General features: G+C 40.2%; 109 protein-coding genes, 9 tRNA genes, 2 pseudogenes and 2 riboswitches. Of the genes and pseudogenes, 32 read left to right on the plus strand and 88 right to left on the minus strand.

What is annotated here, in order from left to right; genetic code table 11:
* Positions 1–102: 102 nt before the first annotated feature.
* Both ACIQCE_RS12900 and ACIQCE_RS12905 read right to left on the minus strand, forming a co-directional pair.
* Positions 103–176, minus strand: a tRNA-Gly gene (locus ACIQCE_RS12900).
* Between the two features lie 11 nt (positions 177–187).
* A tRNA-Arg gene (locus tag ACIQCE_RS12905) sits at positions 188–264 on the minus strand.
* A 367-nt stretch (positions 265–631) separates the two neighbouring features.
* On the opposite strand from ACIQCE_RS12905, the gene gltP reads away from it, so the two are divergent.
* On the plus strand, positions 632–1,882 hold the full coding sequence (gene gltP / locus ACIQCE_RS12910) for a glutamate-aspartate/proton symporter GltP (RefSeq protein ID WP_400495459.1): 1,251 nt from the start codon (positions 632–634) through the stop codon (positions 1,880–1,882).
* Positions 1,883–1,914: 32 nt separating this feature from the next.
* Here the strand turns inward: gltP and ACIQCE_RS12915 are convergent, their stop codons facing one another.
* Both ACIQCE_RS12915 and ACIQCE_RS12920 read right to left on the minus strand, forming a co-directional pair.
* Positions 1,915–2,934 (minus strand): S66 family peptidase, encoded by a 1,020-nt coding sequence (locus tag ACIQCE_RS12915; RefSeq protein ID WP_400495346.1) that lies wholly within the window; start codon positions 2,932–2,934, stop codon positions 1,915–1,917.
* Positions 2,935–3,014: 80 nt separating this feature from the next.
* The gene (locus ACIQCE_RS12920) at positions 3,015–3,890 is read right to left on the minus strand and encodes a DMT family transporter (protein WP_400495347.1); all 876 of its coding nucleotides are present in this window, start codon (positions 3,888–3,890) and stop codon (positions 3,015–3,017) included.
* A gap of 295 nt (positions 3,891–4,185) precedes the next feature.
* On the opposite strand from ACIQCE_RS12920, the gene ACIQCE_RS12925 reads away from it, so the two are divergent.
* Together ACIQCE_RS12925 and ACIQCE_RS12930 are read left to right on the plus strand one after the other, a co-directional pair.
* A complete protein-coding gene (locus tag ACIQCE_RS12925; protein WP_400495348.1) occupies positions 4,186–4,917 on the plus strand; it encodes an AzlC family ABC transporter permease in 732 nt (243 codons plus the stop codon).
* Entirely contained in the window at positions 4,914–5,234 is a 321-nt protein-coding gene (locus ACIQCE_RS12930) for an AzlD domain-containing protein (RefSeq protein WP_400495349.1), read from the plus strand. Before ACIQCE_RS12925 ends, ACIQCE_RS12930 begins: the two co-directional genes overlap by 4 nt.
* Before the next feature lie 39 nt (positions 5,235–5,273).
* Here ACIQCE_RS12930 and ACIQCE_RS12935 read toward each other — a convergent pair whose 3' ends face one another.
* Positions 5,274–5,861 carry a LysE family transporter gene (locus ACIQCE_RS12935; RefSeq protein WP_400495350.1) on the minus strand — a complete coding sequence of 196 codons (588 nt, stop codon included), beginning with the start codon at positions 5,859–5,861 and terminating at the stop codon, positions 5,274–5,276.
* A 111-nt stretch (positions 5,862–5,972) separates the two neighbouring features.
* Here ACIQCE_RS12935 and ACIQCE_RS12940 point away from each other — a divergent pair, with 111 nt between their 5' ends.
* Positions 5,973–6,527, plus strand: coding sequence for a helix-turn-helix domain-containing protein (locus ACIQCE_RS12940; protein ID WP_400495351.1), 555 nt, complete (start codon positions 5,973–5,975; stop codon positions 6,525–6,527).
* Between the two features lie 214 nt (positions 6,528–6,741).
* Here ACIQCE_RS12940 and ACIQCE_RS12945 read toward each other — a convergent pair whose 3' ends face one another.
* Positions 6,742–7,794 carry an LLM class flavin-dependent oxidoreductase gene (locus tag ACIQCE_RS12945; RefSeq protein WP_400495352.1) on the minus strand — a complete coding sequence of 351 codons (1,053 nt, stop codon included), beginning with the start codon at positions 7,792–7,794 and terminating at the stop codon, positions 6,742–6,744.
* Positions 7,795–8,071: 277 nt separating this feature from the next.
* Positions 8,072–8,545 carry a MarR family winged helix-turn-helix transcriptional regulator gene (locus ACIQCE_RS12950; RefSeq protein ID WP_400495353.1) on the minus strand — a complete coding sequence of 158 codons (474 nt, stop codon included), beginning with the start codon at positions 8,543–8,545 and terminating at the stop codon, positions 8,072–8,074.
* 386 nt (positions 8,546–8,931) lie between these two features.
* Between ACIQCE_RS12950 and ACIQCE_RS12955 the strand changes: the two genes are divergently transcribed.
* A complete protein-coding gene (locus ACIQCE_RS12955) occupies positions 8,932–9,327 on the plus strand; it encodes a VOC family protein (protein ID WP_400495354.1) in 396 nt (131 codons plus the stop codon).
* Between the two features lie 200 nt (positions 9,328–9,527).
* On the opposite strand, the gene ACIQCE_RS12960 is transcribed toward ACIQCE_RS12955, so the two are convergent.
* The 6 genes from ACIQCE_RS12960 to ACIQCE_RS12985 all read right to left on the minus strand — a co-directional run bounded on the left by ACIQCE_RS12960 (position 9,528) and on the right by ACIQCE_RS12985 (position 16,281).
* On the minus strand, positions 9,528–10,730 hold the full coding sequence (locus ACIQCE_RS12960; protein WP_353853723.1) for an MFS transporter: 1,203 nt from the start codon (positions 10,728–10,730) through the stop codon (positions 9,528–9,530).
* Positions 10,731–10,742: 12 nt separating this feature from the next.
* Positions 10,743–11,363 (minus strand): TetR/AcrR family transcriptional regulator, encoded by a 621-nt coding sequence (locus ACIQCE_RS12965; RefSeq protein WP_400495355.1) that lies wholly within the window; start codon positions 11,361–11,363, stop codon positions 10,743–10,745.
* Between the two features lie 277 nt (positions 11,364–11,640).
* On the minus strand, positions 11,641–12,819 hold the full coding sequence (locus tag ACIQCE_RS12970) for a response regulator aspartate phosphatase (protein WP_400495356.1): 1,179 nt from the start codon (positions 12,817–12,819) through the stop codon (positions 11,641–11,643).
* A gap of 626 nt (positions 12,820–13,445) precedes the next feature.
* Entirely contained in the window at positions 13,446–14,600 is a 1,155-nt protein-coding gene (locus ACIQCE_RS12975) for a type II asparaginase (RefSeq protein WP_400495357.1), read from the minus strand.
* Between the two features lie 323 nt (positions 14,601–14,923).
* Positions 14,924–15,820: an alpha/beta hydrolase gene (locus ACIQCE_RS12980; protein ID WP_400495358.1), complete on the minus strand. Its 897-nt coding sequence runs from the start codon at positions 15,818–15,820 to the stop codon at positions 14,924–14,926.
* Positions 15,821–15,909: 89 nt separating this feature from the next.
* Entirely contained in the window at positions 15,910–16,281 is a 372-nt protein-coding gene (locus ACIQCE_RS12985; protein ID WP_400495359.1) for a MerR family transcriptional regulator, read from the minus strand.
* Positions 16,282–16,539: 258 nt separating this feature from the next.
* Here ACIQCE_RS12985 and ACIQCE_RS12990 point away from each other — a divergent pair, with 258 nt between their 5' ends.
* Together ACIQCE_RS12990 and ACIQCE_RS12995 are read left to right on the plus strand one after the other, a co-directional pair.
* The gene (locus ACIQCE_RS12990) at positions 16,540–17,589 is read left to right on the plus strand and encodes an NAD(P)-dependent alcohol dehydrogenase (protein ID WP_400495360.1); all 1,050 of its coding nucleotides are present in this window, start codon (positions 16,540–16,542) and stop codon (positions 17,587–17,589) included.
* Between the two features lie 575 nt (positions 17,590–18,164).
* Positions 18,165–18,626, plus strand: a complete 462-nt coding sequence (locus tag ACIQCE_RS12995) for a CarD family transcriptional regulator (protein WP_400495361.1) — start codon at positions 18,165–18,167, stop codon at positions 18,624–18,626.
* 437 nt (positions 18,627–19,063) lie between these two features.
* Here ACIQCE_RS12995 and ACIQCE_RS13000 read toward each other — a convergent pair whose 3' ends face one another.
* The gene (locus ACIQCE_RS13000) at positions 19,064–19,267 is read right to left on the minus strand and encodes a cold-shock protein (protein ID WP_400495362.1); all 204 of its coding nucleotides are present in this window, start codon (positions 19,265–19,267) and stop codon (positions 19,064–19,066) included.
* Between the two features lie 652 nt (positions 19,268–19,919).
* Here ACIQCE_RS13000 and ACIQCE_RS13005 point away from each other — a divergent pair.
* The 3 genes from ACIQCE_RS13005 (at position 19,920) to ACIQCE_RS13015 (ending at position 21,538) form a co-directional block, all read left to right on the plus strand.
* A complete protein-coding gene (locus ACIQCE_RS13005; protein ID WP_400495363.1) occupies positions 19,920–20,723 on the plus strand; it encodes a DNA/RNA non-specific endonuclease in 804 nt (267 codons plus the stop codon).
* Complete coding sequence (locus tag ACIQCE_RS13010; protein WP_400495364.1) at positions 20,716–21,189, plus strand: antitoxin YezG family protein; 474 nt, start codon at positions 20,716–20,718, stop codon at positions 21,187–21,189. The genes ACIQCE_RS13005 and ACIQCE_RS13010 overlap by 8 nt, the downstream gene beginning before the upstream one ends.
* Before the next feature lie 73 nt (positions 21,190–21,262).
* Positions 21,263–21,538, plus strand: a complete 276-nt coding sequence (locus tag ACIQCE_RS13015; RefSeq protein WP_400495365.1) for an immunity protein YezG family protein — start codon at positions 21,263–21,265, stop codon at positions 21,536–21,538.
* Positions 21,539–21,845: 307 nt separating this feature from the next.
* Here ACIQCE_RS13015 and ACIQCE_RS13020 read toward each other — a convergent pair.
* The 13 genes from ACIQCE_RS13020 to ACIQCE_RS13080 form a co-directional block, all read right to left on the minus strand.
* Positions 21,846–21,929: transfer RNA gene (locus ACIQCE_RS13020), tRNA-Leu, on the minus strand.
* Between the two features lie 42 nt (positions 21,930–21,971).
* Positions 21,972–22,054, minus strand: a tRNA-Leu gene (locus tag ACIQCE_RS13025).
* Positions 22,055–22,061: 7 nt separating this feature from the next.
* Positions 22,062–22,137: transfer RNA gene (locus ACIQCE_RS13030), tRNA-Lys, on the minus strand.
* 28 nt (positions 22,138–22,165) lie between these two features.
* Positions 22,166–22,240, minus strand: a tRNA-Gln gene (locus ACIQCE_RS13035).
* Between the two features lie 16 nt (positions 22,241–22,256).
* Positions 22,257–22,328: transfer RNA gene (locus ACIQCE_RS13040), tRNA-Glu, on the minus strand.
* Between the two features lie 13 nt (positions 22,329–22,341).
* A tRNA-Ser gene (locus ACIQCE_RS13045) sits at positions 22,342–22,432 on the minus strand.
* 4 nt (positions 22,433–22,436) lie between these two features.
* Positions 22,437–22,511, minus strand: a tRNA-Asn gene (locus ACIQCE_RS13050).
* 235 nt (positions 22,512–22,746) lie between these two features.
* Entirely contained in the window at positions 22,747–24,603 is a 1,857-nt protein-coding gene (locus ACIQCE_RS13055; RefSeq protein ID WP_400495366.1) for a sigma-54-dependent Fis family transcriptional regulator, read from the minus strand.
* A 116-nt stretch (positions 24,604–24,719) separates the two neighbouring features.
* Complete coding sequence (lpdA, locus tag ACIQCE_RS13060; protein WP_400495367.1) at positions 24,720–26,099, minus strand: dihydrolipoyl dehydrogenase; 1,380 nt, start codon at positions 26,097–26,099, stop codon at positions 24,720–24,722.
* Positions 26,100–26,117: 18 nt separating this feature from the next.
* Entirely contained in the window at positions 26,118–27,248 is a 1,131-nt protein-coding gene (locus ACIQCE_RS13065) for a dihydrolipoamide acetyltransferase family protein (protein WP_400495368.1), read from the minus strand.
* Between the two features lie 17 nt (positions 27,249–27,265).
* Positions 27,266–28,303 (minus strand): alpha-ketoacid dehydrogenase subunit beta, encoded by a 1,038-nt coding sequence (locus ACIQCE_RS13070; protein ID WP_400495369.1) that lies wholly within the window; start codon positions 28,301–28,303, stop codon positions 27,266–27,268.
* A 20-nt stretch (positions 28,304–28,323) separates the two neighbouring features.
* Positions 28,324–29,301 (minus strand): thiamine pyrophosphate-dependent dehydrogenase E1 component subunit alpha, encoded by a 978-nt coding sequence (locus ACIQCE_RS13075; RefSeq protein ID WP_400495370.1) that lies wholly within the window; start codon positions 29,299–29,301, stop codon positions 28,324–28,326.
* A 227-nt stretch (positions 29,302–29,528) separates the two neighbouring features.
* Positions 29,529–29,996 carry a SprT family protein gene (locus ACIQCE_RS13080; RefSeq protein ID WP_353853743.1) on the minus strand — a complete coding sequence of 156 codons (468 nt, stop codon included), beginning with the start codon at positions 29,994–29,996 and terminating at the stop codon, positions 29,529–29,531.
* A 98-nt stretch (positions 29,997–30,094) separates the two neighbouring features.
* Here ACIQCE_RS13080 and cmpA point away from each other — a divergent pair, with 98 nt between their 5' ends.
* A complete protein-coding gene (gene cmpA / locus ACIQCE_RS13085; protein ID WP_353853744.1) occupies positions 30,095–30,229 on the plus strand; it encodes a cortex morphogenetic protein CmpA in 135 nt (44 codons plus the stop codon).
* A gap of 19 nt (positions 30,230–30,248) precedes the next feature.
* Here the strand turns inward: cmpA and ACIQCE_RS13090 are convergent, their stop codons facing one another.
* The 14 genes from ACIQCE_RS13090 to acpS form a co-directional block, all read right to left on the minus strand.
* Entirely contained in the window at positions 30,249–32,411 is a 2,163-nt protein-coding gene (locus ACIQCE_RS13090) for a Tex family protein (RefSeq protein WP_400495372.1), read from the minus strand.
* A gap of 75 nt (positions 32,412–32,486) precedes the next feature.
* Complete coding sequence (locus ACIQCE_RS13095) at positions 32,487–33,086, minus strand: PP2C family serine/threonine-protein phosphatase (protein ID WP_400495373.1); 600 nt, start codon at positions 33,084–33,086, stop codon at positions 32,487–32,489.
* Positions 33,086–33,874 carry an RNA polymerase sigma factor SigB gene (sigB, locus tag ACIQCE_RS13100; protein WP_400495374.1) on the minus strand — a complete coding sequence of 263 codons (789 nt, stop codon included), beginning with the start codon at positions 33,872–33,874 and terminating at the stop codon, positions 33,086–33,088. Before sigB ends, ACIQCE_RS13095 begins: the two co-directional genes overlap by 1 nt.
* Positions 33,840–34,328 (minus strand): anti-sigma B factor RsbW, encoded by a 489-nt coding sequence (rsbW, locus tag ACIQCE_RS13105; protein WP_353853748.1) that lies wholly within the window; start codon positions 34,326–34,328, stop codon positions 33,840–33,842. Before rsbW ends, sigB begins: the two co-directional genes overlap by 35 nt.
* Positions 34,328–34,654, minus strand: a complete 327-nt coding sequence (locus tag ACIQCE_RS13110) for an anti-sigma factor antagonist (protein WP_400495375.1) — start codon at positions 34,652–34,654, stop codon at positions 34,328–34,330. Before ACIQCE_RS13110 ends, rsbW begins: the two co-directional genes overlap by 1 nt.
* 59 nt (positions 34,655–34,713) lie before the next feature.
* Complete coding sequence (locus tag ACIQCE_RS13115) at positions 34,714–35,721, minus strand: PP2C family protein-serine/threonine phosphatase (protein ID WP_353853750.1); 1,008 nt, start codon at positions 35,719–35,721, stop codon at positions 34,714–34,716.
* Positions 35,722–35,731: 10 nt separating this feature from the next.
* A complete protein-coding gene (locus tag ACIQCE_RS13120) occupies positions 35,732–36,133 on the minus strand; it encodes an anti-sigma regulatory factor (RefSeq protein ID WP_353853751.1) in 402 nt (133 codons plus the stop codon).
* A gap of 2 nt (positions 36,134–36,135) precedes the next feature.
* Positions 36,136–36,504, minus strand: a complete 369-nt coding sequence (gene rsbS / locus ACIQCE_RS13125) for an RsbT antagonist protein RsbS (protein ID WP_400495376.1) — start codon at positions 36,502–36,504, stop codon at positions 36,136–36,138.
* A 4-nt stretch (positions 36,505–36,508) separates the two neighbouring features.
* On the minus strand, positions 36,509–37,339 hold the full coding sequence (locus tag ACIQCE_RS13130) for an RsbT co-antagonist protein RsbRA (protein WP_400495377.1): 831 nt from the start codon (positions 37,337–37,339) through the stop codon (positions 36,509–36,511).
* 115 nt (positions 37,340–37,454) lie between these two features.
* On the minus strand, positions 37,455–37,805 hold the full coding sequence (ndoA, locus tag ACIQCE_RS13135) for a type II toxin-antitoxin system endoribonuclease NdoA (protein WP_003214169.1): 351 nt from the start codon (positions 37,803–37,805) through the stop codon (positions 37,455–37,457).
* A 4-nt stretch (positions 37,806–37,809) separates the two neighbouring features.
* A complete protein-coding gene (locus tag ACIQCE_RS13140) occupies positions 37,810–38,091 on the minus strand; it encodes a hypothetical protein (protein ID WP_003214273.1) in 282 nt (93 codons plus the stop codon).
* Between the two features lie 283 nt (positions 38,092–38,374).
* Complete coding sequence (gene alr / locus ACIQCE_RS13145) at positions 38,375–39,556, minus strand: alanine racemase (RefSeq protein WP_400495378.1); 1,182 nt, start codon at positions 39,554–39,556, stop codon at positions 38,375–38,377.
* A 123-nt stretch (positions 39,557–39,679) separates the two neighbouring features.
* Positions 39,680–40,696, minus strand: coding sequence for an outer membrane lipoprotein-sorting protein (locus ACIQCE_RS13150; protein WP_400495379.1), 1,017 nt, complete (start codon positions 40,694–40,696; stop codon positions 39,680–39,682).
* A 159-nt stretch (positions 40,697–40,855) separates the two neighbouring features.
* On the minus strand, positions 40,856–41,221 hold the full coding sequence (gene acpS / locus ACIQCE_RS13155; protein WP_400495380.1) for a holo-ACP synthase: 366 nt from the start codon (positions 41,219–41,221) through the stop codon (positions 40,856–40,858).
* A gap of 94 nt (positions 41,222–41,315) precedes the next feature.
* Between acpS and ACIQCE_RS13160 the strand changes: the two genes are divergently transcribed.
* Entirely contained in the window at positions 41,316–41,921 is a 606-nt protein-coding gene (locus ACIQCE_RS13160; protein ID WP_400495381.1) for a rhomboid family intramembrane serine protease, read from the plus strand.
* Between the two features lie 29 nt (positions 41,922–41,950).
* On the opposite strand, the gene ACIQCE_RS13165 is transcribed toward ACIQCE_RS13160, so the two are convergent.
* The 6 genes from ACIQCE_RS13165 to ACIQCE_RS13190 form a co-directional block, all read right to left on the minus strand.
* On the minus strand, positions 41,951–43,471 hold the full coding sequence (locus tag ACIQCE_RS13165) for a PH domain-containing protein (protein WP_400495382.1): 1,521 nt from the start codon (positions 43,469–43,471) through the stop codon (positions 41,951–41,953).
* Positions 43,461–43,940 (minus strand): PH domain-containing protein, encoded by a 480-nt coding sequence (locus ACIQCE_RS13170; protein WP_400495383.1) that lies wholly within the window; start codon positions 43,938–43,940, stop codon positions 43,461–43,463. The genes ACIQCE_RS13165 and ACIQCE_RS13170 overlap by 11 nt, the downstream gene beginning before the upstream one ends.
* A gap of 117 nt (positions 43,941–44,057) precedes the next feature.
* Positions 44,058–45,548, minus strand: coding sequence for a degradosome RNA helicase CshA (gene cshA / locus ACIQCE_RS13175; protein WP_353853759.1), 1,491 nt, complete (start codon positions 45,546–45,548; stop codon positions 44,058–44,060).
* Positions 45,549–46,149: 601 nt separating this feature from the next.
* Positions 46,150–46,842, minus strand: coding sequence for an alpha/beta hydrolase (locus tag ACIQCE_RS13180; RefSeq protein ID WP_400495384.1), 693 nt, complete (start codon positions 46,840–46,842; stop codon positions 46,150–46,152).
* A gap of 26 nt (positions 46,843–46,868) precedes the next feature.
* Positions 46,869–48,233, minus strand: a complete 1,365-nt coding sequence (locus ACIQCE_RS13185; protein WP_400495385.1) for a UDP-N-acetylmuramoyl-tripeptide--D-alanyl-D-alanine ligase — start codon at positions 48,231–48,233, stop codon at positions 46,869–46,871.
* An 80-nt stretch (positions 48,234–48,313) separates the two neighbouring features.
* Complete coding sequence (locus ACIQCE_RS13190) at positions 48,314–49,396, minus strand: D-alanine--D-alanine ligase (RefSeq protein WP_400495386.1); 1,083 nt, start codon at positions 49,394–49,396, stop codon at positions 48,314–48,316.
* Positions 49,397–49,581: 185 nt separating this feature from the next.
* On the opposite strand from ACIQCE_RS13190, the gene ACIQCE_RS13195 reads away from it, so the two are divergent.
* Together ACIQCE_RS13195 and fbpB are read left to right on the plus strand one after the other, a co-directional pair.
* Entirely contained in the window at positions 49,582–49,902 is a 321-nt protein-coding gene (locus ACIQCE_RS13195; RefSeq protein ID WP_400495387.1) for a thioredoxin family protein, read from the plus strand.
* Positions 49,903–50,256: 354 nt separating this feature from the next.
* Positions 50,257–50,409, plus strand: coding sequence for a Fur-regulated basic protein FbpB (fbpB, locus tag ACIQCE_RS13200; protein WP_400495388.1), 153 nt, complete (start codon positions 50,257–50,259; stop codon positions 50,407–50,409).
* Between the two features lie 104 nt (positions 50,410–50,513).
* Here fbpB and ACIQCE_RS13205 read toward each other — a convergent pair whose 3' ends face one another.
* From ACIQCE_RS13205 to ACIQCE_RS13240, 8 genes are all read right to left on the minus strand, one after another.
* Positions 50,514–50,849, minus strand: coding sequence for a hypothetical protein (locus tag ACIQCE_RS13205; RefSeq protein WP_353853766.1), 336 nt, complete (start codon positions 50,847–50,849; stop codon positions 50,514–50,516).
* 118 nt (positions 50,850–50,967) lie between these two features.
* Positions 50,968–51,732, minus strand: coding sequence for an ABC transporter permease (locus ACIQCE_RS13210; protein ID WP_400495390.1), 765 nt, complete (start codon positions 51,730–51,732; stop codon positions 50,968–50,970).
* On the minus strand, positions 51,710–52,636 hold the full coding sequence (locus ACIQCE_RS13215; protein WP_400495391.1) for an ABC transporter ATP-binding protein: 927 nt from the start codon (positions 52,634–52,636) through the stop codon (positions 51,710–51,712). Before ACIQCE_RS13215 ends, ACIQCE_RS13210 begins: the two co-directional genes overlap by 23 nt.
* A gap of 137 nt (positions 52,637–52,773) precedes the next feature.
* Positions 52,774–54,012: a dicarboxylate/amino acid:cation symporter gene (locus ACIQCE_RS13220; protein ID WP_400495392.1), complete on the minus strand. Its 1,239-nt coding sequence runs from the start codon at positions 54,010–54,012 to the stop codon at positions 52,774–52,776.
* Positions 54,013–54,090: 78 nt separating this feature from the next.
* Positions 54,091–54,225: riboswitch (cyclic di-AMP (ydaO/yuaA leader) on the minus strand.
* A gap of 63 nt (positions 54,226–54,288) precedes the next feature.
* A complete protein-coding gene (locus tag ACIQCE_RS13225) occupies positions 54,289–55,311 on the minus strand; it encodes an AI-2E family transporter (protein WP_400495393.1) in 1,023 nt (340 codons plus the stop codon).
* A gap of 197 nt (positions 55,312–55,508) precedes the next feature.
* Positions 55,509–56,777 (minus strand): C4-dicarboxylate transporter DctP, encoded by a 1,269-nt coding sequence (gene dctP / locus ACIQCE_RS13230; protein WP_353853770.1) that lies wholly within the window; start codon positions 56,775–56,777, stop codon positions 55,509–55,511.
* A gap of 122 nt (positions 56,778–56,899) precedes the next feature.
* Complete coding sequence (locus ACIQCE_RS13235; protein ID WP_400495394.1) at positions 56,900–57,583, minus strand: response regulator; 684 nt, start codon at positions 57,581–57,583, stop codon at positions 56,900–56,902.
* Positions 57,580–59,199, minus strand: a complete 1,620-nt coding sequence (locus tag ACIQCE_RS13240; RefSeq protein WP_400495395.1) for an ATP-binding protein — start codon at positions 59,197–59,199, stop codon at positions 57,580–57,582. Before ACIQCE_RS13240 ends, ACIQCE_RS13235 begins: the two co-directional genes overlap by 4 nt.
* Positions 59,200–59,270: 71 nt before the next feature.
* Between ACIQCE_RS13240 and ACIQCE_RS13245 the strand changes: the two genes are divergently transcribed.
* Positions 59,271–60,362: a DctP family TRAP transporter solute-binding subunit gene (locus tag ACIQCE_RS13245; RefSeq protein ID WP_400495396.1), complete on the plus strand. Its 1,092-nt coding sequence runs from the start codon at positions 59,271–59,273 to the stop codon at positions 60,360–60,362.
* Positions 60,363–60,420: 58 nt separating this feature from the next.
* Here the strand turns inward: ACIQCE_RS13245 and ACIQCE_RS13250 are convergent, their stop codons facing one another.
* A complete protein-coding gene (locus ACIQCE_RS13250) occupies positions 60,421–61,251 on the minus strand; it encodes an EcsC family protein (protein WP_400495397.1) in 831 nt (276 codons plus the stop codon).
* A 154-nt stretch (positions 61,252–61,405) separates the two neighbouring features.
* Between ACIQCE_RS13250 and ACIQCE_RS13255 the strand changes: the two genes are divergently transcribed.
* From ACIQCE_RS13255 to ACIQCE_RS13270, 4 genes are all read left to right on the plus strand, one after another.
* Positions 61,406–61,666, plus strand: a complete 261-nt coding sequence (locus tag ACIQCE_RS13255; RefSeq protein ID WP_353853774.1) for a GlsB/YeaQ/YmgE family stress response membrane protein — start codon at positions 61,406–61,408, stop codon at positions 61,664–61,666.
* Between the two features lie 220 nt (positions 61,667–61,886).
* The gene (locus ACIQCE_RS13260; RefSeq protein ID WP_400495398.1) at positions 61,887–63,164 is read left to right on the plus strand and encodes an Nramp family divalent metal transporter; all 1,278 of its coding nucleotides are present in this window, start codon (positions 61,887–61,889) and stop codon (positions 63,162–63,164) included.
* Positions 63,165–63,235: 71 nt separating this feature from the next.
* Positions 63,236–63,805, plus strand: a complete 570-nt coding sequence (locus ACIQCE_RS13265; RefSeq protein ID WP_400495399.1) for a GNAT family N-acetyltransferase — start codon at positions 63,236–63,238, stop codon at positions 63,803–63,805.
* Positions 63,806–63,904: 99 nt separating this feature from the next.
* Complete coding sequence (locus tag ACIQCE_RS13270) at positions 63,905–64,165, plus strand: response regulator (protein WP_400495400.1); 261 nt, start codon at positions 63,905–63,907, stop codon at positions 64,163–64,165.
* Between the two features lie 39 nt (positions 64,166–64,204).
* Here ACIQCE_RS13270 and ACIQCE_RS13275 read toward each other — a convergent pair whose 3' ends face one another.
* The 10 genes from ACIQCE_RS13275 to ACIQCE_RS13320 form a co-directional block, all read right to left on the minus strand.
* On the minus strand, positions 64,205–64,360 hold the full coding sequence (locus ACIQCE_RS13275) for a hypothetical protein (RefSeq protein ID WP_400495401.1): 156 nt from the start codon (positions 64,358–64,360) through the stop codon (positions 64,205–64,207).
* A 266-nt stretch (positions 64,361–64,626) separates the two neighbouring features.
* Positions 64,627–65,067 carry an SMI1/KNR4 family protein gene (locus ACIQCE_RS13280; RefSeq protein WP_400495402.1) on the minus strand — a complete coding sequence of 147 codons (441 nt, stop codon included), beginning with the start codon at positions 65,065–65,067 and terminating at the stop codon, positions 64,627–64,629.
* Positions 65,067–66,707: a ribonuclease YeeF family protein gene (locus tag ACIQCE_RS13285; protein ID WP_400495403.1), complete on the minus strand. Its 1,641-nt coding sequence runs from the start codon at positions 66,705–66,707 to the stop codon at positions 65,067–65,069. Before ACIQCE_RS13285 ends, ACIQCE_RS13280 begins: the two co-directional genes overlap by 1 nt.
* Before the next feature lie 404 nt (positions 66,708–67,111).
* Entirely contained in the window at positions 67,112–68,938 is a 1,827-nt protein-coding gene (locus tag ACIQCE_RS13290) for an APC family permease (RefSeq protein WP_400495404.1), read from the minus strand.
* 111 nt (positions 68,939–69,049) lie between these two features.
* Positions 69,050–69,200, minus strand: a riboswitch (cyclic di-AMP (ydaO/yuaA leader).
* A 66-nt stretch (positions 69,201–69,266) separates the two neighbouring features.
* Positions 69,267–71,360 (minus strand): cellulose biosynthesis cyclic di-GMP-binding regulatory protein BcsB, encoded by a 2,094-nt coding sequence (locus tag ACIQCE_RS13295; RefSeq protein WP_400495405.1) that lies wholly within the window; start codon positions 71,358–71,360, stop codon positions 69,267–69,269.
* A gap of 4 nt (positions 71,361–71,364) precedes the next feature.
* Positions 71,365–72,588, minus strand: a complete 1,224-nt coding sequence (locus ACIQCE_RS13300) for a glycosyltransferase family 2 protein (protein WP_400495460.1) — start codon at positions 72,586–72,588, stop codon at positions 71,365–71,367.
* Positions 72,589–72,625: 37 nt separating this feature from the next.
* Positions 72,626–74,341 carry a DUF2334 domain-containing protein gene (locus tag ACIQCE_RS13305; RefSeq protein ID WP_400495406.1) on the minus strand — a complete coding sequence of 572 codons (1,716 nt, stop codon included), beginning with the start codon at positions 74,339–74,341 and terminating at the stop codon, positions 72,626–72,628.
* Positions 74,331–75,182, minus strand: a complete 852-nt coding sequence (locus ACIQCE_RS13310) for a GGDEF domain-containing protein (protein WP_400495407.1) — start codon at positions 75,180–75,182, stop codon at positions 74,331–74,333. The genes ACIQCE_RS13305 and ACIQCE_RS13310 overlap by 11 nt, the downstream gene beginning before the upstream one ends.
* Positions 75,163–76,245 carry a glycosyl hydrolase lipoprotein gene (locus ACIQCE_RS13315; RefSeq protein ID WP_400495408.1) on the minus strand — a complete coding sequence of 361 codons (1,083 nt, stop codon included), beginning with the start codon at positions 76,243–76,245 and terminating at the stop codon, positions 75,163–75,165. The genes ACIQCE_RS13310 and ACIQCE_RS13315 overlap by 20 nt, the downstream gene beginning before the upstream one ends.
* Positions 76,246–76,440: 195 nt before the next feature.
* Positions 76,441–78,627, minus strand: coding sequence for a DNA topoisomerase III (locus tag ACIQCE_RS13320; RefSeq protein WP_400495409.1), 2,187 nt, complete (start codon positions 78,625–78,627; stop codon positions 76,441–76,443).
* A gap of 992 nt (positions 78,628–79,619) precedes the next feature.
* Here ACIQCE_RS13320 and ACIQCE_RS13325 point away from each other — a divergent pair.
* The gene (locus tag ACIQCE_RS13325) at positions 79,620–79,916 is read left to right on the plus strand and encodes a DUF3817 domain-containing protein (RefSeq protein WP_400495410.1); all 297 of its coding nucleotides are present in this window, start codon (positions 79,620–79,622) and stop codon (positions 79,914–79,916) included.
* A gap of 549 nt (positions 79,917–80,465) precedes the next feature.
* Here the strand turns inward: ACIQCE_RS13325 and ACIQCE_RS13330 are convergent.
* From ACIQCE_RS13330 to ACIQCE_RS13345, 4 genes are all read right to left on the minus strand, one after another.
* The gene (locus tag ACIQCE_RS13330; protein WP_400495411.1) at positions 80,466–80,888 is read right to left on the minus strand and encodes a pyridoxamine 5'-phosphate oxidase family protein; all 423 of its coding nucleotides are present in this window, start codon (positions 80,886–80,888) and stop codon (positions 80,466–80,468) included.
* Between the two features lie 285 nt (positions 80,889–81,173).
* Positions 81,174–82,043 (minus strand): SDR family oxidoreductase, encoded by an 870-nt coding sequence (locus tag ACIQCE_RS13335; protein ID WP_400495412.1) that lies wholly within the window; start codon positions 82,041–82,043, stop codon positions 81,174–81,176.
* A gap of 734 nt (positions 82,044–82,777) precedes the next feature.
* The gene (locus ACIQCE_RS13340; RefSeq protein ID WP_400495413.1) at positions 82,778–84,868 is read right to left on the minus strand and encodes a BglG family transcription antiterminator; all 2,091 of its coding nucleotides are present in this window, start codon (positions 84,866–84,868) and stop codon (positions 82,778–82,780) included.
* A 316-nt stretch (positions 84,869–85,184) separates the two neighbouring features.
* On the minus strand, positions 85,185–85,811 hold the full coding sequence (locus ACIQCE_RS13345; RefSeq protein WP_400495414.1) for a GDSL-type esterase/lipase family protein: 627 nt from the start codon (positions 85,809–85,811) through the stop codon (positions 85,185–85,187).
* Positions 85,812–86,215: 404 nt separating this feature from the next.
* On the opposite strand from ACIQCE_RS13345, the gene ACIQCE_RS13350 reads away from it, so the two are divergent.
* Positions 86,216–86,851: an FMN-dependent NADH-azoreductase gene (locus ACIQCE_RS13350; RefSeq protein WP_353856625.1), complete on the plus strand. Its 636-nt coding sequence runs from the start codon at positions 86,216–86,218 to the stop codon at positions 86,849–86,851.
* A gap of 33 nt (positions 86,852–86,884) precedes the next feature.
* Here the strand turns inward: ACIQCE_RS13350 and ACIQCE_RS13355 are convergent.
* The 8 genes and pseudogenes from ACIQCE_RS13355 to ACIQCE_RS13390 form a co-directional block, all read right to left on the minus strand.
* A pseudogene (locus ACIQCE_RS13355) lies at positions 86,885–87,625 on the minus strand (IclR family transcriptional regulator).
* Between the two features lie 48 nt (positions 87,626–87,673).
* Positions 87,674–88,690, minus strand: coding sequence for a 5-oxoprolinase subunit C family protein (locus tag ACIQCE_RS13360; protein WP_400495415.1), 1,017 nt, complete (start codon positions 88,688–88,690; stop codon positions 87,674–87,676).
* Positions 88,687–89,433 carry a 5-oxoprolinase subunit PxpB gene (gene pxpB, locus ACIQCE_RS13365; RefSeq protein WP_400495416.1) on the minus strand — a complete coding sequence of 249 codons (747 nt, stop codon included), beginning with the start codon at positions 89,431–89,433 and terminating at the stop codon, positions 88,687–88,689. The genes ACIQCE_RS13360 and pxpB overlap by 4 nt, the downstream gene beginning before the upstream one ends.
* A gap of 20 nt (positions 89,434–89,453) precedes the next feature.
* Complete coding sequence (locus ACIQCE_RS13370) at positions 89,454–89,639, minus strand: hypothetical protein (RefSeq protein WP_400495417.1); 186 nt, start codon at positions 89,637–89,639, stop codon at positions 89,454–89,456.
* Between the two features lie 51 nt (positions 89,640–89,690).
* Positions 89,691–90,908 carry an NRAMP family divalent metal transporter gene (locus ACIQCE_RS13375; RefSeq protein ID WP_400495418.1) on the minus strand — a complete coding sequence of 406 codons (1,218 nt, stop codon included), beginning with the start codon at positions 90,906–90,908 and terminating at the stop codon, positions 89,691–89,693.
* Positions 90,909–90,932: 24 nt separating this feature from the next.
* Positions 90,933–91,691 (minus strand): LamB/YcsF family protein, encoded by a 759-nt coding sequence (locus ACIQCE_RS13380; protein ID WP_400495419.1) that lies wholly within the window; start codon positions 91,689–91,691, stop codon positions 90,933–90,935.
* A gap of 173 nt (positions 91,692–91,864) precedes the next feature.
* Positions 91,865–92,620, minus strand: a complete 756-nt coding sequence (locus ACIQCE_RS13385; protein ID WP_400495420.1) for a Cof-type HAD-IIB family hydrolase — start codon at positions 92,618–92,620, stop codon at positions 91,865–91,867.
* 171 nt (positions 92,621–92,791) lie between these two features.
* Positions 92,792–93,058 (minus strand): excalibur calcium-binding domain-containing protein, encoded by a 267-nt coding sequence (locus ACIQCE_RS13390; RefSeq protein ID WP_400495421.1) that lies wholly within the window; start codon positions 93,056–93,058, stop codon positions 92,792–92,794.
* A gap of 183 nt (positions 93,059–93,241) precedes the next feature.
* On the opposite strand from ACIQCE_RS13390, the gene ACIQCE_RS13395 reads away from it, so the two are divergent.
* Together ACIQCE_RS13395 and ACIQCE_RS13400 are read left to right on the plus strand one after the other, a co-directional pair.
* Positions 93,242–93,619, plus strand: a complete 378-nt coding sequence (locus tag ACIQCE_RS13395; RefSeq protein WP_400495422.1) for a VOC family protein — start codon at positions 93,242–93,244, stop codon at positions 93,617–93,619.
* 29 nt (positions 93,620–93,648) lie between these two features.
* A complete protein-coding gene (locus tag ACIQCE_RS13400) occupies positions 93,649–93,942 on the plus strand; it encodes a DUF5316 family protein (protein ID WP_400495423.1) in 294 nt (97 codons plus the stop codon).
* Positions 93,943–94,124: 182 nt separating this feature from the next.
* On the opposite strand, the gene ACIQCE_RS13405 is transcribed toward ACIQCE_RS13400, so the two are convergent.
* The 3 genes from ACIQCE_RS13405 to ACIQCE_RS13415 all read right to left on the minus strand — a co-directional run bounded on the left by ACIQCE_RS13405 (position 94,125) and on the right by ACIQCE_RS13415 (position 97,221).
* Positions 94,125–95,246, minus strand: coding sequence for a mannitol-1-phosphate 5-dehydrogenase (locus ACIQCE_RS13405; RefSeq protein WP_400495424.1), 1,122 nt, complete (start codon positions 95,244–95,246; stop codon positions 94,125–94,127).
* A gap of 1 nt (position 95,247) precedes the next feature.
* A complete protein-coding gene (locus ACIQCE_RS13410) occupies positions 95,248–95,682 on the minus strand; it encodes a PTS mannitol transporter subunit IIA (protein WP_400495425.1) in 435 nt (144 codons plus the stop codon).
* A 96-nt stretch (positions 95,683–95,778) separates the two neighbouring features.
* Entirely contained in the window at positions 95,779–97,221 is a 1,443-nt protein-coding gene (locus ACIQCE_RS13415) for a PTS mannitol transporter subunit IIBC (RefSeq protein ID WP_400495427.1), read from the minus strand.
* A 492-nt stretch (positions 97,222–97,713) separates the two neighbouring features.
* On the opposite strand from ACIQCE_RS13415, the gene ACIQCE_RS13420 reads away from it, so the two are divergent.
* The 3 genes from ACIQCE_RS13420 to ACIQCE_RS13430 all read left to right on the plus strand — a co-directional run bounded on the left by ACIQCE_RS13420 (position 97,714) and on the right by ACIQCE_RS13430 (position 100,705).
* Positions 97,714–99,348 carry a copper resistance CopC/CopD family protein gene (locus ACIQCE_RS13420; RefSeq protein ID WP_400495428.1) on the plus strand — a complete coding sequence of 545 codons (1,635 nt, stop codon included), beginning with the start codon at positions 97,714–97,716 and terminating at the stop codon, positions 99,346–99,348.
* Positions 99,349–99,364: 16 nt separating this feature from the next.
* Entirely contained in the window at positions 99,365–99,982 is a 618-nt protein-coding gene (locus ACIQCE_RS13425) for a YcnI family copper-binding membrane protein (RefSeq protein ID WP_400495429.1), read from the plus strand.
* Between the two features lie 132 nt (positions 99,983–100,114).
* Positions 100,115–100,705, plus strand: coding sequence for an NAD(P)H-dependent oxidoreductase (locus ACIQCE_RS13430; RefSeq protein ID WP_400495430.1), 591 nt, complete (start codon positions 100,115–100,117; stop codon positions 100,703–100,705).
* Positions 100,706–100,760: 55 nt separating this feature from the next.
* Here ACIQCE_RS13430 and ACIQCE_RS13435 read toward each other — a convergent pair whose 3' ends face one another.
* From ACIQCE_RS13435 to gabT, 3 genes and pseudogenes are all read right to left on the minus strand, one after another.
* Positions 100,761–102,155 (minus strand): NAD-dependent succinate-semialdehyde dehydrogenase, encoded by a 1,395-nt coding sequence (locus tag ACIQCE_RS13435; protein ID WP_400495431.1) that lies wholly within the window; start codon positions 102,153–102,155, stop codon positions 100,761–100,763.
* 141 nt (positions 102,156–102,296) lie between these two features.
* Positions 102,297–102,505 (minus strand): annotated as a pseudogene (locus tag ACIQCE_RS13440) (amino acid permease); the annotation flags it as partial.
* Between the two features lie 30 nt (positions 102,506–102,535).
* Positions 102,536–103,852 (minus strand): 4-aminobutyrate--2-oxoglutarate transaminase, encoded by a 1,317-nt coding sequence (gene gabT / locus ACIQCE_RS13445; protein WP_400495432.1) that lies wholly within the window; start codon positions 103,850–103,852, stop codon positions 102,536–102,538.
* Positions 103,853–103,959: 107 nt separating this feature from the next.
* Here gabT and gabR point away from each other — a divergent pair, with 107 nt between their 5' ends.
* The 5 genes from gabR (at position 103,960) to ACIQCE_RS13470 (ending at position 110,631) form a co-directional block, all read left to right on the plus strand.
* Complete coding sequence (gene gabR, locus ACIQCE_RS13450) at positions 103,960–105,384, plus strand: MocR-like transcriptional regulator GabR (RefSeq protein ID WP_400495434.1); 1,425 nt, start codon at positions 103,960–103,962, stop codon at positions 105,382–105,384.
* A 280-nt stretch (positions 105,385–105,664) separates the two neighbouring features.
* Complete coding sequence (locus ACIQCE_RS13455) at positions 105,665–106,531, plus strand: TetR/AcrR family transcriptional regulator (RefSeq protein WP_400495435.1); 867 nt, start codon at positions 105,665–105,667, stop codon at positions 106,529–106,531.
* Between the two features lie 17 nt (positions 106,532–106,548).
* Positions 106,549–107,985 (plus strand): MDR family MFS transporter, encoded by a 1,437-nt coding sequence (locus tag ACIQCE_RS13460; protein ID WP_400495436.1) that lies wholly within the window; start codon positions 106,549–106,551, stop codon positions 107,983–107,985.
* Between the two features lie 261 nt (positions 107,986–108,246).
* On the plus strand, positions 108,247–109,623 hold the full coding sequence (locus ACIQCE_RS13465; RefSeq protein ID WP_400495437.1) for an aspartate kinase: 1,377 nt from the start codon (positions 108,247–108,249) through the stop codon (positions 109,621–109,623).
* A 165-nt stretch (positions 109,624–109,788) separates the two neighbouring features.
* A complete protein-coding gene (locus ACIQCE_RS13470) occupies positions 109,789–110,631 on the plus strand; it encodes a GAF domain-containing protein (protein ID WP_400495438.1) in 843 nt (280 codons plus the stop codon).
* Between the two features lie 95 nt (positions 110,632–110,726).
* Here ACIQCE_RS13470 and ACIQCE_RS13475 read toward each other — a convergent pair whose 3' ends face one another.
* From ACIQCE_RS13475 to ACIQCE_RS13490, 4 genes are all read right to left on the minus strand, one after another.
* Positions 110,727–112,163, minus strand: a complete 1,437-nt coding sequence (locus ACIQCE_RS13475) for an ATP-binding protein (RefSeq protein ID WP_400495439.1) — start codon at positions 112,161–112,163, stop codon at positions 110,727–110,729.
* Entirely contained in the window at positions 112,153–112,848 is a 696-nt protein-coding gene (locus ACIQCE_RS13480; RefSeq protein ID WP_400495440.1) for a winged helix-turn-helix domain-containing protein, read from the minus strand. Before ACIQCE_RS13480 ends, ACIQCE_RS13475 begins: the two co-directional genes overlap by 11 nt.
* Positions 112,849–113,176: 328 nt before the next feature.
* Positions 113,177–113,302: a hypothetical protein gene (locus ACIQCE_RS13485; RefSeq protein WP_400495441.1), complete on the minus strand. Its 126-nt coding sequence runs from the start codon at positions 113,300–113,302 to the stop codon at positions 113,177–113,179.
* Positions 113,303–113,370: 68 nt separating this feature from the next.
* Positions 113,371–113,568 (minus strand): hypothetical protein, encoded by a 198-nt coding sequence (locus ACIQCE_RS13490; protein WP_400495442.1) that lies wholly within the window; start codon positions 113,566–113,568, stop codon positions 113,371–113,373.
* Between the two features lie 240 nt (positions 113,569–113,808).
* Between ACIQCE_RS13490 and ACIQCE_RS13495 the strand changes: the two genes are divergently transcribed.
* Complete coding sequence (locus ACIQCE_RS13495; RefSeq protein WP_400495443.1) at positions 113,809–115,302, plus strand: peptide MFS transporter; 1,494 nt, start codon at positions 113,809–113,811, stop codon at positions 115,300–115,302.
* Positions 115,303–115,343 lie beyond the last annotated feature (41 nt).

Raw genomic sequence — 115,343 nt, forward strand, 5'->3', positions numbered from 1 at the left:
AGTTTGACTGACTACCTATGATGTATCATAGGATTTTTTATCAAATCTCGAATGAACAGGTACGTTTTGTCTTGTTTAGTTTTCAAAGATCATTTTCTAAAATGGAGCGGGTGATGAGAATCGAACTCACGACATCAGCTTGGAAGGCTGAGGTTTTACCACTAAACTACACCCGCATAATGTAAATTGGCGCGCCCGAGAGGAGTCGAACCCCTAACCTTTTGATCCGTAGTCAAACGCTCTATCCAATTGAGCTACGGGCGCTTAATCAGGCGACTTAATTATCTTAACATATCATTCTTATTAAGTCAATACTTTTTTGAGGTGTTTGTCACTCGCATTTTAAAGGAAATGTTTCAGATGCGTCATCAGCGACGAATAAAAATATATCATGGATGATACAAGAAGGTCAATACATTTTCCTAAAAAAGCATAAAGTTTTTTAGAGGTGATTTTTCCTTATATAAATTGAAATACGATAGCCCTATTTCCTTCTATTTCTTCATATTTTAGATGATTCTTAAATAAAATCTTTCTACACCCAAAGAAGGACAAAACATGACCACCTAGAATTTTTATTTATTGGAAAATTCTTAATATTTTCTGAGCATTTTAAAGGGGGTAGAAGATGTTGAAAAAGTTTATCGCTTTTCAAATTATGATCGCTTTGGTAATTGGAGCTCTTATCGGTCATTTCTTTCCTGACTTCGGAATGGCACTTCGACCAATTGGAGATGGATTCATCAGATTAATAAAAATGATTGTTGTTCCGATCGTTTTCTCTACAATTGTTATTGGTGCAGCTGGTAGCGGCGGCATGAAGAAAATGGGCAGTCTTGGATTGAAGACGATCATCTGGTTTGAGGTCATCACAACAATCGTTCTTGGTATCGGTCTTTTATTAGCCAATGTTCTGAAGCCTGGTGTTGGGCTTGATTTCTCTCAATTAGCCAAAAAAGATATTGGCAACTTAGAAGGCTATACGGAGAAAGTGGTCGATTTTAAACAAATGGTACTAGACATCATCCCGACCAATATCATAGATGTCATGGCACAGAATGATTTACTTGCCGTGATCTTCTTTGCCATCTTATTTGGTGTAGCCGCAAGCGGCATTGGTAAAGCATCTGCTCCTGTTCTTACCTTCTTTGAATCAGTGGCACAAATTATGTTTAAATTAACACAGATGGTGATGGTCACCGCCCCTATCGGAGTTCTAGCTCTAATGGCTGCATCTGTCGGTCAATATGGCATTGTTTTATTAATTCCTATGATGAAACTTGTCGGGACTGTGTTCTTAGGGTTATTCATTATTCTATTTGTTTTATTCCCTCTTGTCGCACTGATCTTCCGTTTTAAGTACTTCGAAGTATTAAAAATGATCTGGGATTTGTTCTTAGTTGCCTTTTCTACAACAAGTACAGAAACTGTCCTTCCTCAACTGATGTCTCGTATGGAGAAGTACGGTTGTCCAAAAAGAGTCGTTTCCTTTGTCATCCCGTCCGGTCTTTCTCTCAACTGTGATGGTTCCAGTTTGTATTTATCTGTTTCCTGTGTGTTTCTTGCACAAGCATTCGGAGTTGACATGAGCATTTCGCAACAGCTTCTGATGATGCTTGTTCTTGTTTTAACAAGTAAAGGCATTGCAGCTGTTCCATCTGGTTCGCTTGTCGTTCTTTTGGCAACAGCTCATGCAGTAGGCCTTCCCGCTGAAGGAGTTGCGATTATTGCCGGTGTAGACAGAATTATGGATATGGCACGTACGGGGGTAAATGTCCCTGGGCATGCCGTTGCTTGTATTGTCGTATCTAAATGGGAAAAAGGATTTCGTGAGTCTGCTTGGGAAATCCCAAAAGCAGGTGAGAAAACAAAAGAGATGTAATGTAAAAGGAAAGGGTCAGCCCTTTCCTTTTCTTATGGTAAAAATGTCTGAGTCAACACCGCTTTGCCTTGCTTTTCAACCTTCACTTCTGCATATGCTCCGTTAATTAGGGTCATTTGCGGCGGAACATGTCCGCAATCGATATCATAAAGAATGGGTACATTTAATTCATTTGACAGTTCTTCATATATATCTGTGTAATCATACCCCTCCACAGGAGCATCCACTGCACTTCGACCGAACATAATCCCAGAACAATGATCAAACCATCCAGATAATTTTAATTGGACAAGCGATCTTTTCATGCTTGCAGCGTTTAGCTCGCAGTTTTCAAAATACCATAGAATCGGTTCGTCTTTTATGAATGTTCGTTGAAAAGCTTTAACATCTCCAAAAGGTGTTCCTGCTAAGTGACGTATCACATCTATGCATCCGCCCATCAATCTCCCTTTCACAGAGACTTCATGTTGATGAACTGAACGCCATACCGTTGGCTCAGTTAAATGAAAAACATGTCGACTTGGGTTGTCATGCTGCCACTCCTTTTGGTACATATCTGATGAAAACTGGGTGATTCTCGACTCAGGTAAGGTGGCCAGCACTCTCTCCCACATAGCTGTCGTCTGATCAAGTTCTTCACCTCGAAGATCCACGAAATTAGCACCATGCGCTGTCGCAATTCCTGTTTTTAACGTGATTGCAAGCAGCAATACACTCGTATCTGAGTAACCTAGTATCCACTTTTTTTGTATGTTCGAAAAATCAAGATGTTCTAAAATCTCTATTAGTAGCTCACCTCCCCACGGAGGGATGATATGGTCAATGTCATCACTTGTCATCATTTGCTGAAGTTCTTTTGCTCTTTCTTTAGCAGGTGCTGACTTTGCCTTTTGCTGCTGCCATACCGTATCTCCGCACACGACCTCAAAGCCTCTTTCCTTCATCCGCTGACACGAAAGCTGAAACATCTCGTGCAGGGATGACTGCACACCCGAAGAAGGAGCTGTCACTCCAATGGTTTGTCCTTTTTGTAAAAGAGGATACTGAATCATCTGCTGACCCCCATTCATATATGTGTCTGTCATTCTATTGATTATAAAGAAGATGCCCCATTTGAAAGAGACATCTCATCCTACTCCTTCGCACGTAAGACAATAAAAACACCTGCAAAGATACAGAGAATCCCGATAAAAAAGCGGATTCCCATCTCCTCACCTAAAAGCAGCCAACCGAGAGCTGCACCTACGACTGGCTGAAAGAAGAAAAAGAGACCTCCGCTGGAAGCTTGCATAAGTTGGAGTCCTCTGTTCCATAAAAAGAAAGCAAGTGCTGTCGAGATGACGCCGAGATAAAGAATACCGCCCCAAATTTCAGGTCTCGCCATTTTCTCAAAATCCAGTTCAGACAGGCGAAATAGAACAGGTGGTGTTAATCCTATCAGGGCAATGATAATCGCATAAGTTGTCGTCACCACTTGAGGATATTTTCTTGGAACACGTTTAAGCAATACAGACATAAGGGCCCATGTTAAGGCAGCAATGACTAATGAGATTCCTCCAACAAACTCATCCGTTTGTATAGCGACGCGTCCAATCATTATGAATACCCCAACTGTGGCAAGCAGAATGGATACACACTTTCGAAAAGTGATGGTTTCTTTTAAAAGAAAGAATGCAAAAAACACCATAAAGGCAGGTGTTGCTGATGTAATCACTGCACCCATTTGAGCAGATGTGTACATGGTACCGATTTCTTGAGTCACGATAGAAAGAAAATTGCCTATCAGCCCAATGGCCGCTATGAGCGGTATATCTTTTTTATCTATTCGAAAGGAATAGCCTAATCGCCAAATCGTCAAAACTAGAACGATCCCTGCTACTATATATCTCATCCATACAAGCTCAAGTGGTGGAACCACAGCAACTGTTACCTTCACAACTACATACATGCCGCCCCAAATACTTGCTGCAATCGCTAAGAAAAGTGCGCCTATATATTTTTTATTCATCTTTTCCCCTCCGTTATTGGATATATTGATTGCGATATCCACAAACGGAGATGCACTCTCCGTTATGGACGGAGGGAGTTTGGTACATCATTTTCAAACAACTGATTCCATTGCATCACAGTCACCTCTATTGTTTTCATTTTATTATATGAACCTTATAACAAATTTTGGTTCACTTCAATCCTTTTTTGTCGGCATTTTTCTTTTTATACTAGAAGATAAATGAGCATTGACATGCTGAATTCGTTTTCATATAGTAAGTTCAACTATAGGCGGTCGTTCAGAAAAGGAGAAGATGTCTTTGGATGTAGAAGCTAGGAAACATATTCCCAATGTCAATCGAGAAGCGTTTTTAGAGGGAGTCAAAGATTGTGTGCCCACCCTACTTGGCTATATGAGCATTGGTTTTGCTTTTGGAATCGTTGGGATCAGTGCCCAGTTAAGCATTTGGGACATTGCGCTTTTATCTATTTTTGTCTACGCAGGTGCTTCGCAGTTTATTATTTGTGCACTGCTTGTCACAGGTAGTCCGACTTCAGCTATTATTTTCACCACGTTTATTGTGAATTTGAGACATCTATTGCTCAGTCTTACACTGGCCCCTCATTTTACACAATACTCGGTTAAGCAAAATATTGGTTTCGGTCTTTTGCTCACAGATGAATCCTTTGGAGTGGCAGTGAATCAATTAGCACAGCAAGGAAAGCTGGATAACAGGTGGATGCACGGGTTAAACTTAACGGCTTATTTATGCTGGATTGTCTCCTGTACTCTCGGTGGCTTATTTGGACACTATATCTCAGACCCAGAGGCACTTGGTCTTGATTTTGCCCTTTCTGCTATGTTTGTTGCGTTATTAATTCTTTCTTTACAAACAGTGCCAAAGAATCAGTTAACCCATCGCTTATCACTCGTTTTGTATATGGTGCTTGCGATGTTTATTCTTCTCCATTTTGTTCCATCACACGTTGCTGTTCTAATAGCAACGATCATTGTCGCAACCATTGGGGTGGTGACGGATAAATGACAAGCAGTTTTATGATGTGGCTTATTTTTGGTTGTATGATTGTGACTGTCATTCCAAGGGTCGTTCCTTTTTTATTTGTTAAAAATATTCAGTTGCCTGAAGTTGTACTCAAATGGTTATCGTTTATCCCAATTTGTATATTCACCGCTTTGATTGCAGAGCATTTATTTGTTCAAACAACGAAAGGAATATCTGTTCACTGGATGTATCTTGCTGTATTGATGCCAACAGTGCTAGTTGCTTTATGGACAAAGAGCTTGTCGATCACTGTTCTTATTGGTGTCATGCTGATGGGAGCTGCCAGATGGTTTTTCTAAACTGTTGTCATGGGAAGATAACGTCTATCATGGTTAAAATTACATTACATAGCCCCATATCATTGAAATAGCACTATAAACAAGTAAAAGCCCCATGAGAATGTGGAACGGTCGCTGATAGGTTGCAATAAAACGTTTAAATATGGAGCCGAATAAACTCCAGCTAAAGGTGCCTAAAAATCCAATCAAGGCGAGAATGAGCGTCAATAAGATGAGATGCACGTTAGACTGGCCATATGGCAGCACAAATGTTGAAATGACGGTTAACCCATACAAGATCGCTTTAGGATTAATAAATTGTAGAAGCATGCCCGGTATGAAATGATTATACCGTTCTAGCACTTCATCTTCTCCACCTTTACTTTTCATTATTTTTACGGCTAAATACAGCATATAACCGGCTCCAATGAAAGCCATGATCCAGCTAATCTTCGGCATCACTTGATAAAGTATCATATTGAAAAAGCAACTGATACACAAAATGACGAAAAAACCAATCCCCACCCCTAAACAAAATCGAAATGTTTGTTTTACACCATACTTATTCGTAAAGACCATGGCCATGATATTGTTTGGCCCAGGTGTAAAGCTAGTAACAAATGCATAGATCAGCATTGAAAGAAACAAGACTGGCTCCCCCTTTCATACGCTATTTAGACCAAAAAGCCTTTATTGCGTATTTTACGTTTTATTGTACTATTCAGTCTTTATAAAGTAAATGCAGAAAGGAGCTTTTTAATGGAAGAAGTGCAATCAATTATTTCTAAAAATGTGAAGCTTCTCAGAGAACAAAAAAAGTTAAGCCTCGAAAAGATGGCTGAATTAACAGGTGTCAGCAAGACGATGATCGGTCAGATTGAAAGAGGCGAATCGACGCCGACCATCACAACCTTGTGGAAAATTGCAAATGGTTTAAAGGTGTCTTTTAGTGAGTTAATTTACGCTCCACAACCTGAAATCAATGTGGTGCGAAAAGAAGAGGGACAGGTTTTAACAGAGGACGAAGGAAGATATCGCGTTTATACGACTTTTCCATTTGATGTCCGAAGGAAGTTTGAAGTGTATCAAGTGGAAATTGATCTTGGCGGGTCGTTAAGTGCTGATGAACATATCGGAGGAACAGAGGAATTGATTACTGTTTTTGAAGGAGAGCTTTATTTATCAATCGGTGACGAAGAATACACCTTAAAAGCTGGTGACTCTATCCGTTTCAAAGCAGATCGTCCCCATGAGTACAGACAATTAGGAAACCAGATAACACGACTGCAAATGATCCTTTATTATCCCAATTAAAAAGCTGACAGGCTTGTTCCCTGTCAGCTTTCTATTTTAATAAATCTAGGGTGACGCACGACCGTTCTGGAACATGTGACCCTGAATTTTTATCAATCACTTCTATGATTACATGAAAAAATGGATTATCTGCTTTCAACTTGTTTTTCTCTTCAACTTGGTCTTGCTTCTGCCGCTCATGCCCTGCAATTAACCCATGCGTCATCGACTGATTTTATTTCTGCTCTGCTTCCCAGCGAGCGACTTCTTCTCTCACTTGAGGAGCCACTTCTTTTCCGAATAATTCAATCGCTTTTAGTACTTGATCATGTGGCATAGAGCCAACCGGCACATGAAGCATGAAGCGGGTAATTCCTACATTTTTTCGCAGATGGATTACTTTTTCTGCAACTGTATCTGGATCTCCCACATACAACGCACCTTCTAATGTTCTTGCTGCATCAAATGTAGAACGCGTGTAAGGTTCCCAGCCCCGCTCTCTCGCTAATGTATTCATGACATGCTGTGTGGAAGGAAAAAATTGATCTGCAGCCAGCTCTGTTTCTTCTGCTACAAAGCCATGCGAATGCGATGCCACAGTCAACTTAGCGGGATCATGTCCAGCATGAACAGCAGCTTGTTTGTATAACTGGACAAGTGGCGTGAATTGTCTAGGGCTTCCGCCAATGATTGCGAGCACGAGAGGCAATCCTAATAATCCTGCACGAACGACTGATTCACGATTCCCACCACTGCCAATCCAGATCGGAAGAGGATCTTGAACAGGTCGTGGATATACCCCAACATCCTGAATGGATGCACGATGCTTGCCGCTCCATGTCACACGTTCAGACTGCTGTAATTTCAACAGCAAATCAAGCTTTTCCTCAAACAATTCTTCATAATCACTTAAATCATATCCAAACAGTGGAAAAGATTCTATAAATGAACCGCGACCTGCCATAATCTCTGCACGGCCATTAGACAATCCATCTAATGTGGCAAAATCCTGAAACACACGTACGGGATCTGCCGATGAAAGGACCGTTACTGCACTTGTTAGGCGGATATTCTTTGTTTGCGTTGCCGCAGCTGCTAATAACACGGCTGGATTCGATGCCGCAAAATCTTTCCTGTGATGCTCTCCAACACCAAATACATCTAGACCTACTTGGTCAGCTAATATAATCTCTTCTACTACTTCTCTAATACGCTGTGCGTGGCTAACTGTTTTTCCCGTTTGAAAATCAGGTGTTGTTTCAACGAATGTACTAATTCCTAGTTCCATGTATGGAACCTCCTATCTTATAAATAAGTCACTGCTTTCTACTTTTCCTTCCTCAATGTGATCATGAACTTCTTTATTGCTTTTGGATTAAGTCCCATCATTGAACAAGGATCCCAAGCCTTTTTTTCAATAGCCCTTTTGAAAAATTCCACCTCTTTACTCATAAGAGATCATGATCTCTCTACCATCTCCTCATATTGTTGCGCATTCAAAATGCTAAACATTTTCAAGTCTGTTGATAAGAGAGATTTGCAGATTTTATTTCACGTCCAATGTATCAAAGCTGCGTGTCACCTTGTTTCCCCTTTTCATGAAGTTGTTTCGCACCTAAACCGATCTTTTTCAGTAATTCAATTAATTGCTCTTTTTCTTTTCTTTCAATAAAGGACAAGTTTTGTGAAATAGCATCTGTATGTTTTGGAAATATATCATCGAATAATTGCTTCCCTTTGTCCGTAAGGTGTACTTGAAATACTCGCTTATCAGAAGGCGCACACTGCCTTTTGACAAGCTCTTGCTTCTCTAATTTATTGACCACATATGTGATGCTTCCACTTGGAATGGATAAAATGTCGCTAATTTTTTGAACAGGATGCGGTCCCTTGCTATACAACAACTCAAGAATCTGAAAATTTTCAAATCCAATCTTATAGCTTTCAATATCTTTTTGAATATTTGTAAAAAGGGCTTTGTAGGCTTTCATCCAAACTCGGAAAAGCCTTAAATCTAATTCACGTTCATGCTGCACCATAGCAACTACTCCTTTTTCAATAAATCCTAAAAATAGGATAAATTTATCCTAACACTAGGATATTTTCTTGTCAATGTGTTTGTTTCATAGCAAAGACTGATGACTGCCCTTGTTGTACCGATAAAACAGCTCGTAAACGGCTTTTTATAGCAATGCCTGTTTCCTTTTATCATCCGCAATAGGCGAATGTCTGTTTACACTGGATTGAGTTTGATGAGAGCGTCTGTGCAAGGAAAAGAGTCGTTGATCGAAAACTGGAACTACAAAAACCTCGTTCAAGTAACCATATCTCAAGGTTTCGCCTTCTCGTGATGATATAATAGAAGCAGTTCAATCAAAACAAAAGTGCAAAATCTCTTGAATGATCGTACTTGGAGGAGAGAATGATGATAAGACGACTTGATCATATCGTGTTGACCGTTCAACATCTAGAGGAAACCATTCGCTTTTATACAAACGTATTAGGGATGAAGGAAGAGACCTTCGGAGACGGTCGAAAAGCACTCCGTTTTGGTTTGCAAAAGATCAACCTTCATGAAGCAGGACACGAGTTTGAACCAAAAGCATCGCATCCCCTGCCTGGATCTGCTGATTTGTGTTTCATCACAGATTTGGACATGGATGACTTATTGCTGCACCTTCGAAAACAGGTCGTGCCAATTGAAGAGGGACCGGTTGAGCGTACTGGTGCTCTAGGTCCAATTGAATCCATTTATATCCGTGATCCTGATATGAATTTAATTGAGATCTCTAGATATATAGAGGAGGCTGATGAGAAATGACGCGCTTGTACTTAAGACCAATTGGAGAACAGAATTCCCCTGAGTATTCTCAAAGGCTGTCAGCACGAAGAGACGCTTGACATGACTGGAATTTATAAAAAAACATCAAAATAAAAAAATGGCACAGGAATTGAATCATATCAAGCCGCAGTTTTAAAGCCAATGCTTGATTATTCAACCTATGCCTTTCATCTATGAGGTTATTCTGCTGCTGTCTCTTCGGTCACCTTCCCCTTCCAAATAAGCGTTAAGCCTAATCCTAGAAATAAGACAACACCTGCAAATAGAAATGGGAAGTGAATATTTTGATCAAATAAAATTCCGCCGAGTGCTGGGCCAAAAATCGTCCCAAGGCTTGTGTACGTTGAGTTCATCCCCGCTACAAATCCTTGCTGGTTGCCAGCGATTTTTGAAAGAAATGTCGTTAATGCCGGTCGTAATAAATCAAATGCCAGGAAAATGATACATGTGACAATCAGCACGACTATAAACCCTGAGACGACAGTCGAAACGAAAGCTAAAATCGCCCCGACGATTAAGCAAAGCTGGATCACTCTTTTCTCACCAAGGAAATTCACAAGTTGACCGAAGACAAGTACTTGAATGATCACAGCCACAATGGAGCTGACGGTAATAATAATTGCAATATCTTTCGGTCCGAAACCGAACTTATGATTTGTAAACAAACTAAATACCGTTTCATATGCTGATAAACCGAATGATAGCACAAATACAATAATGAAAGCGATGAGATAGCTGGGATGGATTGATTTTTTCAAGTCTTTAAAGAAGGTCGAGTCTTTCACATTCTCCATTTGCTTCTCTCGTTCTTCTTTTGTGAATGGCTCTTTTAGCATAAACATAGAGGAGATGACCGCAATAAAGGCAATACCTGCTGCAAAGAAAAATGGCAGACGAACGCCATATTCTGCAATAAATCCCCCAATTCCCGGTCCAATGATAAACCCCGTACTAATCGCCGCAGACACATACCCCATAGCCTTTGATCTTTCTTGAACTGTCGTGATATCTGCTATGTAGGCTGTCACAGCAGGCATAATAAATGCCGCACTAATGCCGCCTAGAACCCTTGCGCCATATAGGACGTATACATGTGTCCCTAATCCAAAAACGAGTTCAGACAGTGCGAATAGAAACAGTCCTGACACGATCATGACTTTTCTGCCGTAGCGATCCACCCATCTTCCTGCTAAGGGTGATGAGATTAATTGAGCAACGGCAAACGCAGCGACAAGATATCCCATTGTACTGCCTGTTAAGTGCATCACATTCATAAATAACGGCATGACAGGAATAATAAGTCCAATGCCTAAAAACGCAATAAAAATATTACTTAGTAAAATAACCAGTACAGCCTTTTGTTCTTTCAACGGTTTTTGCATGATGTATCTCCTTTACTGGCTCTCTTGTTTCTCATGATGGTTGATCCCGTGAATAAACAATGAGATGGCCTCTTTTTGCAATTTTTTTCGTTGTTGTATGGTGTCATTTTTATATAACACATCTAATCCGTAAAAAACGGAGAGTAAAATTTTCACTTTTGACTCTATATGCTCAATTGACCAACTGCCGTCTTGATTTCCTTCAAGTAAGATTTCTCTCATCACGTCATCGAAGTCAACATCAATCTTGTTCATCCGTTCCACGACTTCCTCTGACGTAAAAGCACTTGCATAAAACTCCTCGCTTGCTCTCATTAATGGGTAATTGATACTCATTTGACTAAGTAGCTCTGCAAAACCTGCCAACTTATCTGTTGCAACATTTAATGTTTTTTTCACGTCATTCCACTTCTCCATCATGACACGATGGTCCTCTTCCATGATATGAAGGAACAAAAACTCTTTACCTTTAAAATGATGATAAAGGTTGCCTTTACTTACCCCAGCAGACTCTAGAATATCTCGCACAGAAGTTTCTGAATATCCTTTTTTGGCAAATAAGTCACGCGAAGCGGTCACGATTTTTTGCTTTGTCTTCTCACTCTTTCCGACTCCGCCTTGTGTACTTGTCATGTCTAACAATCCTTTCTACCCTACAATTCTTCAACGGGACAAAACAAAAACCGACCAGTTGGTTTATTTTTTATTATAAAATGATATCTCCCATAATACAATGAAAAAGTCATCAATTTGAAAGAAAAGCAGAGCGTATCAAAACAAACAACACGTTCATTTACGCCTTCATCAAAAAAGACAGCCAATGACTGTCAGAAATGATTAACTTCCTACCCTATCCATTAAAGAGACTATTAGTTGTTCTTGCTCAATTGCTACTGAATGCTCCAGACTGTTAATTACGAATGTACCCCCGTCCGCTAGTGCTAGTAGCACCAAAAGCATCAATGTGGTTTTCATTCATCATTTCTCCCTTCTTAATCTCGTCTCTAGCAAATTTCATTATGCGATAATATTCACTAGAAGCTTCATAATTTCCTTTTTCATAAAAGAAATCGGCCACTTCTAATGAATACTCTTCAATATCCGCAAACATTTTTCTCTTTTTTAAAAAATCAAAACATTGATGAAGCAACTCTTTATTTTCTTTGAGATAAAGGGATTGGAGTATCATAAACTTAGTCAAATATTCTTGATCGTGATTAAGGCGAGATATTCTCTGTCCTTTTTTTAAATACTGTTTGGCTTCTTTTAGTTGATTCTTTTTGAATTTGATGAGACACATATTAAAAAGAGCTTTTGTCAAAAAACTGTGTTTCTCTTCTTCTAGTATCTTTAACGCAATTCTTAAATGATGCTCTGCTTTATCATACTCTTTCATTGAAATACTACATATTCCAATGTTCATGTGTGAAGTACCTATTAAGTGTTTTTTTTGAATTTCTTTAGATATGTTCAAATTCTCTTCAAACATTTTTAGAGCACCCGAATAATCCAAAATATCAAAGTAGTTCCCAGCGATGATACATTGAACATGAATAATACGATCCGCATATGTATCTTTCTTCATATAAATTCTTAGTGCTCTTTTTGCATAATTTAATGAGAAATAGGTCTGTTTCATATAATAGTAAACTTCTGATACTTTAAAGAAAAATTCAGCATGTTCAATTTCGTCATCTATTTGGGCAAGCTTTTGTTCAGCTCGTCTATATGCAGTAATAGCTGTAGTTAATTCTTTTCTTCTAAATTCATACATACCCATGAAGTAATAGAAATAATATTCTAACATTTGATTCATATTTTTCTTTTTTTTCTTTAAATAGTTTAAATAGTCATGGGATTCTTTTATCTCATTTAAGCTTTTTGATGTCATATAACTTAACATAATGTCATGACGAAAATTCAATAATTGATAATATAACAACACATCTTGATTTTCTTCCATATTTTTAATTAATATATCGATTTCTTTTTTTAGATTCACCGCATCTTTGATTAGATTATTTTTAATAGCGGTATACCAAAAGTTTAGTTTTGTTGTGACCAAATCATACGGGATAATATCTTCCAATTTTTACAACCTCCCTCCAATTATTTTTATTGTGCCAAAGTCTTATTAGTAGTTAAAAGAGAATTTAGTTTCATAAAAACAAAATATTGAAATTTATCTCTTATTCATTTATTTAAGTGTCAAAACTCTTATAAGATGGAATGAGTGATTTGCTTAGAAATACGGGCTAGTGCCATAAGTCAGTTTGTATCAAAGCTTAAATAAATTAACCCCTATAATAGGACATGATTATCACGAAACACTGAATAAATATAGCTGCATCTTATTCAAAAATATTATGCAAAGTTTTCAAAAAAAATCTAAAACATTATTATCTCTTTACGGAAATATATACGATCACCTAAGAAACGCCTTAAAAAGTGTTTCTCTATACAATATTTAAGTCAGATGTACTTAAGAGGGAAATATGAAGTCATACAATTACAGGATGGACGCCAAATTGATTATAATGGAGTACCAGGCTCCAACGATTCTGTACGCCAAACACATTATATTGATCATACATGTCACTTTCTAACCGATCTAGACTATATTTGGCGAGACATTTTACTCTCTTTAAAAGCTCGTGACGAGATTCATCATTATGAAAAAAAGACCCAAGATGCTTTCTTCGGTCTTTTTCCTTTTTAATACTGCTCAAAATAAGTTTGAATTTTATTTGGATCTTTGGTTTTAGTGAGTGCAAGCATTAGCAGGATGCGTGCTTTTTGTGGATTTAATGAATCAGATGTAACGAAGTGATATTTGTCATCCATCTTTTCATGTGTAACAATCCCACTTCCTACACGGCTTGATCTTACAATGACAACATCTTTTTTGACTGCATCTACTGCACCTTTAATGGCTTCTGTTGACATAGTTCCATTTCCGGCTGCAGCTACGACAATACCTTTTGCTCCGGCTTTCACTGCGGCATCATATAAATATTTCTCATCATTTTGATAGCCATATAAGATATCCACCTGTGGCAATTCCTTCATTTTTGACACGTCAAATTCGCTGTCAACCGTATGTTTTCTTGTCGGTTCATTATAAAATGAGACCTCTTCACCGGCAATTTCACCAATGTAACCTTGCTCAAGGGACTTGAAGGAATCTGTTGTCGTTGTGTTCGTTTTGGTAATAAATCGAGCTGATGCAATTCGATCATTTAATGTCACCATGACACCTTTACCTTTTGCATCTTTTGTCGATGCAATTTTCACTGCATGGTATAGATTCAGAGGGCCATCGGCGCTAATCGCTGATGCTGGTCTCATCGATCCAACAACCACAACTGGCTTTTCACTCTTGACAACCAAATGTAAAAAATAAGCAGTCTCTTCAAGCGTATCTGTTCCATGTGTAATGACAATACCATCGACTTGATCGTCCTTTAATAGCTGATTGACTCGCTTTGCTAATTTTAAAAGGAGAGCGTTATCTACATTTTCACTCCCTACATTCGCAACCTGTTCACCAGTCACGTTCGCAATATCTTTTAACTGTGGAACAGAAGCTATCACTTTATCGATACCGAGTGAACCAGACTTATATCCGGTTGTATCTGTATCACTATCTGAAGAGCCTGCAATTGTACCGCCCGTTGCCAACACTTTAATATTGGCAAGTGAATGATTCCCTGTTTCCACTGCACGTGTTTTCCTTTCCTGCTGTGTTTGATTGAATGCGCTTTCTCTTTTGTTCTGGCTACTTTCCTGTGAGTTGTTGCCTGCACAGCCTGCAGTTAGCAATAACAAAATTGAAAGAAACATCACACCTAGCCATTTTGTTACATTCATTTGATCATCTCTTTTCATATAGTTTCTAATAGATGTTTATCCATTTCTATAGGTTTTACTTTATAATATTCGTTCATTCATCAGCATGAGGCAAAAGTTCTGGAAGCAAATGAAGTACAAAAGTATGTTTATAAGCATCACTTTATGTCTAAATGACTATTTTATGCATCAGACACACACCGCTGAAATTCCTCTATTTTATATATTCGTTCATCAAATCACTTGATATTTTAAAAATCAGATTGTGTCTCTTCGAGGAACTTTGATATTTGAACATGATCGCTACATGATTAAAGCGATGATCTTGTTCATCATCTTTTTATTTATGAGTTAAAAGCCTCTTTTAATTTGTCACTCATGAAATGCCAAGCCTGTTCAGCTATTTCCAAATCGCCTGCATGTGTGAAGCCATGAGGGACTCCTCTATACTGGCAATATGTGACATCAATCCCTGCTTCTTTTAACTTTTCAGCATAATGTTTGGCTTCAGCAGCTAATGAATCTTTCTCGGCTGTGATCACAAGTGCGGGGGGCATATTTGCTAAAGACGATACATCTGCAAAGACAGGAGAAGCGAGCGGGTTTTGCGCATCTTCTTCTTGCAAATAGAGTGCATTAAAGAGATTAGCCATATCAGGCGGAATCGCCTCTTTAAAAGCTGGTTTCAGATTCGGATCAGTCGCTAAATCTAACGGCGGATAATCGAGCACTTGATAAACAATCGGCAGTTTGTTCCCTTTTTGTATATTAAGTAAACAAACAGAAGTAGCCAAATTCCCACCTGCACTATGTCCTCCAACCGCCAATTTTTCTGGATCAATACATAGCTCATCATGGTTCTCATAAAGCCATTTCATTACGTCATAGCACTCATATAGAGCCGCTGGGAAAGGATTTTCAGGCGCAAGCTGATAATCAACATTGACGACCATACATTGCGCACGATCTGAGATCACCGGACACCAGTGGTTATCCATGTCAGCACTGCCTAGTATAAACCCGCCACCGTGCATATTTACAAATACCGGTAGCACCTGTGTTAATTTTTCTATCGGTTTGAATACCCAAACCCTTGTTTCTCCAGCAGATGTTGGAATAAAATATTCCATCTTGTTCACTTCAGGCGGGTTGGATGGTTTAAGCTCCGAATGACTTGTCAGAGAACGTTCTGTTTGTTGACGTAATGAAACAGCTATTTTGATTTGTTCTTCTATGTTCATTTTCACAAGCTCCCTTCATGCTTTTTGTTTATTCAATATACATTCGTTTAATTGATTCATAAAATTGGGTTTGCATTCATTTGGTTCTTTCATTCTCTTTCTTTTGTTAAAATTACATCTTCATATCCTTCAATTTTAAAGTCTAATCGCTTGATGGTCTCTTCAATTTCTTTCTGTTTTTCTATCAATCTTTCTCTTTCGTTCACCAGAATCATTTTTCTAGCCGTTAATGTCCGATCATCTCCCTCAGTAAATAATGAAGTATATTCTATGAGCGCATCGATCGAGAGCCCTGCATTTCTCATACATTTAATAAACTCTATCCATTGAATATCTTCTTCTGTATAATCACGGATGCCATTTTTGTCACGTTTGATCGGTCTAATCAATCCAACGTTTTCGTAGTACCTGAGCGTGGCTGTGGATAAATCCAATTGCTTCGCTACCTGTGATATTTTCATTGTTGTCACCCTTCTTTTTTATTTCACCTTACGACGTAAAGTGAACTTGAAGTCAAAATTTTCACATCACCTATCATTTATGTTCCCTGTTCTCATCATCTCCATTTTGATAAACGACACAAGATTCTTTCGGCTCAAATCTCATTTTTTCTTTTTTCATTCATTGCTTTTAGGGGATTCGTCCTTGACTTAGAGTTCACTTTAAGACTTACAGTAGAGTAGAAGAAACGAATTTCACTTTTGAAAGGATGATCGAAAATGTGCCAGACGTATCAATCTCAAGTATTAAGTGTTTCACATGCAAAAGCAAACTTTGAACGGACAACAATCGAGCGGAGAGCGCTTCGTCCGCATGATATTTTAATTGATATTCACTATTGCGGCATTTGTCATTCAGATATCCATAGTGCCTTTGACGATTGGGGCGGTGGGATTTTTCCAATGGTACCAGGTCATGAAATCACTGGGGTCGTTGCAGCAGTTGGCGATGCTGTGACCAAGTTTACGATTGGAGTTCGTGTAGGGGTCGGTTGTTTTGTGGATTCATGCGGTACGTGTGAATATTGCCAGAATGGAGACGAACAATATTGCACAAAAGGTGTCGTTCAAACCTATAATAATCTTGATTACGAGGGAGAGCCAACATATGGCGGCTACAGCCAAAAGATTGTCGTGACTGAACGCTTTGTGGTCAGCATCCCTGACAATCTAGATCTTGATATCGCAAGTCCTCTACTATGTGCGGGTATTACGACCTATTCTCCGTTAAAGCATTGGAATGTTGGACCTGGCAAAAAAGTTGCGATCGTCGGTATGGGTGGTCTTGGACATGTAGCGATCCAATTCGCCCATGCAATGGGTGCTGAAGTGACCGTTCTTAGCCGTTCTTTGGATAAAAAAGAAGAAGCTTTGTCATTTGGAGCAAAAGACTACTTCGCTACAAACGATCCAGACACATTCAAGACACTCGCTGGCCAGTTTGACGTCATTCTCAATACAGTCTCTGCAAATATCAACGTGGATGCGTATTTATCCTTACTTCGTGTCGACGGTACGTTGGTCAACGTCGGTGCACCAGCTGAACCGGATCAATTCCGAGTCTTTTCGTTGATTATGGGTCGACGTAGCATTGCCGGCTCTCTTGTTGGCGGCATAAAGGAAACACAAGAAATGCTTGATTTCGCAGCAGCTCACAACATTGCACCACAAATTGAAGTCATTCACGCAAGTCAAGTCGATGAAGCATACGAACGCGTACTCAAAAGCGATGTCCGCTATCGATTTGTAATTGATATTGCGACGTTATAAATGTAGAATCTAGAAAGGCTAGTTTTATTGGTTAGTCTTTTTATTTTTGACACAAACGTCTTCACATTCCTATCGTTCACCAACTTAGCACGAATGCCTCTTTACTCTTCTGTTTACTTGGTTTAGGCTGTGTACAAATTATTGATCATGATCACTTTATTTTTCTGCGATCATAACCACCGCATCTTTTATTCACAACGATACGTCAAAAACCACTATTCTCTGAGTAGTGGTTCTTTAACGTCTGCCGTTTTTTTGTGTGTTCACATGTTTATTTCTACTTTTACTTACTAAAATTGGAACTAAAAAACGAATAAGCTAACACAAAAACTGCAATGGCAGCAAGAATCGTCAATGAAAAATTGATCTATTTAGAGCGTCTAGGTTTCAGGATATACACGGACCACTGAAATTTTATTCGGAATATGACACTTCCCCTAATATTTAATGTTTTTTAGAACTAATTCCTAAAATTATATTGACAAATAAAAAACGTGATGTTATTATAAAACATTTGACTATTACCATCAACATATGGTAACATGAAGAAGGTAACTATATATGGAGGTGGATATATGTTTCAAATTGGCGATAACATTGTTTATCCAATGCAAGGAGCAGGTATAATTGAAGCCATAGAAGAAAAAGAAATCTCTGATGAAAAACAACAGTATTATGTCATAAAAATGACGATCAGTAATATGAAAGTGATGATTCCAACGCGGAAAATATCAGGTTCAAGTATAAGACCAGTTACTGATATTATTACATTAAAACGCATTATGCACATTTTTAAGCACGGGAAATCAGATAAGTTACTGCCATGGAAGCAAAGGTTTAAAGTAAACACGAACAAAATAAAAACGGGCGACATACAAGAAGGCGTTGAAGTTATACGTGATTTAATGCGAATGAAAAAAGAAAAAGCACTTAATGCAAGTGAAAAAAAAATGTTGGATCACGCTTATGAGTTTTTGATGAGTGAACTGGAAGTCATTAAAGGAATTACTGAAAATCAAATAAAAAGTTTCTGTTAAGATTCTCATACACCATGTGTGGCATCCGAATTTTTGTGAAAATTATGATTAAAAGCAACATTTTCAAAGATGTTCAACTTCTTCACCTTACTTTTAGAACATTCACCTCTTTATATTTCAACCATCTCATCCATTTATATAATGTACATTTTTTCTACGATCACATTCCCATCAATAAAATTTTGCTAAAACAGTCACCTGATTTTTGCAATCAGTGAAAAAGAACAAAGAAATGAAAAAATATTTTTTGTATATTACGCATATTGACAATCCAGTATGTTATACTTAAATAAACCTTTGAAGTTTTAAATCTTTTTACTTTTACCTTGTACCACCCCCCTACTCGCACGCTGAGTAGGGTTTTTTATTGAAGAAAAAACAGAGAACATAAAAAGACAGACCCTATACAAAGGATCTGTCTTTTATAAGATTTAAGATTAAGCCACTTTTTGAACGTTCGCAGCTTGAGCCCCACGAGAACCTTGCTCAATATCAAACGTTACTTTTTGACCTTCGTCTAAAGATTTGAATCCGTCACTTTGGATTGAAGAAAAGTGTACAAATACATCGTCTCCATTTTCACGTTCGATAAATCCAAAACCTTTTTCTGCATTAAACCATTTCACTGTACCTTGTTCCATTTTTATTGCCTCCTAGTGCGTTACCACACAATGTATTGTACTATCCTTGCCCAAAGTATCATCAAGACGAACAGTCTATATATTCAACCTATCCTTTACGCCGAACAAAAATAACTATCTTTATTATAGCATGAATCAGAAATAATTGCAAAATTATTCTTAACATTACTGTTGAATGTTTGATTGCGAGTACCAAAGAGGTCAAAAAATAGAAAACATGAATCACTCCCCTTGAGGATACAATAATTTGAAATCCCGACTTTACAACATTTTTTGATCACTGTCAGTAACTCTTAATTACGATCATTGATAGCAGATTAACCATTATTGAAGGGGAAAAGGGAAGGGGAAATTTTTGAGCTTACTCATTTAACAAGTTCATGGTTTATGATTAAAAAAAGTGAACAATCATTAAAATGACCTCATCTTTTTGCTTACATGTTTATTTCACTTGAAAATACGAATAACTACACGAGCACTAATAAAAATGATGACAATCACCACGAAAACATAGATGTACTTCATTAAACTACCAAACAAGATTATCAATAGTGGCATTCATAAAGTAAGTATGCCAATGATCAAAAGCAATAAACTGATTTTTTTGGATCACTTTTCTTTATCTCCTAAGAAAGTGAATTCATTATATCCAATGATTAGAGTTTTTTTACTCCTGTTAAATAGGAAAAGAAAATACAAAACAGGAACATCTGTAGCTAAAACAACTGTAAAAAAAGGACTTGAACAAGGGGCAAAATCAATCGATAATGTCTCCATTCCGAATTTATTGCCGTACTCACCAAAGTTTCAAATAGCTGGTGGCGGAAAACTGCCATATAACGTGTTTGATGGCGAAAACATTAAAAATAAGCTTCTCTCCATGGCAAAGCGTTTAGACAACAATCCAAGCTATGGAATCTCCAAAACAGGCAGACGATTACCAGCACCAAAAACACCGCCGACAGTCGTTACATATGGAGAACATTTCGTCAGATGGAAACGAAAGAAAGTGTTAAAACCAAATATCATTTATACAACAAAACAAGGCTACACCTACACAACAGATCATTATGGCCGCATTGTCAAAGTCGAAGCAAGGGATTTACAATACGGAGAGATCAAAAGAAACCAATATGCACAATCAAATGCTGGGAAACCAGATCGATTACTAGATGATGATGGTGGTCATTTAATTGCCTCTATTTTCAAAGGATCTGGGGATATTGATAATCTTGTGCCGATGAATGGAAATCTAAACAAAGGTGAATGGAAAAAACTTGAGAATACTTGGGCAAATGCACTTAAAAATGGTGATGAAGTAAAGGTAAAGGTGAATCTCAACTACAAGGCTGATTCACATCGCCCAGAAAGCTTTAATATTAAGTATAAAATCGGTGATGATGAATGGGAAATCAGACGATTTGATAATGTGCCTGGAGGGAAAAACAATGAATGAGGAAAAACTTGAAATACTATATAAGCAGATAGTCGAGGTTGTAGTAGGTACAATTCCCGATGAATGGTCAAAGGTTTATTTATACGGCGAGGTTGTAGAAGGTTCTCAGACTGCTTACTTTTATTATTATCCTGAAGATAATGATGATAAACCGATATATAGTCATGAAATAACCGAATTTTTTACAGTTAGCGAACTTGAATACACAGAAAAATGGCATCGATTAGTTGATTTTATTCAAGAACTTTGGAGAGAGTTTAAAGATAATGGTCAAGAATCTTGGACAAATTTCACTATGATATTTGATAAGTTAGGAAATTTTAATATTGATTTTAACTATGAAGACCTTTCAGAGACAAACCCTCATGAAAGGAAAACCATTTGGAAATATGAGCATCTTGGTATTATGCCTAAAAGCAATACTGGGAAAAAATATTTAGAAAAATATCTCTCCAGACTTGAGTAGTTTCTAAAAGTAAAAAAGAAGAAGTAGAGAAACGAAGAATCAAAGAGTTAATGGCAAAACTTGATGCTCCATCATGCATATCAGTAGATCAATTAATATTAAAGCTTTTGAAAGACTGAAGGAAGAATATATTAAAAATGATTTAGGTGCTTGGACAACAGCTACTCTCCAGTCGGAGCAGTCGGGGAAATTTTCTATTGAGTATGGATATGAAGATATTTACTCTATTGGCTTGAATGGAGTGCAAAGAAAAGCCGTATGGGAATACGAGACGTTTGGATTTTTACCAGACGACGAGGAAGATAAAGAAGCTGTGTTGAATTATTTAAAAAAGAAAGAAAGTAACTAACACAATGCCCTCCAAATTAATGGAGGGTTTTTGTTTGTCATGTATTAATGAAAAATTGTCAAGGTTCAAGCAAGTGATTTACAATACGGAGAGATCAAAAGAAACCAATACGCCCAATCAAATACTGGAAAACCAGAACCTTCCAGATGATGATGGGATTTTCTCGATAGCCTAAGGAAGGTCTAATTACCTTTTGAGGCACTGCCTGCATCTAAAAGTTAGGCAGTGGACACTTTTTGGTCATAAAGCACATTTTCTTCAAGAACATAAAAAATACCAAAGGTCTATAAACCCTTGGTATCATTGATGCGGCCGAGAGGACTTGAACCTCCACGGGTTATTCACCCACTAGGCCCTCAACCTAGCGCGTCTGCCATTCCGCCACGACCGCGTTATATGATGTGCTGTTTGTGAAACACTTTTTTAAAAACAATGCGGGTGAAGGGACTTGAACCCCCACGTCATAAAGACACTAGATCCTAAGTCTAGCGCGTCTGCCAATTCCGCCACACCCGCGTGACAATGGTGAGCCATGAAGGACTCGAACCTTCGACCCTCTGATTAAAAGTCAGATGCTCTACCAACTGAGCTAATGGCTCATCTGCTATGCAGAAAACATATAAAAAATGGCTGGGCTAGCTGGATTCGAACCAACGCATGACGGAGTCAAAGTCCGTTGCCTTACCGCTTGGCTATAGCCCAACGAATATAACAAACATGACCCGTACGGGATTCGAACCCGTGTTACCGCCGTGAAAGGGCGGTGTCTTAACCGCTTGACCAACGGGCCATACAATAAACAATGGCGGAGAAGGAGGGATTTGAACCCTCGCGCCGCTTGCGCGACCTACACCCTTAGCAGGGGCGCCTCTTCAGCCACTTGAGTACTTCTCCATTATGGCTCCGCAGGTAGGATTCGAACCTACGACCGATCGGTTAACAGCCGATAGCTCTACCACTGAGCTACTGCGGAATAATGAGACATGTTTCATTATATTATATCTATGCCAGAAAAATGTGTCAAGAATTTTTAAGCGTTTCATTCCTGTCTCATTTGCGACGGCTTTTATAATTTAACATATACTGATATAACAGTCAAGCCTTTTCCCCTTCCTTTTTGTCTTCTGTTTATACATGATAGAAAGGCCCCAACCTCTCATGGGAGACCGAGGCATTCATCCATTTAATGTCACCCTGCTCTAGAGGGTTTACGATAACTTAAACTTCCGGAGCCACTTGTAAAAAGTGCTTCTCGGTATCCCCGCTAACCTCGCTGCTTCTGACACATGACCTTTCGTTTTGTGCAGTGCCTCTATGACCATTTGCTTTTGAATTTGTTCTCTATATGTCAGTTCTTTTGAAGCCTTGTTACACTCGGTCGTATGCAGTTCCTTCTTTTTCAGGTGAAGCGTCTCTAATACCGAAGCATATTGAGACGGACCGATCCATCCTCCTGAAGGAAACAGTACCCTTAAATGTTCAAAAAGATTAAAAAGCTCTCGTATGTTTCCAGGCCAATGGTAATCCTGTAACTTCTGAAAAAATGATTCAGGAAACTTGGCATTCCATTTGTGTTTCTTTTGATAATAACGATATAAATCAGGGATATCTTCCTTTCTTTCCCTGAGTGGTGGAATGTTGATTGGATAGACATGAAGGCGGTAGTACAAATCTTCTCGTATTTTCTCTTCCTCTAACAATTCATTCATATTCCGGTGTGTTGCCGTGATGATTCTGATATCCACAGGAATTTCACGTGTCCCGCCAATAGGTACGACCTTCCTTTCTTCGATGACCCTAAGTAGAGCGACTTGCATCGCATAAGGGATTTCGCCAATTTCATCTAAAAAAATCGTTCCTTTATGAGCTTGTTCAAATTTCCCCTTTGCCCCGTGGCGTTTTGCCCCTGTAAATGCCCCTTCAGCATAGCCGAATAATTCACTTTCTATTAGGCTTTCAGGAATGGCACCACAATTGACAGCAATAAAAGGTTCGTTACTTCTGTTGCTGCCCATATGAATGGCTCTAGCCGCCAGTTCTTTTCCTGAACCCGTCTCTCCCCAAATATATACATTTGCATCGGTTTGTGCTGCTAGTTTCATTTCGCTTAGTGTTTTTTGAAAGGTCTTGCTTTTTCCTGTTTCCCCTGGAAACTGAAAATACGAAACAAATGTTTTGGGCAATTCTCTTTGTGCTACTTTTCCGAGAGAAAAAGACATTCCAAGCATTTTTCCGTCTTGTTCCGACTGAATGATTTGCTTGTCCAGTGTAACAAATGTATCTTCTATGAGCTGCTCGACATTCATACCGTACCAGTCTGAAAATCGTTCCCTTATTGGTCTGCTCGCTGAAACAATTTGTTTTTTCTCATTACAGACTACAAACAGCTCGTCAGCTTCAACCTGATGGAGACAATGGCTGATCAGTTCTATCTCTTTCCTTTTTGTGTGAACTTGTATTTCTCGTTCTATGGCATGGGCAATTGTTGCAGCCATTCCAAGCATAATAGGGTGTCTTTTATCTGTCATACAGGAAATATTGATAATCCCTATGATCATGCCGTCCGCATCCCGAATGGGGGCGGCTGAACAACTCCATTGATGGGAAGCAACAGAAAAATGTTCCGTACCGTTAATTGTTACAGCCTCCCCGATTACTAGCGCAGTTCCGATAGCGTTCGTTCCTACATCTGCTTCAGTCCAGCGCACCCCTTCAACGAAATTAATTTTTCTTGCTTCTGACAGAGTCCTTTGACTTCCGGTCAGACTTAGTACATAGCCATCTGCATCAATGAGTAACGCCATCATTTCAGATTCTTTTAATTGTTGACTGATTTTATTTAAGTAAGGAAGAGCGACATCTAGAAATAATGAGTGCTTCTTTTTTTGAGCGTTGAATAATTCCTTTTTTAAAATCGACTGTCCTTTATCTAAATACGGATTTACATTTGCCTTTTTACATCTGTGCCATGATTCCATCACTCTTTTATTCAGACGGGATCTGTCAAGCAAACCTTCTCGAACAAAACGTTTCCATGTATTTAAATAGCAAGGCGTCGGATTCATTCCATCCTCTCCTCAAGTGCTTTTTTCTCATTATAGATCATTATAAAAGCGCTTTCAAAGACATTAGTCGCTGTCATAACACATCGAGATGAGTGATGTGAAGTGTGTTTACTGTTTCAGCAGTGCACCGCTCGTCCACTTGTTTGCAATAAGGCTTCGTGAATCGCCTCTGAAAGTGTCGGATGTGCAGCAATATATTGCTCTAACGTATCAGCAGTCAACTCTGTATGCATCATCACCGCCGCCTGTCCGATCAATTCTGTTGCATTCGGACCAATTATTGATATACCTAGAATTTCTTGGTATTGCGGCTCTACAATGACCTTCACTTGACCAATCGGCTTATTGAGAATCAATGCTTTTCCGTTTGCAGAAAATGAAAATTTACCTACCCGAATATCCCCATACTGATGTCTAGCCTTTTCTTCATTTAAACCAACACTTGCGATTTCTGGGGAAGTATAGATGCATCTAGGAATGGCGTGATCATTGACTCTTACATCTTCGCCTGATGCGTGAGATGCAGCTATCGTGCCTTCATGAAAAGCAACGTGTGCAAGTTGGACTCCTCCAGTGACGTCTCCGCATGCATATATATGCGGGAGATTTGTTTGCATATGTTCATTGACCCAGATCCCGTTGCTGTCAAATTGAATGCCAATCTGGTCAAGGTTCAATTCGTTAAACCGCGGCTTTCTACCAACTGCCACTAAACAAAGGTCAGACTGGATTTCAAATCGTTCAGCTTCTTTTCTCTCAATTACAATTTTCTTAGAGGCTGTATCAAGCTGTTTTACAATCGCTTTTGTCAAGATTTCCACTCCTGCTTCCGCAAGTGTATCGTGAAGACATTGTGCAATATCATCATCTTCTTCAGGTAAAATGTGTTCTGCCTGTTCAACCATGACAACTTTTGTACCCATTCTACTGAAGATACTTGCAAATTCACAGCCGATAATGCCTCCACCAATGATACAAAGTGATGCTGGTATTGATGGAAGCGACATCGCCTCCCTACTGTGGATTATCCATTTTCCGTCAAATGGTGCAAAAGGTAAGGCAGCAGGTGCTGATCCTGATGCAATGATGATTTGTTTTGCTTGAATGACTTCAGACTTCCCTTCACTTTCAACTAAGATCTCATGCTCAGATAAAAATGATGCCTTCCCTTTCACGACGTTAATCTTGTTTTTATTCATTAAATAGTGAATGCCGTCTGTCAGTTGCTTGACGACCGAATGTTTCCGGTTTTGAACGGTAGCCCATTGGATGACTGGCCTTTCCCCCGGAAGCTCAATTCCAAAATCTGCTGCTGACTTCACATTTTCATACATATCTGCGCTCTGTAAAAGCGATTTGGTTGGAATACAGCCTTCATTGAGACAGGTACCTCCCAGTGGGCCTTGCTCAATCAACACGACTTTCCTTCCGAAACGAGCGGCTGTAATCGCCGCCACATATCCTGCAGGTCCGCCTCCTATAATGGCAAGAGTCATGCTTCTTACACCTTCTTTCTATAAAAGAATGGATACCGGTTCTTCTAAATATGCTTTCACCGTTGATAAAAATGCGGAAGCTGGTGCCCCGTCCAGTGCACGATGGTCAAATGTCAGACTGAGTGGAAGTATGGTGCCTTTGCATAATTCCTCATCTTGATAAACAGGTGTCTCATACGTTTTTCCGACGCCAAGAATACCTACTTCCGGTGGATTCAAAATCGGTGTGAAATACTCTACACCATAAGCACCAAGGTTGGTGATTGTAAAGGTAGAACCTTTGATTTCATCATGAACAAGCTTGCCTTCACGTGCTTTTTTGCCATACAATTTGATATTCTTCGCTAGCTCAATGAGTGATAGTCGTTCCGCATGTCGAATAACCGGAACAGCCAAGCCGTTATCTAAAGCAGTAGCTATCCCGAGATGAACATGCTCAAAAGCTACTACTTTCCCATCTTGATATTGACTGTTCATATTAGAATGCTCTAATAATGAAAGAATGGTTGCTTTGGCTACAAAATCGGTCATAGTCAGTTTTGTATCGTGTCGTGCTATGGCTGTTTCATTCAACTGTTGTTGTAATTTGATGAGTTTTGTCACATCCGCTTTCATCGTAATCGTTAGTTGTGCACTTGTTTGTAGGCTTTCCATCATCCGTGAGGCAATTGTTTTTCGCATCGTGTTGACAGGTTGATGCTCCATCTGATTTGTTTGTTTCTCTTTCTGATCATGAAGTGCCTGAAGCACGTCCGCTTTCGTAATTCTCCCGCCTGGTCCTGTCCCCACTAGCGTATCAATGTCTAGGTTTGCGCCGTTAGCGATTTTTCGAGCAACAGGGGAGATTTTCTTCCTCTCTTTCTTTGCTTTTGGCTGTGAGTCTCTTTCTGTCTTTTCTTTAACCTTTTCATCTACTTCACCGATATAGCAGATGACGGTGCCAGGCGGTACACCTTCTCCTTCTGGCACTTTGATATCCAACACGGTTCCTTTAGCAGGCGATTCGATCTCCATTTCAATTTTTTCTGAGTTGATGCTTGCAATGCTTTCCCCTTTATTTACGGTTTCTCCGACTTGTTTATTCCATATGGAAACCGTGCCTTCTTTCATTGACATTCCCAATTTCGGCATCACAACCTCGACAGCCATATTCCTCTCTCCTTTCTTTAGTTCAGTATCTTGTCTTGATTTTGGCCAATCATTTCTAATACGGTGCTCACAACCTTATCAGGTGTCGGCAAATAGATATCTTCAAGAGGTGGTGAAAATGGAACCGGTGTATGAGGCGCCGTCACTTTTTTGATTGGGGCATCAAGTAAGTCAAATCCTTTATCAGCTACTAAAGAGGCAATATCTGCGGCAATCCCGCATCTTGGGTTCGCTTCATCCACAATGACAAGCCGATTTGTTTTTTCTACAGAAGCAAGAATGGCCTCTTCATCAAGTGGTGACAAGCATCTTGGATCAATGACCTCAGCTTCAATTCCTTGAGCTGCTAATTGTTCTGCCGCTTCAAGTGATGTATGGACCTGTTTGCCTACTGCAAAGATGGTGACATCAGTGCCCTCCCGCTTTACATCTGCTTTGCCGAGCGGTAGTGTGTAATATTTCTCTGGAACGTCTCCTGTGATATTGTACAGCGTTTTGTCTTCAAAAAAGATGACTGGGTCCTGATCCTCAATCGCTGCCAGTAGCAACCCTTTGGCATCGTACGGAGATGAAGGGACAACCACTTTCAATCCAGGAATGCTTGTAAATAGTGCATACAAACTTTGTGAATGTTGTGCGGCTGCTCTGAAACCCGCTCCATGTGTCGTTCTGATTGTAATGGGCACCTCTGCTTTTCCGCCAAACATGTAACGGAATTTCGCCCCTTGGTTTAGCACTTGGTCCAGACAGGTGCCGATAAAATCATTAAACATGAGTTCTGCAATCGGTCTTAGCCCTGTTGATGCAGCAGCCATAGCGGCGCCGATATAGCCAGCTTCACTAATCGGTGTGTCAAGGACGCGTTCACGTCCAAACTCCTGTACAAGACCTTTTGTTACACCGAGAACACCGCCCCATGCTTCATCATCCTGCAAGTGATCCACATTAGCGCCTCCGGCAACATCTTCTCCCATTAAAATGACATATTCGTCTCTTCTCATCGCAAGTTTGATCGCTTCATTCAATGCACTAGACATACTTAATTCTCTTGTCATTTTCTCTTCCCCTTTCTGATTTATTGATATGAAACATACACGTCTTTCAGTAATTCTGTCGGATCTGGATATTCACTTTCTTCACTAAATCTAACGGCTTCCTCTATCGCTTCCGCTACAGCCGCTTCAATGCTAGACATCTCTGCATCAGTAAGCCATTGTTTCTTTAACAATTCATTTCTAAAAAGAGCAATAGCATCTTTTTCTTCTTGATGTTCTGTTTTTTCCTTATTTGTTTTGTAACGCTGGGCATCTCCTTCAAAATGACCATAATTCCGATATGTCATGCATTCAATCAATGTTGGCCCTTCTCCATTTTTCGCTCGTTCAATTGCTTGTTCTGCTGCTTGATAAACTGCCAGCACATCTTTGCCATCTACTTGAATACCCGGGATGTTATAGCCGGCGGCTCGATCCACAATTGCTTTACAGCTTGAAGCATAGGAAAACGGTGTGGCTTCCCCATAGCCATTGTTTTCTGCGATGAAGATGACAGGCAGTTTCCAGATGGCAGCAAGATTGATTCCTTCGTGAAATGTGCCTTGATTGTTTGCACCATCCCCAAAAAAGCAAACGCTTACATTTTTTGTCTTTTTATATTTGGCAGTTAGTGCTGCTCCACACGCCAGCGGAAAGCCACCTCCGACTATTCCATTGGCACCAAGCATTCCTTTATCAAAATCTGCGATGTGCATTGACCCTCCTTTTCCTTTACAGAGACCTGTGGCTTTTCCATAGATTTCTGCCATCATTCCTTTTAGATCACAGCCTTTTGCTATACAGTGCCCATGACCACGGTGTGTACTTGTGATACTGTCTTTTTCGTTCAGGTGGGCGCATACTCCTACAGCGACAGCTTCTTCACCAGCGTAAAGATGGACAAATCCTGGCAAAATTCCTTTCGTAAAAAGTGTGTGTACTTGATCTTCAAACTGGCGGATCTCCAGCATTTTTTGATACATCCATACCGCTTTTTCTTTTGTCAATACGACTTCCATATTGTAAAACCTCCTATCTTTTTTTCTTACACTTATCTATAAGCAAAAAGCGTGCCAACATGATGAAACGTTAAACATGGGCTTTAAACGATTCAAACTGGTTTAAAAAGAGACAAAAAGAGACTTGAGTCTCTTTTTGTCTCGATATGTCTCTTTTTCGTTCCTATATGGGTAAGTTATTTGTACACAAAGAAAAAAAGCATCCCCAATAGGAATGCTTATCACACTTATTTGATCGTACGATGCCACTTCAATTTTCCCTGACAGCTACCGCAAACATAGCGAGAGGTATCAAACCGTCTTTTCCTTATAAAATGCTGGCCGCACCCTGTACAAACGTAGTCATGGCGTTTTTGCACACGACGCTTGTTTTGTACAGCTTTTAATGGTGTACAAAAGCGCGGGGCTCCTACTTGTTTCAATAACTCTTTAAACTCGCGATCACGGTGCTGATAGCCTTTACCTTCTAAGTGCAGATGATAATGGCATAGCTCGTGTTTAATGATACCGATTAATTCATCTCTTCCATGCTCCTCTAAGTATTGACGGTTCAATTCAATATCGTGTGTTGCAAGTAAATATCTTCCACCAGTCGTTTTTAAACGGTCATTAAAGACTGCCTGATGAAGGAATTCTTTTCCAAACAATTGACGGGAAATTTGCTCTGTCAGTTGTTGCAATTCGGGCTGGTTCAATCAAGATCGTTCCTTTCCTAAAAAACATTGAACGGGACAATTTCTCCTTTGCATACATTGGAGGTAACCCACTGTTTCGATCAAAGGAGGAATGGGAGATGCCCAACTGGCTGAAAAATCAGATGCAGAAAGCATTTTATGAAAAAAATCATTATCAGATTAAATTGCTCAATCAGTGTTGGTACTTCTATAGAAGAAAGCATTCAGTTGCATCAAGGCACACCCCATCCTAAGGTGCGCCTCGTTTTTTGTTTACTCTGGCTTCAGCATGGAGAGGGCGACACGTCCTTTTGCCTGATCAACCGAGTCAACCCATACTGTCACAATGTCACCGACAGACACGATGTCAAGCGGATGCTTGACAAAACGATTGCTCAGTTTCGAAATATGGACTAGTCCATCCTGCTTCACACCAATATCCACAAATGCGCCAAAGTCTACAACGTTTCTCACAGTTCCTTGAAGCTCCATTCCTTGCTTCAAGTCCTCCAATTTCAACACATCAGTTTTTAAAAGCGGTTTTGGTACTTCATCACGCGGATCTCGCTCAGGTCTTGTCAGCTGATCGATGATATCTTGTAATGTAATGTGACCAATTTGAAGCTGTTCTGCTGCTTCATCCAGATTCACCTCAGCAATTTTCTCTTTTAATTGTTCCGTTCCAATGTCAGCTGGTGTCATCTTTATCATGCGAAGGAATTGTTTTGTTTCCTTATAGCTTTCTGGGTGAATCCCTGTACGATCAAGTGGATCTTGTCCATCTAAGATACGCAGAAATCCGATACACTGCTCGTATGTTTTGGCCCCAAGTCTCGGAATATCCTTCAGCTCTTTTCTGCTTGTGAATTTTCCAATTTCTTCACGGCGTTTCACAATGTGACCAGCTACTGCTTTTGACAAACCCGCAACATATTGCAAAAGTGCCTGTGAGGCTGTATTCACGTTCACGCCGACTTGATTTACCACCGTTTCAACCACAAAGGTTAATGAGCTGTTTAATTGCTTTTGACTGACGTCGTGCTGATATTGACCTACCCCGACTGATTTTGGATCAATTTTCACAAGCTCTGCTAATGGATCCTGTAATCTTCTCGCAATTGAAATCGCACTTCTTTCCTCCACTTGTAAGTCTGGAAACTCTTCTCTCGCTAATGCAGATGCAGAATATACACTTGCCCCTGCTTCATTTACAATCAAATATGAAACCGGTTGATCTATTTCCTGAATGAGTTCTGCAATGAATTGTTCGGTCTCTCTTGATGCTGTTCCGTTTCCAATCGCAATGACATCAATCTTGAATGATTGAATGATGTCTTTTACTTTTTGTTTTGCTTCCGCTTGTTTTTGTACGGGTGGATGCGGATAGATCACACTAATATGATGTACTTTCCCCGTATCATCAACGACAGCTAATTTACAGCCTGTTCTAAATGCAGGATCAATACCAAGCACACGCTTCCCTTTCATCGGCGGCTGAAGTAGGAGTTTTCTTAAGTTTTCTGCAAAAATATGAATGGCTTGTTCTTCTGCTTTTTCTGTGAGCTCTTTTCGTATTTCACGTTCGATTGAAGGTTGAATCAATCGTTTGTAAGCATCGTCAATCGCTGCTTCCATATACGTTCTTGCTGCCGTCTGTTTACCTTTGATGACTTGCTTTTCAAGATAATGGCGGATATTTTCAGCAGGTGGTTCGATCGTGGCTTTTAAAATACCTTCTTTCTCTCCTCGATTCACTGCAAGTACACGATGGGGCACAATCTTTTTGATCGGCTCTTGATAATCATAGTACATTTCATACACGTTCTTCTCATCATTTTCAACGTCTTTCCCTTTGGTGATCAAGGTACCCTTTTGATACGTTTCACTGCGAATCCACTTTCGCATATCAGGATCGTCTGCAAGTTGTTCTGCAATGATGTGCTGCGCTCCTTCTAGCGCTTCTTCTACACTTGTCACTTCTTTTTCTTCATTGACATAAGCAGATGCTTGCTTCCTGATGTCGCCCTCGCGCGGCAGTGTCAGCAAATATTCTGCTAGCGGCTCCAATCCTTTTGCTTTTGCTACATTTGCCTTTGTTTTGCGTTTCTGTTTGAATGGTCTGTATAAATCTTCGACCTCTTGAAGCTTATGAGCATGTTCGATTTTTTGTTTTAATTCTTCTGTGAGTTTGTCTTGTTCAGCTATTAAGCGTATGACTTCTTCTTTTCGGTTCGTGACATTTTGGATATATGTATAGCGTTCCGAAATGGTTTGAATCTGCACTTCGTCCAGTGAACCTGTCTGCTCTTTTCGGTAACGTGCAATAAACGGGACGGTGTTCCCATCCTCTAATAGCTGGATCACGCTTTCAATTTGTTTCGTTGAAAGCTTTAATTCTGTTGCAATTTGTTTCAATAAAAAATCAGATGTCTTCATTCTTTGCATCCCCTCACTGTGTCTTCTCTTTTAGTGTATCAAAAAAACGGCAAAACAGAAAAAAGGTCAGCTATTTTACATGAGCTGACCAAGTACATAGGTAAGATCGTCCTTTTTATCTTGTGTGTATGTTTCAAGCTGTTTTGCGATGTCTGCAACTGACTGACCATTTTTCAAACACATACGCATGTTTGGTACATTCAGTCCGTCTGAATACATAATGAATGTCGATCCTTTTTCATAAGAATAGGTGTATGTTTTATATTTTCTCGGTTTACCGGACAAGTATCCCAATGTCGGAAGTGGGTAAATATAGTGGCCTGATGGTGCATTCAAGATAAATCGGATATTGCCAACCGAACAATAGGTAAATTGCTGCTGTGGAAAATGTACCTTTAAAATGGCGACAGTAGCCCCCCGTTTATTTTTCATGGCTTGATTGCATCGGTCAATGAGGGTTGTGACATCTTCATGTCCATATTCTTCGACAATTTCGCTGACTAAAGAAGATGATTCATTGGCGAACTGGCCGCTGCCTAATCCGTCTGCTACAGCACAAATTAGTTCTTCATCATCTGCTTTAATAAAAAAACTGTCCCCACAGCATGATTTACCTTCTTTGCTTGATTGATAGATGATAGCATTTACATGCTCATGTTGTTCAAAATGTCTCATCACCCTAGCTCCATAGACGCATCTTCTGATAATGCATCTCGTAGCTTTTTAACTGCCTTCCGTTGCAGTCTCGATACATGCATTTGTGATATTCCGAGTAAATCGCCTGTTTCTTTCTGACTTTTGTTTTGCAGATACGTTAAATTAATAATATCTTTTTCTCTGTCAGTCAAAACATGCAGCACACTCTCAAGCATCAATTTTTGGTTCACTCGTTCGTATCCTTCTTCTTGTGAGCCGACAACATCTAAAATGGTCACAGTACTGCCCTCAGAATCAGCCTCTACGCTTTGATCAACAGACAGCGCCTGATAGCTTTTGCCCATCTCCATTGTTTCAAGAACTTCTTCTTCAGTCACATCGAGATATTCAGCAATCTCCTGTACTTTTGGTGATTTTTGCTTCTCCGTTGTCAGGTGATCGACCGCCATTTTAATTCTCGGTCCAAGCTCTTTAATACGCCTTGGCACATGGACACTCCATGTTTTATCTCGTAAAAAGCGTTTGATTTCCCCAATAATGGTTGGAATCGCAAAGGCTTCAAATGATTTACCGACAAGCGGGTCATAACGCTTCATTGCGCCGAGTAAGCCAATCATTCCAACTTGCCTTAGGTCCTCATGAAAGCTTCTTCCTTTAGAGTATTTCTTCGCTAGCATATCTACAAGATTTGTGTAGCATTCTACGAGCGTTAGTTGCGCCTTTTCGTCTTGATTCATTTGATAGCTTTGGATCAGGCGATCTACTTCATCTTTAGTTAGTTTCGTAGTTTTGGATGGTTGTGTCATGGTCAACTCGCTCCCTGTTTAAAAACTTTGTCATCGCCACAGTAACTCCGGAGTTCGCTTGCACCTCGACTTCATCCATCAATGTTTGCATTAAATATAGACCAAGACCTCCTTCTGCCAATTGATCAACTGTATGAGCAGATGTGTAAGGTCCAAGGTTTTCCTGCTTTTGTTTAAAGTCAAAGCTTCCGCCTTGATCAGCGACAATGATTTCTAGTCGATCATCATAGACAAGAAAGCGAACCGCTACCTCGCCTTCTTCACCACCTTCATCTTTGTAGGCATGCTGGACAGCATTTGTGCAAGCCTCACTGACCGCAATTTTTAAGTCCTCAATCTCTTCATAAGCATAGCCCATTCTGCTTGCGATGCCTGAAAGAGTCAGACGAATAATGCCTACGTATTCTGGTTTTGCCGGTACTTTCATCTCAATTAGATCCACTGATTCGTTCATTATACCCCACCCTCTGACTTTGCAGATATGTCAATGATGCTCTTTAATCCAGTAATTTCGAACAACCTTACAAGCCGATCTGACAAGTTCTCAAGCTTCAACGTTCCACCAGCTTTTTGAGCCGCTTTAAACAATCCAACAAATACACCTAAACCAGTACTGTCCATATAAGAAACATCCTTCAAACAGATTTCAAGATGCTCCCCTCGCTCTGCTTTAGGCATAAGCGTTTCTCTTAGTTCAGGAGCGGAGTAAACATCGATTTCTCCGCTGACACTGATTTTCGTTTTTTGATCTATTTGATGCTCTTTCACAGCCATATTCATTATGCATTCACCTCAAGATTCTTGTTTGCTTGAATTTTATATACCCGCATAGTCACTTTCTAAACCTTTCTTTTGAGAACAAGTAATGTAAAGTCATCATGCAACTGAAAATCTTGCAGCTTTAATAAACTAGCATAGATGGCATCGACCATTTCCTGAGCAGAGTAAGATAGATGCTCTGATATGAGCGTTTTGATATCCTCCCGATCTAAAAAACCATCCTCTGACTTTGATTCTGTTACGCCGTCTGAGAATAGGATCACCATATCTCCTTCATCCAAATGCTTCTCATACTGTCTGTATTCAAAGTCTGGGGCTATACCAAGTACAAGTCCTTTAGCGTCTACATCGTAAAATTGATTCTCTTTTTTGGAATAGAAAAAGCCCGGCTCATGACCAGCCGATGCATATTTAAATTCATGGGTCACTGTATTATAGCTACCATAGAACATGGTGATAAACATACTTGGGTCCACATTTTGTTCGACCACACGATTAAGGGTTTTTAACACCTTTGTTGGACCGCTTCCTGACTCTGGCAGGGAATCCATCGCATACTTAATCATCGACATACATAACGCTGCGGGTATACCCTTCCCGATGACATCAGCAATTGCGATATTGATCGTATCGTGATCTGTCACAAAGTGGTAATAATCTCCGCTCATCTGTTTTGCAGGCACACTAATGGCTCCGATATCAAATGTATCTCCTTCTGGAATTTTAGTTTCCAGAAGGGTCTGCTGAACATTCGCAGCGATTTCGATTTCTGATTTAATTTCTTGCTGAATGCCTCTGAGTGTTAAATGCTCTTGATAAGCAAGTCCGTATCCTATCATAACTTCGATTAGGAAGTCTAGTGAATGAAAGACATCTTTCGGCAAATCAGGGTAAAGCTCCTGAATCACTTTTCGGTGAACACTTACTATTTCTTCAGGAGGTATTTGATGCTCAATGGTTTTTCGGCTAAATTTTTGAGCCTGATAAAGTGATGTTTCAGTTAAATCACTGATATAACGACTGAGCAGCTGATAATACCGCTGCTCCATTACCTCCTTAAAATCCATGGTTTCCCTCCTAGCGAAGCCACTTGACAGCTTGTATCTCCGTTCCTTGTTTAGGTGCAGAATCCAGTTTAAAATCATCCATCAGTCTTCTAACTCCTGGAAGACCTGCTCCGAGTCCGCCTGATGTGGAAAATCCATCTTCCATCACTTTGCGAATATCCATAATACCGGGCCCCTCATCGGCTGCGATGACTTTGAGTCCACGCTTTCCACGCTCCATCACTTCTTCTATACAAATCTGACCTTTACCAGCGTATAAATAGATGTTTCGAGCTAACTCTGAAATGGCCGTCGTAATTCTTGCTTGGTCAACTGTTCCAAAACCCAGTTCTTTTGCAACATTTCGTCCCAGTTGTCTTGCCGCAACTATGTCCCATTCCGTCAAAATTTTTACACAGGATTGGTTTTTCATACCTATTCCCCCAATTCCCGCTTCAGTGTCTCAAGCCCTTGTTCAAGATCTAATGCTGTCTGAATTTCTTCTAGTGATATACCAAGTTCAATCAGAGTCACAGCGACAGCAGGTTGTATTCCTGTTAATACCACTTTTGCCCCCATGAGCTTAGACATGGTAATCACATCGCCTAATACTTTTGCGATAAATGAATCAATCATATCAACAGACGTTAGGTCAATGACAACACCGTTCGCTCCTGTTTCATGGATTTTATTCAGCAAGTCTTCTTGAAAGTGAAGAGCAGTTTGGTCATCAAGCTCCCACTGTATGGAGATTAGAAGACAATTATATAATTTTAAGATTGGAATCTTCGGATGACTTCTCAATGGGTTATCCCTCCAATGAAACAATTTTTCGATTTGTCATTTCTAAAGCAGTTTGAATTCCTTTTTGAAGGGTATTCTTTGTAGTAACTTGAGATAAATCAATTCCGAGGTTGACGATGGTTTGGGCGATTTCTGGACGAATACCGACCAATAAGCACTTCGCACCTACTAATCTCACAGCCTCTGACGCTTGAATGATATGGTGTGCCACCATTGTATCGACAACAGGTACACCAGTAATGTCGATTAAGACAACCTGTGATCTATGCTTCACGACGCCATTTAGCAGGTTTTCCATGATCTTTTTCGCACGATCTGTATCAATTGTTCCAACAAGAGGCATGACGGTGATGTTCTCAAACACTGGAATCAACGGGGCAGAAAGTTCTTGTAACGCAATTTTTTGGAGGTTAACAGTTTTCTCCCATGAGATGGAGTAATGATTTAATATTTCGTTATGAACCGGTGTGATGAATCGATCAATTTCCCAAATTAAATCATCACTTTCTTCTATTGTATCTTTGTCGCTGTTCATTTTTTGGTATAAGTGTGTACGGATTTCTGTAAGTCCATTTGTCAGCAACTTAAGCGAAATACCCATTTGTACAATTTTTAAAGCAAAAGACTGCACTTTTTCTTCAAAATCTTCAGTATAGCCTTCTGAAATGGATGTAATAATGAGCTGGACATATTCCGAACAAATCGTTTCATACATTTGATCGTTCAGCATCATGTCCGTTTCTTCTTCTCCAAGTCGTTTGAAGATGTCAGTCCATTCCTTTTCTAATTCCTTTTGGTGCGCTCTTGTGAAAGCTAACACGATATGATTCGACATAATTTACCCCCTACATACATAAAAAGCACTACTTTCATTCTTTCTCCATTATAGCGTTAATAAAAAATGAACACAAAAAAAGTTGCTCTTCAGTGAGCAACCAAATGAAACCATATTAAAAATCAATAAGAGCCAAACTCACTTGTAAGGCCTCATCAACCTTTTCCATCATTTCATCATCAAGATGTGTGATCTTATCTGTCAACCTTTGCTTATCAATCGTACGAATCTGCTCTAAAAGAATGACAGAATCCCGTTCAAAGCCGTAGCGTTTTGCATTAATTTCGACGTGAGTCGGTAATTTCGCTTTTTGTATTTGGGCTGTTATGGCTGCAACGATAGCAGTCGGGCTGAAGCGATTTCCAATGTCATTTTGGATCACCAATACCGGGCGAACCCCGCCCTGCTCGGAGCCAACAACAGGAGATAAATCAGCAAAGTAAACATCACCGCGTTTAACAATCAAATGTTTAACCCCCGCTGACTAATCGCTCAACTGTATTCTCAGCCTCAAATTCTGCGTATTGTGCCTCTGAAGAAATATTCAGATTGATTTTCGCCATCTCCATGTAGCCGCGTCTCATCGATTCACGATTTTGTCGAATATTACGTTCACGAATATACGTTTTTGTCGCTCGGTAAATCAATTCATTTCTTGTTACCTTATCCTGCTCTGCTACTCGTTCGATTTCAGACATCAAAGCCTCGGGCAGTCGAATCTTCATTTCGTTTGTTGCACTGGATTCAGACAAAAAACATACACCTCCACAAAAACTTACGGATACCGTTTCGATCCATTCCAAGATTAATCATACCATTATTCAATGCGTAAGCAAAGCTGTTTCATGATTTCTTTTTAGATGATGATGCGTTCGGCCACCCGTAAATCAAGATGATAATGGAGTTCCTCTTTCCCATTATACGCTTTTTTCCGAAAATCATACGGCATTTCCAAAATCTCCGAAAAGGTGAGAATTTTCATTTCTCCTCTGTAGAAAAAAAGAGAACGATGTCAGCATGGATTCCAGAAGTGATCTATAAAAAGCTTGGCCCGTTTTGAAGCAGTGGATTACGCACATGAACTCTTTTGCCATCCTCTATATACACTCTTGGAACGCGATGAGCGATGGAGCAAGTCACTTCATAGTTAATGGTCTCCAAGCGCTTTGCCACTTCATCGACTGATACCTTTTCCTCTCCTTGAGTACCAATGAGAACAACTGGCTCTCCAACAGAATAGGCTTCTTTCAGTTCAACCATGAATTGATCCATACACACCCTTCCAGCGATCTTCTGACGCTTTCCACCAACAAGCACTTCAGTTCCTGCTAGCTTTCTAATCCAGCCATCTGCATAGCCAATCGGAACGGTACCAATCCATGTATCTTGATAGGCTGTATATGTGGCTCCATAGCTGACACTCTCTCCTTTTTGAATGAGCTTCACGTGGGCAAGTTTTGTATGCAGAGACAACGCCTCTTCCAGCTTGAAAGGCAACTCATCTTTCATCTCTTCTGAAGGAGACAGTCCATACATGCTGATGCCGAAACGAACCATATTAAACAAGACCTCTTTGAACCGAAGACCTGCAGCACTGTTGGCACAGTGAACCAGCAATTTTTCAGTATGAAGCGGTTGAAGCAGCGTTTTAAACTTGTCTACTTGCAAGTCAAAGTAGTCTTTATCCTTCTCATCTGCTGTCGCAAAGTGAGTAAATACTCCTTCCAACTGTAAAAATGAATGATTTTCTACAAGCTCTTTGACTTCGTTTGCTTGCTCTACTGTTTTCACACCTAAACGATTCATCCCGCTGTCCATTTTCAAATGAAAACGAATAGGTTGTCCAATATGTCCTTTGGCAAGTTGAATCACATCTCTTAGCCACTCAAGCGAGTAAGCCGTCATGATGACATTGTATCTGACTGCGACTTTGACATACTCAGGTGGTACTGCGCCAAGTACAAGAATCGGTGCTTTGACGCCTTTATTTCTTAAAGAAATAGCCTCATCTAAAAAGGCAACTGCTAACATGTCTGCACCTGCTTTGAGAGCTGCTCTTGCGATTTCTATATCTCCATGTCCATATGCATTGGCTTTCACTACAGCCATCAATTGAACTTTTTTTCCAATATGGTCTTTCATATGTGAAACATTATGCTTGATTGCTGTTAAATTAATTTCTGCCCATGTATCTCTATAAAAACCATTGGTGTCCATCAGTTACACTTCCCTATTGGATGATTCAATACTTTCATTATGATACTAAAAATAAAGAATAATGTGAAACGAATCAAAAAATCAGCCCTTGCACAGGGCTGACGTTCTATTTGAGAAACTCATTTATTTAGCTGATTGTCCTTCTACACTTCTCGCCACCATCAAGAGCTCTTCTTTCGATAAGTCATTCGACGAAATTAAGTAGTCGACCCCGTCAGATGTCCAAGAAAGAGATCGGTCTGTTAAGACGCCGACAGTCATACCAAGGTCAACCGGCTCACCGTTCATTGTCACAGGTGTAGATGCTTCTGCCACTCTCGCTTTTTCCTGAATGAGTGTGAAGGATTTCTTCCCGCCATACGTGATCACATAACGTTTCCCCGCATCGGTTGTCATTTCTTTCTCTTCCATTTTCTTCACTCCCTCTGGCATATCGACTGGCGTTTTCACCGCAAAGCTGTCTGACGGGTTCGCACTTGTCGCCACATCCATTTGAGAGAGCGTCATGTTTTTCTTCTCATCAAAGGCATCTTTGTCAAAGGATTTATTGAATTCAAAATGAGAAAATTCTACTTTCACCATTGGCTTTTTGTCGCTGTCCAGCACTTTCACGCTGACAGGCGCCATTGTTTTTTTATGGAATGTAATTTCTTGTGTAGGCAGCATTTGATTGTGCTGATAATTGGTTTTGGTCTCGAAAATGTATTTCGACTCTTTCGCTTTGAACTGGGCTGCGCTGTCATTTTTAATGTCTTTCACTAGTGATTCAAATAAGTAGACCTGACTGCTGTTATTTGGCCAATCACTATGGAAACGGAAACTTTTGTTCAAAGAAGGTGTCAGCACAAACACACCATTGCCATTTCTTAAAATGACTTGACTCTGATCCCTTTTCGGATTTTCTAAATAGACACGGTAAAGATCCGGCTTCTTGTACCAAATTTCCACTTGGTACTTCTGCGGTTCATTTCCTGTCTCAATGGTCATTTTTGCTTTGGCTTTGTATGATGTCATTTCCTCTGCCTTTTTGTTTAAATCTCTAACGATATCCTGCTGAGATTTTTGACCACATGCGGAGAGAATCAATACAAAAAGGATCCCCGTTACAAGCAAAACAAAGCTTTTTCTCACCCTTTTCAACCCCTTCGTCAATTGTGTTAAAAGGAAGAAACCGCTTGTTTGACTTTAACAGTACGCCTGAAAGTCAACTGCGTACCGCGAACCATCAAAGCCTGTTAGCAACTCGCCCTTCCTTATCGCACTACCCAATATATGAAGGGGGGACAAACAATATGCAGACTAGCTTGACAACCTTTCAATTAAAACTTGTGCAGCGGCATATTCTCGTGTATGTGTAATAGACAAATGGACCTTGTCACCCTTTGTTTTCTCACTTTTCACTAAAGGCTTCCCGCTGTCGTCTTTATGTATTTCAATGTCATGAAAATTGAGATACTGTCCGATACCAGTACCATAGGCTTTCGAAAAGGCTTCCTTAGCCGCAAAACGTCCTGCCAGAAACTCTATCTGTCTCTTTCCACTTAACGTTCTATAAACGCCCTGTTCAAATGGTGTCAAAATCCGTTCTGGAAAACGAGGCTGTCTATGGAGCACTCGAGAAAGCCGGTTGATCTCTACAATATCAATACCAATCCCTTTAATCATGAGATCCCTCCTATGTTCCTCGTACTATTTTTTATGTTTGCTTCATAAACGTGTTACTATTAACTTACTATTATCTTGGCAAAAGGGGTTTATTATGTTTATTCGAACGGAGAGCTTTCAACAATTTATCAGATCGTATCCAATCGTTACAGCGATCCTTGCGCTACAAATCGGTCTGTGGCTTTTATTTGCCATTCCTATCCCTCTGATACAGCTTGGGCAAGACCATCTCGTTGGATTCAACTACGGGGTAGCAGAGGGTGAATGGTGGCGGCTGGTCACACCTATCTTTCTTCACGGGAGTCTGACACACATTTTATTCAATTCCATGTCTATTTTTTTATTTGCTCCAGCACTTGAGAATTTGCTTGGTAAGGTGCGCTTCCTCATCATTTATCTTGGGGCAGGCATCATTGGCAATCTCGGAACCTATTGGATTGAACCATTAGAATATGTGCATGTCGGTGCTTCTGGGGCGATTTTCGGTTTGTTTGGCGTCTATCTTTATCTTGTCTTATTTAAACCGCACATGATGGACCGCAGTAACTCTCAAGTCATCTTAACGATTCTCGTTGTATCCGCCATCATGACGTTTTTCAATTCGAACATTAACATCATGGCCCACTTCTTTGGTTTGATTGGAGGCATGATTCTGGCGCCGTTGACGCTGATCTTTCAATCTAAAAAAAGGCGCTTTTAGCCTCATAAAAAATGTCGATCACTCCTTTTCTATGAGGAGCGAATCGACATTTTTTTAGAAGATTTATTTTTTTCGTAGGAATACCAATCAAATACCCGTTTGGCATCTTCCTCTTCAAGATGACGTACACCAAAGGAATCCAGCAGTATAGAGGATTTTACAAACGTGTGAATACTTGCGATACGGCCTTTTTTTTGGAAATAGGATTGCGTCATTGTATAGTTTTGCATTCGTTTTCTCAAAACAATTCCTGTTGTTTTCCCTATGCCTCTTGTCGTCATCTGAATCATTTGATCTCTTATCGCATAACCTGATTGCTTATAGGCTAAATAGCCAAAGAAAAGGGCAATTAGGAATGGGATTAGAGCTAAATACCCCCACGGCGGAAAATGCACTGAAAGAATCACACCGAAGATCAAAGGGAAAAAACCATATGAGATCAAGTACCGTTTGAGTGAACGCCTTGGCACTTTTTTCAGCTCCGGTTCGAGCTGGTAGTGCTCTGTAAACAGTGACAATAATTCATTGATTCTTTTTTTCTGAATAAGTGGGAATAAAACAGAAGATGTCTCTTTTTCTGACATTGAACCTCCTGCACTAACGAGCATCACAGTGGCAAATCCGAAAGGTTCACGGATCAAATTTTCTTTGATTTTAACCGCTTGGATTCGCGAGAGTGGGATCGTCATTTGGTGTCTCTCAATGAATCCTCTTGTGATGATGATGTCATTTCCTTTTCTTTTTGCTACAAAGTTAGCGTATTGGAGCGCTGTTACACCAACACTCAGTACCCAAGCAATCAATACCGCAAGAAAGATAAGTATCGCATAGATTTCAATACTTGCATGACTTAAAAAGGAAAACCTCTTGACGAATCCATCCAAAGGGAGAATTTCATCTATTTGTGTGTAGATGGCGAGACAACCCGAAATAATGACACCGATGCCGCTTGAAGTAGAGGCAGCTAAGAGGAGCTCCGGAGCTTTCATACGATATGTGACGTGTAATTCTTCCTCGACAGGTTCTTGTTTAAACAGTTGATCGTGCTGCACGTCACCTGTTTCTTCCGATGCTTCTCCCTCTTGTTGTAGGCTTTTCTTGCGGTTAAAAATAGCCTGTTTTAATTGTTCTGCCTCCGCTTTTGTAATTGCCGTTAGGCTCACCTCTGGACCATCCGTACCTCCAGCCGTTTCAATTTGCACGCGAACCAAACCGAAAATCCGCTGAAAAATTCCTTCACTTGTATTCACTGTCTGAATTCGTTCTAATGATATATATTTCTTCTTTTTCGTCAAAACTCCGGACTCGACGCGAAATTCATCGTCTTCCAGTCGATAAGTAAATCTTCTCCATTCTAATACGGTCGAAACAGCTTGCCACAAAAGAAGCAAACCAAGAAGGATAAAAGCATAAAAACGAATAGTCGAATTCGAGTTTACAAAACCGATCACAAAAAAAGGAATGATCAGATTTTTGATCAAGAATACAGCATCTTTTATAAAATCAATGAACATCGAAATCGGATGCACACGTTTTGGTTCAGACATCATCTTCCGTCACCCTTGCTAAACGAGATATGTAATCACGAAGTTCATCCGCTTCTTCTAATTCTAACGCTGGAATATGATGAACCGTGGCAGCAGTAGAAATTTGAACAGATGCTAGGTGATAACGCCTTAAAAGAGGACCCTGAGATGTATCCACATGCTGAACACGTACCATAGGCACAATCACCCGAGTGACACGAATAAGCCCATGCTGTATTTCAATTTCGTTTTCAAATACTTCATAGCGCCATATGTGATGCCTGATTTTCGGTATCAACCAAATGCCGAGAATGGCTTGAAAGACCCATACTCCAACAAGAATGGCTCCAATCCAATACGGCCATTGAAAATAATAACTAGCAACAAATACCCCAATGATGATGAGTAAGAAAATCAATGAGATCATTCCATTTTGAATACGCCATACCTTTAGTCCATTTAAACTTATTTGACGTTGCGGCTGCTTTCTCACATTCTTCCCCCATTCTCTTACGATTCTATCAATATATTACGAAACAAGACCTAGAAAGTTTCAATAATTCCTGTAAAAAAAAGCGAACCCTGCAAAGGATTCGCTCTTGTATTGAAATTAGCTGTTATACGATTTCTTTTGACGACGATCGCTAGAAGAACGATTGCGATCATTAGATGAACGTTTTTTATCACCGTAAGATGAACGGCTTTTCCCGCGATAGCCGCCTCCGCCACCGCTATCTCTACGTTTAGAAGAGCTTCGGTTGTTACGATTGCGTTTTGAAATCATTGGTGCTTCATCTGTCAATCGAACAGGTGTTGCATCCGGCTCTTTTGTCATCATTTTAATGGCAGCCGCAACAACTGTTACTGAATCATGATCTTCTAACAATTCAGCAGCTGCTGTCATGTAGAAGTTTAAGTTATTCTCACTAATGATTGTACGCAGTCGGTCAACGGTTACTTGCTGTTGTCCTTCGATTGCTTCATCTAAAGTTGGTTCTTTCATACGATCCATTTTGCGCTTTGTTGTTTGTTCAATCGCACGAAGCATATCTTTTTCACGTGGTGTGATAAATGTCACCGCCATACCTGTACGTCCAGCACGTCCTGTACGTCCAATACGGTGAACATAACTCTCTGGATCTTGAGGTACGTCAAAGTTATAAACGTGTGTTACACCAGAGATATCAAGCCCACGTGCTGCAACGTCTGTCGCAACAAGAACATCGATTGCACCTTCTTTGAATTTACGAAGAGCCACCATTCGCTTCGCTTGCGTCAAGTCACCATGGATCCCTTCTGCTGTGTAGCCTCTAAGGTTTAGAGCTTCAGTCAATTCATCAACACGACGTTTCGTACGTCCGAATACAATTGCAAGCTCTGGTGATTGAATGTCAAGAAGGCGTGTCAATGTATCAAATTTCTTACGTTCGTGGATATCCAAGTAGAACTGTTGGATGTTAGATACAGTCATTTCTTTTGCTTTGACTTTGACATGCTCTGGATTTGTCATAAAACGTTCTGCAATGCGCTTAATTGGTGCTGGCATTGTCGCAGAGAATAAAAGTGTTTGGTGTTCACTTGGTACGTTTGAAAGGATCGATTCAATGTCCTCAATGAAACCCATGTTCAGCATTTCGTCTGCTTCATCAAGCACGACTGTTTCAACATTTTGAAGACGCATTGTACGACGGTTAATGTGATCGAGTAAACGTCCTGGAGTCCCTACGATAATATGAGGATTTTTCTTGAGCGAACGGATTTGTCGACCGATATCTTGTCCACCATAAATCGGAAGTACGCGTGCACGCTTATCTTGACCGATTTTATATAGCTCTTCAGACACTTGTATTGCAAGCTCTCTTGTTGGCGCAATAATAATCGCTTGGATATTAGGAGACGCTGGGTCGATTTTTTCAACCAGAGGAATACCAAATGCTGCTGTTTTTCCTGTACCTGTTTGTGCTTGTCCGATGACATCTTTATTTTGAAGACCAAGAGGAATTGTTTCTGCTTGAATCGGTGTTGCTTCTTCAAATCCCATGCGGTTAATAGCCTTCATGAGACTTTCGCTTAATTGAAAATCTTGAAACGTTATAGTCAAATTATTCAAACTCCTTCTAATTGCTGTTTCAGTAATCTCGTGAATGATCATTAAAAACTGTCCTTTTCCGAAAGGACAGGTCCATTATATACAAAGCCCGAATTACCCTATATTATATCTTACCATTACACTATTTGTTTTTCAACAAAACAGAAATGGATATATCTACTGTTCCACAATGACAGACTCGCCTTCATTCTGTCCACTTTTCTAATCCGTTGAATCCTCCTGATTTCTAACCGACAAGGAGTGAAATGATAAGAGCCGCTTCTCAAACTGCGTCTTTGCTCACATGTTGGTATCTGAAATGAACATTGACAATTTCGTCAAGAACACCAGTAAAAATACTGCCGCTTGATATGTGCCTGTTAAAATCTAACCACTCTGACGATATTGACATATGGTTTCATCAGTACTTCCCATTTGCTCAAATTAGACTGAGGGGTAAAGGGGTTTCCGTCATATTGAAACAACCGAATCGACCACCTTTTCTTTCCTATTGTAACATAGGCATGCCATTCATTCGACAAAAATGTTGGAAGTTTTAACTAGTGGGATTCAATTGATATTAGTTTAGCCACATTTTGGTTTTTCTATATTATTAAAATGATTTTTTTAAAAATTGTTCTACTTTCTCAAACAATTGCTGTGCACAAGGCTCATGGCATACATGATGTTTACAATCGGGTAAAAAGAACATTTCTTTTTGACTGGACGGGATTTTATGATAAATGAACTCTGCACTAGAAGCGGGAACAATTCCATCGCTTTCTCCTTGTACAATTAAAACGGGCAGGTGAAGCTTCTCAAGGGAGCTCTTTGTTTGTTTCACTAGCTTCATAAATTCTACAGCGGCCGACAGCGGCGTGCTCAACAGCTTATGACGATACCGATCATACAAGGGATTTGTATCAATCAATCCAGATAGGGACTCTTTTACCATCTGTCTTGTGTCTTGAAACATTTGTTTTGGGTTCACATATTTGGCAGCAGCACTTAAAAGAACAAGACGGGCAATTGGATATTTGGCTGCTAAGTAAGAGGCAATCATCCCCCCCATCGAAAAGCCTACCAAAAAAATCGTGTCGCATGTTCGATAGAGAGATAACAGCTCAAGCTCAGCCGTCGTAATCCATTCCTGATACAGAATTCCTTTCAACTGAAGCTCGTCGCCATGCCCCGGAAGAGTGACAGACTGCACGTTCCAATCTGTCGTCTGCTTTAAATACAGTGCAAGCGGTTCTACCTCATAAGGGGCTCCAGTAAAACCGTGTATACATAGACAGCCAATCATTCTGTCACCTTCTTTGCCGCTAACTTTTATAGTGCAGTAATGACTTCTTCCAATCTCATGCCGCGGGAAGCTTTCACAAGAACAACATCATCAGGTCCAGCTACTTCAGCCAGTTTTTTCTTCAAATCTCCTTTGTCCATGTAAGAAAAAACGCGCGTCTCTCCAAAAGCTTTCTTAGCTCCTTCGGCAATAAATGCACCTAGACGTCCATAAGTTATGACATAATTAATAAACTCCGGCTTGATGTATTGACCAAGTTCAATATGATATGTTTCCTCTTCGCTTCCCATCTCAAGCATATCGCCAAGCACTAGAATACGATTAGCAAAACCGTCCATATCGCCAACAAGATCAATGGCCGCCTTCATAGATGTTGGGCTTGCATTATACGCATCATTAATAACAGTAATACCTTTATCTGTTTTAAAGAGCTCAAGACGCATCCCTGTTAATTTTGTTTGCATTAGCCCTTGGGCAATTTGTGTTTCAGTTAGCCCAAAATGCTGGCCAATTGCAATGGCAGCGAGCGCATTCTTTACATTGTGTTTCCCCAATATAGGAATTAGAAACGCCTGAGCATACCCTTCGACCTGAAATTCTGTCCCTTCAGCAAGCTGATTGATGTGGGTCACTCGTATGTCACAGTCCTTTGATTCTCCAAAGGTTTTCACATTGTGATGAAGTGCCTTTGCTCTCTCGCGAAGCAAAGGCTCATCTCCTAGATAATAAAAGACACCGTCCTCTTTTAATCCGCTAGTGATCTCACATTTCGCATCTGCGATCTTCTCTCTTGAACCTAGATCTTGCATATGAGATTCCCCTATATTGGTGATGACAGCCGCATCAGGCTCAGCTAAGTTTGAAAGAAATTCAATTTCTCCTTTTGCACTCATGCCCATCTCCAAAACCGCTATATCTGTTCCTTCAGGCATGGCAAGGATCGTCAGCGGCAGACCGATGTGATTGTTAAAGTTACCCTCTGTTTTGTGTACTTGATATGCAGTTTGTAACACAGAATGAATCATGTCCTTGGTCGTTGTTTTTCCATTACTTCCTGTAATGCCTACAACACGAGGATTTTCTTCTTTTAAGTATGCTTTTGCCAGCTTCTGAAGAGCAGCCAGTGTATCCTCTACAAAAATAACTGGAACGTCTTTTGGAGGATGTGTTTCTTTTTGATTCCAAAGAACGGCTGCAGCTCCAAGCTCGACTGCTTTAGAAGCAAATGTGTGACCGTTAAAATGTTCCCCAATAAGCGGGATAAACAGTGCGCCTTTTGATACCTTCCGTGTATCTGTTGTCACTCCGTGAATCTGCTCTCCGCCAAAAGCTGGATTAGATAATGTTCCACCAGTCATTTGGGCGACTTGTTCCACTGTACGTTTCATCATGATTTTTCGCCTCTCTTTCTCAATTCACTTGAAGGGAAAAGAGACACTACCTGCTGGATAGTGTCTGCTTGTTGCTCTCATTAAAAAGTCGTTTTAATGGTTTGTTTTTCTTGATGGCGTTCGATTGCAAGTGACACTAATTTCTCAATCAATTCAGGATAGTCTACACCAGTATGTTTCCATAACAACGGGAACATACTAAATGGTGTGAATCCAGGCATTGTATTCACTTCATTAATCAGCACTTTGCCTTCCTCCGTTAAGAAGAAGTCTGCACGCACAAGACCAGACCCATCAATGGCTTTAAAAGCCTTGATCGCCATATCTTGAATTGTATTGTATTCATCCTCTGACACACTAGCCGGAATGATCAGGTCTGTATCGCCATCTTCATATTTTGCTTTGTAGTCATAAAAATCTGTTTTTGGTGCAATTTCACCAACAACAGAGCATGTCGGCTCGTCATTTCCTAATACGCCAATTTCTATTTCTCTTCCGATCACGCCTTCTTCCACAACAACACGACGGTCGTATTGGAAAGCCAAGTCAAATGCTGCCACAAGCTCTTCTTTACTGCGGCATTTACTAATACCAACGCTTGATCCCATGTTTGCAGGTTTGACGAAGCAAGGATATCCAAGCACTTGTTCAACATTTTCTAAGCTGTCTGCTTGTGCTTTTTCATAATCTTTTCTATTAAAGGAAAGGTACTTTGCCTGTGCGAGTCCCGCCTGAGAAAAGACATCTTTCATCATGATTTTATCCATTCCCGCTGCAGAAGCGAGAACACCATTTCCCACATACGGGATATTGAGCAGTTCAAGTAAACCTTGAATTGTTCCATCCTCACCATTCGGCCCGTGAAGTAATGGAAAGACAACATCAATTTTTTCATCTGTTGAAGCAGGCTGTGGAAACATGCTTTCATTTAAAGAAGTTGGTAAAAACGGCTTTGTTTTTTGTTCAAATTGAAGCATTTTCACATTTGATACTGGTTCAGTGAGTTTTTCTCCTCTTAGCCATTCGCCCTCTTCTGTAATGTAAATTGGATGTATATCGAACTTATCAGTATTAAGTGCTTTCGTAACTGCAAGGGCTGTTTGCAGTGATACATTATGTTCGGCTGACTTTCCGCCGTAAACCAATCCTAAACTTATTTTCAATGGATACTCCCCCCACTAAAATTCATCTTTACTATCTTATCACTTTCAAGAGAAAATGCTCTAATTAAATTTTGTTGTTATGGAATTGAAATGATTTGTAAAGGTTGTAAGCGCCCCCCTGAGCATTTGTATGTCAATCGTCTCTATTTTATATTAAAATGACTTTGAAAAGGAGTTGTGACAAATTGAAGAAAATCACTAGTACTGAACAATTCAACGAGATCATTCAATCAGATAAAGAAGTGATCATTAAATTCTTTGCAACATGGTGTCCTGATTGTACAAGAATGGACATGTTCATTCCAGAGATTTTAGAGACTTATGCTCATCACGAATGGTATGAAATAAACAAAGATGATTTCCCTGAGCTAGCAGAAACATATCAAGTCATGGGTATTCCTAGCCTGTTGATTTTCAAAAACGGCGAAAAAACAGGACATTTACACAGTGCTAACGCAAAATCACCCGAAGAAGTAACTGAATTTCTTCAAGAACACATTCAATAATTGAATCAAGGGCATGGCAGAATGAACTGCTGATGTCCTTTTTTATTGCCTTTCTTTTATGTCATCCTCTTTTAACAAATCTCTACATAAGACGAGTCGTATCTCAAAAACGTTTCAACGAAGAAAAGGAATGTTTCACCGGAAATGATGACATAGAATGACAGTCATTTATTTCCTGGGAAAGAATTTATCGTCGATACAAGCGGGAATATGTCGGTTGCGTGAATTTTCCGAATGGAATCTTTACTTATGATATTTGACTTTGTATAATAGAATTGATAAATGATAATGATTATCAATATCATCTGTATAAGATCTTATAGATCATTACTTTTCAAAAGGAGCGATGATTGAATGTCTAAAAAGAAAATCAAAACATATCAACAGCTGATTGAGGAGAATAAAAAGGCGATCATGCGTGACCCTAAATTGATGGAAAGTATATATGAAACCATCGACAAGAAGCATCAGAGGCAGCTTGCAGCTTCTGGGCGCGATTCTTTTTAATACTACGATGAGCAGACAGAGCCCTGACTGCCCTTTTTGTTTGCCACCATCAAAAAATAACAAAAGCCGATAAAATCGAGTAGCTGATTTTATCGGCTTTTGCTTTAGTGTGATTTCGCCACATGATCTTGTTTCATCCCTAGATAAATGAGCATATAAGTGAGATAGCCCATTGTCATCGTTAAACCGCCGAAGAAAAACTGAGAAAACACAGGTTCCTCAAACGTTGTCACTGCGGCAAGGATGATCCAACTTGCATACAAATAGACCATGAACCATTTGATATTTCTTTTTAATGTATACAGAATCAAAAGACCGGCTAATGAAAAAATCCCTAGCGCTAGTCTGAAATAAACAAGATGATGAAACTGGAAGGCAAAAGACACGAACGAAAACGACAGCAACAACAAAATCGGTAAAGCCAAAATAAAATTTCTCACGATAGTGCCACCTCCATAACTCCTTTTTCATTATAAGACAAAATCAGCCTGTGATCGTGAAATACAGACGGAATGTCACAAAGATGTCACGAATTTTTCTTGTTATTTGACACAATTTTTACACATTTACATCACGCTTCCAAAAAAGGAGCCAAGCTGTTCCGACAAAGAAAACGAAATGCGCAACAACAATGAATAATGAAAACAAGACGCTCATTCCATCAAATGGCGGCGGACCTTGAAAGCTGTATTGAGTGAAGTCAGTATTGGCGAAAAGCAAGATTTTCCCCCACTGATTTTCAAACAGTGACATGATAGTCACGAGAGATTTGGCTCCATATAAAACTAAAAATGAAGTGACCAGTGCAATCAGGCTGTTTCTAAACAAACTAGAACACATAAATGCAAAGCTAGCCATCATGACAACCTCAATCCATTCAGAACCGATGACTTCAAACGTGTACTGAAATAACCGACCTGTGTCTTCGTTAAATTGAGTGCCAAAGAAAATCAGACCAAAGATAAAAGATAAGACATAGTAAAAAACAAACAAATAAATGACGAATAACACGAGTGTGATATATTTAGACAGAAAGATGTGCAGCCTTGTCTTAGGTCGTATCAATAAAAATTTGATTGTCCTTTTTTGAAACTCCGTTGAAATCATCGTCGCACCAATGACGACAGCAAACACTTGTAAAACAAACACGACATTCGTAGAATAGGCAAAATAGTTCGCTACTGTGTATTCACCAAGACTAGATGGGACTTGTTTCATCGTTAAAGACATCATAAATTGAAAAACAACGAGTAATCCGAGTGCAATGATGGTGATCTTTTGTTTCATTAACTTTTTATGCTCATTTTTGATGAGTTGAAGCATCTGTCGTCCCGCCTTCCGTCCATTTCATAAATACCGATTCAATTGATTCCTTCTGAGGCGTCATTTCATACACATCAAAGCCAGCCAACACAAGTTGTTTGTTGAGCTCCGGCATACTCTCTTTGTTCAGTTGAAGCAGGACATGCTGTCCATCAAGCTCATATGTATATCCGTGCGCATTCAGCCATGAAGACGCCTTTTCTACTGGTTGAATATTCATGAGTACCTGCTCTTGTTCATTGATATTTCTCAGATCCACGGTTGCTTTGATTTGCCCTTTTTGAATGATCATCATGCGATGACATAATTCTTCTACCTCATGCAATAGGTGAGTAGCAAATAACACAGATGTGCCCTCCTCTTGCACAAGCGTTCGTAAGTGTTGTCGGAAATCCTTTATTCCAGAGGGGTCAAGACCATTTGTAGGTTCATCTAAAATAAGTAAATCCGGTTTATGTAAAATCGCCTGTGCAATCCCGAGCCTTTGTTTCATCCCTAACGAATAGGTCTTGACCTTATGATGAATGGCATGATCTAGACGAACCCTTTTCACCACCTCATGAATGCAATTTTTTGATATACCAACATGCATAGCTGCACACAGCTCAAGGTTTTCAAATCCTGTTAAATATGAATAGAACTCTGGATTCTCTATAATGGCACCAACAGAAGTCATCGCATTTTGAAAGTGCTCATCTTGAGAATAACCATTGATGGTGATACGTCCATTGCTTTTTTTCATCAATCCCACAATCAACCTAATCAATGTCGTTTTTCCAGACCCGTTTGGTCCAAGCAGACCAACAATTTCTCCTTGCTTGATCTCCAACGTAATATCACTCAAAATGTTTTGTCTGCCTATTTTTTTATTCACTTTCTCTATTTTTAGGACGGCTGACTCCAAAGCGATTCCTCCTTCTAATGTAAAGCCTAAAGCGGCAGTCAAAGCCACTTATACTGTTAAAAGTATATCACGCAAGACAAGCTGCTCTCCCAGAATTGTTTTCAACAGAAAAAGGGCTGATTGGTCAGCCCTTACAATTACATTGATAGGTTAGGTGATGATGCCGTTTCATATTTCTTCTCTGTTTCCGCAACAATGACCGCACACGCTGCGTCACCAGTAATATTTACAACGGTTCTTGCCATATCTAATAAGCGATCTATGCCAAGGATGAGCGCAATTCCTTCCACAGGTAGTCCTACAGAGTTCAATACCATGGCAAGCATGATAAGACCGACACCAGGTACACCAGCTGTACCGATACTTGCTAGTACAGCTGTTAAGACAACTGTTACCAATTGCATAAGTGTCAATTCCACTCCAAAAACTTGGGCAATAAAGATGGTTGCCACCCCTTGCATAATTGCAGTTCCATCCATATTTATCGTAGCGCCTAAAGGCTGTACAAAACTAGAAATAGGCTCTGGTACTTTTAACTTCTTCTGTGCCGTTTCCATTGACACCGGCAAGACAGCGTTACTGCTAGATGTACTAAATGCTACGACCATCGCTGGTGAAAAGTCTTTGAAAAAGGCCATCGGGTTACGTTTAGCTAAAATAGCGACTGTTGAACCGTATGTGAGGAAGAAATGTAGCACAAGTGCAATCAACACAACCGAGAAATACAGTCCCATTGCTTTTATGGCATCTAGCCCTTGACTCCCAATGGCTGTTGCAATCAAACCGAATGTCCCAAAAGGAGCAAACTTCATGACAACACCAACAAGGTACATCATTAACTCATTTCCTTGTTCAAACAGTTTCAGCAAACCTTCCGTTTTTTTACCGAGCATGGCAATGCCAAGCCCCAAAAATATACAAAAAACAATAATCTGCAGCATATTCCCTTCAACAAGAGATTGAACAGGATTTGCTGGAATGATGTTTAATAAGGTTTCAGCCATTGACGGTGCTTCTTCTGGCTTATATTCAGCTCCCTTAGTATCAAACGAACCAAATGAACCTGGTTTGATCAGTAGAGCTAAAGACATTGCGATGATAATTGCGAATGTTGTGGTTACTAGAAAATAAGAGATACTTTTAGCGCCGATTCTGCCAAGCTTTTTCGGATCACCAAGACCTGCAACACCAAGTGTGATGGAAAAAAACACGATTGGCACAACCAACATTTTAATCAGATTTAAGAAGATTTGACCTAGAGGTGTAAATAAATAAGGGTCTAACGCTTTAAATACATTTGGAGCAAAAATGTTGAGTAGAAGCCCAGTGATTGCACCTAGAATTAACGCAATAATAATTTTTGTTGCCAGCTTCAATAGAATCTCCCCTTTCCTCGTCAAAAAGACCCACGAGAGAGTTTTCTCGTGGGCCTGCGTGCAAAACTACATGTACCACTGTTCACTCTCTTCACGCTGATGAGGTTAGCTGACGGGTTAGGACGAAGAGATGCCCCCTTTTCTGATACAGAAAAATTCACCCCAAAATAATGGGTCCCCCATTCCTTTAGAAGGATTAAGCGTGTGGTTATATGATATTTTCATACCATTTATACCTTATTTTTAGGAAATTGTAAACAGGTTCATATGAACTTTTTAATTACTTTCTTCCTTATTTGTGACCTCCAAAACATCCAGGATAAATACAAAGATTGGAATTCCAATAATGAGACCCCAGATGCCAATATAGTGTTCTGAGAAAATCAGCACAATAAACGTGAAGAAAATAGGGAGTTCTGTTTTAGCTGACATCAGCTTCGGATTCAAAAAATAAGCCTCAATGGCATGGATAATAACGATAACCAAGACAATATAAAGCACATAGATTCCGCCTCCAAGTGTATAAGCAATAATACTCAATGGAATAAGAGAGATGACCACACCAGCGACTGGAATCAAGCCTAGCAAAAAAACCATGACTGCTAATCCAAATAACTGCGGGAATCCCATGATACCAAGGGCAATCGTTGTTAATACACAATTAACGGTCGCAATAATAAATTGAGCTTCAAGTACCTTCCCAAACGTTCTGGAAAATTTACGACCAAAGAAGGCAAGTTCATGATAGAATACAGAGATTTTGCTCGTTTTGAATTTATTCATAAATTGAATGAGGCGTTCCTTTTCAAATAAGAAGAACATGCTTAAAATTAAGGACATAATGACCTGAATACTGAACGTGCTAAAATCTGTTAAGTATGTATAGAGGAAATTGAACCCTTTCTCAAAAAAAGATGAAATTTTGAAATCTCCGAATACGTTTGTGATGACATCAAAGAAGGGTATATCTTGTGGATGATCTGCAATTTTCTTACCTAGACGAAATAACTGCTCAACCTGTTTGACGATGATTGGCACAAAAACAAATCCACCAAATGTCAATCCACTAGCTAGGAGAATGTACAAAATGGTAATAACCGATTTCTGTCCTATTTTCAGAAAGCGATTTAAAAAGCATCTAATGACTTCTTCTAAACGATTCATTAAAAAAGTGAATATGAAGGTCAAGAGAATTAAATTCATCATTCCTCTTAATAGATATAATATTGTGGCTAATACTACAAATACTGAAAACCGTTTGACACCGGGTTTTTCAAACAATTTTAAAAATGCTGCCATTAAGTTACACACCTGCCAGGACTAAAGTCTATTTTTGATCGCATCTGATATACATTATATCGGATCTTTCTGTAAATTATATAACAAACGGTCAATGAGTTCTTACGATTCGTTCTATTTTTATGAAGGTTTAAGGTGACAAGAAAAAAACCGAACCCATGTAGAACATCAGGTTTCGGTTTTTGATTGTTTTTATACTACACAGCCTGCTTGATATTCCGCATTTCCTGAAGAGCGATTTTGCTTTTATGTTCGTCAAATTCACCTTCACTTTTCGCCACAATGATTGTGGCAATTCCATTTCCAATTAAGTTTGTGATGGCTCTTCCTTCACTCATAAATCGGTCGACACCGAGAAGTAGTGCAAGCCCTTCAAGCGGAATGACCTGAAGTGCAGCAAGTGTAGATGCCAGCACGATAAATCCGCTTCCTGTCACCCCAGCCGCCCCCTTTGAAGTCAGCATAAGGACCAGGATAATGGTCATCTGCTGACCGATTGACAGGTCGACACCAAAAACTTGGGCTAAGAATACAACGGCCATTGATAAATAAATAGAGGTTCCATCTAAGTTAAATGAATAGCCTGTTGGAATGACAAGCCCAACAACGGATTTAGAACAGCCATATCGCTCCATTTTATCCATCATTCGTGGCAGTACAGATTCTGATGAGCTTGTGCCAAGTACAATGAAAATTTCATCTTTAATAAAACGAAGGTAGCTGAACAAGCTGAAGCCATACATCTTACAAATGATGTTCAATACAACAAAAATGAATAAGAACATGGTTAGGTAAACGGACAACATCAGGCTCCCAAGTTGTTTCATAGATCCGAGACCAAAGTGACCAATTGTATAAGCCATTGCACCGAATGCACCTAATGGCGCGGCACGCATGATATATCCAATGATTTTGAAAAAGACAAGTGACAGCTTATCAAGCCAATCGATGATCTCTTTCCCCTTCTCACCAAGTGCTGCAAGCGCTATTCCAAATAAAATAGAGAAGAATAAAACCTGTAAAATGTCTCCCTTTGCAAAAGCATCTACCATGTTAGATGGCACAATGTGTGTGACAAATTCTATCCAGTCAATTCCCTTTCCCCCACCTTGGGTATACTGCGAGACATCCCCTTTTTCAAGCTTACTATAGTCAAGACCCGCTCCCGGCTTCATGATATTCACAACAAGAAGACCGATCACCAATGCAAGAGTTGTGACAACTTCAAAATAAATAAATGCCTTTCCGCCGACCTTTCCAACCTTTTTCATATCACCCATTTTGGCAATACCAAGTACAATTGTTAGGAAAATAATCGGTGCGATCACCATTTTGACTGCGTTAATAAATGTATCACCAAGCGGTTTCATTTCCTTCCCAACGTTCGGCCAAACCATCCCTACAATAATCCCGATGATGACGGCTGAAATGACTTGAAATGTCAGGTTCTTCAAAAGCCTCTTCATAAACTTCCTCTCCTCACCCTATAATGTAAACACTTAACCCCTCTCTGAAGATAAATGATAGCGATTTCAATCAAGGCTGAGAAGCTTATGAACATATCGTACATTTTGGTCTTTTTGGTCTATTAGTCAGAATGTACGATATATTTATTTACAGGTCTTCCTACCCCGCCATATTGCATATCTATTTTCAGCTCGCCTTCTTTCACAAGAAAGTCTAAATATCGGCGTGCTGTGACACGGGCAATGCCAAGCGCATTTGCGACTTGTTCTGCTGACTGTGCTCCTTCTTGCAAACTCATATATGCTTTAATTTCGTTCATCGTATGCACATTCAGCCCTTTAGGGAGCCATGGTTCTTCCTGCTTAACGGCAGGCTTTCGTATGATATCGTCCAGCATCTCCTGAGAAAATTCTGTTGCGGTACGAATCTTTGATTGAAAGGCTTTAAAGCTTTCAAGAGATGCCTTCATCCGTCCAAATTTAAACGGTTTAATGATATAGTCTCGTGCACCGTTTTGGAGCATAACAGCTATGGTTTCTTTGTCCTTTGCTGCGGAAATCACGATCACATCGACCTGCATCTTCTGCTTTCTGATTTCTTGTAGCGTTTTCACCCCGTCTTTTTTTGGCATATAAACATCAAGCACAACAAGATCTGGACGAACCTCTTTTATGAGCTGAATGCCTTGTTCACCATTCCCTGCCACAGCCACTACTTGAAAGCCAGGAACACTCATAATAAACTCTTTATTGACTTCTTGTACCATCGGATCATCTTCAATTAATAGCACCTTGATATGAGTCATCTGTCTCCCTCCTCTATTGTCATTGGGAATTCGATTGAGAAGGTGGTACCAATGCCGATGCTTGATGTCACTTCTACATTTCCCATCCCTTTGTCGATAATCGTCTTTACAATATACAGCCCATAACCTGTTCCGCCTTCTTTGCCATGTGTGAACCCTTTGTCAAAAATATGAGGAATCATCTCCTCCTCTATTCCAGACCCATTATCTTCAATCAGAATCGCTAGTACATCCTCCGTCTGATCAATACTAATGGAGATCTTTTTGTATTCACGCTCAACTGTATCAAAGGCTGCAAAGGCATTCTCAATAAAATTACCAAGAAGTTTTGTCATATCGTGCTGATCTAAACGATTGGGAAAATCTCGGAGACAACTATTCTCATCTACTTCGACTTTTATGCCAAGCTCTTTGCCTCTTCTAATCTTGCTCATTAAGAGACCCACCACCGCATCATGGTGAATGACTCGATGAAGAAAGTCAGTGACATGTTCCTGTTCTTCTGTCGTTTGAAAAGCCAGTTCCAAAGCCTGATTCGTTTTCCCAAGCTGAATCAATCCCGCAATGGTATGAAGCTGATTCATATGCTCATGATTTTGAACCCGCAGGCCATCAACGAAGTTCTTAACCCCTGTTAATTCCTCTGCCAATTTAGCCGCCTCTGTCCGGTCTTGGAAAATAGCCACTGCACCGATGATCTTCTTTTTCATCACAATCGGAATCCGGCTGCTCATGATTCGTTTTCCACTCATATGAATTTCTTCATTGTAGACCGGTTCTCCTCGCTCAATGATTTCAGGCAGCCTCGTATCCGCCAATACATCCCATATATTCCGACCAACCACATCACCTGTCACCCCAAAAATCTGCTTTGCCTTTTCATTAAAAATAGTAATCATGTGCTGATTATCTATGGCGATGACCCCTTCATTGATAGAGTGAAAGGTTGCAGTACGTTCCTCTAGCATTCTCACAATCTCATGCGGCTCCAGCTTAAACATTTGCTGTTTAATATGACGGGCGAGTAAGAATGAACCGACAAGCCCGAAACTTAGCGTCAGCAGCAAGATCATGATGATATCCCGCTTCATTTCTGCTAATATATCCATCATGCTCGGTAACGTTCTTCCTACAAGGACAACCCCTGTTTGATGAAACGTTTCATTTTTCACCGGATAGAATGCTCTTATCGCTGTTCCCAGCTCTCCCTCTGCTTCTGAGAAATAAATATGCTCTGCGAAAGCCGGTTCTTCATCTGTTCCCTCTGAGCGCTGACCAATTCTCGTCTTGACTGGATGCGTTAATCTGATATGATCCATATCCATCACCACAATATAGTCAGCGTCTTGGATAATACGGATCTCTTCAATTGCATGTTGTAAACGAGAACGTTCCTTTGTCTGACCAGCTAATGCCTGCTTCACCTCGCTCATTTCAGCGACGGTTCTCGCCGTATTCATGAGTCTTTTCCGGAGCTCTCTTTCCTCCGTCTGCTTTATCCCGCCTACAAGAACAATTCCTCCGATGAAAAGGGCAAAAATAACAACGAAATAAGTCAAGATGGTGAGCTTCCACCTAATGGATAATTGATGTAATTTCAATTGATTTCTCAACATTTTTCACCTGTATCTTTACGAATTCTTCCTCTGTCAAGTATGCTTGACATAAGGGAAGGGGGAGCTGTCGCATGAAGAATTTACTTGCCTATACGTTGTTGCTGATCATTGGTATTGTAACCGCTTTATACTTTGGTTCTTATCATATGATGCCGAAATCAGCTACTATATTTGATGATGAACAGATAGGGCTGAAGGACCAGCTTGTATTTAAATTTAGTCATGTCGTTGCTGACAATACACCGAAAGGGCTGGCTGCAAAGAAGTTTGCTGAGCTGGTGCATGAGAAATCTGATGGAAAGATCACCATTCAAATTTTTTCAAACGGGAGCCTTTATTCCGATATTGAAGAGATTCATGCACTTAAAGAGAACCAAGTCCAGTTTATCGCTCCGTCTACCTCTAAGCTTGGCATGCTGTCACCTGAATGGTTAGCACTCGATCTTCCCTTTGCCTTTCCTAATTATGATGCTGTTCAAGAAGGACTGAATGGTGCAATTGGACAGAGATTGTTTGGCACTTTACAAAAAGATGGGCTAAAAGGAATGGCATATTGGACAAATGGATTTAAACAAATTACCTCTAATAAGGGCCCGATCAAACTACCAAGTGATCTGAAAAATCAATCACTTCGCATCATGCAAAGTGAGTTGATTGAAAAACAATTCAAACTTCTTGGCGCAAAGCCATATCAAGAATCATTCAACTCCACATTTCAGCTATTAGAAATGAAAAAGGTAGACGGTGAAGAAAATACAATTTCAAATATTTATTCAAAAAAATTCTATCATATACAAGACTATATGACGATCAGTAATCATGGTTATTTAGGGTATGTTGTCTTGACGGATCAATCATTCTTTGAACGCCAAACACCTGAAACGAAGCGAATTTTACTTGAAGCAATGGAGGAAACAACTGCGTGGAATGAAAAACATGCGGAACAACTAAATAAAGATCAGTTGAAGGAAATGAAACGTGAATCACCTATAGCAATCCACGAATTAACACAAACAGAGCGAAAAAAGTGGGTGAAAGCTCTCGATCCTTTATACGATGAAGCTGAAAAAACCATCGGTTCTACCTTGGTGAAACAGATTCGTGAGCTTCGGACACGTTATGAAGACTCCCAAATCAATTCCTTGCAAGCAGAAAATGAATAGCATATTAAAAAATCCCTTGTGCAGCTAAGGGATTTCAGATTGTTCACAAGAGATTTTTTTATGCCCTGAACTCACGCTGTTCTTGCTGCGTGATTTCCTCCAGCCTTGCTAAAATTCTGCGCTTTCGATATTGCATGATGCCCGTTTCGGCAATTCCCTTTAATTGTGAGCGGTTGGACACTGCTCCGAACAAAATACCCGCAATTGGGACAAGCTGAAATAATTTCTTCCAGCCAAATGAATCTCGGTAGTTATACACCACCTCACGCCATCCTTGTATTTGAGAAATCATATTTTCGTGCTTTCCTTCAGAGGCATGATAGCTCTTCAGCTCTTTTAATATTGATTTTTTCCCCACCACATCAGCAGAGTTTAGCTGCAAACATTTAATGATAAATACCCGCTCTTCCTTGTTTTTCGGATCATATCCATAGGTGACGGCAATATCCTGTAATGTTTTCAATGATAGTCCTAACACAACCGGGATATCTGCCGCTAGTGTAAACATGCCACCAACCCCTGTTGTCGCACCTTGAACAGTGGCTAAATTTGCTCTATTTTTCCCCATATGTTCACTAATGGTATCCATGACTTCGATAGGGGCTTTTTGAATATCTTCTATGCTATGAATGGACTCGCCGGCACATTTTGCTTGAAATTGAAGAATAATTCCTTTTTCCGAAGTCAAATACACACCGCCTGATTGAATGTAGTGCCCCATTTCATCTAATAACACGCCGATTTTCTTTTGAATAAAGGCAGGAGTGAGCTTGTCCAACATTTGAAATGGAAGACGGCTGAGTTTCCCCCAGAACCACACCTTTTGTTGTTCTTGCTCCCATTTTTCAATTTCCTTTAATTGTGCTTTTAGCCACTCTCTTTCCTCCATGCCTTCTTCCTCCTTATGATGTCGATCGTCATTTTCTGTTATTATACACATTCCACCTCCATCATACGTATAAAATATTGAAGCGGTTCCGAGAGGTTTAAATTTCTTTCAGAACGGTTATTGTTAAATAACAATCAAAAGAGGAGTGATCCATATGTTAGGATTTCTGATTTCATTAGTTGTTGCGATTGTCATCGGTCTCATTGGCAGTGCACTCGCTGGAGGTAGTATTCCCGGAGGATGGTTTGGGTCTATGATTGCTGGGCTTGTAGGGGCTTGGATTGGTCATGGGTTACTTGGAACGTGGGGTCCTAGCCTTGCAGGCTTTGCGATCATTCCAGCAATCTTAGGAGCTGCTATTTTTGTTATTATTTTAAGCTTGATTTTCCGCAGTGTTGGATCAAGGTTTTCTTAAATCAAAAAAAGAGGAAGCAGAGGGACACCGCTTATCATGGCGGTGTTTTTTTTCTGCATTTGATTAACATAGCATCTATTTTCTTCACTTACATATGATAAACAAATATATTAGTTCAGATAGTTGACAATTCATCCTGAGGAGAATATGATGATTAAAAATTGCATAGAGGAAACTTTTTATGCCGAAGTAAAACTTCGTAGAATCTAGGTGATGACATATGACAAATAAATATATCGAGGCACAAGCACAAATGTCAGTAGCTGTTCAGCATGCACTTGAAGGAAAGGTCAAAGGGGTTAGAAGGCTTCTTCCTTTTCTCGGACCCGCTTTTATTGCTGCCATTGCTTATATTGATCCAGGTAACTTCGCCACCAACATTGCCGCAGGCTCAAAATATGGTTATCTTCTATTGTGGGTCATTCTCATATCGAATCTCATGGCTTTGCTCATCCAGTCCTTATCCGCAAAGCTTGGAATAGCAACAGGTAAAAATTTACCTGAAATCGCACGTGAAGAGTTCCCTAAGCCTGTCTCCATTGGTTTATGGATTCAAGGAGAGCTCGTGATCATCGCTACAGACTTAGCCGAATTTATCGGGGCTGCACTTGGTTTATATCTGCTTTTCCGCATTCCTTTGCTTGAAGCATCTATGATTGCTGCAATCGGTTCTTTTGCAATTTTAGAGCTACAAAGAAGAGGTTACAGAGCACTAGAAGCTGGAATCACCAGTATGCTGTTCGTAGTCGTGATTGCTTTCGCTGTGCAAACATTTGTCGCAAAGCCTGATATTGCGAGTGTCGCTGGCGGACTCTTGATTCCAAGGTTTGATGGAACAGATAGTGTGTTACTTGCAGCAGGGATATTAGGCGCCACAGTCATGCCGCATGCCATCTATTTGCATTCAGCCTTAACCCAAAGGAGAGTCGTCGGCAGAACAGAGAAAGAGAAAAAACTCATTTTCCGCTTTGAGTTTTTAGATATTCTGATTGCCATGCTTGTCGCTGGTGCGATCAATGCAAGCATGTTGATTGTGGCTGCTGCTTTATTTTATAAAAATGGCTTATTTGTTGAAGATTTAGATGTCGCCTTTCGACATTTTGATACACTAGCGGGTCCTGTATCAGCGATTTTATTTGGTGTTGGACTTCTTGTGGCCGGTCTTTCAAGCTCTTCTGTCGGTACATTATCAGGCGATATTATAATGCAGGGCTTTATTCAATATCGCATCCCGCTGTATGTACGCCGTCTGATTACAATCATTCCCCCTATTGCGATCATTGCATCTGGGGTGAATCCGACATCTGCGCTTGTCATGAGCCAAGTGATCTTATCCTTTGGCATTGCTTTTGCTTTAATCCCTTTGATACTATTTACAAGTAAAAAACGAATTATGGGCGATTTGACGAATGCATGCTGGGTGACAGGAATATCTTGGGTGATAGCAGCTCTTGTTGTTGCACTGAATGTATTTTTAATTGTTGATACCTTTATGTAAAAGACAGTGATTCTGCTGTCTTTTTCTTTCGATTGGGCTATGGTAAAATTTCCAAGAGAGGATGTGGGCATATGTTTTTGTATCAAGATCAAGATTTATCAATGCGTTTGCTTGAGCCAAGAGACGCAAGAAGTCTGTTTTTGCTCATTCAACGTTCGAGACAACATTTGCGTGAATGGATGCTTTGGGTGGATTCGACGCAAACGGAAGAAGACAGCATGGCTTTTATTCAAAGTGCAATGCAACAAGCCTTGAAAAACAACGGATTTCAAGCAGGCATCTGGTCACATGGCGAACTCGTTGGAATCATTGGCACACACCAGATTGACTGGATGAACCGAACCGTTTCCATTGGCTATTGGCTTGGTGAGGGATATCAAGGGAAAGGACTCATGACAAAAGCGTGCAAAGCCGTCATTCAATATTTATTTGAAGAATGCGGATTGCATCGAATTGAGATCAGAGCGGCTGTAGATAATATGAAAAGCAGGCGCATCGCAGAGCGATTATCATTTTCTCTTGAAGGCATCCTCAAGGAATGTGAATGGCTTGGTGACCGTTTCACAGATCATTGTGTATACGCACTTTTGCAGCCGGAATACACCAAACTAAAAACTCATCATTTGAATCAGCCTATTTAATTGTGTCGATTGCATGAACTATTTTACAAAGTGAAGCTTTGTTATATCAGTTGTGATCGTCATCTGATAAAATAGAAGGAAAAAATCGAGGTATGACGTATGTCTCTTATTATTTTATTTTACTTATGGATTGTTCCTTTATTATTTGGCATTTTCTTTTCATTCATGACAAAGAAAGCCACATACAAACGCCGCTTTGTTCCATCTTATTGTATGGTTGGGCTCAGTATCGTTTTTCTCATCTTGGCACTTGTCTTTTCTGCCAGCCATTTTCTATTCATTTGTGGTATATTCCTATTTGCCACAACACTTGTTGGCACAGGCATTCCATTATTTTTAGCCTTTACAAAAACACGTTGACAAAAAACCACCTTTTCGCCGTAAAAAGGTGGTTTCTTTTTATTTCTCTGGCATGCTGTAGGTAACAGAAGAATCTGGATTTTCTTTGATTGCCTTAATAATGTCTTGCAAGAACTCTGTTGCTCGATCATTTGAGTCATACTTTCCGAGTGTTTTGTTCCAATCTAAAGAATCGCTTCCTATGATTCCTGTCATTTTTTTGCCCTGCATAGTGACCTCTTTTATATTGACCACACTTTGATTTCCAGTTGGGGTGCGCGGATAAGAAATGAGCTTAATGGTAAATATTTTCATAAGAAAAATTGATTTTATTAGAGAAATCAAGGTGAAGGTTTCAACAAGTAAATTTGATTTATTCAGCTTGAAATATTAAAGCACGAATTCAAGAAACATTAGGCTACCACACACCGATAGAATTCGGTGTTATGGCAGCCATAAGGGATGATTTTTTATTTTGTTTTTTAATCATCTAGTAACTCCAAGTAATATTTATCATTTTCTGCTATTTTTCTTAAAAATTCTTCAAGAGAAGTCGCAATTTGAATATCATAATAGTAAACTGGACTTCTATTCTTTTCATTCAATTCGATTGACATTAAAGCTGATTCATTCCCTTCAAAAAATATTAGTTTTTCACTTTCAAATTCATCATAGATTTCTATGTCAGGATAGAACTCAAAATCATTAAGTCTTAACCGAAAATCTCTTACTGAATAAGGGTCCATAATACGATTAATATTAAACTCTGAACCTTTAATAAACCCATACCCAACCTCTATATAAAAATTAACTAACTCCTCAGGAAGCTTCAAATTGAGCTCCTTCTCCACCTCCTTTATTTCGTTCTCAGCCACTGGATAAAAACTATTTTCTTTGTTTGCCTTAATAAATTCATAGCTCATTATTTTTTATCCCCTTTAAATAGTTTATTTGCTGGTGATCCTGTTCTATGAATACCAGCTTGCTGCTCATTTGGGAATTTTGCAGGATGTATATTCCACCATTCATGTTCTCCTCCAAAAGTATTTTCAATTATATGGTGAGCATCATACTTATCTCCTTGTCTCCTAATTATTTTTCCTGTTTTTTCTGAAATAACATTATCATTATACACAGGCCACTTTAGCCCAGTATTTTCTTCCCACTCTTTAATAACTTTATTTTTTACTTTATCAAATTCTGCCCTATGCTTAGCTGTTTCTACTGGTGACATTTTTTTATATTCTTTATTTCTTAAGGCTCCCTTCAACTTCTCTATTTGGTCTTTAGGTAACTCTCTGCCTGTACGTCCTTCTATATCTCTAATATATTTTTTTATTGTGTCCGTATCTATCTTACTAACTGTACCCTTAACCCCCATCTTCCCATGAAACCCTTTCGCCCCAAACGGCAAAAGCATTCCCAGCGCCGCATTCATACTCGCTTCCTGCTGTTCTTTCGAGATTTTATTTCCAAACATGTCTCTACCTGTAATCGCTTCGCTGAATCCGTTGGCGGCGGTGAGACCATATAAGCCTTTTTGAGATGTTTTTAGGACGTCAAAAGATTTTTGTGACGTTTTATAAATGTCAATCGCCCTGATTGCGGCTGTGGTAGCTTGGGTGGTTTTGTAGATTGCTTTCCCGCCTTTGAAGATGCGTCCTGCCCAGCCGACGATTGGGATATAGCCTGCCGCTGCCATGCCGCCTGCGGCGACTCGCTCTCCTGCGGTGAGCTTTTCGCCTGTTATTGGATCAATACCCGTTGCGGCACGTTTTGCATCATTCACACCTGTTAGTTCATTGACGATATTTCCCCCATAATCGAGGGCTTTTTCATACCAAGGACGGTTAGCGAGCGCTTCTTGTTCTTTCGCAATCTTGCGGGCTTCTTCTTGTTCTTTTTTAGTTTTGAGATATTCATAAGTTTGCTTCTCAATATCGCTTTTTGCCTTGTAGATTTCGCTATTTTGATATGCTTTCTTATCAAAATTGATCGGTGAAATGGTTTTTCCGTCATTTGTCGCATTCATCATTTCGGCGTACAATGCCATTGTAGCCTGCTCTTCAGTCTCTGACAAAGCATATTCATCTTTTAGGTGTTGGTCTAATTCGTTTAAATCGTTTACGGTCTTTTTCCGTTCGTCTTCGGCATCCGTTATCTTTTCATCAAAGATTTGATCATCAAACACATCAAGGGAGATGAGATCATCTATATCCTGAAAAATGCTTTCTAGTGCCTTCTTTTGATCAGATACAATGCTTTTGGCGTTTTTTAACCCCATCTCTACCTGATTTTCTAAAAAGTGTTCATCAATAAAAGTATCACCGCCGAAATTGGCATCTTCAAGTGTACCCGCAACACCTTCGTGAAAGGCTTTTTGTTTATCTATAAAGCTAGTAAGCATATCCACATTTCCAGCTAGTTCTTGATAAAAACTTTTAATATTGTCGGCACCTTTTCCAGTGAAATCATCACCGAGATTGGCTACACCTTGTAATGCGTGCTTCAAATCTATCATTTGTTCTCGGAGTTCCTGATAGTGATTCGCTCTTTCTTCCATAGCGCTTGTTAGTGCTTTGGCATCAAGTATTTTATTCAGGGGAAATCACATCCCTTCATTATTGATCAACAAAGTCTATTTTACCTTTATCAATAAATTGGAAAAATAGGATTTAAGTTACAAAAACGATTATCAAACATTCCAAAAAATAAAACAAGTAATAATTGAGTCGATTTCTTATGAATTCAAAAAAAGTCAGCCCTCTTTTTTGAAGACTGACTGCGTTTTATATTTAGAAAAACGTTTTAAACTTTTCTTAAGTGGAGGAATGTCCATCTCACCTTTGTCAAAGATTTTTTCAGTACGTATTTACTGATGCTAGCTGCTTGTGTGTACGTAAAATTTTTCTAGGAAATGGCGGTTCATTGTGCTTTTGCATCATATCATCTGTCAACTTGCTCACGCTATTTTTTAAAATGGTATGGCAGCGTAGCGACAACAATATCTCGCTTCCATAATAAGCGTAATCTTAATAGAAAAGCGGATTGATTGTGTAAAATGGTATGCCATCTTTTTTTAGGTATGAATTGAGGCACGAGTACCATTACTCTATATTGATGAGCATTTGCTTTTGCTTCAACCGTTTCAAGAAATTTATCAAGTGGATGAATAAGACTTCGATAAGATGAGTGAAGCAACACAAGTCGCACATCACTATGAAGCTTTTCCCAATCCTCTTCAATTTTCTTGTCATGCTCTTTGTCAAAGGAAACATGAACGGCTATGACTTGATTTGATAAAGATTTCGCATAATGTATAGACTGCTCTACAACACGTGTCACACCTGCTATTGGCACAATGATCACATTCCCTTTGATTTCAATAGGCGCAGTTTCATTCAATAGACGCAATTGTTCTCCAACCGCAAGGTAATGTCTTTTAATCGAATAAAAGATGAACAGAACGATTGGCATGAAAACGAAAACAGGCCATACGAGATGGAACTTCGTCAAAATAAGAATCATGAGAACAGTGAAAGAAATAAGTGCCCCCAAAATATTAATTGGCATTTTCGTTCTCCATCCTTGCGGTTTTTCGCGAATCCATTTCACACACATGCCTGTTTGAGATAGGGTAAATGGAATAAAAACACCGACCGCATAAAGCGGTATAAGATGTTCTGTCTTTCCATCAAACAACCATATCAGTAGCATGGATGCTACGCCTAAAAAGATAATGCCGTTGGAGTAACCAAGTCGATCTCCTCTCACCGTAAACATTCGAGGCATATATTTATCCTTGGCTAAATTGACAGCCAGTAAAGGAAAAGCTGAAAAGCCGGTGTTTGCTGCTAATATGAGAATCAGAGCTGTGACAGCTTGAATCACATAATAGAAAAATGTACGCCCAAATGTTTCTGATGCAATCTGTGAAACCACCGTCTCTTCTGGTTTTGGGGAAATTCCAAAACCAAAGGCAAGAAGTGTCACACCGATAAATAGTACAGCTAACAATCCACCCATCATCAATAAAGTTCTCGCTGCATTTTGTGCAGCAGGTTTTTTAAATGACGGAATTGTATTTGAAATGGCTTCTACTCCAGTCAAAGCAGAACAACCGGATGAAAAAGCTTTTAATAAAATAAATAATGTAATACCTGATACGTGTGTACCAAATGCTGTATGCTCAGGTGCTGACGGCACTTGCCCTGTTAATAGTTTAAAGCCCCCGACTCCGATTAAAATGAGTAATGAAAATACAAACAGGTAGACAGGATAAGCCAAAATGGATGCCGATTCCGTTAGTCCTCTAAGGTTTAACACCATGATTACTAAGACAAGAACAATTGATATCACCACATGAGATGGATAGAGTGCTGGAAAAGCTGATGTGATGGCATCCGTTCCGGCTGATATACTTACTGCAACAGTCAATATATAGTCAACCAACAAAGATCCGCCAGCGATTAATCCTGGTTTTTCACCTAAATTTCTTCTTGATACGACATATGCACCACCGCCTTCTGGATAGGCATAAATAATTTGGCGGTAGGATAGAATCAAAGCCATTAAAAGAATTAATACACAACCTGCGATTGGGATAGAGTACCAAAACGCTGCCGCGCTGACCACTGATAGAACAATCAAAATTTGTTCAGTACCATAAGCAACCGACGACAATGCATCTGATGACAATAATGCCAAAGCTTTGATTTTAGATAGTTTTTGTTCTCCTGCTGCTTGTGATTTTAATGGTTTACCAATTAAAATACGTTTCATCAAACTGTACATGTATTGCCGCTCCTTTAGTGTCAAACGATTTCATAAACATAAGATAGATCATCAAAAAGACACAGAGGCAATAGAATGCCCCTGTGCCAATTTTTAAGGTCACAGGTTGGTCTTTGCTCTCTTTAACGCTTACGAGGTTAGCTGACGGATTCGGGCGCATGAGAATTTGCCCTACCTTAAAAAGGATTCACCCCATGTGATATTTATTTCATTACCACTATTGGTTCCCCCGCTCATCAAAATGATTCAGCGATTGGTCTTTTATAAAAGAGATCATACTCCCGTTTGACACCAAAGTAAAGAGATTTTTTCAAGGTCGTATGACCGTTTACGACTCCGTTTTCTTGCGGTTTTTACGCACGAAATAGACAATCATCATAAGCACAAGAACAATAAGACCAGCCATCAATCCAAAGTATATCCAAGACGCATTTTCACTTTGTTGTTCACCTGTTTTTTTATCGGTCGATGTGCCGCTGACCATTTGATGATTGGAAAATATTTCTTTGTTGTTGTTCTCTATTGCAACCGTTGCTGTATTCGTATTTGTTTGAAGGAAATCAATGACTGTTTTTGAGATGGCTGCGTCTGATGCGTTCATTCCAGAAAATACCGTCATTGTCTGTTCTTTATTCCAAACAGATGGTTGCGTCCATACGACACGAGCAGTTGTCTCATTGATCATGCCAAATGAGGATACATCATATCGACCCTTTTTAGTAGGAACTGTTAGCTCACTTGCTTTTTCTTTTAAAAGCGGAAACACCTGTACTCCACCAATGAAGATTAGCGAATGATTTTTCAATTGTTTATTTGTCATGCTCGATCCTTTGACCAATTGATATTGAGTGACTTCAGGCTGACTAAACGATTCTGACAGCATCGCCATTTGGTCGATGGTTTCACGCTTGATTTGATCTGGCACCACAATCAATGTTTTTCCTTGTTTTGTTGCTGAAGTAAAAGGAAACGGCCATGTCGACAAGTCTGGTGTATCGCTTTGTGTTCCTTCTGGTATTTGAAGAAAACTGTTCTGATCTATGAAAATCCAGCCCGCTTCATCTGTATATTTACACGATTCCATGTTATGAAATCCACTTGTGACAAATTGCAAATCTATATATTCATTTTTTTGAAGGACTTGTGAATTGACTGGAATGGACACATGATAGAAACCATCCGCATCTTTGTTTCCTAGCTTTGTTAAAGGTACGGCATGCGGTTCGTCATTAATCATGACGGTTAATCGTTCTGCTTTGCTAGCAGCATCGGATCTTTTGAATATCAAATTTAGCTTTGCACCCGATTTTTGGTTAGCAATGAGTGCTTTCGGATAATAATAGTGATCAGATGTTGTCTTCTTTGTCCCAACTGTCACATCACTCCCGCCAAAGTCTTTTAAACGAATGGTATGAGATGGGTTCGATGTTTGAGATGTGATCTTTTGAAGCATTAAGTCAGTACCAGTTAGTTGACTTGTAAGCTCTGGTTGAGTCAGCACATTCATTTTTTGAGCGATTGTGCTTGGTCGATTAAATGTCACGAATAAAATCGGCTGTTCTTTTTTCTTTGCTGCAAGGGCTCTGACAGCCAAAGTTAAATGATCGCTTTCTGTCTTAATCCTAGCTTTTTGTTCAATTGATTTTATACGTCCTTTCCAGCTTCCTTTTGCCCCCACCACAATCGTTGGATGTGCGATTTGTTTGATATTCTTCTCTTGTATGAGTCTGACGTCTGCATGACGATCTTTGTTTTTCAAAGTGCGGTATAACTTAATCGCTGCTTCTATTTCAGCTTCATCAGGCTCATTTGGAAGAACGACATCTGTTTGCTCCTTCTTATCACTAGTTTGGATAAACGGATACGGGAAGCTGTCTAATGAGATATCCTTGGACGGAGTTCCGGCAAATTTCAGCTCGCTATCAGGATACACTTTCAGCCAATTTGCCGGTGTTTCTTGATTGATACAAACACCCTCTTTTAAAACACCATAAAATGTGAACTGAATACGATGTAAGCCTTTCTTCAATTGTGCTTTGGTCAATTTGATTTGAATGGTTCTCTTTTGACTTTTCCCCCAAACGGGAATTGTTTGCTCAATCTCTCCATCAATCATCACGGTAAATGATGAAGGCGAAATGAGTAATGGCGAGGCCTCTATATTCAAAGCAAGTGTGCTTTCATCTACTTTTTCTTCATTAATTTGATAGGAGAATTCGATACGATCTTCTTCTCCATATAACGTGACAACATCTTCTGATAAATGTTGTGTTGTTTCTTTTTTACTACCGTTTGATGAACTGATCCAGTCATCTTTCACTTGAATTCGATTTGATGCTGCCAATGCTTGACCTGCCGAGAAAAAAGGTTGAATGGCGAGAGATAATACGAATATAAAGGTCATCCATTTTACAGATTTCAATTTGTCACCCGCTTTTCTTTTGTTGTTGATTGTAACGCTCGGTTTTATACCATTTCACTTCTTGTTTCAATAATCGACTCTTAGCCTCTGCAAATAAGGAATACACTACAAGTGCGATCCACACTTGTGAATATGTGAAATACATGAGACATATGATGAGAACGTTTTGTTTGGTCAGCTCGGTTTTCTCAATGCTTAATGTAATCATCACTTCTGTTAAAAAGAGAAAGAACGCCAGACCCCAAAGGATGTGCGCTACAGCCCCTACAGATAAATGAAGATCAACAAATACATTCACGATAAATATGCCATTCGAGAGCAGCACACCAAAGAAAAATAAGAAATACGTAAAGAAGAAATAAAACAAATCAAAAATCATCCGTTTTCGTTTAAGCTTCGTGAATTGACCTAAAAATTTGAGTACAACGTATTGATTGCCTCTTGCCCAGCGTGTCCGTTGCCGCCACCAGACCTTCCATGTTTCCGGCTCTTGCTCCCATGTGATAGCTGCAGGAAAAAATCGAATAACATACCCTAGGTTATAGACCCTGATCGTTAATTCTGTGTCCTCTGCAAGAGCATGAACATCCCAGCCGCCAAGCTCCTCTAAAATATGCCGGCGAATGGCGAAGTTTGTACCAGGGATTGTGGCGATGCCGAACCATTTCCATCTACCACCCTGAGCCATCCACTGGAAGCAGATGGTTTCAATATTAATGAATTTTGTAAGGAGATTTTGGGCGGCATTGATCACCCTAAATTTACCGACTACAGCGCCAGCTTTTGGGTCATTCAATAAACCAAGAACTAAGTGATAGACAGCCTTTTTTTCAGGTATGTTATCTGCATCATACACACAAATGATGTCACCTGTTGATGCCTTCAACCCCTCATTCAGCGCAGTGGATTTACCTTTTCCTGCAAAAGGAGGCTTCGTTTCGATCATATGAATGTGATCATACTGCTTGCGAAAAGATTGCACAATGTCACCTGTTTGATCAGAGGAATTGTCATTGATCACAATGATTTCAAGCAGGTGCTTTGGATATGACAGCTGTACCATCGCTTTTAACGTTTGCCGAATGACCACCTCTTCATTATGAGCGGGAATGAGGATACTGACGGTCGGTAGCTCTTTTGCTCGTTGCGTCCACTCTGGTAGCACTCGTTCATAAGTAAGATAATGCTGAAAGCCGCCCTGCATGAGAAACATATGGTAAAGGAGCATGACCCAAATAAGTATTAATGAAAGATAAAATAAGACATCAGCCACCTGATTTTCTCTCCTTAAAAATACGTTTTTTCATTGTCAGCCTTAAATACAATGTGTAAAACATAAAAGTCACAATAAACAACAACACTATCACTATCAAGATTCTTAGCATGTTTTCCATCCCACTTCGTTTGACTGTTTTTGTTTCTGCTATGTTTGATTGATGTACTTGAATATGTCCATTTCCTGATGCCTTAATCTGCACATTCTGCGTTTGGACAGACTGCTTTGTTTTCTTTAAATTCAGCCATTCACTAGAAGGGATCGCTTCCATATGTGTGATAAGATCCGTTAATTTGGCTATTCCTGCATCTGCCTGATAAGACAAACCGATGGTTGGGGATTGGATATGCTGCATGGATAGAATCTGTTCAGCTTGATATACTGTATCAGCATTTCCCGTTTTTGCATCCCAGGGCTGCTCTGGATATAAAGTCATGCCATGGAGCATGGCTGGTGTCGTCGTGTATGGCGGTGCACCGCTTGTTCGCCACGTTTTGTCTGATAGCTGCACCTGACCAAACAGACTTGAAAAATACTGTGAGATGACTTGATATCCATGTTGAGATATGGCATCATGGGGAACCTCAAACGCAAGTGGATACAGTCCTTGCTTTACAAGGAGCTCAATTCCTTCTGTAAGCTTTTCTTTAGTATATATTTCTTCTTTGTTCTGAATCGTTTTGATATAAGCGTCATAGTCTTTTTCACTCGGAAAATCACTTTTACTCAATTGTTTACTTCTTACTTTTTTAGGTTCATTTGACGTAATCGGTTGATCGAACTGCGCATCCCAAAATTCAAAGCCTTGCCCCGATTCATGGGTGCGATAGGTCCGACTAAAGCCATGAAGAATGACACTCCCACCTTTGCTCTGCAATTGTTTCAATACATTTACAAGATGAGGGCGGTCTTTAAGTGTCACCTCATCACCTGTTGCAGGATCTATCCAAGCTGGGGTGACAGCTAATAGAAATGGGATATGCTGGTCTGATAAGTATTGTCCCAGCTCCAGTAGTTTTTTCTCGTCAGTTACCGGACTGATGTCACCTAGTCGCAAATATTTTGTTGTTGTTTGATTTGAAGGTTGCATGAGTGATTGAAACACTTCTGCTAGCAGTTTGTTGTTTTGCAATACGTGCAAGATGCCGATATAAGCGGATCCCTTTTTTGATTGAATCACAAATGGATGATCCTGCTGATTTTTCTTCAATATAAATTCGCTTTGCTGACCTTTACCTTTCACAGTCAAAGCTGTGATACTTCTATCTAATTGGCGGTATGTCTTTTCATGTGTGTGTCTAATTTGATTGACATGATCTTGTTTGTGAAAGGTGAGCTTGGAAAAAGGATTCAATTGCTCCGCATTATAACCGATGGCAATAAGACGTTTTGACTTGTTTAGCGCATTGACCGTTTGTTTCGGCAGTGTTTTCTTTATTTCTCCAATATAGATCACTTGCTGAAATCCTTTTACTACCTTTTCAGACATTTGGTCATCAGATAAAACCGTTGTTTGTTTTGGAAAATAACCCGCAAGTAAATCGAGCATGTGAACATCTGGTGTCATTTCCCCGGTTTCCGTGGTATAGACGACGAGGGTATCCGGCTTGCTCCCAAGGGCTTCGGCTGATTCAATATGTTTGAACGTCCAAACCAACAAAAATACGATCAACAAACAGCTTTTCATGAAGGAGTTAAAGTTCATTCATCATCATCTCGTTTTCAAGTTCTTCTAAAAATTGCTCTGGCGTTTGATACTCTAAGCTGCTCGTTAAATGGCATACATGAAATGTCAGAGTCACTTGACGACCGTTTAGCAATACGTGCGTTTGTAGTTTATCCTTCAGCTTATCTAGTACAACTGATACATTTTCTTTAGGCGTGTGTGTCAAAAGCAGTCCGATTCGTTCTTCTGATAATCGAAACTTCTTATCTGTTTCTCTCACGCTTTCGCGAATTTTGATACTCAATTGCTGAAATAGATGCTGCATTTCCTTTTCTCCATATAATGATTTGAATTCTGCGGCGTAGTGCATATGAAGAAGGATAAAGACAAATGGCTGTTTGTATCGATCTGCCCGTTTCATTTCCTCTGACAATTCAAGCTTCATCCGCTCGGCATTGTCAAATCCTGTTGTATAATCAATCGCCACAAATTGTTTGATGGCACGCTTCTGTTGTTCAATCATTTGACGCATAGAGGCAATGCGTTCATGTAGATTCCCTGCTGAAATGGCGAAAAAGAGCAGAGCAACTCCCCAAATCACAACATCTTGTAATGTTTGATTAGATAAAAGCGAATTCGTATGTCCCAGTTCGGTAAAGAACATGGCACTTCCTATAAAGAAAAGAATGAGCAAGGTCAAAATTAAAGCAGGCAGAATGCCAAATAGAATGCCGCATCCTAACACGACAAAAGTGAGTACGATAACCATGAAGTTCTCTGAATCAAGTGCATTTAAGTAGGTGACAAAGAAAATAAGACCAGCGATCATGAGGAGCAGCGTGTAATACATACGATAGGTGTTACTGAATAACCGATTCATTTAGAAGCTCCCTTTCTGCAATAAGAGGCAATAAGTTATCAAATGAGTGTGTGTCTTTTTTGTTCATATATCCTCCGTAATAAGGCTTGAGGGGATCTTGTATCTGTAATTGTTTCATTCGTTGGTATACGTCTAGTGCAAAACCTGGCTCGTTCCTATTGAGCGCATATAACACCAAAAGTGCATACACAGCAGGGGACTCATAAGTAACAGCTGGCTGCAAAGATTCGAACTCATATCGTCCGTACAGCTTTCCTTTTTGATGAAAAGTCGTTTTGAGCCATTTCATGATAGAAGATGTATCAATCTGACAATTTTCAGCATAAAAAGCCGTATATATCTGATCAATTAGGTTCACTTCTTTGTCAAATGAATAATTCTTTTTCGCTATGTCATAGGATTTTGGAAAGAATCCTTTTTGTCTAGGGGCTTTTTTCAAAATAGATAGTTGGTCGTTCACCATCTGTTCAGTGAAGACATGAAGGGAAGCCAATTCTTTTACCGCTTTTGGGTCTATATATGAGAGTGTGATGGTGTGTGAAGTTTGGTTCGTCGTTGCATCATAATAATCGGTTAACATGCCTTTGAACATGGCTTTGTCTTTTAATGCTTGTGCGATTTGAACAGCTCTGGTTCGATACTCTGTCTTATGCCACAATTGATCTGCGTTTTGAAGTGCTGACACCACACGTAAATCATCGACCAAGGCATTGACTTTGCTTTTTTGATTATGCTCAATTTTCCAACTAAGAAGCTGGTGATTGAGTGAAAAATGAGTGTGTAACACGTCCAGTTGTTGATCAAAAGAGGATTGGTCTTTTTTTCGAATAAGGTAATCCATCCAAAGTCCAAGCGATTCGGATAAGTAGGTGTGCTGCTCTGCAAAAGAGGTGCGAATCAGGCCTTGTTCTGTCATTAAGTGGTGTGTGATAAAGTATTCTCCTTGCAATATCGGTTGTTCATTTTTAGAACGAGCTGACTCCTGCTGTTTATTCCAAGCACATCCTCCTAGTAGGATCATTAGCAGTAAGAACGAAGCAGTACGCTGTATGGATTTATCCATTCGTTTCCCCTTCCATATCACAATTCTTTTGTATCCAACTATTTATTATAGATCTTTTTAGGTGATATTTAAATAATTAATATATGCCAAATTACGAGTCTTTTCGCATACCCATTCCCATTTTCAGAAAAAAACAGATCAAAATACTTGATTCATCTCAAAAGCCCACGCGGTTTCGCATGGGCTTTTACACAACTATTGATCTAATTTTAGTTTTTTCAATTGTTCAGCTAGTGCGTTATTAATTGGTTCTTCCATTTTCTTCTGTTTCTTTATATATTTAGTCACGTCATGCTTGCTGGCCCGCTTCTGATTGGATTGTGATTGGCGTTTCTCAAAAGCAGACAGCTTCTCTCTATGACCGCAAACACAGGTAAAGATTTTTCCATCGCCTTCACCACGCAACTCGAGTTTTTTATGACATTTCGGACAACGGGCGTTTGTTTTCTTCGCTATATTTTTCCGGTGACCGCATTCTCGATCTTGGCAGACAAGCATGGTTCCATTTTTTCCGTTGACTTTCAGCATGAGTTTTCCGCAGTCAGGACAATGTGTTCCTGTGATATTGTCATGCTTGAATGTTTGGTCTGTTTGTTTGATTTCCATCACAACTTGTTTCGCGTATGCCTTCATCTCACTCATAAATTGAGAAGCTTTCAATTGACCTTTGGCAATTTTAGAAAGTTTTTGTTCCCATTCCGCTGTTAAAGCTGGAGATTTTAAATCTTCAGGTACTAAGGATAACAACTGTTTCCCTTTAGATGTCATGAAGATGTCTTTTCCTTTTTTTTCAATTAGAAAGCTATTGAACAGTTTTTCAATAATATCCGCTCTTGTGGCAACTGTGCCTAAACCACCAGTTTCGCCAAGCGTTTTCACTAAGTCTTTTTCTTGGTTTTGCATAAAAGCAGCCGGGTTTTCCATTGCAGATAATAACGACGCTTCATTAAAACGAGCAGGTGGTTTCGTTTCTCCTTTTGTCTCTTTCAGCATCCGTACTTCAAGTAATTGTCCTTCTGTTAATGACGGCAAATGCTGGTCTGTTTCGACTGTATCCTCATCTTCATAAGATTCATCATAAACGGCTTTCCAGCCAGCCGATTGGACTGTTTTCCCTTTTGCTGTAAAAAGTTCATTGCCTATTTTTGCATAAACAGTTGTTTCCTCGTACTCAAATGGTTTCATGAGGACAGACAGGAATCGTTTAGCGATCAGGTCATATAATTTCCGCTCTTTATCACTTAATGCACCAGGATAAAGCTCTTCCTCAGTCGGAATAATGGCATGATGATCCGACACTTTGGCATCGTTGACAAAGCCTTTATGTGCTTGAATTCCTGATTGTAAGATGCGGTTCACATGCTGTGCATACGGTCTGACATTCATTCCCTTTAATCGTTCCTTTAATGTTGGAACGATATCAGTCGAAATGAAACGAGAATCTGTGCGCGGATACGTCACAAGCTTATGCTGCTCGTAAAGCCGTTGAAGAGTGGATAATGTTTCTTTAGCAGAGAAGCCATAACGTTTGTGGGCATCACGCTGTAATTCTGTCAGGTCGTATAACCCTGGAGCAAAGGCTTTTTTGGCTGTTTTTTTCAATGCTTCAATCAATGCTGGTTTTCCCTTGCAACTCGTTAATCGCTCTTTGATGAGCTCCTGATGAAATGTGCGATTTTGCTTCGTTTTTGCATCTTGCCATGTCAAGGTAAGACCATCTACTTGTGCGGTTAATCCAAAGAACGGTTTCGGCTGAAACTGCTGGATGTCTTCTTCTCTTTTGGCAATCATGGCAATTGTTGGTGTTTGTACACGCCCACAGGATAACTGTGCATTGAATTTCGTCGTCAAAGCTCTCGTGGCATTAATCCCAACAATCCAATCTGCTTCCGCTCTAGCAACCGCTGAGCGATACAAGTTGTCATATTCCCTGCCGTCTTTTAAACGTTTGAAGCCATCTTGAATTGCTTGATCTGTCACAGAAGAAATCCATAGTCGCTTCAAAGGCTTTTTCACATGTGCTTTTTCAAGAATCCATCTGGCAACGAGCTCCCCCTCACGACCAGCATCTGTTGCAATGACAATTTCCTTGACGTCTTTTCTAGTAAGTTGTGTTTTCACCGCTTGAAACTGTTTCCCTGTCTTTTTCATCACAACGAGTTTGAGCGGCTCTGGAATGATTGGCAAATCCTCTAAACGCCAAGACTGAAACTCTTTTCCGTAGCCCTCGGGATCTGCAAGTGTGACCAAATGTCCAAGCGCCCACGTCACAATGTATTGATCTCCTTCTAAAAAACCATTTCCTTTTTTATGACACTTCAGCACACGTGCGAGATCACGTCCTACTGAAGGTTTCTCTGCTAATACAACTGTTTTTGACACTAAATTTCACATCTCTTTCTTCTAACCATTCTTTTATTATAACAGACGTAGAGATAGGGTTCTAATGCGGGAACATAAATTAGAAATGGAGCCGAAACAGCTAGGTTTGAGTGCCGCATAAGCAACAATTTGTCAAATTTCCGATCCAGATATATGTTATAGGCATTTAAAAAAACACCTCTGTATTCAAAGAGGTGTTTCAAATTGTTGACAAAGGGCTAAAATGATCTTGATTTTAGCCCTTTGTCTTCTTTTCAGCGTGATAGAAAGCCCTTGAAGTCTAGGAAGGGCGAGCACCGGAGCGGAGCGAATTGGACATTCGTGAGCACCGGCGCGCAGACCTGACAACGAATGCGAGTGTTTGTCTACACGCTGAAACACCTCTGTATTCAAAAAGGTGTTTAGGTATCCAAATTTTTTCGAGGCTTAAAGCTTAACTCACAGTCTTTGCAGTACAAGTAACTAACGATTCTTTCTCTTAAACCAGACAAGTAAATAAATATGATAACAAACAAAACAATTCCAAGCGTCTGTTTAATAAAAGGGATAAACACTATCCTTGTTATAATATAAGGGATATAGAAAGAAATACCTAACATGAGAAAGACAGAAACACATCCTGCACTTCTTACTCTCTTTCCCACACGATTACTATTACATCTAGGGCACCTTTGCCATTCCATAAAAACAACCTTCTTTCCAAATTTATGTATAATTTATCATATCATGAAATATATATCTTTTTTGGATAATTTTATTGTTTACGATTAAGAAAGTGAGGGATATTAATAAGAACAAAAAATCTAACTTTTATGGTCTAGCTCGAATCATTTAATCAAATAATCTTTAGAATTTAGAAACGCAGCATCATTTCCATTTTTTAAGCATTACATGAACATATTTTGAATTTTTCGTAGATTTTAGCATGTCCAGACGATCTTTCGTTTATATTAGAAGATGAGAAACTAGCTTTTATACAGGAGGATTTGTATATGCATACAAGTATTAGCCGTCTTCGACAGGCGGGTTTTATCGAGGGTATGTCTCTTTTAACCCTTCTTTTAATTGCCATGCCTCTTAAATATTTTGCGAATATCCCGATGGCAGTCACCATTGTAGGCTCTCTTCATGGCGCGTTGTTTGTGATTTATATGCTGATTTTGGCTTATGTGACTTTTAAAGTGCGCTGGCATTTGAAGTGGTCTGTTGCCGGTTTTTTTGCGGCCTTTATTCCTTTCGGCAACTTCGCCTATGATAAGGTGCTTCGCCAATATGATACGAAATCATAACACGAAAAGAACCATTAAGTGATGAATTCTTATGTACAAAAATTAAGCCGATTTCTCCGTATCTCTTTAAACAACATGTTATTGTCCAAATAAAAAAGGCTGCCAAATAGATGGCAGCCTGCTTCTTATCCTTTTCATGCAAATAAATAATCAATTGTGATCTCCGTAAAGGAGTTTATGAATCCAGATTCGAACATATCAGTGTTTCATATGTGCTTCGAGTGAATCATACGTTTGAAAGTAAACGCCATGGAAGTTCTGGGTAACAAGACAACGAAAGCCCTTCCTCTCATTCGTCCTTACGGCTCCGAAGCCGTGCCAGTGTGAATTGTAAATCAAAACGTCTTTTTTCCATTCTTCCGCTATAGGGGGGCGGTGCGAAAGGAAAAGAATAAGTTTGTTCGCTTTGACAGCGTCTTGTTCTTATCAAGTAGAAGCTCTATTGCTTCTCATTATTTCATAGAAAAAAGAAAGTTTACTTTCTTTATTTATTTGCTATTTCAACACTTATTAGAATAATATAACATATTCCCCTCAAGTGTGCAAGTCTTATATTGATAATTCCGCCGGTGTTTGACTTCCCTCATTCATCAAACGGATTGACGTTGGGTCAATCTTCAGGATGACAAGGTTCGGATCGTCTTTTCCTTTAAACCATTTCTCCATTTCCTTTGACCAAAGGCGGTCGATCAGCTCTCGATCATCCGTTAATGTGGCTGTCCCTGCAATCTCTGCATAGGTGTCACCAAAACCTTCTCCTGTGTATCCAATTAAAATATGGACATTTGGATTTTTTTCAATTTCGTCCGCTTTATGTGTTTCTTTACTCGTTGGTGTATATAACGTCAATCCTTCATGAAAAAAGGTCATATAGCGGGTATGCGGCTTTTCCTGTTCAACAGTCGCAAGTGTCCCGACCTTTTGCTCATCTAATAGTTCGAGCACCTTTTGCTTTAATTCCTCTTGTGACATTTACATTCACTCCTTCACATCATCCTTACTGTTAGGTTTCCACGACAACCCCATCATTAAACAATGAAATGTGTTTTTCATCAAAAGAGACTTTATAGCTGATGCTATATAAATACCATCTAATGGAGGGAGATGGGAACATGCATCATCTTTCATTTGGTTACACTTGTCATTGCGGCAGCTATTGCTTGCATTATTGTGTTTTCTGTCACATCTGTGAAAAAGAACCGAAAGAAATACTAGAAAACACCGCCCAAAATAAAAGTTGGGCGGTGCTACTTGTTATCATGTATTCATAAAGGACCCGCCATTGACGTGAAGCGTCTGTCCTGTCATATAAGAAGATTCGTCTGATGCGAGTAAAACAAAGCATCCGACATGCTCAACAGGCTGTCCTGGTCTTCCCATTGGGGTTTCTGCCCCAAAGCGTTCCACACTGTCTTCGTCAAACGTAGATGGAATCAGCGGCGTCCAAATTGGACCAGGAGCCACACCGTTTACTCGAATACCTTCTTTTACAAGTGACTGAGCCATTGAGCGGGTAAACCCATTAATGGCCCCTTTTGACGCTGTGTAATCTATTAACACCGCATTTCCTCGATAAGGATTAATAGATGTTGTATTAATGATTGTACTACCTGGTTTTAAATAATCGAGTGCCTTTTTCGTAAAATAAAAATAGGAGTAAAAGTTGGTTCTAAAGGTTTGGTGAAGCTGTTCACTTGAAATATCTTGAATACGTTCTTGCGGATGCTGTTCAGCCGCATTGTTCACTAAAATATCTAATTGCCCAAACGTCTCAACGGTTTTTTCCACCGCTTCCTCGCAAAAAGATTCATCTCCGACATCGCCAGCAATCGTTAAGCATTTTACTCCTTCTTGCTCTACACGCTTTTTCGTATCGTCTGCATCCTCATGTTCATTTAAATAAACTATGGCGACATGGGCTCCTTCTTTTGCATAAGCAACTGAAACCGCACGCCCGATTCCACTATCTCCGCCTGTAATCAGCGCTACTTTCCCTTTTAGCTTGCCAGATCCTTGATACGATTCATCCTCAAAGATCGGCGCAGGATTCATTTTCCGTTCAAGACCTGGTTGCTGTTCCTGTGTTTGGCGCGGGATGCCATTTGTTAAAAAATTGCGTAAGTCCATGTGTAAGCTCCTCCTTCATTTTTGATGTATCCTTTCATTACCACTTGAATTTTCCACTCAAACATGACTTGAAAGTTCGGTGTGCTTTGTTTTACAAATTACGACGTTTGAATCGTGATTGGTTACATCATCATAAAAAAGAAGCATTTTCATATGCTGTCAACCATTTCGAAAGCATGTAAGAGACCAAAAGGCTGGCCTAGAACCATTGCAGGGTATATTATGGCAATCGAAAATAAAGCATTGAACCAGTGGGTCATTAGCCACTGAGATTTTGATCATGGTGAAAGCATGTTAGAGATTGGCTATGGTCCCGGATACAGTATGAAATATATGCGAACACCTTTATATTGATGGACTGGATGCCTCTTCAACAATGCAAGAGCAGGCACGTACTCGAGGTTTAAAAACGAGCATGTCCGCCTGTATGTTGGGAAAATTGAAAGAACACGCCGAACTTCTCAACAATATGACAAAGTACTTTCTGTCAATAACGACACCCTTTAGGATGAACCGAAAGCGGGCTTATTGAACCTTGATCACACACTAAAGCTGGGCGGGAAAATCGTCATTGTGATGACGCCAATTGAATAAAAGAGATGGCGAAGAAATACTCAATGACCTGCAATTTGCGGGGTTTGCTCATTTATCCTTTACATACAAGGAATTTCGCCTAACACTCGCTGTCTGCGTCACTAAAAAAAGCCGAGAAACGATGAAGCATCTCGGCTTTTTCATGACCACTTTGCATCTTTGACAAATTGATAGAAGAGCTGGTTTAATTTTTGTTCAATTTCTTCCTTTGTTCCATGCTCATACAGTGCCATACTCTCTTCACTTTCAATCATGGATGAACTGATCAGACTAAACATTTCAGAGCCTTCTTTACCGAGATTTAGCGGTGCCAGCATCATGAGCATACGTGACATCAACTGGTGCTTGCCATCCATGCTTTTCACTTCGTACGCCTGATCCAAATCATAGATATGGAATATAGGCTCCTTGATGAAATCGTGTTTTAAATGAAAGAGGGCAAACTGGGTACTAGGAATACCTAAACCACCTTGCTGTTCGCGCTCTATTAACCGAGCAGCTACATCATCCGCTCGTTCAAGAAATCCCTGCATTTCAATCTGAGACAAAATATGTTGAATGGTCGCCTTATGATGCTGCATTGTCTTCCGTTTCTCAATCGTAAAATGGGACAAAATACTGCGAATGACGGACATATAGTTCATCATCTCCTCCGTCAGCGCCATCATATCAATGGTTTCCGGAATGTTTTCTTTCACGGCTTCTTTTGGTCTTTTTTTCTCTATGATATAAGGGATTTTTTGTTTAATATACGCCTTTACCCGCGTGGCATCATCCTCATTTAAGAGCGGGCTGACCATGATATAATCAATATGCTCATAGGGAATAGGGACAGTCGACACAATCATGTCATAGCGGGTAGCGTCGATTTCTTTTAATTCCATTAAGGAGGAAAGGTCGAATTTAGCGATCTCCGGTAATTCTTTTTTCAAACGTGATGCAAGCATTTTAGAAGAGCCAATACCGCTTGAGCAAACAACCAATGCATGAATCTTTGTTTCTTCTTTTTTAATTTCTAATACAGATCCAAAATGAAGCACAATAAATGCAATTTCATCTTCTGGAAATTCTGTTTCCGGAAAGAAACGCTCAACTCCCTCTTCAATTGCCATGAATAGCAAAAAATAATCTTTTTTGATTTGCTGCTTGAGCGGGTTATAAATGCTCATCTTTTCCTTTAGACGATTCATGGCTGGTTCAAGGTGAGCAACAAGTCCTTCATATAATGAATCATTTTCATTTAAATGATATCCTGTTTTATTTGAAATAAAATCAATGAGCTTCTTCGTTCTTAAAGCAATATCGAGCTCGATCTCATCAATGCGATATTCTGCCTTAAAGCTGCGGTTTGCACTGCGCAAGTGAATGGTCATATAACCGACTTCTGCTTCGGGTATCTCAACATTAAACATGCGTTCAAGTGCTCTAGCAATCCGCTGTGACGATTCAAATTCTTTCGTCCGCTTTAATTCAAGCAGCTCTTCTTCTTCCATCCGAATGGTTTCCCCTATCTGAATTCGTTCAATTGCATAGGTCAAATGAACGACCAGCGCAATATACGCACGATCAGATAAAGAGAGTGACAGTCTATTTTTCAAATGAAAGAGCAGTCTTTCTACCTTAAGCAGCTGACCTCTGCTGACAACGCCAAACACCTTTTCCGTCGCTTTCGTTCGATGTTTGATATTCATTTCAATCGTTTCTAAAAATAATTGAATATCGAGCCGGTCGACAATGAGGTTGCCGACAATTTTCCGTTTTGCTTCCTCTGGACCTTTTAATTCAATACCATATCCGCGCTTTCGGATTAGCAGCAGGCCATAGGGGGCAATCCAGTCTGTCAGTTCATCTAAATCATAGCTGATTGTGGCATTTGTCACTTGGAGATCAGTTGCTAACGTGTATAATTTCACCGGCTCCTTTGCTTCAAGCAGTGCGCATAGGATCAGTAGCTTCCGTTCATCAGAACTATATTCGATTTGATCCTCATTTGAGATATGAGAAAGAAGGCGCTGTTTATCCTCCTGTTCCCCAACCGCCTTCAAACCCTTCCCTGGCTGTTTATCAAGTGAAAGGTTGTAATGTTTCAAGATTGGTTTGATAGATTTTAATTCCCTGTGAATCGTTCTTGTACTTACCTGAACAGAATCGGCTATCTCACGAATCGTGACATAACGATTTTGCTGAATCATATATTTAATGACTTTCTGTTCTCGTGCCGTTATGTACATGAAATGCCCTCCTCTGCTTTATAGGTCTATTTTCATATTTTAATCTAAAACGCTTTCAATGAACCATGCAATTATAAGTTGATCATACTTTGGCACAATGACTGTGACAAAATTAAATACACTTCTTTGTCATACAATTCTTCCAAAAGGACGGACCCTCATCTATTGAATCTTTCATCAGCTGTTCCTTTTATCTCTTGACCATATGCTTTGATTTCCTCCATACACACACCTCTTTTGACCTAGTTTCCTTTATCATATCGAAACAACACTTTTTTTAAAAGCATGAAAAAACTGCGACCCATTTGGATCACAGCTATTCGGAAGATTTTTGAAACAGAGCAGATGCCATTGCTTGATATCCTTTATGATTCGGATGAAATTGATCAATCGATAAGTACTCTTTTTCATGTCCTTCAAACACTCGATATACATCAACTATCTCCACATGCGGTTTTGCTGCTAGTAAACGCAGATGATGGTTATATTGCTCAAGCCAGCGCTCTGCTATCGGTATGTTTGGAAAAGGATTATATAAATTCAATATATAAATAGCATGGTGTTGCTTTTGTCCTCTTTTTATACGGGCTATTTCAGTGATCATCTCGGTGAAATTCGCCTGACAATGCATGGAAGCTAGCAGTAACTCCTTTTCGTCTACCCCCTCTTTTTCATGCTGAACAGCTTGAACGAGATCGTTACCACAGCCTGTAATGGTGATGATGTCTGCTTGTTCAATTGCACATCTGACATCAGTTCGTTTGAATAACTGCAACATGGCATCCGTTGTTAAGCCTGATTTCGCAAAAACTGACAGCTCAATCGGTATATGCAGCCTTTTTTCAAGCATGGCCGCATACCGCTCGACAAAACCTCCGCCAAATAGACGTGCCCCCACTCCAACCGTTAAAGAATCTCCAATCGCAACATAGGATCTTCCCACTTTTATCCCTCACTCTCTCCTGCCTTCCCTTATATATACGAAAAGTGAGAACAGACGCTTGTAGTAAATGACTTAGAGATTCATTCTTTTTTTCAGAAATATATTTTTTTGTTTTTACAAACTCTTTACTTGCGATTTTGGATGTTTTTTTGTTCAATTAGATTAAGGATAAAATGACAAATAATTCTTTAAAAAGATAAATTTACAAGGTTTTTATCTTGATTTCAAAGCTTTATTTCTTGACTTCAAATTACTTTGTGATTACAATGAAAATATCAGTTTTTTGTAACTGCGCTTGTTACATCTTTATTCGTACCATTCCAATATGAATAAAGGTGCCACATATTCAGTGTATCATTTGTGTACACTAAAAAATCACCGAAACAGAAAGGGTTGAATGAATGATGGCAAAAGTATTATACATCACTGCACATCCGCATGATGAAACAGCATCTTACAGTATGGCTACTGCTAAAGCATTTATCGAATCTTATAAGGAAGCAAATCCAAGTGATGAAATTGTACATATCGATTTGTACAAAGAACACATCCCTCACATTGATGCAGATGTATTCTCAGGCTGGGGCAAGCTTCAATCTGGTGCTGGCTTTGATACACTTTCTGCTGAAGAGCAAGCGAAGGTTGCTCGTTTGAACGAATTAAGCGATCAATTCGTATCTGCTGACAAGTACGTATTTGTTTCACCACTTTGGAACTTCTCATTCCCACCAGTTCTTAAAGCATACATCGACTCAGTTGCCGTAGCTGGTAAAACATTCAAATACACGGAGCAAGGTCCTGTTGGATTATTAACAGACAAAAAAGCACTTCACATTCAAGCACGTGGCGGATATTACTCTGAAGGTCCTGCTGCAGAACTTGAATCAGGTCACCGTTACCTCGGAATTATTGCGAAATTCTTCGGAATTCCTTCATTCGAAGGTCTGATTGTAGAAGGTCACAGTGCTGAGCCTGAAAAAGCAGAACAAATTAAAGCAGATGCAATCGAACGTGCAAAAGCTTTAGGTAAAACGTTCTAATCAAATTGTGAACAACAGCCAATGATCTTTTGATCATTGGCTGTTTATATGTTCTGATGTAAAACCTAATTTTCTCGAGACGCCGCTCGCTGCTTTTTTCACTTGTTCAATTAAGAAAGGAAGACGTTCCTTTTGATACCCTGCTTCAAATCCAGCAATGCTCATTCCTGACGAAGCCTCCCCGTGGTGATTAAAAATTGGAGCCGCTATCGCTGCTGTATAGTTTTCGAGCTCTGAATAGCTTATCGTATAGCCTCTCTTGTTTGATTCTTCTATCATGTTCCGCAGGACATCTTTATCTGTAATTGTCCCAATGCCAATCTTCTCAAGCTCAATTGAATCAATATAAGCCCATCTCTCTTTTTGTGGCAAGAATGAAAGGATACTTCTCGCACAGGCGCCCGCATATCATGGAGATCAATTGCCGACGGCTGTGTATAGTCGAACCGGCTGCGTTCCTTCCATTTTTTCCACGTAGATGGCCTCATCTCCCTCACGAATGATGAGCTGTACGGCTTCTCCCACTTCATCACGCAAGCTTTCCATAAAAGGCCTTGCAATTCTCCTGATATCCAGACGATTGGCTACAAGCTGACCATATTCAAGTAACATCAATCCTAATCGGTAACCACCTGATTCATGCTTTTCTAACAAGCCCATATTGGCTAGCGAGTTTGCCATACGGTGCACAGACGTCTTTGGCATTTGGGACAGTTCAATCATTTCATTTAAAGATAATTGTTCATGTGTGATAAACAGCCGAAGGATTTCCATTGATTTCTCAACAAATTTTATTCGTGTTTTGCATGATTCTCACCTTTTCTAAAACGAGAATGCTTCCAGCTTTATTCTAGCGGTCAGTTCCCTGAGTTCCTCTTCTTGATTGAATAATGCTTTCTCTGCTTCATGACGGTCGATTTGTTGAAAATGGAGTGTTGCACCCGGCATCGCTTGAGCAATGAGGGGCAAGTCCACTGTCGCCACCTCACCAATCCTTGGGTATCCGCCTGTTGTTTGACGATCTGCCAGTAGGATGATGGGCTGTCCATCGGGAGGAATCTGTACAGACCCAAATGCAACTGCCTCTGAAATCAATTCTAGCTTCTGCTTTAAACGAATAGGTTCTCCCTTCAATCTGCATCCCATGCGATCAGATTGTGGTGTCACCTGAAAGGGTTGTTCAAAAAAGACCCTCCGAGACGCCTCTTGAAAATGTGGAAAATGTCTTCCCTCCAGCACTCGAATCACTGGTGATTTTCGTAGCGGCAGGAAATGTGAATGGTTGACTGTCCAATTTGGTGAGCTATATCTCGCATATGTTTCTTTACTTTTTAGCATGTTGAACAGGCTGATCGCCAATGTCGATGGCTCTCCAATGGTCAGGACGTCTCCTTTTTCAAGCGGGCGTCCTTTCAATCCGCCTATTCCTGCTCTGACATACGTACTTTTGCTCTTCATGACGGGCTCTACATCGAAACCGCCTGCCACAGCAAGATAGGAACGGCACCCTCTCTTACAAGGTCCAAAGGTGATGGTGCTTCCTGACCGAATAAAAAGCGGCTTCCATAAAGGAGCTGGCTCACCATTAATGTCAATCTCCACATCAGCGCCAGTCACTGCAATCAGTTGATCTTTTTGACAGGTGAAAACAGGACCTGACCCCATCAGTGTGATTTCCAGCGTCGCCTCATCTTCTTGATTTCCGGTGAGCATGTTGGCGATTCTGAGTGAGAGCTGATCCATGCCCCCGCTCGTTAAAACGCCATACTTCTGATAACCTTTCCTTCCTGTATCTTGAATGGTTGTGAACATCCCTGGCTTGATGACTTGAATACTCAACGTTCTGCCTCCTTCATGCTGAAAAATTCCTTTTCAGACATTTGGACGAATCTAACTTGATCCCCCGCTTTTAGAAGACTTGGTTTCTCTTGATCTGGTCGAAATAACGACAGTGGCGTTTGTCCAATGAGCTGCCATCCTCCTGGTGTAGAAATAGGATAAACGCCTGTTTGCTTACCTGCAATGCCAACCGACCCTTTTGGAATGGACATCCGCGGCGTTTCCTTGCGCGGGGCTGCGATCTGATCAGAAAGCCCGCCTAAAAACGGAAAGCCCGGAGCAAATCCAATCATATAGACAAGATAAGTGCCGGCTGTATGGATACGCACCACTTCTTCCGAGGTCAAACCATTGATGCGGGCCACCTCTTCTAAATCAGGACCAAACGCTCCGCCGTAACATACAGGAATGTCGACCGTACGACGCTTCACTTCAACCCCCTCATGCCATTTGTCTTCAAGAAGCTGTTTGATATAGTCTTTAACCCATTCATATGGGGACATGTCATTCTGATAGAGATAAGCAGATTGATGAACTGTATACGGCTCGTAAAAAACCGTCACATTTGTAAAGGCCTGAACAGCTTCAACATACCCATCAAACGGATGCTGTTCGATACACGTAAAAATATGTTGAACACGCTCATGTATATCTTCACGTATGTCATTTCCAGCTTGGATGACGATCGCAGCATCTCCAAGTGGGTGGAAAGTGATGGATTCTTTTATCTTCGAAAGCAACACTTGAGGACACCTCTCTTTCTTTACAACACTCCAAGCTGTTGATCTCTTTGTTCTGTCATAAACATATGACCAGGCGCATGCGTGATCTCAATATCAAGCACCTCTTGTTCATGGATCCCTTTTCGGTAAATTCGGTACTTCGAAAAATCTGTCCGAATATCCGCTTGATGTGCTGATCGCCTTAACACTAGATCACTTTGGGTCAAGCACATCTAGTAAAGGACATGAGGCTGGATGACGTTGGCAAATCACTCGAATCAACTCCATAGTTTTGGAATTTCATTCATGATGGTATATCCGCCCATGATGGCCATGACGACAACAACAAACGCACCTGTTGCTGTCAAAAAGATTGGATGACGATAATCACCGACAATCTCTTTTTTATGTGCAGCAATCAGCAAAGTACCAAGCGCAAGAGGCAAAATCAATGCATTAATAGCCCCAACCAAAATCAAAATGTTCACAGGTCTTCCGACGGTGATAAAACAAATAGCGGACAAGGCAATAAAACCGATAATCATGCCGCGTTGATTTTTTTCAATTTTAGGTGAGAAGGTTTTAAAGAATGAAACAGATGTATATGCCGCTCCAATGACAGAAGTAATCGCTGCAGCCCACATAATAATCCCGAACATTTTATATCCGACATTTCCTGAAGCTAATTGAAACACTGAGGCAGGTGGATTGGATGGATCAATCTGTAAGCCCTTTGCTACAACCCCTAATGTGGCGAGAAAAAGTGCGACACGCATAACAGAGGTAATCAAGACACCGAAGATGGAGCTTTTCGTTACTTGAGGTAGTGCTGCTTTTCCTTTAATTCCAGCATCCAGCAAGCGATGACCACCGGCAAAAACGATATAACCGCCAACCGTTCCGCCCACAAGGGTCACAATGGATAAAATATCTATTCTCTCTGGCACGAAGGTTCTTATTGCGGCTTCTCCTACAGGAGGCGCTGTTGACATAGCGACATAAAGCATGAGTCCAATCATGACAAAGCCAGCAATCTGTGTGAAGCGATCCATCGCTTTCCCCGCTTCTTTGATGACAAAAATGAGAATGGCAATGACTGCACTAACTCCTGCTCCTATTCGATTGTCGACACCGAAGATCACCTGAAAGCCGAGACCTGCCCCTGCAATGTTCCCGATGTTAAAGGCAAGTCCGCCAATGACAATGAAGATGGCTAACATATAACCGAGACCTGGAAGCACCATGTTGGCAATATCCTGTCCTCGTTTTTCCGACACGGCAATGATTTTCCATACATTGGTTTGCGCAAAAATATCTAAGAAAATGGAAATTAAAATGACAAAACCAAAACTAGCCGCAAGCTTCTGTGTAAACACAGTGGTTTGCGTTAAAAACCCTGGTCCAATGGCGGATGTTGCCATTAAAAAAGCTGCACCCATCAGCGTTGAACGGTTCCCCTTTGATGTCTTGAAGTCTTTCAGCTTCCCTTCTTTCATGCTGCTTCCCCCTTTGATGATGATTTATTGAAAAGCTTTGATTTGAATATTTGCTTCTTTTAGCTTTGCTGTAATGGTTTTTGCAAATTGAAGCGCATGGCTGCCGTCTCCGTGAATGCAAACCGTATCTGCTTTCAACTTAATATCCTTCCCTTGAACTGTCTGAACCTGACCTTCTTTCACCAAACGAATTACCTGATGGACAGCGATTTCATCCTCTTCAATGAGCGCATTTGACTCACGGCGAGAAGTCAGTATTCCATCTGCCTGATACGTTCGATCAGAAAACACTTCATGTGCCACTTGAAGACCTATTCTCTCACCTGCTAAAGCAAGCTCACTGCCTGAAAGCCCAAATAATACAAGGCTAGGATCGACATCATACACAGCCTTCGCAATTGATTCAGATAATTCAGTATTTTTAGCTGCCATGTTGTAGAGAGCACCGTGTGGTTTGACATGCTGCATCGTGCCGCCTTCTGCTTTGAGAAAGGCTGATAGAGCGCCAATTTGATAGATGATGAGATCATAGGCTTCCTCTGCCGAGATGGCCATTGGACGTCTTCCAAATCCGACCAAATCTTGCAACCCTGGATGTGCACCGATTTGTACCCCTTTTTCCAAAGCCATTCTTACCGTTTTTCTCATGACCGTTGGATCACCAGCATGAAACCCGCAGGCTATATTGGCTGAGGTGACATATTCTAGGATTTGTTCATCAGCACCGATCTTGTATGGACCAAAGCTTTCTCCCAAATCACAGTTCAAATCCACTTGAAACATAGGCTCCCCCCCATTGTTCCGAATAACGAAACACAAAGTTCGAATATTGAATTTTCTATTGATTATACCAACTTTGGATAGACTACACATTAAATTGTCAGAAAACAAACCAATAGAACTAGGAGAATTGAAAAAAGCGAGAGGTGGTGACCCTCTCGCTCGCTGTTCCTTTTCTATTGAGATAACACCCAATGATGAATGGCCTTCGCTACACCTTGCTCTGTATTGGGTGCTGTGATCCAGTCAGCCGCTTCTTTCACCGCTTCTTGAGCATTCCCCATGGCGATCCCTAACCCTGCTTCTTTAATCATCGCCATATCATTCAGGCTATCTCCAAGAGACATTACGTTGTCCATCGTACAGCCAATACGTTCCGCTACCTTTGCAAGAGCAGCCGCTTTGTTAATTCCTGCTGCATTCACTTCAATATTGGTTGGACTTGAATTTGTAATCTCTAGGTGTTTATTTGTTTTTAGTTTGCTTAACACTTGTTCTCGAACGTCATCATCATGAATATCAAAACCAAATTTCAACCATTCATGGTCATGAATTCGTTCTGGAAATTCGCCTCTCCACACTTTTTCTACAGTGGCAGCCCAGTAATCTGTTTCGTACGTATTTTTTAAATCCCACATCATCTGAACATGATCAGGATGCAGAAGCTCACGTTCAATGAGTTGAAAAGATGAGTCCCAAATTTCACTGCCGTTCGCTGTAATCAGATATGAAGAGAGTTTGAGCGGCTCCACAAGCTCTCGGCATGTCATTAGCGTACGTCCTGTGCTAATGACCACATGAACCCCTTTCGCCTCTGCTTCTTGAATCGCTTGTTTATTTTCCTCTGGAATGACGTGTTCACTGTTTAACAGCGTGCCATCCATGTCAATGGCAATCAATCGGATGTCTTTCTTATCAGTTTGTGTTGACAAATTGAGTACCCCACTTTGTATCTTTTTTTAAATCTACTTTTATTTTAATATAAAGGTGGAGATGGCACAAAGAACGAGTTTTGTCCCATAAAAAAAGACCTGTCACAGGTCTTTTCAGATTGTTGACAAAGGGCTAGAATAAAAACCATTTTAGCCCTTTGTCAGCTTTTCTTAGCGTTCACATGCGATCCCGTCTTTATCACGGTCGAGTCTTTTATTTTTTTCATAAAGTGCTTTTGATACATATGGCTTGTACTTTGTTTTCCCGCCTTTGTTTCTCGTGTTTTTGCTTTTCGCTACTCCGCCTTTATACACCTTGTTGAGCGCTTTGCAGTTCTTATACTTGCCTGTCTTCGCATCCGCTGTGTGAATGTCCACTTGGGTAAAGCTGAGTAAAAGACCGAAAGATAGAACAGCCCCCATGATTTTTTTCAACATTTTTTAACCCCCTATTTTTTCTATTTTTACATTTCTATCATATTTCACCACTTTTTGTTTTTCAAGATTATATAGGTAAAAATATTATTTTTTGGAATCAAATATATCTTATATCCTATATGGTAAGATAGATGGGAAATACCACCTTTTTTGACACGTATTATAAAGAGAGGAGCTTTTCATATGAAAATGAAATATACCATTTTATATGTAAACGACGTTGAGGCAAGCATTCATTTCTATCAAGATTTACTTGGTTTCCCTATTAAACTAAGGGTTGAATCCTATGTTGAATTTGACACAGGTGAAGTGACTTTATCCATCAATTCACGTCAAGATGTGAGAGAAACACTTGGTTTACCTGTTCGAGAGATCGATACCTCCTCTCAAACGTTTGAAATCGGGTTTGTAGTGGATGATGTTGATCAAACGGTTGCGGCATTAAAGGAAACAGGGGTACAATTGATCAAAGAGCCTATGAAGAAGCCATGGGGACAAACATTGGCTTATGTGTCAGATCCAGATGGACACTTTATCGAAATTTGTGATGCGATTACCTGATTCTATTTATCGTTTAAAGGAGTGTTGAGATGAGAAATAAATATGCGTTTATCGTCGGTACTGGCTCAATGCTTACTGTAAGCATCGTTGCTTTTATTCTGCAACATCAGGAGTGGATTTTCATGATTAGTGGAGGCATATCCATTATCGGCATCTTGATGTCGGGATTGTTACTAGGCGCATTTCTCAATGGACAAGAAACAAGAGCGACATATCATTCTGAAACGAGTGCACACCGTGCGTGGCGGCTGGATACGGCTCTCCTTCTTATCCTCTTTGCTCTACCGCATATAACTGCGGAAATGTTATATATTGTCATTTAAAACTTGATGGAAAGAAGCAGACGATATGCATTTTTGTCATCATGATATTGGATTTCTCAACATATTCGTACTAGCTGGAATTCCAAAAATTCACTTTTTCACTTAAGATATACCTTCAATGTAGGAAAAAGTATGAAAAGCCAAAAAAAAATCCCTTTCGCAAATGGAAAGGGATTTTTTGATTAATGATTCGCCTCTTTGAGAATGGCTTGATAGAGGTCGTCATTTGGCGAGAGCCCACAGACCTCACGTAACACACCTTCAATGCCTTTTTCTTTTTTTAAGGCTTGCAAGCGAACAGCTTCTTCGTCTTCTGAAAAGTCATATGCCAAAGCCGCTGCAATGCCTTTGATTAAATACACAGGATGCTTGATTTTTTTAGCTGGACCGATTAAGCGGTCGTCTGCTCCAAGCTTTCTGAGAGGAGACCGTGCCACGCGGGTCACATCATCTGAAATAAAGGCATTTTCAAAGCGCTTAATGATTTTTTGAATATACGCATCATGCTCTTCTTTTTGAAAACCATAGGCTTCGATTAAATAGCTGCCTGTTTCATGAAGCGCTCCTTCTACGATCTGTCGAATTTCAGGTGTATCGACTGCTTCTTTGATTGTCTTGGCTCCTTGTTGATAGCCTACATATGCAGCAAGCGCATGTCCTGTGTTAACTGTGAACAGCTTGCGTTCAATATACGGCGTCAAGTCTTTCACAAAGGTTGCTCCGTCAATCCGAGGAACTTCACCAATAAAGCCTGTCTCATCAATGACCCATTCAAAAAATGGCTCAACCGATACTTTGAGGATATCTTCGTGATGCTGTATGGGAACAATGCGGTCAACAGCAGCGTTTGGAAAACCAACTGTTCGTGACAGCGCTTCTTGTTCATCTGCTGTTAAATGAGAGAAGACGGCTTCTTTTAAATGAGAGCTGCCTCCAATCATATTTTCACACGCAACAATGTTGATGATATGGTCAGGCTTTTTTTGTTTTAATCCTTTAGCAATAGATGAAGCAATGATCTTCAATACGGCTGGTCCAACAGCTGTTGTAATCAAATCGGCTGTTGCAATGGCCTCTGTTAATGCCGCTGGATTTTGTGCGGAATTGATCGCTGAAACAGGACCCACCACCTCTTTTTCCTGCCCTGGTGCTGCGAGCTCAACTGTGTATTCTCCTCTTTCATTCAGTTCATGGATTACCGCTTCATTTACATCTGTAAACACAAGCTCAAAGCCCGATTTTTTCAATAAAGATCCGATAAATCCTCTGCCAATATTCCCTGCTCCAAAATGAAGTGCCTTCAAATTAGTTCACCTCGTTAAAAATGGCGATTAGTTCATCCTTATCTTTTGCATGAATGATACGTTCTACATTTTCTTCTTCTGAACATACAATCGCAATTTGAGAAAGAATATCGAGGTGTTCGTTGTTTTTTCCAGCGATACCAAATACGACTTTGGCTACATTTCCATCTCCATATTCAACGCCATTTGGAATCTGAATAATTGAAATGCCAGAATGAAGGACTGCGGCTTTGGCATCCTCTGTTCCATGAGGAATCGCAATGCCGTTGCCCATAAATGTAGAAGAGATGTGTTCTCTTTCAAACATTTTGTCGACATAATCGCTTGTCACATAACCGTTTGCCACTAGGACTTCCCCTGCTTTTTTAATGGCTTCTTCTTTTGAATTTACTTGTTCGTTTAGAAAAATATTATCTTTTGAAAGTACTTGTTTCATGAATGATCACACACCTTTTTTAGAATGATAAATCAGGAAAACAACCAAAACGGGGAGTTCAATGAGGAAAAATTGAACTCAACCCGTTTCGTCATGTTATTTTTTCAATTTCTCTATCAGCTCATCGTATTTCGGGCTGTTCAAGAAATTATCAACTGAAATATGAACCGCTCCTGGCAGTTTTGCCTTTGCTCGGTCTGTTAAATCTTTATGTGTAAAGACTACATCGGCATCATCTGGGATGTTGCTGATAGACGTGTTTGTGACATCTATATCAAGCCCTGCCTTTTTGACTTTGTTCTTTAAGATGGAAGCGCCCATTGCACTTGAACCCATCCCCGCATCACAGGCAAAGATGATTTTGTTCACTTCTTCCGCTTTCACATCACTTGGCTCTCCTGCTTGCTCGTTTGCTTCAGCTTCTTTCTTTTGTGCTGTTAAAGCCGCAGTAGCTGCACTTTTCTTCCCTTTCATGTCTTGCATTTTTTCTGTTGCAGCTGTTAAATCCTCTTCTTCCGCTTTTGAAGACTTCAAAATAACAGCAGCGACTAGGAATGATACAGCGGCTGCTACAATCACCCCTGCCAGAACAGCTAGATGACCACCTTTTGGTGACATGACCATTAATGCAATGATACTTCCCGGTGATGGCACAGCCTTTAAACCTGCATTGAGTAACGTAAAGGTCAGAACACCACTTGCTCCACCTGCAATGACAGCCAAAATGAGCTTTGGCTTCATTAAGATGTACGGAAAGTAAATCTCATGAATCCCACCTAAGAATTGAATGATAATGGCACCAGGTGCAGATTGCTTCGCATTCCCTCTACCAAAAAACATATATGCCAGTAGCACTCCTAGACCTGGTCCTGGGTTCGTTTCAAGCAAAAACAGAATTGACTGACCTGTCTTCGCTGCTTGCTCCACACCTAATGGGCTTAAAATTCCTTGATTAATTGCATTGTTTAGGAACAACACCTTGGCAGGTTCAATGAAAATACTTGCTAGCGGAAGCAGATGTGCATTTACAATAACATCCACACCAGCGGCGAGTACTTTATTCAGACCAAGTACCACTGGACCAATTCCGTAGAAAGCAATGACGACAAGGATGGCTCCAAGAATTCCTGCTGTAAAGTTGTTTACAAGCATTTCAAAGCCTGACTTGATTCGATCTTTGAACAGTTGATCAATCTTTTTAATGAGATATCCGCCAAGCGGCCCCATGATCATAGCGCCTAAGAACATTGGAATATCCGAACCGACAATGACCCCAATTGTAGCAGTTGCACCGAGTACTCCGCCTCGGTGATCATACACGAGTTTACCGCCTGTATAACCGATTAATAATGGCAGTAAGTAGTTGATCATTGGTCCAACCAATGTATTTAATTGTTCATTCGGAATGTAGCCACTTGGAATGAACAAAGCTGTAATCAGTCCCCAAGCGATAAATGCACCAATATTCGGCATAATCATACCGCTTAAATAGCTTCCAAAGCGCTGAACTTTTACGCGGAAACCGTTATTATCCTGCATCTGTAAAAACTCCTTTCTTCTTTCCCTTTATTCAGGGCTTTATAAGTCAAAAGATATAAGAACTGTTTCAGTCGAGCCCTTACATCTATCGTAAAGCGCTTCCACTTCCCCTTCAATTGAAACTAAATATCACTTTGTCATTTAGTGTGTGACAAAATTGAAAAATGATGTGAATTCTTCTTATGATATATCAAAAGGCTGATCAGTCGTCTTTTTAAAGCAAAATTCATTGGAATTTCACAACTTTCAAATGTGCACTTCTTGTTTCTCTATACCAAATCGAATAGTCTTATATTGATCAAACCTATCAATTGAAGAAAAGTCTGCGCAGACAACACACAGGAAAAGTGAACCATCTTGCTTGTTGTTCCGTTTACCTTTTAGAGTGGGCGGCACAATAGGAAGAGCGGTTTTTCTGTGACTTCACAGTTTACTGCCGCTTTCTTTCTAATACATGAGAAATTGTCATAGGTAGAAAGGCGGTTATTGACATTGTTGAAATATAGCAAGTGGTTGCTGTTTCTGACGCTTATGCTCACTTTTTTTATACCGAAGGAAGCATTCGCCCATGCATACGTGGTGAGCTCGAATCCAGCGGCAAATGAAGAGCTTCAGAAACAGCCTCCTGTAGTCTCTATCACATTTAGTGAAGGGATCGAAAGCGGTTTTCATGCCATTAAGGTTCTCAATTCAAAAGGTGATCGTGTTGACAATGGAGATACGGTCATTAAAGACCAAAAAATGATGGAAGCTTCATTAAAAAGAGGCTTACCGAAAGGGATTTACACCATTCAGTGGAATGCCGTATCAGCGGATGGACACTCTGTATCAGGGATGATTCCATTTAGTATTGGAAAAGCGGACGGGGGATTTAACCAGTTAGATCAAGGTCCATCCAATGAATCCATTGATGTGGCCTCTACAATTGACAAAGCCTTTCTTTATACGTCGTTTAGTTTATTCTTAGGAACGATCTTGTTTGGACTCTTTTGGTTTCAATCGAAGATTTCAGTCTTATTGGCAAAACGAATGAAATGGATGATGACGTTATCACTGATCATGATGGGCGGAGCACTCGTTTTTCAACTGCCCATTCAAACTAAATCTGCCGCAAATGTGTCCATTTGGAAGGCATTTCAGCCGTCTCTTTTACAAGAAACCATTGCTTCTACTTCTGGCGGGAGCCTATGGATAATGTTGATGGTGTCGTTTGTGCTTCTTACCATATGGAGTATCGTGGCAATGAGGAAAGGGAACTTTACCTCTTTTCGGATATGGCTGTTTCCGCTGCTCGTTTTTGCTCTGTTACTTTGGCTGAAAGCACAAATCGGTCATCCAGCAGCTACAGATAATAAAATATTAACAACGTCACTTGATTTCATCCATCTCGTCTCTGCATCCATTTGGGTCGGCGGATTAACTGCCATTGTGCTGCTTTTAATCAAGAAGCTGCCGAATGAAGATCAGCCGCTCATACGCAGTACACTTTCAGCCTTTCATCCGTGGGCGCTGGTCTCAGTCGGGCTCATTGTGTTTTCAGGATTTGTGAATGCCATTTTTATTTTGCAATCGTTTGATGCGCTTTTCCAATCAGCCTATGGACGCACATTTTTCATCAAGCTTGGTTTATTTATCATCATGGGCCTTCTTGGACTGATCCATTACTTGATGCTGAGATGGGGAAAAGAGAAGAAACGACACGTCTCCTTGCGGGCGGAATGGATCATTGGTATGGCCATTTTGTTCATAACGGCTGTGTTTACCAATATTCCTACTCCTCCTCCGCCTGCACCAGAGCCATTTTTTGGGGCAAATCAAATCGAGCATCATGACATTGTTTCATTGAGCATCACGCCGAATGCACCTGGTAAAAACACGTTTGAAGTTGCATTTACGAAGAAGGACGGACAAACGATCACAGACATTCAATCGGTGACAGCAACCATCCATAAAGTTGCGTTGTTTGGAGAACCTAAACCCAGTGAATTTCAACTGAAACGATTAAAGAATGGACATTTCTCTGCTGAAAATCTCTTATTAAATGAAAAAGGAACTTGGAAAATTGACATCCATGCATTAACAGGTTCCTTTGAAAACATTGATACAACATTTATTAGAAAAAATTAAAAGGAGCTCATATCAAATGAAAAGATACGTAAAAGCTTTATTACCGATGCTTGTCGCTTCATTTTTAATTGCCATTCCTGTCAGTGCACACGTAACCGTCAAGCCTGACACATCTGCTACAAATGCTTGGGAGACCTATACGTTAAAAGTACCATCAGAAAGTGACAGCCCGACAACAAAGGTTGTCGTCACAATGCCTAAAGGTGTTGAATTCCAACAATACGAGCCAGTACCTGGCTGGAAAACGACAACCGAAGAGAAAAACGGCAAGGTCACAAGAGTTACTTGGGAAGCAAAGGGTGATGGTATACTTGCCGGTCAGTTCCAGCAATTTTTATTTGTGGCAAAAAACCCTGATAAAGCTGGTGAAGCAAAATGGGATGCGTACCAATATTATAAAGATGGAACAGTCGTTGAATGGACTGGCGATAAAGATGCTGACAAACCTCATTCCATCACAAACATTGAAGCAACCAATACTGTAACGGATTCACATGGTCAAGAAAAACCAAAAGAAGAACAGGCATCAAAGGAAACAGCGACTTCTTCCTCCTCCCCTCTTGTTCTTGGTCTTTCCATCACAGGCCTTGTCGTGGCACTTATTGCCCTTGGACTCGCTTTAAGAAAGAAATAAATCATGTACCATCAGCTATCGTTTTCCAAAACGATAGCTTTTTATTTTCCCAACCTATCATTTCCAATATAGGATTGAATAGGATGAAGGTGCATGCCATAATAAAAACACGACCATTTAGGAGGATTTAAAATGAACCACCTTGTGATATTTGCTCATCCCCGGCAAAGCTTAAACCAAACCATATTAGACCTTGTTGTCAGCACCCTTTTAAATAATGGTCATCAAGTGACCGTTAGAGATTTATATTCACTCAACTTTCAGCCAGGAATCACCAAAGAAGAAAAGATTGCCATGAAAACAGGTGATATGCCGGAAGCTATTCAATTAGAACAGATGCTCATCAAAGAAGCGGATGTCCTCACATTTATCTTTCCAATATGGTGGACAGGTCTGCCGACCATTTTAAAAGACTACGTAGAACTTGTCTTTTCAGAAGGGTTTGCGTATCGTGTAACAGAGCACGGTATTGAGAGTCTGCTTCATCATAAAAAAGGCGTGATCATTAACACGCATGATGCCCCAAAGAACGTCCATCATACAAACAGTGTCGCCACGAACCTCCATATGACGACTGATACGGAAGTCTTTCAATTTATTGGCGTCGAACCTGTTGAACGCCTTTTATTTGGCAGTATTGATCGAGCATCTGCTGATTACATCCATGAAATTCTCCAAGAGACGAGAGAGACTGTTGATCAACTGTTCCCTCCAGCTGTCTAACATGAAAAAAGACTGCCGAGACATCTCGGGCAGTCTAACAAACCTATTATATTGATTACCCATCTAAACCGATGGATACATATTTTGTTTCTAAATATGGTTCAATGCCTTCAATGCCACCTTCACGACCAATTCCACTCTCCTTCATTCCGCCAAAAGGTGCTTGAACTGCCGATGGACCGCCATCATTCCAGCCGATAATTCCGTAATCGAGATGTTCAGAGATGTAGAGTCCATTCCGGTAATTTTCAGTAAAGAAGTACGCCGCAAGTCCAAAAGGTGTATCGTTGGCAAGCTCAATGGCTTCATCTAATGTGTTAAAAGTCGTAATCGGGGCCACTGGGCCAAATGTTTCCTCATGCATAATGTTCATTGAAGGATTAACCTGCGTGAGAACCGTTGGCTGTACAAAATAATAAGATTTCTCATCATCGTAATTCGTTTCTCCACCAACGATAATTTTCGCTCCTTTATCTACCGCATCTTGAATTTGATCGACAATCTTGTCAAATCCACGCTTGTTAATAATTGGGCCGATGGACGTGCCTTCATCAAAGCCATTTCCAACCTTCAGTTGTTCCACCTCTTTGCTGAATTGCTTTACAAATGCGTCATGAATGTCTTCATGCACAATGATTCGGTTGGCACAGACACATGTCTGACCTGCATTTCGAAATTTGGATGCCACTGCCTGTTTCACAGCCAACTCAAGATTTGCATCCTTGTCTACAATAAGCGGGGCATGACCGCCAAGCTCCATTGATACATGCTTGACCGTACTGGCACTATTTTTTATGAGGTGCTTCCCGACTGGTGTTGAGCCAGTAAATGTGATCTTGCGAATCAACGGACTATCTGTAAACATTTCACCAACTTCTTTCCCATCTCCAATAACCCATTGCAGCGCATCCTCTGGAATACCGGCTTCATGACCTAATTTCACGAGTTCAATCGCTGTCAGCGGTGTGTCTTCAGCAGGTTTGACTATAAAGGTACAGCCTGCTGCAAGTGCGGGCGCTGCTTTTCTCGTGATCATCGCTGCTGGGAAATTCCATGGTGTAATCGCTGCGACAGGACCTACTGGTTGTTTTGTCACGAGAAGACGTTTATTCGTCGTATGAGACGGAATGGTGCGACCGTAGATACGCTTTGCTTCCTCTGCATACCACTCAATATATCCAGCTGCATATATGATTTCCCCTAACGCTTCTTGATACGGCTTCCCATTTTCTTCCGTAATGATTTTCGCAAGCCTTTCTTTATGTTCAATCATGAGATCAAACCATTTGCGAATGATATTTGCACGTTCATGTGCTGATGTTTTACCCCATGTTTTGAACGCATGATGCGAGCGTACAATTGCCTCTTCAATTTGTTCTTTTGTATGCTGGGCAACAGAGGCAATTTCCTCGCCCGTTGCTGGATTATACACTTTGAGTTCGTTTGTCATGCTCTACCTTCTCCTTCGTTCTTGGATTCATTACATATAGTATATACCCAATGAGTAGCCAACCTAAAAGCAAAACCCATTCAGTTGGCTATGTTAAAGAGATGCCGAGATAAAAGCCGATTTCATTTTAAAAGCCCGCTAGACAAACACGAATTCTCTACCTGTCTCTGGAATAGCAGACGAAAGCTCGGCATACGTGGGTCCAATAAAGATAACAAGAATGCATCCTATAATAAAGGCAATGACACTGCCTAAAAATCCTGCTGTTAACATCCAACCTTCCGAAAGTACAACCAACCCCAGCCAAGCATCGCATCCATGGACAAAAACAGTACGTCAGACTGCGACATGGTTTTCGTACAACCATCCCCCTTTGTTGTTTAGAGCACTTTGAAGGCGTCCTCGATAATGCCTAGTCCTTCTTGTAGCAGCTCATCAGTGATGACAAGTGGTGTTAAGAAACGAATAATATTCCCGTTAATCCCTGCCGTTAATAAAAGCAGCCCATGATCATTTGCATATGTTGCAATCGCTGCGGCCTTTTTCTTATCTGGTGTACGTGTTGTGTGATCTTCTACAATTTCAATGGCAGCCATTGCCCCTAATCTACGGACTTCTCCAATGAACGGATAAGCCTTTTTCCATTCATTCGCCTTGTCCTCAATGGCTTGTCCAATATGTTCAGACCGCTCATTTAATTGTTCTGTTTCAATGATATCAAGAACTGCAAGTGCCGCGACACATCCTAACGGGCTTCCTGCATATGTTCCCCCTAATTCTCCCGGAGCTGCTGCATCAAGCAATTCCTTTCTACCAATGACTCCGCTTAACGGTAAACCTGCTGCAAGAGATTTAGAAACCGTGATTAAATCTGGAACAACATCAAAGTGCTCAATCGCAAAATATTTTCCTGTTCTTGCAAAGCCTGTCTGAATTTCATCAGCGACAAATATGATCCCATGCTGTTGACAGAAAGATGCCACATGCTGAACAAATCGCTTGGATGGAACAATGAACCCGCCCTCCCCTTGGACTGGTTCCATGACCACACAAGCAACCGTTTCAGGTGCAACCGTAGCGATAAAGAATTGATTGAATTGATCAATGATGTAATCGTCATACGCTTCATCACTTAATCCTTCAGGCTTTTGATAATAATAAGGGTAAGGTGCTTGATAGACTTCTGATGCGAATGGTCCAAAGCCAAACTTATAAGGCTTGACTTTACTCGTCATACTCATTGTCATGTTTGTTCTCCCATGGAAGCCTCGTGTAAAAGAAACAACCGCTTGCCTCTTTGTATATTTACGTGCAATTTTCACAGCATTTTCAACGGCTTCTGCCCCTGAATTTAAGAAAATCGCTTTCTTTTCATGGTCTCCTGGCGTCAAGTGGCACAGCTTTTCCGCCAGTTCGATATAAGATTCGTACATCATGACGTTAAACCCTGGGTGAATCAGATTGTCTGCCTGTGCCTTGACTGCTTCCACAACCTTTGGATGTGAATGTCCTACATTTAGTGTACCAATGGCACCTGCAAAATCAATAAATCGATTCCCATCAATATCGAAAAGCTCGGCTCCCTTTCCTTTCGCTGCAAGATGACGGTTGCCATTGCTTACGCCTCTTGCGATGTATTGGTCTCTTTTTTCCTGCCATTCCTCTGTTGAAAAACGGTTTGTTGTCGTTTGACTCATTGTCATCCATCCCCTTTATGTGTTTCTTATTATTCTGAATATTTTTTGGTATGATAGAAAGTACCAATATCAATTATTTGATGGTACCAGAGAGGATGGATGAACACATGCTGACGATTCAGCTAGATCAAACAAGGGAAAACGGATTTATTTATCATCAGATTTATACGAAGATTAAGGACGAAATCTTAAATCGAAATCTGCTGCCACATGATCAATTACCTTCTAAACGAGAATTAGCGAATTCTTTAAAGGTCAGTGTGAATTCTGTCAATGGCGCCTATCAGCAATTGTTAGCAGAGGGATATTTATATTCTGTTGAGAGGAAAGGTTTTTTTGTAGAATCAATTGAAACGTTTCATGAATCGGACCAGTTGAAGCCTTCCTCCCTTCCAGAAGACTTAAAGGAAGAGCCCCTTTCACGAGACGACTGGTATTCTTTTTCACACATCTCTGTTGATACGGCAAACTTTCCTTTTAAAAGCTGGCTGAAATGTGAGCAAAAGGCGATCAGCCTTCATCAAGAAGCATTTAGTGAACTTCCGCATCCGCAAGGGGTTTATGAATTAAGGGAAACCATTGCCCGATTGATCGGACTTGCTAGAGGGGTCAAATGCTATCCCGAACAGCTCATTTTAAGCGCAGGCACACAATCGCTCATTCATTCGTTATCTAGCATTCTTCCAACTGACAAAGTATACGGGTTAGAAAACCCCGGTTATCGCCGGCTATATCAAATGCTGAAAAACAATCATTACCGAATTGAAACGATCGGAATTGATCAGAAAGGTGTGCGCATGAACGACATTCACAGAAAACGACCGAATGTGTTGATCATCACACCCTCCCATCAGTTCCCAACAGGAGTGATCATGCCGATCTCACGGAGAATCCAGCTATTAAACTGGGCGGCTGATCAGCCAGATCGATATATCATTGAAGATGATTATGACAGTGAATTTAAATATGGGACAGACAGCATTCCGGCTCTGCAAAGTCTTGACCGGTACGACAAAGTCATTTATATGGGAACCTTCTCAAAATCACTGCTTCCTGGCTTGCGCCTCAGCTATATGGTGCTGCCACAGCACTTATTAAGACAATATAAAGAGAAGCAACATTTCTTGATCCAAACAGCCAATTTATTTACCCAATATACGCTTCTTTACTTTATCAAAGACGGCGCATATCAGCGGCATATTAAAAGAATGAATGGATTATATGAGGAAAAGCGGAAGCAACTCATTGGAGAGCTGGAAACAGTCTTTGCCAGAGACGTGCGGATTATTGGTGAAAATGCCGGACTTCATTTTGTCGCTGAATTTCGCTCAGACCGAACCCAGCATGAGATCTTGCAGCGTGCCAAACAAAGAAAGTTGAAAATGTACGGAATGGCTCGTTTTGCCTTGAGTGAAGACATGCCTGGTCATAAAGAAGGCTTTGTTCCACTTGTTCTTGGCTTCTCTCATATGCGACCGGAAGACATTCAGCCAGCAGTGAAGCGGCTGTATAATGCGATTTATGGGGAATAAAAAAGGAGATACGATTTAAGGAAACAGCAACAAGTCATTTCCAAGATGGCACGGCATCTGCCTTGAAAAAAGGGACTTTTCAGTAAATGAAATGGTCAAATCAAAAAGGATAAGTCAATGACAAAGCGCTAAAATGCCATTTAACTCCTGTCAAACAGCCAGGGGTTTTTTCGTTCGTTTTTCTTGAAAAGAGCCTTTTGTTTTGTTATGATTTCAAAAGTGACCACTCGGTTTCCTTTGTGACCATTCGGTTTTATACATTTGGAAAGGACTTGAAATCATGAACGAAAAGCAAGAAGAAATTCTGCGGGTTTCCAAAAAGCTATTTTCACAAAAAGGCTATATGAGCGTGTCAATGCAGTCGATTGCAGATGCCTGCAAAATGTCAAAAGCGTCGATCTACAAACTATTTGATTCAAAAGAAGCTCTCCTACTTGAACTCATTAAATTTAATCAGCAGAAAATGCGAGAAATCTCTAAAATGATTCATTCAGAATCGACACTCTCCAAGAAGGAAAAATTCACAAAAAAAATCAAGTTGGAGCTTGAGGAATTTAAAGAGAATCATAAATTTTTGAACATGCTGTCATTTGAAGCATTTTCTCAGCATTCACCCATTGTTAAGAAGCATTTGCGTGAGACGCGGTCCATTATTATGCAGCGTCATCGTGACATCATTTTAAGTACGTACGGTCAGTCTGTCGCACCATATGTGTGGGACCTTGTCATTGTCTTAAATGGATTAATGAGAGAGATGATTCTCATGCTTGCCATTGAACAGAAGAACATCCGTTTAGAAAATGTAGCAGAGATGATCATCGGCGTCATGGATCAGGTGTCAAAACAACCCTGCTCAAAAAAGCCTGTATTGACAGACGAGTTGATGGAATCATACCTGCTTTCAGCCACAGATGACTTGAGCGAAGAGAATCTTGCAACGACGTACTTAGCTAAAATCGAACAGCAACTACACGCAATTTCACATAGCATGGAAAAAGATGACCTTATGTCTGCTTTCAACTTGTTAAAACAAGAATTGGCAGAGGAACAACCGAGAACCTTTTTAATCAGCTCATTGCTTGATTACTTAGGTAAAAATAGCGTTTTAACTCAAGACGTGTCACAGCTGAAAAGCATCATTTTATAGATAAAGAAGGGATTACATTGAACCAATCAACCACACATACATCGTATAATCGGCCTGTGATTGTTGGAATTTTCCTTGTTGGAGCATTCGTAGCGATTTTGAACCAAACGCTTTTAATTCCAGCAATTCCACATATCATGGAAGAATTTCATATTGATGTCAACAAAGGCCAATGGCTAACAACAGCCTTTATGTTGACAAATGGGATTCTCATCCCGATTACTGCCTTTTTAATTGAGAAGTTTTCGAGCCGCACCCTTGTCTTAACGGCTCTTAGCATTTTTACAGCAGGAACTATTCTTGCTTCGTTTGCAACGAATTTCCCCGTGTTGCTTGCCGCACGTATCGTGCAAGCAGCTGGAGCAGGCATTTTACTGCCACTGATGCAAACCATCTTTTTAACGATCTTCCCGAAAGAGAAACGCGGACAAGCGATGGGAATGGTCGGACTTGTCATTTCATTCGCACCGGCGATTGGACCAACACTTGCCGGCTGGATCGTGGATACTTTTACTTGGAAATACCTATTCTATATTGTCCTGCCAATCGGTATCATTGACCTCATTCTTGCTTTCTTCTTAATGAAAAACGTCACACAGCAAAGAGAAACACGTATTGATGTCTTATCAATCACTCTGTCATCCTTCGGGTTCGGCGGTTTACTGTACGGATTTTCTAGTGTCGGGTCATACGGATGGACGAGTGCGACTGTACTCATTTCGATTATTGTTGGAGCCGTTAGCTTGTTCTTCTTTATCCTTCGACAATCGAATTTGAAAAGACCGATGCTTGAGTTTGGTGTATTTAAGTTTGCGATCTTTAGCTTAACCACCTTCCTCGGTATGCTTGTCTTTGCTTTATTGATTGGGACTGAGACAATCCTGCCGCTCTATACACAAAATGTCAGAGGACTGTCAGCGCTCGATACGGGTCTTATCTTATTGCCAGGCGCTTTATTTATGGGCTTTCTCTCACCAATTATCGGGCGGATTTTTGATAAAGTCGGTGGAAAAGGGCTGGCATTAGGCGGATTTGCAATATTAACAGTGACCTCCTTACCGTTTATGATGCTGAGCCTTGATTCGTCTATCACACTGATTACGATTGCTTATACCATTCGTTTAATCGGGGTAGGGATGATTATGATGCCACTAACAACAGCCGGCATTAACTCTTTACCTCCTCATCTCATCCCGCATGGGACAGCAATGAATAACACGATGAGACAGATCGGCGGTTCGATTGGAACAGCCTTGCTTGTCTCGGTTATGAGCAGCTCTGCTGCAAATGCAGAACTAGCCAATCCGTTGAAATCAGCCGTACATGGCATGAATACGGCATTCTTTGTCGCTGGTCTCATTGCTATAATTGGGCTGATCATGTCTCTTTTCTTAAAAGAAAAACGCGAGAATAAACTGATGAAACAGGACCTTTCCTCCTCATCATCTTCTTAAATTGAAAAAGAGTTTGTCATGTGAAGTGCACCCCAAATGTTAGATACAGTCTACCATTTGGTGGTGCTTTTCTTTTGGCTAAATTTACAAGTGAGAGCGACAACGAAAGTTTCGCAGATTTGAAGAACATCAAAGCAAACGTCCTCTCTAAAAATACATTTGTTCTTTCCATAAAGAAAAAACTTGATAATTCTGAGAAAAGAGTTGATAATAGTAACAATTCAATTTGTGAGAAAATTTTTACTATAGGAGATGTATGCATTGAAGGTCGTTAAATTTGGTGGCAGTTCCCTTGCATCTGGCAAGCAACTGCAAAAGGTATTTGACATTGTTACAGCAGATCCATCTCGAAAAGCAGTCGTTGTTTCCGCACCAGGAAAACGGCATTCAAACGATACCAAAGTCACCGACCTATTAATTAGCTGCGGTGAACAATATTTACGATTAGGTGAAGCAAATGATTTAAAGGAAGCCGTGATTGAAAGATACGCATCCATTGCTGATGAACTAGGTTTAGGTCATGACATTATTGACACCATCCGGCACGACCTAGACACATTATTACAGGCTGACTCGACTCATTCTGATCGTTACCTTGATGCGATTAAAGCAAGCGGTGAAGATAATAACGCAAAGCTGATTGCTGCTTATTTCCGCCATCAAGGGGTCGAAGCGCACTATGTCAATCCGAAAGAAGCTGGTTTATTTGTCAGTGACGATCCTGGTCATGCGCAAGTATTACCAGAATCATATGATCATTTATACAAATTAAGAGAACGCTCCGGCATCATAGTGTTCCCTGGATTTTTTGGCTTTAGTCTCACTGGTGATATCGTCACATTTTCTCGAAGCGGTTCAGATATCACAGGATCGATTTTGGCGAATGGTTTGAAGGCAGATGTGTATGAAAACTTCACAGATGTTGATGCAGTCTATGCCGTCAATCCAACGATCGTTCACCAGCCAAAGGAAATCACAGAACTCACGTATAGGGAAATGCGGGAGCTGTCATATGCTGGTTTCTCTGTATTCCATGATGAAGCACTTATTCCAGCCTATCGAGCAGGTATTCCTGTTCAGATTAAAAACACAAATAACCCATCGGCTAAAGGGACAAAAATTGTAAATCAAAGGAATCATACAAATGGACCAGTTGTCGGCATCGCATCAGACAATGGATTTTGTAGCATTTATATCAGTAAATATTTAATGAACCGAGAAGTTGGTTTTGGACGTAAGGTGCTGCAAACATTAGAAGCGTATAATCTTACCTACGAGCATGCACCTTCTGGAATTGATGATATGACCATTATTTTAAGGCAGGATCAACTAGAAGAGCAGCACATTGAACAAGAGCTCCTCGACCGCCTGAAAATGGTGCTTGATGCAGACGAGGTTGTCTTAGAGCGAGATCTCTCCCTAATTATGGTGGTGGGAGAAGCCATGCGGCATAACGTTGGTACGACTGCAAGAGCTGCCAAGGCTTTGTCAAAAGCCAAGGTGAATATTGAAATGATCAACCAAGGCTCTTCAGAAGTCAGCATGATGTTCGGCGTCAAAGCAGCTCAAGAAAAAGAAGCCGTCAAGGCTTTGTATGAGGAATTTTTCTCAATGGCCACCGTGCCTGTCTCACTTTAACATTCAGACTGCCTAATCCAAGAACGGCAGTCTTTTTTTACAAAAATACCCTTTGGTTTATTCGTGCATGAAAAGTATATCTATTGATCGTCTGTTTTTGTATGATAGAAACAAATCAACTATTGTTCCGATTCTACGTTCGGATGTACAAGGAGCCCTAAAACAATGTCCCATCAACAACTATTGAAACAGTTTCGTAATTTTGATGACGCTTCTACGAGTATTTTAAACATGATGAGGAAATTCATTGATGTGAATACACTGTTTATTGCGAAAAATGATCAGAACATCAATCAGATTGTGAAGGTGTTACATCATGAGGAACAGCTACTTGAAGAAGGAGAAGAGCTTCCTTTTGAGGTAACATTTTGCAAGCTAGCGGTTGATCACCAGAATACACTCGTGATCCCAGATATTCGATTGGACGAGCGGTCTAAATACTTAGAGGTCACGAAACGGCTCCGAGGGGGCTCCTTTATTGGGGTTCCCATTCATTTTGGAGATGGCTCGAATTACGGTACGCTTTGCGGGCTTGATTTAAGACCACAGCAATTTACAGAAGAGCATATTCATATGTTTGACACGATGGCTTCTGTATTAAGTTACGTACTGGAGCTTGACCGTGCAAACCGTCAAATTCAGCATTTATCTGTACCAATCGTTCCTGTTGTTGACGGTGTGGCTGTTCTCCCGCTTCTTGGTGATATTGAAGAGACACGGGCCCAGCTTATTTTAGAGACCATTTTGCAGGAAAGCTACAGGCTATCGCTCTCTCATTTGGTCATTGATGTATCTGGTACGAAACGGCTAAATGAACAAAGCATTCAATACTTAGTAAACTATGCCCAAACTTTGAAGCTTTTGGGCATGACGGCTGTTTTAACAGGTATTAAACAGGACCTTGCTTTAAGTGCGCTTCAATCTAATATTTCATTTAAAGATATTCCGATTCACAAAGACTTGCCGCAAGCACTTGCTCATATCGGCTTAACGTTTACCAAAAACTGAAGCGGCACTCCATAGAATCATGGTTTCACATCAAAAGGCTCATCACATTGGATAGCCTTGCAAATTGTTGACAAAGAGCTAAAATGAAGTTGATTTTAGCTCTTTGTCTTCTTTTCTTCTGGGAGCGGCAGACGAATGGTAAACGTCGTTCCTTTGTTTTTCTCGCTTTTCAAGTCAATACGGCCTTCATGTAGGTCCACAAGCTGCTTCACAATGGACAAACCGAGTCCGTATTCTCCATACGGTGTATTCGTTCTAGAAATATCGGCCTTATAAAATCGTTCCCATATGTGCTTTACTTCATCTGGGGCAATGCCTATACCTGTGTCTTCAATTTCAATGATCGTCTCTTGATGCCCTTGTTTTCCTCGTAAAGAAATCTGACCGCCTTCTGTAAATTGGATGGCGTTCTTTGTGATATTGACGAGAATTTGAATCAGCCTGTCGTAATCTGCATAGACCTTTAGTTGAGGGTCAACGTCCACAATCAGTGTATTGTTTTTCTCTTCAGCTATTCGGCTCAACTGCTCTCTTATCACTTCAAAGGTATCGACGAGTGGATAGTGAAATTTTTGAAGGGTGATTTGGTTGGATCTAATTTTTTCATAATCCATGTTTTCATTGACAAGACGCAGCATTCGTTTAGTCTCGTCTGTGATTAAGGCGTAACATTTCTCCTTCTCTTCCGGCGACACATCAGATGTGTTCAGCCATTCAACCAATCCACGAATAGTGGTCAGCGGTGTTTTCAATTCATGAGACACATCTGCAATGAATTGTCGTCTTCGTTTTTCGAGCCGGTCAATTTCTTCTCTTGAGCTTTGGAGACGTTTTGCCATCATATTAAAATCCTCACCGAGTGTCCCAATTTCATCAAGATGCTTGTTTTTAAGGTTGATGTTGTAATCACCTTTGGCAATCTTCGCTGTTGCCTCTCTCAGCTTCTTGATTCGATTCACATGAAATTTAGAGAGGAAAAGGCTTAGAATAAAGGTAATCGTCAAGGCAACAAACACAATGATATACAAATAACGATTCATCTGGGCAATCAGTTGTTCAGCCCCTTGAATTGGGGCAATGAGGACAACCCCGCCCTTCAACTTCCCGTCCTCCATCACAGGAAGCGCCACAAGAGTTGCTTCTTGATCAAGGCGACAAGAGTCACTCCGCTTCACAATGACCTGTTCTCCCTTTGAGAGCTTGGCCCATAAATCCTTTGGCAATAAGGCTTCGTGCGGCGGCATACCTTGCTGTTGAGATAGCACATCTCCTTTTTCGTCAAACACGAAGAAACGAATTTGTCTTGTCGAGAGAATATCTTCAAATGGACGTAGTCGGAAGATCATTTCAGTTTTAGGCAATAATTTGAAATTCTGCAATATTTCATTCCCATACGAGCTCATTTCATCTACCCTGTTCTGGTAAGCAATATCTTTCACAAAATGAGATAACAAGGAACTGATAATAATGATGGCAATAAGTAATAGCCCAAGGTGACTGATCAGTAGCTGATAAAAGTATTTAATCTTCATCAAATTTATACCCTACGCCCCATACCGTATATAAAAAGGGTTTAGGCCCGTCCCCAATTTTTTGGCGCAACCGTTTGATATGTACATCAACAGTCCGTTCGTCTCCATAAAATTGATACCCCCAAATTTGTTCAAGTAATTGCTCCCGCGAAAAGACTTGACGAGGATGTTGAATAAAAAAGCAAAGCAGGTCATATTCCTTTGGCGTCAAATTCTCAATTCGTTTCCCATCAAGAAAGACTTCTCTTGTTTTTTTATTTAGCTGAAAATGGGCTGTTTCAAGCCGTTCATCCTCTTTCACTTCTTCTTGGGTGGGTGTGTGAGCAAATCGGCGTTTCATAGCTTTGATTCTCGCCATTAATGTCAGTGGACTAAAAGGCTTGGTTACATAATCATCTGCACCAAGATCAAATCCAAGCACCTGATCAGACTCTGTCTCCTTTGCTGTCAGCATAATGATAGGAACGTCGCTGATCTGTCGCACTTTTTGGCAAATCGTTAAGCCATCCATTGAAGGAAGCATGACATCTAAGATCAATAAATCCCAATCATTCTCTTGTTTGAACCGATTGTATCCCTCCAACCCATCATGAACAAATTCTGCTTGAAACCCCTCTCTTTGAAAAAACATATCTGTCATGGTACATACACTCTGATTATCTTCAATCATTAATATCTTCATCATCAGCCTCCGCTGTTGCACTGTTTTTCTTTATGTAGCTTCATTTTACACGTTCCTTCTCAAATCTCAATTGGATTCAATCGATTTCATGAACTTATCATGGTTTGGTCATCTTTTTTTCATACTTTTTTTAATGATGGGATTAATCAAATTTATTTTCTACATTCACGGCAGAATCTTCATATTGACTGATTTTATTCCCTGTGAGGTGAACACTGTCTCCCCTCACATCAATACCTGTCTGAAAACCTTCAATCATGTTGTCAACGATGATTACATGATTTGCTGTTTGACTTAAGCGATACACCTAGGCTTGTAGTACCTGTTTTTGTCACACTCGCTCCTTTAGACGAATCACATTGTTTGCAATGATCGTTTCGGTGTCAAAACTGACTTCAATCACCACACCATAGCCATTGAAATTATAGATGGCACTTGCTGCTCCGCCCCTTGACAATATTGTTTCGCATTTAGATATTCAGTGATTCCTCGAGGTTGGTCGCACTTTCTCCATATCCTTCGATATCAATCCATTCTCGGCTCTGCTCCATTCACACCGGATTTTTCAAGCAAATCGTTCTCGACAATCACTCCGTCGCAACCTGTAATTGATATATTATGACGTCTTGATTCAGTAATGGTACAGCCCAAGATGTGAATATAGGTGGCAGGCGAGTATGTTTCAATACTTGTTCTCAGTTCTGATTCATTCAATTCCCCCAACCTCAATTCCTCTAGTCATCCTATGGAAAGGAGATTAGCTTGTACAATAGATTAAATTTTATATAAATGTTTCCAAGATCGTATTCTCGACATTTTCACGTGAATCAATTTTCAAACTTTTTGAGTCTTTACTCCTATTGAACTAACATTTTCCTGATTTAGAATAGTTTTATATTGACACAAGAACTATACGAGAATATCATTTTTCTCATATCTCTTTTTTAAGAAAGGATTTATGCCATGTCTACAATTGACCACGATAAAATTGCTAAAAGTGTTCCTCAAAAAGGGTTTTTCGGACATCCTAAAGGCCTTTATACACTGTTTTTCACTGAGTTTTGGGAGCGTTTTTCTTATTATGGCATGCGTGCACTGCTTATTTATTACATGTACACAGAGGTGACAAAAGGCGGGCTTGGCTTTGACCAAACAACAGCCAACTCGATCATGTCTGTCTACGGTGCCCTTGTCTATATGTCAGGAATTATTGGCGGATGGCTCGCTGATCGGGTGTTTGGTTCGTCTAGCACGGTCTTTTATGGCGGGGTTTTCATTATGCTTGGTCATATCATTTTGGCTTTGCCAAGCGGGGTAACAGCGCTCTTTATTAGTATGGCGCTAATTATTATTGGAACAGGTCTTCTTAAACCTAACGTCTCAAACATTGTCGGAGATTTGTATACAAAAACGGACCCTCGCAGGGATTCTGGGTTTAGCATTTTCTACATGGGCATTAACATGGGTGGTTTTATTGCGCCGTTAATTGTCGGAACAATCGGTCAAAAAGTGAATTTCCATCTTGGCTTCTCACTTGCTGCCGTTGGTATGCTTGTTGGTTTGATTACCTTTGTGATTACGAAAAAGCCAAACCTAGGTCTGGCCGGCACATATGTAACAAACCCGCTTTCAGCAACTGAACGCAAGAACATCAAAATCTTTGGAACAGTGACTGTGGTTGTGCTAGCAGTTTTCACTATTTTAGGCATTCAATCCGGATACATCACCATCAACCTATTTACTTGGTTTGTCAGTGTGCTTGGTGTCATCATTCCAATTGTGTATTTTATTATCATGTATTTCAGTAAAAAGACAAGTAAAGTGGAGCAATCTAGAGTATTAGCTTATATTCCTTTGTTCCTTGCTGCGGTCATGTTCTGGGCTATTCAAGAACAAGGCTCAAACATTTTAGCCACATATGCGGATCAACGAACAAACTTGCATTTCCTTGGAATGACACTGGCACCTTCTTGGTTCCAATCGCTGAACCCGATTTTTATTGTGTTGCTTTCTCCTGTATTTGCTTGGTTATGGGTCAGACTTGGAAAGAAACAACCATCAATCCCTATTAAATTCTCAATTGGTCTTCTGTTTGCAGGCTTATCTTTTCTGATTATGATCATTCCTGCCAATATGTCTAGTCCAAACACACTTGTGAGCCCATTATGGCTTGTTCTTAGCTTCTTCCTTGTCGTCATTGGAGAGCTATGTTTGTCACCAGTTGGACTTTCAGCAACGACAAAGCTTGCACCTGCTGCCTTCTCAGCACAGACTATGAGCCTTTGGTTCCTTTCAAATGCCATGGCACAGGCGATCAATGCGCAAGTGGTTAAACTTTTTGGTAAAGTGCCAGATACCATCTATTTTGGCATTATCGGCTTGATCGCAATGATTCTATGCGTCGTGATGATTGTTCTTTCACCGGTGATTAAGAAAGCGATGAAAGGCATTTATTAAATAACAAAAAAGGCTCTGGAACTGACCCCATAAAGTGAGAC

Source organism: Bacillus sp. NPDC093026 (assembly GCF_044754665.1).
Lineage (GTDB): Bacteria > Bacillota > Bacilli > Bacillales > Bacillaceae > Bacillus > Bacillus maqinnsis.

What these genes read in the sequence shown, in the direction of transcription:
- dctP (WP_353853770.1), bottom strand. Translation starts at nt 56,777, where the DNA reads ATGAAGAGGCTTTTGAAGAACCTGACATTTCAAGTCATTTCAGCCGTC.
- ACIQCE_RS12945 (WP_400495352.1), bottom strand. Translation starts at nt 7,794, where the DNA reads ATGGAACTAGGAATTAGTACATTCGTTGAAACAACACCTGATTTTCAA.
- sigB (WP_400495374.1), bottom strand. Translation starts at nt 33,874, where the DNA reads ATGACACAACCATCCAAAACTACGAAACTAACTAAAGATGAAGTAGAT.
- ACIQCE_RS13255 (WP_353853774.1), top strand. Translation starts at nt 61,406, where the DNA reads ATGTTAGGATTTCTGATTTCATTAGTTGTTGCGATTGTCATCGGTCTC.
- cmpA (WP_353853744.1), top strand. Translation starts at nt 30,095, where the DNA reads ATGCCCAACTGGCTGAAAAATCAGATGCAGAAAGCATTTTATGAAAAA.
- ACIQCE_RS13270 (WP_400495400.1), top strand. Translation starts at nt 63,905, where the DNA reads ATGTCTCTTATTATTTTATTTTACTTATGGATTGTTCCTTTATTATTT.
- alr (WP_400495378.1), bottom strand. Translation starts at nt 39,556, where the DNA reads ATGGACACCAATGGTTTTTATAGAGATACATGGGCAGAAATTAATTTA.
- ACIQCE_RS13410 (WP_400495425.1), bottom strand. Translation starts at nt 95,682, where the DNA reads ATGAAACAAGTACTTTCAAAAGATAATATTTTTCTAAACGAACAAGTA.
- ACIQCE_RS13120 (WP_353853751.1), bottom strand. Translation starts at nt 36,133, where the DNA reads ATGAAAAACCAATCCTGTGTAAAAATTTTGACGGAATGGGACATAGTT.
- acpS (WP_400495380.1), bottom strand. Translation starts at nt 41,221, where the DNA reads ATGATTAAAGGGATTGGTATTGATATTGTAGAGATCAACCGGCTTTCT.
- ACIQCE_RS13430 (WP_400495430.1), top strand. Translation starts at nt 100,115, where the DNA reads ATGAACCACCTTGTGATATTTGCTCATCCCCGGCAAAGCTTAAACCAA.
- ACIQCE_RS13315 (WP_400495408.1), bottom strand. Translation starts at nt 76,245, where the DNA reads ATGGATAAATCCATACAGCGTACTGCTTCGTTCTTACTGCTAATGATC.
- ACIQCE_RS13090 (WP_400495372.1), bottom strand. Translation starts at nt 32,411, where the DNA reads ATGAAGACATCTGATTTTTTATTGAAACAAATTGCAACAGAATTAAAG.
- ACIQCE_RS13010 (WP_400495364.1), top strand. Translation starts at nt 20,716, where the DNA reads ATGAATGAGGAAAAACTTGAAATACTATATAAGCAGATAGTCGAGGTT.
- ACIQCE_RS13435 (WP_400495431.1), bottom strand. Translation starts at nt 102,155, where the DNA reads ATGACAAACGAACTCAAAGTGTATAATCCAGCAACGGGCGAGGAAATT.
- ACIQCE_RS13115 (WP_353853750.1), bottom strand. Translation starts at nt 35,721, where the DNA reads ATGGATTTTAAGGAGGTAATGGAGCAGCGGTATTATCAGCTGCTCAGT.
- ACIQCE_RS13110 (WP_400495375.1), bottom strand. Translation starts at nt 34,654, where the DNA reads ATGAATATGGCTGTGAAAGAGCATCAAATAGATCAAAAAACGAAAATC.
- rsbW (WP_353853748.1), bottom strand. Translation starts at nt 34,328, where the DNA reads ATGAACGAATCAGTGGATCTAATTGAGATGAAAGTACCGGCAAAACCA.
- ACIQCE_RS13240 (WP_400495395.1), bottom strand. Translation starts at nt 59,199, where the DNA reads ATGTTGAGAAATCAATTGAAATTACATCAATTATCCATTAGGTGGAAG.
- ACIQCE_RS13300 (WP_400495460.1), bottom strand. Translation starts at nt 72,588, where the DNA reads ATGCTCCTTTACCATATGTTTCTCATGCAGGGCGGCTTTCAGCATTAT.
- ACIQCE_RS13285 (WP_400495403.1), bottom strand. Translation starts at nt 66,707, where the DNA reads ATGGAAGAAAGAGCGAATCACTATCAGGAACTCCGAGAACAAATGATA.
- ACIQCE_RS13225 (WP_400495393.1), bottom strand. Translation starts at nt 55,311, where the DNA reads ATGGCAGCATTTTTAAAATTGTTTGAAAAACCCGGTGTCAAACGGTTT.
- ACIQCE_RS13475 (WP_400495439.1), bottom strand. Translation starts at nt 112,163, where the DNA reads ATGAAGATTAAATACTTTTATCAGCTACTGATCAGTCACCTTGGGCTA.
- ACIQCE_RS12990 (WP_400495360.1), top strand. Translation starts at nt 16,540, where the DNA reads ATGTGCCAGACGTATCAATCTCAAGTATTAAGTGTTTCACATGCAAAA.
- ACIQCE_RS13260 (WP_400495398.1), top strand. Translation starts at nt 61,887, where the DNA reads ATGACAAATAAATATATCGAGGCACAAGCACAAATGTCAGTAGCTGTT.
- ACIQCE_RS13395 (WP_400495422.1), top strand. Translation starts at nt 93,242, where the DNA reads ATGAAAATGAAATATACCATTTTATATGTAAACGACGTTGAGGCAAGC.
- ACIQCE_RS12950 (WP_400495353.1), bottom strand. Translation starts at nt 8,545, where the DNA reads ATGGTGCAGCATGAACGTGAATTAGATTTAAGGCTTTTCCGAGTTTGG.
- ACIQCE_RS13185 (WP_400495385.1), bottom strand. Translation starts at nt 48,233, where the DNA reads ATGATGAAACGTACAGTGGAACAAGTCGCCCAAATGACTGGTGGAACA.
- ACIQCE_RS13005 (WP_400495363.1), top strand. Translation starts at nt 19,920, where the DNA reads ATGATTAGAGTTTTTTTACTCCTGTTAAATAGGAAAAGAAAATACAAA.
- ACIQCE_RS13350 (WP_353856625.1), top strand. Translation starts at nt 86,216, where the DNA reads ATGGCAAAAGTATTATACATCACTGCACATCCGCATGATGAAACAGCA.
- ACIQCE_RS13130 (WP_400495377.1), bottom strand. Translation starts at nt 37,339, where the DNA reads ATGTCGAATCATATCGTGTTAGCTTTCACAAGAGCGCACCAAAAGGAA.
- ACIQCE_RS13480 (WP_400495440.1), bottom strand. Translation starts at nt 112,848, where the DNA reads ATGATGAAGATATTAATGATTGAAGATAATCAGAGTGTATGTACCATG.
- ACIQCE_RS13280 (WP_400495402.1), bottom strand. Translation starts at nt 65,067, where the DNA reads ATGAGCTATGAATTTATTAAGGCAAACAAAGAAAATAGTTTTTATCCA.
- gabR (WP_400495434.1), top strand. Translation starts at nt 103,960, where the DNA reads ATGCTGACGATTCAGCTAGATCAAACAAGGGAAAACGGATTTATTTAT.
- ACIQCE_RS13160 (WP_400495381.1), top strand. Translation starts at nt 41,316, where the DNA reads ATGTTTATTCGAACGGAGAGCTTTCAACAATTTATCAGATCGTATCCA.
- ACIQCE_RS13325 (WP_400495410.1), top strand. Translation starts at nt 79,620, where the DNA reads ATGCATACAAGTATTAGCCGTCTTCGACAGGCGGGTTTTATCGAGGGT.
- ACIQCE_RS13095 (WP_400495373.1), bottom strand. Translation starts at nt 33,086, where the DNA reads ATGAGACATTTTGAACAACATGAGCATGTAAATGCTATCATCTATCAA.
- ACIQCE_RS13290 (WP_400495404.1), bottom strand. Translation starts at nt 68,938, where the DNA reads ATGTACAGTTTGATGAAACGTATTTTAATTGGTAAACCATTAAAATCA.
- ACIQCE_RS13265 (WP_400495399.1), top strand. Translation starts at nt 63,236, where the DNA reads ATGTTTTTGTATCAAGATCAAGATTTATCAATGCGTTTGCTTGAGCCA.
- ACIQCE_RS13070 (WP_400495369.1), bottom strand. Translation starts at nt 28,303, where the DNA reads ATGACAAGAGAATTAAGTATGTCTAGTGCATTGAATGAAGCGATCAAA.
- ACIQCE_RS13495 (WP_400495443.1), top strand. Translation starts at nt 113,809, where the DNA reads ATGTCTACAATTGACCACGATAAAATTGCTAAAAGTGTTCCTCAAAAA.
- ACIQCE_RS12960 (WP_353853723.1), bottom strand. Translation starts at nt 10,730, where the DNA reads ATGCAAAAACCGTTGAAAGAACAAAAGGCTGTACTGGTTATTTTACTA.
- lpdA (WP_400495367.1), bottom strand. Translation starts at nt 26,099, where the DNA reads ATGACTCTTGCCATTATAGGAGGCGGACCTGCAGGATATGTGGCGGCG.
- gabT (WP_400495432.1), bottom strand. Translation starts at nt 103,852, where the DNA reads ATGAGTCAAACGACAACAAACCGTTTTTCAACAGAGGAATGGCAGGAA.
- ACIQCE_RS12955 (WP_400495354.1), top strand. Translation starts at nt 8,932, where the DNA reads ATGATAAGACGACTTGATCATATCGTGTTGACCGTTCAACATCTAGAG.
- ACIQCE_RS13415 (WP_400495427.1), bottom strand. Translation starts at nt 97,221, where the DNA reads ATGCAGGATAATAACGGTTTCCGCGTAAAAGTTCAGCGCTTTGGAAGC.
- ACIQCE_RS13380 (WP_400495419.1), bottom strand. Translation starts at nt 91,691, where the DNA reads ATGTTTCAAGTGGATTTGAACTGTGATTTGGGAGAAAGCTTTGGTCCA.
- ACIQCE_RS12930 (WP_400495349.1), top strand. Translation starts at nt 4,914, where the DNA reads ATGACAAGCAGTTTTATGATGTGGCTTATTTTTGGTTGTATGATTGTG.
- ACIQCE_RS12980 (WP_400495358.1), bottom strand. Translation starts at nt 15,820, where the DNA reads ATGAACATAGAAGAACAAATCAAAATAGCTGTTTCATTACGTCAACAA.
- ACIQCE_RS13470 (WP_400495438.1), top strand. Translation starts at nt 109,789, where the DNA reads ATGTCCCATCAACAACTATTGAAACAGTTTCGTAATTTTGATGACGCT.
- ACIQCE_RS12920 (WP_400495347.1), bottom strand. Translation starts at nt 3,890, where the DNA reads ATGAATAAAAAATATATAGGCGCACTTTTCTTAGCGATTGCAGCAAGT.
- ACIQCE_RS13250 (WP_400495397.1), bottom strand. Translation starts at nt 61,251, where the DNA reads ATGGAGGAAAGAGAGTGGCTAAAAGCACAATTAAAGGAAATTGAAAAA.
- ACIQCE_RS13310 (WP_400495407.1), bottom strand. Translation starts at nt 75,182, where the DNA reads ATGAATCGGTTATTCAGTAACACCTATCGTATGTATTACACGCTGCTC.
- ACIQCE_RS13180 (WP_400495384.1), bottom strand. Translation starts at nt 46,842, where the DNA reads ATGATTGGCTGTCTATGTATACACGGTTTTACTGGAGCCCCTTATGAG.
- ACIQCE_RS13165 (WP_400495382.1), bottom strand. Translation starts at nt 43,471, where the DNA reads ATGATGTCTGAACCAAAACGTGTGCATCCGATTTCGATGTTCATTGAT.
- ACIQCE_RS13425 (WP_400495429.1), top strand. Translation starts at nt 99,365, where the DNA reads ATGAAAAGATACGTAAAAGCTTTATTACCGATGCTTGTCGCTTCATTT.
- ACIQCE_RS13000 (WP_400495362.1), bottom strand. Translation starts at nt 19,267, where the DNA reads ATGGAACAAGGTACAGTGAAATGGTTTAATGCAGAAAAAGGTTTTGGA.
- ACIQCE_RS13305 (WP_400495406.1), bottom strand. Translation starts at nt 74,341, where the DNA reads ATGAACTTTAACTCCTTCATGAAAAGCTGTTTGTTGATCGTATTTTTG.
- ACIQCE_RS13375 (WP_400495418.1), bottom strand. Translation starts at nt 90,908, where the DNA reads ATGAAAGAAGGGAAGCTGAAAGACTTCAAGACATCAAAGGGGAACCGT.
- ACIQCE_RS13075 (WP_400495370.1), bottom strand. Translation starts at nt 29,301, where the DNA reads ATGGAAGTCGTATTGACAAAAGAAAAAGCGGTATGGATGTATCAAAAA.
- ACIQCE_RS12925 (WP_400495348.1), top strand. Translation starts at nt 4,186, where the DNA reads ATGTCTTTGGATGTAGAAGCTAGGAAACATATTCCCAATGTCAATCGA.
- ACIQCE_RS13015 (WP_400495365.1), top strand. Translation starts at nt 21,263, where the DNA reads ATGCATATCAGTAGATCAATTAATATTAAAGCTTTTGAAAGACTGAAG.
- ACIQCE_RS13335 (WP_400495412.1), bottom strand. Translation starts at nt 82,043, where the DNA reads ATGGACTTACGCAATTTTTTAACAAATGGCATCCCGCGCCAAACACAG.
- ACIQCE_RS13340 (WP_400495413.1), bottom strand. Translation starts at nt 84,868, where the DNA reads ATGTACATAACGGCACGAGAACAGAAAGTCATTAAATATATGATTCAG.
- ACIQCE_RS13245 (WP_400495396.1), top strand. Translation starts at nt 59,271, where the DNA reads ATGAAGAATTTACTTGCCTATACGTTGTTGCTGATCATTGGTATTGTA.
- ACIQCE_RS13330 (WP_400495411.1), bottom strand. Translation starts at nt 80,888, where the DNA reads ATGTCACAAGAGGAATTAAAGCAAAAGGTGCTCGAACTATTAGATGAG.
- ACIQCE_RS12915 (WP_400495346.1), bottom strand. Translation starts at nt 2,934, where the DNA reads ATGATTCAGTATCCTCTTTTACAAAAAGGACAAACCATTGGAGTGACA.
- ACIQCE_RS13210 (WP_400495390.1), bottom strand. Translation starts at nt 51,732, where the DNA reads ATGCTTCAACTCATCAAAAATGAGCATAAAAAGTTAATGAAACAAAAG.
- ACIQCE_RS13235 (WP_400495394.1), bottom strand. Translation starts at nt 57,583, where the DNA reads ATGACTCATATCAAGGTGCTATTAATTGAAGATGATCCGATGGTACAA.
- ACIQCE_RS13455 (WP_400495435.1), top strand. Translation starts at nt 105,665, where the DNA reads ATGAACGAAAAGCAAGAAGAAATTCTGCGGGTTTCCAAAAAGCTATTT.
- fbpB (WP_400495388.1), top strand. Translation starts at nt 50,257, where the DNA reads ATGTCTAAAAAGAAAATCAAAACATATCAACAGCTGATTGAGGAGAAT.
- ACIQCE_RS13065 (WP_400495368.1), bottom strand. Translation starts at nt 27,248, where the DNA reads ATGGCTGTCGAGGTTGTGATGCCGAAATTGGGAATGTCAATGAAAGAA.
- ACIQCE_RS12975 (WP_400495357.1), bottom strand. Translation starts at nt 14,600, where the DNA reads ATGAATGTAACAAAATGGCTAGGTGTGATGTTTCTTTCAATTTTGTTA.
- ACIQCE_RS13390 (WP_400495421.1), bottom strand. Translation starts at nt 93,058, where the DNA reads ATGTTGAAAAAAATCATGGGGGCTGTTCTATCTTTCGGTCTTTTACTC.
- ACIQCE_RS12985 (WP_400495359.1), bottom strand. Translation starts at nt 16,281, where the DNA reads ATGAAAATATCACAGGTAGCGAAGCAATTGGATTTATCCACAGCCACG.
- ACIQCE_RS13055 (WP_400495366.1), bottom strand. Translation starts at nt 24,603, where the DNA reads ATGAATCCGACGCCTTGCTATTTAAATACATGGAAACGTTTTGTTCGA.
- ACIQCE_RS13275 (WP_400495401.1), bottom strand. Translation starts at nt 64,360, where the DNA reads ATGACAGGAATCATAGGAAGCGATTCTTTAGATTGGAACAAAACACTC.
- ACIQCE_RS12965 (WP_400495355.1), bottom strand. Translation starts at nt 11,363, where the DNA reads ATGACAAGTACACAAGGCGGAGTCGGAAAGAGTGAGAAGACAAAGCAA.
- ACIQCE_RS12940 (WP_400495351.1), top strand. Translation starts at nt 5,973, where the DNA reads ATGGAAGAAGTGCAATCAATTATTTCTAAAAATGTGAAGCTTCTCAGA.
- ACIQCE_RS12995 (WP_400495361.1), top strand. Translation starts at nt 18,165, where the DNA reads ATGTTTCAAATTGGCGATAACATTGTTTATCCAATGCAAGGAGCAGGT.
- ACIQCE_RS13400 (WP_400495423.1), top strand. Translation starts at nt 93,649, where the DNA reads ATGAGAAATAAATATGCGTTTATCGTCGGTACTGGCTCAATGCTTACT.